Origin of the sequence: Glycocaulis abyssi (genome assembly GCF_041429775.1) — a bacterium.
Classification (GTDB): domain Bacteria; phylum Pseudomonadota; class Alphaproteobacteria; order Caulobacterales; family Maricaulaceae; genus Glycocaulis; species Glycocaulis abyssi.
Genome location: NZ_CP163421.1, coordinates 2,363,287 through 2,476,947 on the forward strand (window position 1 = coordinate 2,363,287; position 113,661 = coordinate 2,476,947).

A 113,661-nucleotide genomic window follows, 5' to 3' on the forward strand; every position below is an offset into this window, starting at 1 on the left:
CTTTTCGAAGGCCGCCGTCAGCCATCGATTTGTGTGAGCTGTTTCAAAAGACAAGCTGTATCACACCCTCGCATTGCGGCAGACTGGGGCGCAATCGGCGGCTAGCGGGTTTGCTGATCGGTGTGCGGGGAGATGGCGGGAATGCGCAGGCGTTTAATACTGGCTGGCATCCTGCTTGTGGCCACGGGGTGCGGTATGCCCTCCCATGAGCCCGCTCCCCCGTTCTTGCAGGCTGATATAGCGTTTCCGGCCAGCCCCGGAGATCAGTCCGGCGCGCCGGCGCTTGATCCGGCGGCCCTGATGATCGCCTCGAACAGGGCAGCGCGCGCACGCGCAATGGATTTTGTGTTCCGGCCGCGCAGCGATCTGCCTGAATGGCATTACACGCTTCCCCTCGACTGGAGCGCCGATCCGTTTGGCGATCTCAACTGGCAGTTCCAGCTGCATGCCTGGCGCATGCTGAACCCGCTGGCTGGCGAGTATGCGCGTCAACACGATCAGGCGTATTTTGACCGGGCCGTCGACATCGCGCGCGACTGGAAAGCCTGGCATGTAGACCGCTCGGCGCCTTTGAGCTGGCAGGACATGGCGACAGGATTGCGGGCCTCAATGCTGGCCTATCTGATCCGCGAAGCACGCGCTGGGCGTGCCGGGCTCGGTAACGATGCCTGGGGCGATCTTCTCCAGCTGGCGCGCGCCCACGGGGAGATACTTACCCGCCCCGGCTTCATTCCTGACGATAATCACGGCATTTTCGCCGCGCACGGCCTGATGGCTCTTTGCCAGACGCTGGCCGAGTTGCCTGATTGCGTACAAGGCGAAGCGCTTGCGGTGCGGCGCATGGACGAACTGTTCGCTGGCCAGTTTCTTGAAGATGGCGTGCATGCCGAGCACTCGCCGGACTATCACTGGTTTGCGATGACGGTATTCGAGCGCGTGGCCTCTACCGGCTGGTATGCGAACACGCGTTTTGACGCCGGTCTGGCCCGCGCCCGCGCGGCTGCACCCTTCCTCCTGCATGCTGACGGACGCCAGCCCGGCCTTGGCGATAGCGAGCGCACACTGCGCGAGAGCGATCATGCGCGCCTGCCCGCAACGCCCGACACCTGTCTGGATGAAGATGGTGACAACTGCATCCTGCTGCGCCATTTCGATCAGGCGGGCTATGTCATCGCCCGCTCGGTGCGCGGCGCGCACGAGCCACATTCCCTGTTCTTCACCTGTGGCTGGCATTCCACCATCCACAAACACCCTGATGAGCTCAGCTTTGAGTGGTGGGCGTTTGACGGGCTGATCCTCGCCGATAGCGGCAAGTACGGTTACACGCCTGATGATAGCCGCGCCTTCGTGCTCTCGCGCGCGGCGCACAACACGGTCAGTTTTGGTGGCCGCGAACCCCATCAGCCTGATGGTGGCGCGCCCTTTCCCGGTGCCTGTACGAGCGAACCCCGGCAGGAAGACGGAGCCATTATCCTGTCAGGCGCATACGATCCGCCCGGCCCGGCGGCCCGCCATGCCCGCGAGATATACTACCGCCCCGGCGAAAGCCTCGTGGTCCGTGACCGTGTGGAGCATCGCGGCGGCTTCAGTCAGTGGTTCCACTTCGCGCCGGGCATCGATGTGTCACAGACCGCCGGGGCTGGCGAGTTGCGCGCAGACCTTGGCGCCTCCCGTCCGTCCCTCGATATCCATACCGACCCGGCCTGCAGCACACGCCTGCATCATGGCAGCCGCCAGCCCATGCAGGGCTGGATGAGCACCGGATATGGCGAGATGACGGCGCGCTATACGCTGGAAGTCGTCTGCCCGGCTGGCGTGGCCGGGGCCGAAGCGCGCTTCGAGGTGGCCCGCTAGCGCGCGCCCGCCTCGACAATGAGCGCTTCGCTGGCGGACACATCGCCGCGCACCAGCGCCTGATAGGCGGAGAGTGCTTCTTGCGGCCCGTAAAGGCTGCGCCACGCCAGAAGATTGTCGGCCGCAGCAACAAAGCTGGACCACGCCTCGCCCTGACGCATGGCAAACCCGTCCGGTCCCCATTCGGCAATCCGGTCACGGGCATGGTCGGGGGCAAAGAAGAAAACGGGCCGGGGGCCGGGCAGGCCGGAAGCGGGCGTGCTGTCATCCCAATGGGCGCCGCCGACGCGGATATTGGCGTTCAGATTCTCGCCAAAACGGGTGTGCAGCGCCTGGTTCACCTCGGCCGAACCGGCAAAATCGACGATCAGCCGGGCTGGTTCCGGGTCCATCCGCCCGATATCCTCATAGGCGATGACATCATCATAAAGCCCGCTGGCGTGCACGAAGGCGGCGTTGCGCGCCGAGGTCAGCGCCTCGATACGCAAGGCTTCGGGTTTGTTGCGCTTCAACAGGAAGGCGAGCGCCAGCGCCGTCTTGCTCGACGCGCTGGTCAGCACAATGCGCGCCGCACCGGAAAAGCCGGTATCGCGCAAATACGCGTCGATGAGGAAGGAGGTGAGAAACAAAGGCTGCAGCACCATCTGCGCGGCTTCGCGCGCCGCGTCATACCCCGCAGCGGCCGCGCAGCGCTCATAGCGGTTATAGACCGGCGGCAGCTCGGCGCGGTGGGGTGCGGCATCGAAGAAGCTGTCGGGGCGGATCTTGCCGGGCGTGACGATCAGCTCACTGGCAGCAGGCAGGTAGCCATAGACGCGCTCACCGGCGTTCAGCGCATCGCAGCGGCTCTCGGTCACTTGTGCAAAGCCCCAGACCGGCAGGCGTCCGCGCCCGTCTGCGCCTGGAAAGAAGCGCCAATAGCCCATCGCCTCACCGAAGGCCGCATAGGTGATATTATTGGCCGTCAGCGCAAAGCGGCTGACGGCAAGCCGGGCTTCTCCGGCCTGCAAGGGGCGCTGGGCCTCCTCCACCAGGCTGGCCTTGGTAATGTCGCTGCGGTCAATGCTCAGTGCCCAGACCATGCCGGTCTCCTCTCTGCAATGCGGGGTATCGCCAGTCTGGCGTTCAGTCCTCGTTCGTGAGGTTTTTGAGCGCGTAGAGTGCCTCCAGCGCCTCGCGCGGGGTCAGCGCATCGGGATCAATGGATCTGAGGCGCTCCAGCGCTTTGGAGGGCTTTGGCGGGGCCTGTACTGGCTGGGCGGAAAACAGCGGCAGTTCGGCCAGCGCCGCTGCCGGACTGCCATCAGATTCCAGCTTGGCGAGGATGGATTGCGCCCGGCGCACCGCCGCATCGGGCAGACCGGCGCGCTTGGCCACTTCCACCCCGTACGAACGGTCGGCAGGGCCACGGCCCACCTCATGCAGGAAGACCAGCTCGCCCTTCCATTCGCGGGCTTTCAGCGACACATTACCCGTCCCGTCCAGCTCGTCGGCGAGGCGTGTCAGCTCGTGGTAGTGCGTAGCAAACAGCGCGCGGCAGCGATTGACCGCATGCAGATGCTCCACTGTGGCCCACGCAATGGAAAGCCCGTCCCAGGTGGAGGTGCCGCGCCCGATCTCGTCCAGTATGACCAGACTTTTTGGCGTTGCCTGATTGAGTATGGCTGCCGTCTCGATCATTTCCGCCATGAAGGTGGAGCGACCGCGCGCCAGATCATCGGCTGCGCCGACGCGCGAGAACAATCGGTCCACCAGTCCCAGCCTGACCGTTCGTGCGGGTACGAACAGCCCCGCCTGCGCCATGATGACGATGATCGCGCACTGGCGCAGGAAGGTGGATTTACCGGCCATGTTCGGCCCGGTCACCAGAAGCAGGCGGCTGGCCGCCTTGGCGTCTGCGTCCAGCTGGCAGTCATTGGGCGTAAAGCGCGCCTCGCCGCTCCGGGTCAGGGCCTGTTCCACCACCGGATGACGGCCCGCCTCGATAAAGAGGTCTGTGCCATCACTGATCTGCGGTCTGCACGCGCCCGTCTCGACGGCCCAGTGCGCCGCGGCGGCCCACACATCCAGCGCGGCCAGTGCCTCGCCTGCCGCACGTACGGGACCAGCAAGACCTTCCACTTGCGCGCAGAAGCGCGCGAAAATCTCCAGCTCCAGAGCGATGGCGCGCGAGGCGGCAGAGGCGATTTTCGATTCCAGCTCGCCAAGCTCGGTGGTCGAGAACCGCACCGCATTGGCCATGGTCTGGCGGTGAATGAAGGGTTCCACCCCCATCATCGCCTCGCCATGACGCGCGCTGACCTCGATGAAATAGCCCAGCACATTATTGTGCTTGACCTTCAGCCCGGTGATCCCGGTCTGGTCGGCATAGGTTTTCTGCAGGCCCGCCACCACGCGGCGCGACTGGTCTTTGAGCGTGCGCAGCTCATCGAGCGCCGGGTCCCACCCTTCTGCCACGAACCCGCCATCGCGCGTCAGCAGGGGTGGCTCGTCCACCAGTGCGCGGGCCAGCTCTTCAACCAGGTTTGCCAGCTCCGGCCGGGCTGCGAGCGATAGCGCGTCGAGCGCGCCCTGAATGGCCGCTGGCAAGGCATCATGGCGAAGGCGGGCAAAGGCCGCATTGATGCGCTCGCCCTCTTTCAGCGCGCGCGCCAGCGCCAGAAGATCGCGTGGCCCCCCGCGCTCCAGACACAGGCGTGACAGGGCGCGCGCCGGATCGCCCGCGCTTTTCAGGCTGTCGCGCAAGGACTCGCGCAAGCCCGCCTGCTCGTGCAGAAACGCCACCGCATCAAGGCGCGCCTCGATTTCCGCCCTGTGGGCGGAAGGCCGTGAAAGCTGCTCGGCCAGCAGGCGCGCGCCCGGCGCGGTAACCGTGCGGTCTATGGCATCCAGCAGCGAACCCTTGCGCTGGCCCTGCAAGGTCCGGTCGATCTCCAGGCTTGCCCGCGCCGCCGGATCGATGGCGAGCCAGCCTCCGGCCTCATAATGGCGCGGCGGAGCCAGTTTCGGCGCAGCCCCGGCCTGCGACAGCTCCAGATAATCGAGAAGACAGCCCAGCGCGCCAAGCTCCGTGCGGGAGAAATCACCAAACCCGTCAAGGCTCAGCGTGCCGAAATGCGCATTCAGACGCCGCTCGGCGGACCCGGCTTCGAACTTCGCCTTTGGCCGCGCCGTGATCGTGGTGCCGGGCAGGATGGGCGCCAGTGTGCGCGCATCATCATCCAGCACCAGCAATTCGGCCGGTTGAAGCGCGGCAAGCTCGGCCTCCATATCGCCCGGCTCCAGCCGTATGGAGCCGAAACTGCCATCGGAAATATCGGCAAAGGCGAGCGCCATGTCCCCGGCCGGTCCGCGCGCCAGCGCCGCAAGCCGGTTGGACTTGCGTGCATCGAGAAGATCATCCTCGCTCAAAGTGCCCGGCGTGACGATGCGGGTAATCGCCCGCTCCACCACCGATTTCGATCCGCGTTTCTTGGCTTCTGCAGGGTCTTCCACCTGCTCGCCAATGGCGACCTTGAAGCCCGCCCGGATCAGGCGGGAAAGATAGATTTGCGCGTTGTGGACCGGCACCCCGCACATGGCGATGGGCTCGCCCTGATGCTCCCCGCGCCTGGTCAGCGTGATGTCGAGCGCGGCGGCGGCGCGTACCGCATCGTCAAAGAAGAGCTCGTAGAAATCGCCCATCCGGTAGAATAGCAGCGCTTCGGCCGGCACTTGCGCGCGAAGGCTGAGAAATTGCGCCATCATCGGCGTTGCCCCTTCCGTGCTGGGAAAGGTGCGGGTCGCGATGTCGGATGGGGCGCTGGCGTCCGGGCTCATGGCGGCAAATTAACTTTCCGTCCCCGCCCTGCAAGGGGGCAGGCCAGAGGGACACGTTTTTGCGCTGGCTAAACAGGCTTTCGCTTCTGGTGCGGGAGCGTCTAGGCTTGAACCAAGACTGATTTCCCCTGTTGCCGGACGGACCGCTTATGACTGACCGCAAGCCGCGCGTGGACGATGAAGAAGCTCTGGCCTTTCACCGCCAGGCGCCTGCCGGAAAAATCGCCCTGCGCGCGACCAAGCCCATGGCCACCCAGCGCGATCTCTCGCTGGCCTACTCCCCTGGCGTTGCCGCGCCGGTAAAGGCGATCCACGCCAACCCGGAGGCGGTCTACGACTATACCTCCAAGGGCAATTTCGTCGCCGTCATCTCCAATGGCACGGCCATTCTGGGCCTGGGTGATCTGGGGCCTGCCGCCTCCAAGCCGGTCATGGAAGGCAAGGCGGTGCTGTTCAAGCGCTTTGCCGATATCGACGCCATCGATATCGAGGTGGAGGAAAACGATCCCGAAGCCTTCATCGAATGCGTACGCCGCTTCGGCAATACGTTTGGCGGGATCAATCTGGAAGACATCAGGGGGCCGGACTGCTTCATCATCGAGGAGCGCCTGCGCGAACTGCTCGATATCCCCGTCTTCCATGACGACCAGCACGGCACGGCGATCATTTCCGCTGCCGGCATCATCAATGCCTGCGAGCTGTCAGGGCGCGACATCAAGGATCTCAAAGTCGTCGTGAACGGCGCGGGAGCCGCCGGTATCGCGGTGCTGGAGCTGATCAAATCCATGGGCGTCGCCCATGACAACGCGATCCTGTGCGACACCAAGGGCGTCATCTACAAGGGCCGTTCGAACGGCATGAACCAGTGGAAATCGGCCCATGCCGCCGAGACCGGCAAGCGCACTCTGGAAGAGGCGCTGGACGGAGCGGACTGCTTTATCGGCCTGTCGGTGAAGGGCGCCGTCAACAAGGCGATGATAAAATCCATGGCCGCTGATCCGATCATCTTCGCCATGGCCAATCCTGATCCGGAGATCACGCCCGAAGAGGTGCGCGAGGCGCGTTCAGACGCGATCATGGCAACCGGCCGCTCTGATTATCCCAATCAGGTCAATAACGTGCTGGGCTTTCCTTACATCTTCCGCGGCGCGCTGGATGTCCGCGCGCGCACCATCAATGAAGAGATGAAAGTGGCCGCTGCCCGCGCGCTGGCAGAGCTCGCGCGCGAGGATGTGCCAGACGAGGTGGCCGCCGCCTATCACGGCTCACGCCCCAGCTTCGGCAAGGATTATATCATCCCGGCCCCGTTCGACCCGCGCCTGATCAGCCATGTCCCCCCTTACGTGGCACAGGCCGCGATGGATTCAGGCGTTGCCCGCCGCCCCATTGCCGATATGGAAGCCTACAAGGCGACCCTCGCCCAGCGGCTCGATCCCACAGCGGCCATTTTGCAGGCTTTGCACGAGGAAGTGCGCGCCGCCGACCGCAAGACAATCGTCTTTGCCGAAGGCGAGGAGCCGACGGTCATCCGCGCCGCCCACGCCTTTCAGACGCAAGGGCTCGGCAAGGCGGTGCTGGTTGGCCGGGAGGAAACCACCAAGGCCAATATGCGCCTTGTCGGCGTGCCTGAAGACTCCATTGAAATCCTCAATGCGCGCCTCTCCGAAAACAATGCCGTCTATGCAGACTGGCTGTTCGCCCGCCTGCAAAGGCGCGGCTATCTCAAACGCGACGTGCAGCGCATGGTCAATAATGACCGCAACGTGTTTGCCGCCTGCATGGTGGCGCTGGGCGATGCCCACGGCCTGGTGACCGGCACCACGCGCAACTATGCGCAGGCGCTGGCCGATGTGCAGATGGCGCTGGACCCCAAGCCCGGCGAACGCGTGATGGGCATGTCGCTGGTGCTGTCACGCGGGCGCACGCTCTTCATCGCCGACACCAATGTCACCGAATTTCCAAGTGCGCAGGCCATGGCCGACATGGCGTGTGAGGCCGCTGCTGCCGCGCGCCGTTTCGGGGTGGAGCCGCGCGTGGCGCTGCTCTCCTACTCCACTTTCGGTAACCCGGCCGGGGAACGCTCGGAGAAAATCCAGGAGGCTGTCCGTCTGCTCGATGCGCGCAGCCCCGATTTTGAATATGAGGGCGAGATGAATGCCGATGTGGCGCTCGACCCTGACCATACGCGGCTCTACCCGTTCTCGCGCCTCACCGGTCCGGCCAATGTGCTCATCATGCCGGCCATTCATTCCGCCTCCATCTCCACCAAGCTTTTGCGCGCTGCGGGTGGGGCCACCGTGCTGGGGCCGATGCTGGTCGGGCTGGAAAAGCCGGTGCAGATCGCGCGCCTCGGCGCGGGCGTGGCCGACATCCTCACCCTCGCCGCACTGGCCGCGCATGACCTCTCAGCGGAGCGGGACTAGGCAAAAGTGACTGCTGTCATTTCCAGCGACCTCTCAGAACTCCGAAGCTTCCTGAAGGGAATGCATATCCAAAATTCACTGTGGGCGATTGGTTGCCTGTTCAGATACTATGAGCATCTTGGCCCAATATCGAAGCATTTGCGTGGGTATCCGCAGCCCCGAGGTTCAGGCATTGATCGAACCCCGTACCCGTTCCCTTGGGAACTTGAAGCCATAGTGCAGCTTCTTATTCTGGAAGGTACATACTTTTCGAATCAATCTCTGCTAACATGGAACAATATGGCGCGCGCCGGTACCTTATGCCGTCGAATATTCAGCCCTCCCTCAGAGCCGAGAGACTTGCGAGCAGGCGCTCCCCTCCATTATTTAACAAGAATGCTAGACACACAAATTCCGTGGCAAGAGAGCTACGATATAAACTATATGATGTCGTACAGGAAAATTTACTCGCACCAAAGTTTGTCAAAAATTTTCGAAAGAAAAATTGGGTATAATGTAGACAGCGTATTTAGGCACAGCTTTGCACTGGTATCACTATTTATTGAGAATTCAATTGCTAAAAATCGGATAAAAACTGATGAAAAATTAAAATTAGGGGGATTATCCCCCTGAGACAAGTTCCGAAAGGTTCCATAGGTCTGTTGGGTTAACGATTCGTTAACGGCGTTAGGTTTGCTCCGGTGTGGCTCGTTGTTGACGAAACGAGGCGCGTATGGTTTAAGGGCACAATGACGCTCCTACATGATTCTGTCCGGCGCCTGCTTGAGGAAAGCACGAAGCGCAAACGCCAATGCCTCGATAGGCTGGAGCGCGAAAAGCGCCAGCTTGAGCTGATCGATGCTGAGATAGCCTCATACAATAAGGTTCTTGCTGCGGTTGGCGTAGTGCCAGTGGAAACGGCACCGATCGCTTCGGAAAAGAAGCGGCCCGCTCACAAAGCGCCGCGCAAGCGCGGGCTGATACAGAAATGGAAGGCTATATTTCGCACGGCTTATGAGACGTGCACGCCGCCTTATTCATACGATGATCTGTCGCTTGCCGCAGTGCTGGCGGGGCATGAGGTCGCTAGTCCAGCCCTTCGCACCCAGATGATGAACTCGGTCAACTCGGGGCTGTTTGAACGTGTTGGCGCGGGGCAGTTCCGTATCACGAACGCAGGACTGGACGCGATTGGCATTACAAACAACGAAGGCTCCGCTGTAGCGGAGCCTTCTAATGTCGGAAGTGTGGCAGAGCGGTCGATTGCTCCTGACTCAAAATCGGGCGGGCCAGCTAACTTTCCAGGTGAACCTGGCCCCGAGGGTTCGAATCCCTCCACTTCCGCACCAACTTCGGATGAGGATGATAACGACCTCATCTGATTTCGCTGACGAGACTTGCAGGTCTCGTCATTTGTTCAACCCCCAAGCCCGAACGTCCACGGAGAAAAGGAGTATCCCATGTGGCAACCCGCCTTGTTAGCGTGACTAGGGCTTAGGCTCTAGCTGTGCTATCCTTGGCTCGTCGGATCGCAGGGGGCAATCTGCCTCCTGCGACCGCTTTTGTCAAGGATTTTAGATGCTTATGGCTTCTGATCGGCTGACCCTGAAAAAGGCTATAGAGTTGAATTGCTTAGGCGATTTCGTCTTGCAGGCCGAGGCTGACGGCATAGGGCCGGGCAGTGAGGCGGACACCCATGCCTTGTTGCGCCGCGCCGCTAAACCGCTGCAATCAGAAGATCAAACATCGCGTTCCCCATCGCGCGGTGGTTCGAGCGGAAAGTGAACTCGTCCAGATAGCGCTTGGCGTGCTTCTGGCTGATATGAATGTGCGTTCCCGCAATCGACTTTTTGAACAGACGCCAGAAGCTTTCCACATGGTTCGTGTGGTGCGTCTCGCCAGTCCGGTAGTCGTAGTGCGCCCAGTCTTTCGCAGAGTGCTTCACACGGCCATGCTTGTAGCCGTCATCGCTGAGTAAGCCGTAGCTCATCAGCTCATCGGTGGACACGGTAGCGCCTTTGGCCACCTGCTGCATTACCACACCGCGAAGCGTCTCCTTCTTGACGTTCGGGATCACAACGGCCCGCATGGCACCACCACGCTCTTTCAGGCCCATGACAATCGTCTTGCCCTCGGCACCGCGTCCACGCTTGCCAGAGCGCTTGCCACCTACATACGCCTCGTCCATTTCGACGTGGCCTTGCAGAAGCTCGAAGTTGTCAACGGAACCCATGAGCTTGCGGATTTGCTGGCCCATGCGCCATGCCGTCTTGTAGGTCACGCCAAGCTGGCGCTCCAGTTCCTTACCGCTCACGCCATGGCGCGTAGTAGTGAAAAGGTAGATGGCATAAAACCAGAGTTGGAGCGGCGTGCGGGTGTCCTGAAAGATCGTTCCAGCGGTCGGATACACATGATCGCCACAAGCGGCACACGCGAAGGCGCGGCGGTCGCTCATACGGTGGAAAGTGCTTTCCGTGCCGCACTTCCGGCAGGTGTGTTTCATGCCATAGCGCACGTCCATGATGTGCGTGAGGCACGTCTCATCATCGGGGAAGCGCTTAAAAAATTCGCGGACTGTGAGTGCGTTGGTCATTGCCGTCTCCTGTTGGCAATAACCTACCAGACTTCATACTTGTGTCAAGGGGATAATCCCCAAAATTAGATCATCAAATATTTTCAAATCTAATGAATAGATCTGTTATAGAAATACAAGATGCTAGAAAAAGAATTAAAGATACGTTGTCAGAAAAACAAATGTTTCCATACAACAAAAGTTTGTTTTTATCAACACCAATAATATGTTTTCCGGAGTATCGTCAGTTAATCGGTTTTTCTCCGAGCCTGATCATTAGACGCTTTACGGAGGGAATTTACTTCGACCTTGCATCGGAGTCGGACTTCGGAGTTGCGCTTGGGGCGGCTTTTGAAAACTATGTTATTGAAACAATAAAAACGGGCGGCTGTAAGAGTTGGGATGTTTCTCCAGAAATATCAATGGTAAAAAAGGGCGTTGGAACAATCCATACATCTGATGCAATTATTAACACAGAATCTTGCTCTATATTTATTGAATGTAAATTTAACAGGCCAACACACGTTGCAAAATTTGATTTAAGCGATGAAAATGCCGTTGATGGCCAGATCGATAAATTCGCTGGTTTTTTCGCGCAAGGGTATAAGGCAGCTTATAGGGCATGCAGAGGTGACTTCGGTGAAATTGTCTTACACAAAGATAATATATTCTTGATTATTGTTTCGCCAGACGAGTGGCATCTGGTATCCCAAGCTCGTGTCCGGGAGTTTGAAGGCGCTGTTAAAAGTAAAATACCTGAGGAACTATGGTGCGAGGACTTTTTTCGCCGATTACGCCCAATACGGTGTTCTATGGCGTCATTTGAGGTTCTGGTACAAGCCTGTGCACAGTTGGGCTCAGCGAACGTGATGAGCAAAATTTCCACTCCGGAAAGTCGATGGGATTTTGTTAGGGGCCATCTGATTAATCATTATGGGAAGAGCAAGGGCTTTAGACCACGCAAATTGTGGTCTGATGACTTTGACGACCTTATTGATCTTACGCTTCTAGCGTAGCGAAACTAGCTGATCTGGGGCTTGTGGGCGGCGACCTCGCGCGCGGCCCGCCAGCGCATTACGATCCACACCAGCAATACCGCCGGCGCGCCGATAAGCGCGGTGGTGGTGAAGAAATTGGCATAGCCAAGAGAGTCCACCATAATACCGGAAAATCCGCCAAAAAGCTTGCCCGGCAGGGCGTAGAACGAGCTGAAGAGCGCGTATTGCGTGGCCGAGAAGGCCCGGTTGGTCAGGCTCGACATATAGGCGATGAGCGCGGTTCCCGCCCAGCCACCAGCGACGTTTTCTGCCGTAATGGCGAGTGTCAGGTAGAGGATGGAGGGGTTCTTTTCCTGCGGCCAGGGGGTCAGTTCCGCGCCATTGACCAGCGTGATCTCACCGGTCGGCTGGACGAGCGCCAGCCAGGTGAAGGCCAGCGCCGAGACAGCGCTGATGATCGCGCCGACCATCAGCACCGGATAAACACCCCAGCGCGTGGCGGCGACACCGGCCAGCATGGCGCCCGCCAGCATCGCAAATACGCCGTAAACCTTTGATACAGCGCCGATTTCAGACAGCGTATAGCCCATATCCACATAGAAGGGATAGGCCATGAAGCCGAGTACGAAATCATTGAGCCTATAGGCACCGATCAGGGTGAGGATAAGCAGCGCGATCCAGCGATAGCGCACGATGAAATCAACAAAGGGCGCGACCACAGCCGAGTAGAGCCAGGCCGCCGCCTCGCCCAGCGGATTGCCCTTCACCGCGCCTTCGATGGCTTCGGTGCCGCCGCCCAGCGCTTTGGGACGCGCGGGCTCCGGGGCCAGGAACACGCCCGCCACGCCGATCAGCATGAGGGCGGCGAGCACGGTGTAGGCAAAGGAAAACCCGCCAAAATCGGCCATCACCAGCGCGCCTGCGCCCGCGGCGATCATGCCAAAGCGGTAGCCCCACTGATAAATCGCCACCAGCAGGGCCTGATACTCATCGTCGGCGACATCAATCCGCCAGGCATCCAGCGCAATGTCCTGTGTCGCCGAGCCAAAGGCGATCATCACGGTCGCCAGCGCAATCACGAAAAGCCCGGTGGAGGGCGTCGCAGTCGAGGCGAGCAATATCGCGCCGATCACGACCGCCTGCGCCAGCAATATCCATGAGCGCCGCCGTCCGAGCAGCCGGTCAAGGACGGGCAGGGGCAGCCGGTCAACCAGTGGGGACCACATGAATTTGAACGTGTAGGCCATGCCCGCCCAGGCAAAAAACCCGATCTCGGTGCGTGATACGCCTTCAAGGCGCAGCCAGGCCGACAGCGTTGAGAAGACCAGCAGAATGGGGAGCCCGGCAGCGAAGCCCAGAAGCAGCATGACGGCCGAGCGCCGCCAGCCCAGCGCCACCACCGAGCCCAGAAGGCTGCGGCGCTCGCTCTGGCGCTCGGCACTGATATCGGTCATGGAAAGCGCGCTCCGGGCAGCTCTGTCTAGGCGCTCAGCCTTGCGCGGATTTGCCCGCCGCACAAGCCGGAGAGGACGCTCGCCAGCTCGTCAGGGTCAACCGGCTTGGCAAGGAAGGCGTCCATGCCGGCAGCAAGGCACGCATCGCGGTCAGACTCGGTCGCATTGGCCGTCAGCGCAACGAGCGGGACTGAGCCCGGCTCGCCCGGCAAGGCGCGGATCTGGGCCGCAGCGTCGCGCCCGTCCAGCTCCGGCATGCGCAAATCCAGCAGCGCCGCATCCAGCCCGCCTTGCGAGGCTTCCAGCACCGCTTCGCGCCCGGTCGCCGCCATGACGACACTCGCGCCCAGCCGGGTCAGAAGCGTGCGTGCAATAAGCGCGTTCACCGGATCATCCTCGGCCAGTAGAATGCGGTATCCGGCAAGTACCGGGCCGCGCACCTCGCTCTCGCGTTTTTCATCGCCTGAACTCTTACCCAGCGCAAACCGGGCCAGCGAGCTTGCCCGCACCGGCGCCACCAGCCAGCCATCAATCCCCGCCGGACGGTCCTTGCCGGTATAGCGCGCCTTGGTGCGCGGCCGGGCAAGAGCGAGAATCCGCCCGGCACAGCCGCTCGCGGCCAGCGCCGAGGCATCCTCGGTCCAGCTATCGTCAAGAATGACGATGTCGGGGCGCACCGCCTGCGCCCGCGCCACAAGCTGACCCTGATTGCCACAATGCTCGGCCCATGCGCCCAGCGTCTCGGCGTGCAGGACAAGGGCATCGGATTCGATGGAACACGGTGTCGCGATCAGGACGCGCCGTCCCGCCAGCGGCCGGTGCACCGGCGCACGCTGCAGCACCTCCGGCTGGAAGGTGAACCAGAACAGGGCGCCCTCGCCGGGTTGAGAGCGTACGCCCACTTCGCCGTCCATGGCTTCGGCCAGACGCTTGACCATGGCAAGGCCCAGCCCCGCTCCCGGCGCGCTATTATCGCGCTCGGCCGCGCCGCGCTCGAACTGTTCAAACAGCCGGGCCTGATCGGACGGGGTGATACCGGGGCCGGTATCCCGGATCGACAGGCGCAGACTATTATTTTCGGCCTCCAGCGTGACCAGCACCCCGCCCTCGCGGGTGAATTTCACGGCATTGCCGGCCAGATTATAGAGTATCTGCTTCAGCCGCGCCGGATCGGCCCTGATCTGGGCGGGTACACCCGGCCCTTGCGCGTGGGCGAGCGCCAGCCCCTTTTCGGCGGCCTTCTCCGACAACAGCTCGCACACCTCTTCAACCAGCCTTGACGGATCCATGGCTTCGGGGCGGAGTTCCAGCTTGCCGGCCTCCAGCCGGGAAAGGTCGAGAATGTCGTCAATGAGTTTCAGCGCATGACTGGCGCTGGCTTTGAGGGCCGCCACATAGGCCGCCTGATCGGGCTTCAGCCCGGTATCTTCCAGCAGGCGGGCCGTGCCCAGCGCGCCCGACAGGGGCGTGCGCAATTCATGGGTGACGGCGGCAAAAAACACGCCCTTGCCGCGCGCGGCCTCGCTCTCACGCTGGACCTGACTGCGCTGCTCGGTCACGTCGCGGCCGACCGCGATGATCGATCCGTCGGCGGTGAGGGTCTCCGACCACTCGATCCAGACCGGCCCGGTGCGGGTGCGCATCGCCACATCATAGCGCCGGTGGGACGCGCTCTCGCCAAAAGCGGGAGCGACCGCGAACCAGCGCCCTGTCCAGTCTTCGCGCGTTCCGCCAAAGGCCCGCAGGAACGCGCCGTTCACATCGCTCAGGCGCCCGTCCCGGTCACGCACGATGACCAGCTCGCCAATGGCATCAAACACGCCGCGCAAGGCCGCGGGCGCGGCCATGACGGGCCCCGCGCCTTCTTCGGCAGGCGCGCCGTCCGGTGAGGCGGCCAGGGACGGGGCCGGAGAAGAGTCCGGAGAGGAGGGCGGCAGGGCATGGGTCATGGTGCGACGCTAATGCCGGTCAGGTTAACGAAGCGTCGAATGCGGGAGTGATTTTTCGCCCCCGTCTGCAAGCGCCGGCCAGCCTGCGGGCGTACCGGCCGGGCGCGTGGTCCGCCTGGCGCTTAGCGCCTCTGCGACATGGATGCGGCGTACACCCTCCACACCGTCCAGATCGGCGATGGTGCGCGCGGTGCGCAGCACGCGGTGATAGCTGCGCGCGGTCAGCCCCATGGCCCCTGCGGCGCGCGACAATAGCTCGCGCCCGGCGCCATCGGGCTCGGCTATCCGGTCCAGCGCCTCGCCCGACAGCCGCGCATTGAGCGCGCCGCGCGCCTCCTGCACCTCGCGCGCCCTTGCCACGCGCGCGGCGATCTCGGCTGTGCCTTCCTGCGCGGGCGGCAGGGCGAGGTCTGCGGGCGTCACCGGCGGCACCTCGATCTGCAGATCGATACGATCCATCATCGGGCCGGAAATGCGCGCCTGATAGCTTTCCGCGCAATTTTTACCGCGCGCGCAAGCGCGCCCGTCTGCGCCCGCCCAGCCGCAGCGGCAGGGATTCATCGCCGCGACCAGCTGAAACCGGGCCGGAAACGTGATGCGGGCATTGGCGCGCGCCACGGCAATCTCGCCTGTCTCCAGCGGCTGGCGCAGGGAATCGAGCACTTGCGGGTGAAATTCCGGCAATTCGTCAAGGAAGAGCACGCCATTATGGGCGAGCGACGCCTCGCCGGGGCGCACGCGCGTGCCGCCGCCGACCATGGCGGCCATAGAGGCGGAATGGTGCGGCGCCCGGAAAGGCCGCGCCCGGCTCAGCTCCCCGCGTTCCAGCAGTCCAGCCACCGACTGCACAGTTGAAATTTCAAGCAATTCCTTGGCTGACAGGGGCGGCAGAAGGCCCGGCGCGCGCTCGGCCAGCATGGACTTGCCAGAACCCGGCGGCCCGATGAAGAGGATGTTGTGGCCGCCCGCCATGGCGATTTCCAGCGCGCGCTTGGCGGTCTCCTGTCCGCGCACATCGCGCATGTCTTTAAAGCGCGGCCCCTCCACCAGATCCCCTGGCTGGGGCCGGGCCAGCGCCTGTCCGCCCTTGAAATGATTGATCAGCTGGATGAGCGAAGCCGGGGCAAGAATGGCCAGCTCGCCCCCCGCCCAGGCCGCTTCCGGCCCGCTATCCTTCGCGCAGATAAAGCCGGTTTCCTGCTCCACGGCTAGCATGGCGGCTGGCAGCGCGCCCGGCGCGGGCGAAATCGAACCGTCAAGGCCCAGCTCCCCCATCGCCAGATATTCAGACCCCGCCTCGGGGGGCAGCACGCCCATCGCGATCAGTATGCCAATGGCGATCGGCAGATCGAAATGGGCGCCTTCCTTCGGCCTGTCAGCGGGCGCCAGATTGACGATCAGGCGCTGGCCGGGCAGCGACAGGCCAATGGCGGCAAAGGCGGCCCGCACGCGTTCGCGGCTTTCGGCCACCGCCTTGTCGGCCAGCCCGACCACGCTGAAGGCCGGTGTGCCGCCGGCAATCTGCACCTGAACATCGACGAGGCGTGCATCGGCACCCTCAAACGAGGCAGAATGGGTGTAGGCGCTCATCACTGCCTCCAAAAATGGATTCACTGAACGAACTAAACTCTGCCCATCGGGATTTACCATTTATCCACAGAGCGCATGAACAGAGCGGCATAAAACCGGAACAAGAAAAGAACAAAACTGCCGGAAACGTCAAGACGTCATATTAACTTTTTACCAAACCCCTGCTAAATCAAATGGTTTTCCGGACCGTAATCAGCGCTGGCCACGCCTTTGAGGTGTTCCGGCCATCGTCCGGGCGCCACGCAGATCAGGTCAAAACGCGTCGCCAGCCTGTCCAGCCCGGTGCGCCGCGCGCGCCACAGGGCGGCGGCCCGCATCAGGCGCACCTGCTGGCGTGGATGAAAGGCTTCACGCGCGGCCTCGCGCCGGTTTCGCCATTTCACCTCGATGAAGGCGAGCGTGCGGCCCTTGCGCGCGATGAGATCGATCTCGCCGAGCGGCGTCTTCACCCGCCGGCCCAGAATGCGCCAGCCTTTCAGGATGAGCAGGATGCTGGCGGCCCGCTCCCCGCGCCGTCCCCGCCGTTCGGCCCGCTGGCGCGCATGCCGGGTCATGCCCGCCTCTCGCAGACGGATTTCGGCAGGTGCATAGTTGCCCCTGACCGGCCGCGCCGGTAGCCTCCGTTCCGGCCGGGCCGGCACAAGGCGGGGGAGACGGTTTTGAGGACGCAAGCCATGATGAGAGCAATCTTGCCCACCCGCGCGCTGGTGCCAATAGCTGGCCTTTGGCGTGTGACCGCCTGTATGGCGGGTGCGGCGCTTTTCCTGTCGGCTTGCGGGGCAACCACCGGCGGCCCCGGTGTCACGCCGGGACCCGCATCGCCGGTCGTAGGCGCGCCGCCTGAACCGGCCGTGCTGGGTGTGGAGATGAGCCCGGAACGTCTGGCCTTCACCCCGCCGCATCTGGAAGGGATGGATCTTGTGCGCGTCGGCGTATTGCTGCCCTTCTCCGGCGCGTCGGCTGCCTTGCGCTCAGAGGCCGGCCATTTGCTGCGCGCCGCCGAGCTGGCCCTGTTTGAGCGCGGCATCGAGAATGTCGTTCTGCTGCCAAAGGATACTGAAGGCACGGCCCGCGGCGCGGAGGCCGCTGCCGAAGCGGCCATCGCCGATGGCGCTGACATGATTATCGGCCCGCTGCTCGCCGCCGAAGTGCGCGCAGTCTCCGGCCCGGCGCGCCGGTCCAACATCCCCGTCATCTCCTTTTCCACGGACACCAGCGTTGCCGGTGGCGGCGTCTATCTCTTGAGCTTCCCGCCAGAGGAAGAGGTGCGCCGGGTGGTGTCCTACACCGCCGCTCTGGGCGCAGACCGTTTTGCCATCGTGGCCCCGGCCACCCCTTATGGGCAGCTGGTCAGCCAGGCTTACCGCTCCGCCGCCGCCGAGTTTGGCGGCACGGTGACGGCCGAGGAAGTCTATTCGGGCGGCGTGGACTCCATGAGCCAGGCAGCCCGGCGGCTGGCCCGCGCCGGCATTGGCAGTCTGGAGGTCGGGCGCGCCCTTGCCATGACGGGTGAAGACTGGCGGCCCACTGATAGCGGCGCGTTCCAGGTGGTGATGCTCCCCGCAGGCGGCGATGATCTGCGCATGCTCGCCCCGTCCATGCTGTTTGCCGATATCGATCCGCTGCTGGTGAAGTTTGTCGGCACCGGCCTGTGGCGCAATCCTGACAGCGCCCGCGAACCGGCTTTGGCCAATGGCTGGTTTGCCGGTCCGGACGCCGAAATGCGTGCCCGGTTCGAGACTGCCTATGAGATTGCTTTCAGCGAACAGCCCTCCCGCCTTGCCGGGCTGGGTTATGATGCGGCCTCGCTGGCGGTTGTCATGGCGGCAAGCGAGGGCGGGATTGACCGGGCCGTAATTGAGGATCCGAACGGATTTCTGGGCGTGGACGGCCTGTTCCGCCTGCGCGCCGACGGCACGGTGGAGCGCGGCCTTGCGCTCTACACCATCCGCCGCGGGCAGTTCGAGGTGCTCGACCCCGCCCCGGTACGTTTTGGCCCGGATAGCATGGCCGTGGATGTGGAACCGGGCGAATCCTGATCTTTTTCAGGGTGCCAGCATGTTCGCCACCCGGTCGGCATAGAGGCGTCCTTGCGCGGTCAGGCGCACGCTTGACGTGTCCATGGCGATGAGCCCGTCAGCCAGTAGGGAGGCGGCGGCTTCTTCATCGATATCGTGTCCGGTCAGCGCCTTCAGGCGGGCCCGGTCCAGCCCCTCAACAATACGCAAAGCCATCAGCACGCGCTCCTGCGCCTCTTCCAGCGCGGTGAGGCGTTCCAGATGGTTGATCGGTTCCCGGCTGGCGGCGATATAGTCTGCCGGGCGCAAGGGCGCGCCATGGGCCATGCGCCCGCCGCCCGCGTGTGACCCGATACGGCCATGCGCGCCGGGGCCGATACCGATCCAGTCCCCGCCTGTCCAGTAGAGCCGGTTATGGCGCGAGCGATGGTCCTCACCCCGTGCATGATTGGAAATCTCGTAAGGCTCCAGCCCGGCTGCGCTGGTCAATCCTTGCGTCAGCTCGAACATGTCTGCGGCCAGCTCTTCTTCCGGCGGCACCAGCGCGCCGCGCTTAACCTGCCGGGCAAACGCCGTGCCGTCCTCTATGGTCAGCTGATAGGCCGAGAGATGATCGACGCCCAGCGCCAGCACGGTGGAGAGCTCATCCTCCCAGTCCGCAAGGCTCTGGCCATGGCGGGCATAGATGAGATCAGCCGATACGCGCGCAACGAGAGAGCGTGCGATCTCCAGCGCATCGAGACCTGCGCGCGCATCATGGTCGCGCCCCAGACGCGCCAGGGCGGCATCATCGAGCGATTGCACGCCGACCGACAGCCGGTTGATCCCGGCAGCAACAATATCATTCAGACGCGCGCGCTCGGCCGGATTGGCTTCCAGTCCCAGCTCGGCCTCCGGCTCCAGCCCCCACAGGGCCTCTGCCGCTTCCAGCACGCGGGCAATATCACCCGCCTCCATCAGGGAGGGCGTGCCGCCGCCAAAATGGACACTTGTGAGGGTGCGCGGCCCCGTTACCGCGCGCCAGCGGGCCATATCGGTTATTAGCGCATCCACCAGCGCTGCGCTGTCTGCACCTTTGGCCTTGTAGACATTGAAATCGCAATACGGGCAGATGCGCACGCAATAGGGCCAGTGGATATAAAGGCCCAGCGGAGCGGGCGCGGGCGCGCTCACGCGCCAAACACCGTGTCTGTCAGCTTCCTGAAGGCATCGGCGCGGTGGCTGAGCGCCTTTTTCTCCGCAGTGCCCATCTCGGCAAAGGTGCGGGTTTCGCCTCTGGCGACAAACACCGGGTCATAGCCAAAGCCCTGATCCCCGCGCGGCGGCCAGACAAGATCGCCCTTCACCTCGCCTTCAAAGACAAGTCCGGTCCCATCTGGGTCGACCAGCGCCAGCACGCAGACAAAGCGCGCCGAACGGTCCGTGCTGCCAGAGGCGGCGAGTTTTGCCTCCACCGTCTCCATGGCGAGGCGGAAATCCTTTTCCGGCCCGGCCCAGCGGGCGGAATAAACCCCCGGCTCCCCGCCAAGGGCCGTCACTTCCAGACCGGAATCATCGGCCAGCGCGACCGCTCCGGAGGCTTTGGCAGCGGCCCTCGCCTTCAAAAGCGCATTGCCGGAAAAAGTTTTTTCAGTCTCTTCCGGCTCCTCCAGACCCATCTCGCCAGCCCCTTTGACCTTGATCGAGAAGGGGGCGACAAGATCGGCTATCTCCTTGATCTTGCCCGCATTATGGCTCGCCAGCACCCACAGCGGAGCCTCCCGGAAAAGGCGTTTTATGGTTACTACATCCATTTACGCATATCGCCTTTCGAAAAATTCATATCGTTTTTCGATATTTTTTTGTTGCAAAGCGATGAGAGCCTTGCTAGATGTGTTTTCGAGGCAAGGGGAACACCCCACTGCCTCACGGCAAAAGCCCCGGCGGAATACATGACCGGAGCAAAGGCCGAAGGTTGATCGATAACACTGGACCTCGAAGGAGACAAAGATGGTCAGGCTCGAAAACAACACCCGCCGTATTCCGTTTGCGGCTATCATGAATGTGGTTCTGGTCGCTGCGGTCGTAGCGGGCATGGCTGCGGCGCTGTCACCGATTGTCGCATAAGGCGGCGCCGTGAGGCAGCATGACGGCACCGGGTGCGTCTGACCTCTCCCCCCTTGGAGGCAGCATCGCGCCCGGTGTGACGTCACAGAAGGGGCAGGGATGCGTGCATTAAGTCCGGGATTTCTGACATCCCTTCTGAAAATATTTCTCGATGTGGCGATTATCGTGCTGTGGGGCCTTCTGGTCCTGGCCAGCCTCGTCACCCTCTCGCTTATGGTTTTTGGCGTCTTCAGCGTGACGGGCATGGGCCCGGACCTGCCAGACGCCTTTGTCCGCTTCCTCCAGCTGGATATCGTGATCGCGCTCCCGCTTGGCGTGGCCGCGATCATTGCGATTCTCTTCATCACAGACCGGCTGCGCCGTATCGTTGTCACCCTCATTGAAGGTGATCCCTTTGTGCCGGAAAATGCCGGCCATCTGCGCGCCATCGCGATTGCCATCGCCATCTACCAGATCATCCGCTATGGCGCGCACGGCATTATCGCGCTGATCTTCACCGTGTTTGGCCGCCCGGTGGAAAGCGGGGTCAGCGTCCAGCCCGAATTTGGCCTGAACATTGGCGCCTGGATCGCCGTTATCGCTCTTCTCGTCCTGTCAGAAGTGTTCCGTGAGGGAACGCGCCTGCGCGACGAGCAGAAGCTGACGATCTAGGGGGCGCTGATATGGCAATCCGCGTCACCCTCGACCGTATGCTGCTGGAACGGCGCATGTCGCTGACAGAGCTGTGTGACCGCGTCGGCATCACCATGGCCAATCTCTCCATCCTGAAGACCGGCAAGGCCAAGGCTGTGCGCTTTTCCACGCTGGAAGCGCTGTGCCGCGAGCTCGACTGCCAGCCCGGCGATTTGCTGCAGTTCACCGACGAACCTGGCGATGAGGATGATGATGGGACGGAGTAGGGTTTCAGTGACTATACTTTCTTGAAATCCCGGAGGCCCGAAGGGCCATCCGGGACCTGTTGCAGGAAAAGCCTCTCAGGAAGCAGGCCCCGGATCGCTGCGCGTGTGGGGTTTCAGACGAAGCGCCGCACAATTGGCGGCACGCATGGGAGTTTTCGTATGGACGCGAGAAGTAAAAATTCGCTAATATTCAAATTTGTAGCGAGAACCTTTATTTTTGTTTCGATCTTGTTCTTTCTAGCAACTGTATTTGCCAGCTATGATTATGTTTCCAACAAAAATTACATAGAAAGTGTGTTGGATGTCTGGATTTTGGCGATAGGTTATTTGCTCTGCATCGTCGGATACACGCTAACTCGACTGGCGGGCAAATTTTTCAATCGGTTTGAGTAACCTGGTTTGGCCAGCTTGCCTCCACGTCCCACGCCCTACCGCCGCCCCCTCCGCCGCGACGAGAACATGTCATCATCCAGCACGAACAGGCGCGGATCGGCGCGCTGACCAAGGCGCACCTCATCGAGCGTCACCTGCGTGAGCGAGCCCATCCCGTCCACCGCATACCAGCCCAGAAGCGCCACCTCACCCGCAGGGGCCGCCGGATCATCATCGCCAAAGGCGAGCGTCACCCGGCCCTCCGCCTCGCCTTGCGGATCTTCCAGCGTCACATAGAGCTGATTGTCATAGCGGCCGACCTCCACAATCGCGCCGGAGGATTCCAGTTCCGAAGCCGGGGCCAGCAGCCAGCGCAGGGGCGTGGAGCGGATCGGCGCACGGTCAATTGTTTCCAGCGCGCTATCGGCAATCGCCACCGTCGAGCCATCAGCCACGATCAGCAAGGGCGAGGGTGCATCATAGGCAAAGCGCACGCGACCGGGGCGCGACAGGGCGATATCGCCCTCGCTGACCGAACCGTCCGGGTTCACTTGACGGAAGCGCGCCTGCAGGGTCTCAACGGCGGCAAAGATTTCCAGCGCGCGGGCGCGCTCGACCGCTTCGCCGCGGCCTGACTGTTCGACAGCCTCAGCCGGCGGCAGGGTTTCAACCTCCTGCGCCTCTTGCGTTTCCTGCACGATGGCAAGGCCGGTATCGGCGTTCACATCGAACGCGGCGTGAGCCTCATTGCCGCTCCAGCCGGTGGACAGCGCTGCAAGGGCGGTGGCAAGCGTGGTCAGCATTTTTGGTCCCTTTCCTTCGTGCCGGGGACAATCACTATGACCCTATGGCTAAAGGCAAATTGCGGCCCAGATACGGCGTTTACGTTCATCTGCGTGTCAGCTTGCACAACGTGAAAGGCTTGCAAAGTACCATTCGCCGCACCCGCTCGCCTCGCCCGGAGCGTGCCCTTGCTCTATCTTGCGGGCCATGAAGCGCCGCACGGCAATAGAGAACTGGCCGATCGAGGCCCATGGCCGTCCGCTGCGTCTGGACCATCTGGACGCGCGCGAGGATGTGTTGCTGGATGCCCATGTGCGGCCCAACCGCTCGCTTGGCGGTCCGGCATTCATCGCGTTGATGATCGCCATTGCCGTTATCAGCTTCACCGCAGGTCTGGCCTTTCTGATGATCGGGGCCTGGCCGGTGCTGGGCTTTTTCGGGCTGGACGTGCTGATCGTCTGGCTCGCCTTCCGGCTGAACTACCGCGACGGGCGGCGTCTGGAGCGTATCCATATCACGCCAGACGCCATCCATGTCATGCGCCGCTGGCCCACAGGCTATGAAACGCTTTACCGCCTGCCCTCTGCCTGGACCCGGCTTGTCGTCGACCATGAGGACGAGCCGGAGGTGCAGCCGCGCCTCACCGCCATGGGCAAGCATATACTGGTCGGCTCGGTCCTTTCCCCGCGCGAACGGCGCGATCTTGCGAGCGCGATTGGCGAAGCCTTGGAAAAGGCACGCACCCGCCCTGCGGCTCTGGCGCAAGAAACGGGTGGCGCAGCGTAAGCGCCAGCGGCACTCTTGCTCCCATGACCGATCTTGCCACCCCTTCAGAAACCCTGCCCGCCCTTGCCCTGCGCGCGAGCGATTATCCGCGCATCAATGCCGCGCTGGATTTCATCGCCGCCCATTGGGAGGAACAACCCTCGCTGGAACGCATTGCTAAAGCCGCCGGCCTCTCCCCGCATCATTTCCAGCGCGTCTTTACCCGCTGGATCGGGGCGAGCCCCAAACGCATGATCGCCGCCCTTACCCATGCCAGCGCGCGCCGCCTGATGCGTGAAGGGGCGAGCGTGCTGGAGGCCGCGCTGGAAACCGGCCTCTCCGGCCCGTCGCGCCTGCATGATGTCTTCATCGCCGAAGAAGCCGTCACACCCGGCAACGCCCGCAGCGCCGGGATGGGGTTGGAATTTGCCATCGGCCACGCTCCGACGCCCTTTGGCACTGGCGTGTTTCTCATTGCGCCGCGTGGCCTGTCTGCACTCGCCTTTGCCGATGAAGGAAACGAGGCGGAGGCTGAAGCCGATCTGAAATCGCGTTTTCCGGCGGCGGGCTTCACCGTCGATCACGCCGCCGCCGATCATTATGCGCAAGCGATATTTGGTGAAGGCGGCACACGGCCCGTCCCGCTCGTACTCTATGGCACGCCCTGGCGGCGGCAGGTCTGGCGCGCCCTTCTGGCCATTCCGCCCGGCGAGACGGTCAGCTATGGCGATATCGCCCGCGAGGTCTGCACCGCCAGGGCTAGCCGCGCTGTTGGTGCAGCCGTAGGCGCGAACCCGGTCAGCTGGCTTATCCCCTGCCACCGCGTGCTGGCCAGCGATGGGCGTCTGAACGGTTATCACTGGGGTCTGGAGCGTAAGCGCGCCATGCTCGCCTACGAGGCCGCGACGCGCTAGATAGCGTGGCATGTATGATTTCTCGCTCCAGCTTCTCCTTGCCGTCTTCGCGGTCTTCATCCTTGCGTGCCTGGGTTATGGCCTGCTGCGCCTAAGGGCGCTGCGCGCTGATGCGGCCGAGGAATATGCCGACCGCACAAGCACCAAGCCCGCCACCGTGCGCGGTGTCAGCGAGGCTGAGTTCATCCGCCTTTATGTGAGAAGTTTTGCGCCGCGCTGGGCTTTCTATCTGGCGGCTGGCTGCGTGATCGCTATCGCTCTCAGCCCGGTTGCGCTGATCCTCATCCCCGCCGCCTATGACCAGATATGGCTGGCCTCCGGCGCGCATGACTGGGCCGGGCGCGGCGGCTATGTCTTCATGTTCACGGTGTTTTTCGGTGTTGTGGCTTTTGGCGCGCTGCCCGCCTTCGTCCTGGCCCGCCTGCATCATACCCGCGCGCCCGAACCCTTCACCCACGCCCTTGCCAATGCGCGCGGCGAACCGATCCCGGAAGACACAGGCTGGCGCAGACGGCCCAAATGGGCGCGCCGGGTGCGCCCTGACGCAGACGTAGACGCCGATAGCAGCGACAGCGCTGGTGATGGCGGCAGCAGCGATTAGGCTGGGCACGCAGCAGATCGAAAGGCCCGTATGATGAGATACCTCCACACCATGGTGCGCATCAGCGATGTGGATGCGAGCTTGCGCTTCTATTGCGAAGGGCTGGGCCTGAAAGAAGTCCGGCGCATGGACAGCGAGAAGGGCCGCTTCACCCTGATTTTCCTGTGCTCGCCGGACGATATTGCCGCCGCGGGCGGGGTACCGGAGACAGGCTCCCTGCCTGCGGGCCTGCCCTGCATCGAGCTTACCCATAACTGGGACCCGGAAACCTATACCGGCGGGCGCAATTTCGGCCATCTGGCCTACCGGGTGAAGGATATATACGCCCTATGCGCGCGCCTGCAGGGTATGGGCTATACAATTCACCGCCCGCCGCGTGACGGCCACATGGCCTTTGTGCGTTCACCGGACAATATCTCGGTCGAGCTGCTGCAGGAGGGCGAAAGCCTGCCCGCGAAAGAGCCCTGGGCCAGCATGGAAAACACCGGAAGCTGGTAGGAATTTATCCACAATCCCTTGACTTTGGTTAATGTTCCGCTTATGTTCTTAATTCAGAGCAGGAGCGGTGCCATGAATTATGCATCGAGATTGAAAGCGAGCGGCGGCGGTTATGCCCGCAATGCGGGCAAGCGCTGGCGTTATGAGGATGAGCGTGAACTGCGCGATCTGGTCCGGCGTGGCGTGCCGCTGCAGCGCATTTCGCTAAAGCTCGGCCGGCCCGAAGGCGCGATCCGCGCCAAGGCGTCTGCCCTGCATCTGGAGCTGGCTGAAGCACCCGAGAGCGTGCCGGTCGCACGGCCCGCACTCAAACCCCGCAAGCTGAATGCCGGTCCGGCGAGCATCACCCCCTTCGCCCGCGAGGCACGCCAGCTGGAACTCTTCAACTGATCGGCTGATCTGTACCCCTCGCCAGATCAGCGATTGCGGCCGAGCCGGTCGTGGCTCTCCACCCAGTCCCCCGCCACGACCGCGCTCGCCAGCGATATCTCCCCCGCCAGCACGGTTGCCGCGCATATCTCGATAAAGCGCCCGACCTTGCCCTTGCCCCGGCAACCCAGAATATCCAGGCACTCGCCTTGTGTGGGCAGCTGCGTACCGCCGCCAAATGTCGCCACGATCAGGGCCGGCAGGGTGATCGACCAGTAATAGGTCTCCCCATCATCCTCCAGACGCACAAAGGTTATCGCGGTATGGGATTCGGCGATATTGGCCGCGTCCTGCCCGCACGCGATGAACAGGGCCGCCAGCCCGTTGGCCGCATGCATGCCGTTATTGGCGCTGCCCGCCATCACCGATCCGGCAAAGGAGTTGAGCCGGGCACGGAAGAGCGTGGCTGCATCGACGCCCGCGCGCTCCTTGAGCAGAGAGCTGGGGATCCAGGCTTCCGCGATCACCCGCGCGCCGCGCGAATGCAGCACGTTGAGCTGGGAGTGCTTCTTGTCGGTATCCATCGCGCCAGAGAGGGTATAGCGCGCGCCGCCGGGATGATTGGCGGCTATCCATTCGCACGCCGCCAGCGTGGCCTTGCCGCACATATTCTGGCCTGCCGCGTCGCCTGTCTCATAGTTGAAACGCAAATGGAGCATCGGCCCCACCGAGTAGCGCTCGATATGGGAGAGTTTGGCCACTGACGATGTGGTTTCGGCGGCGGCGCGGATACCGTCCGGATTTCCGTCGATCCACTGCGCGAACGATCGTGCGCCGCGTGCATCATTGAAATGAAAGACAGGCGCGCGCTGCATGAAGCGCTCATGGATGGTGGTCTTTACCCCACCCGCCTCGGTCAGGATACGCATCCCCCGGTTATAGCTCGCCACCAGCGTGCCTTCGGTGGTCGCCAGCGGCACATAGACATCCTCGCTCACGTGCTCGCCATTGATCCGCAAGGGGCCTGCAAGTCCTATCGGCACCTGGGCCGCGCCGATAAAGTTCTCGATATTCCCGGCGGTCACACCGGGGTCAAACGAGTATGACCCGACATGGTCAAGCGGCAGGCCGGTGCGCGCGGTCAGAAACTCCCGCCGCATGCGCGCCGCGTCATGCGTATGATCGTTCGTTTTGTCGCGGGGCACGGGCGCGCGGGTGTCATTGCGGCGATCATTCATGGCGTCTCTCCCTGTCTGCCCTGCGCCTTGCCTGCCCGCGCTTCTGTCTAGCGGCGTGTCTGCAGGGCAGCCGTCTGAAGCGCGGCCAGCTCGCCAATCCCCTTGCGGGCCAGCGCAAACAGGGCGTCGAACTCTTCCGGCTTCATCGGATCAGTTTCAGCCGTCGCCTGTATTTCGACAACCCCGCCATTCGCCGTCAGGACGAAATTGGCGTCCGCGTCCGCCGTACTGTCTTCCTCATACTCAAGATCGAGGCGCGCTTCGCCCTTGATGATACCGGCAGACACCGCCGCCACCTGCCCGGTCACCGGATCGGCCTTCAGCAGACCCTCCTCCATCAGATAGAGACAGGCTGATTTCAGGGCGATCCATGCGCCGGTAATGGCCGCCGTGCGCGTGCCGCCATCGGCCTGCAGCACATCGCAATCGATGATGATCTGGCGTTCGCCAAGCGCTTTGAGATCGACAACCGCCCGCAAGGAGCGCCCGATCAGGCGCTGGATTTCCTGTGTCCGCCCCGACGGTTTGCCGCTGGTCACCTCGCGGCGCGTCCGTTGATGGGTGGCGCGCGGCAGCATGGCGTACTCCGCCGTCACCCAGCCCTGTCCGCGTCCGCGTAGCCAGGGCGGCGTGGTCTCTTCCACGCTAGCGGCGCACAAGACGCGCGTATTGCCGAACACCGCCAGGCAGGAGCCTTCAGCATAGGGCGCGGCACCCAGCTCGAAATGGACCGCGCGCAGGGCGTCGGCAGGGCGGTTATCTGGGCGCATAGTCTCTCTCCGGATTGATCTCTTCTGCCCGACCTAGCCCGAATGCTGCCCGGATGAAAGCGGGCCGGTCCGGCGGCGGGCATGAACCACGAGACCATTGCAGCGCGCACGCGGCTCGCTTAACTGATTGTCATCATGACAGAGCGGACTTCGCCCCTTACCTCCTCCCTGGCCGAACTGGACGCGCGCTCGCGCGATATTTTCCGCGAGCTGGTCGAGGCATATCTTGATACCGGCGAGCCTGTGGGGTCGCGTACCCTTTCAAAGCGCTCCGCGCTGAACCTCTCGCCTGCCTCCATCCGCAACACCATGGCCGATCTCGCTGGCGCCGGGCTTCTGTCTGCGCCGCATACATCGGCCGGGCGCATGCCGACCCATGCAGGGCTGCGCCTCTTCGTCGACGGCCTGCTGCAGATTGGTGAAGTGGCAGAGGAAGAGCGCCGCGAGATCGATGCCCGCGTCGGCGCGGCGGGTAAGCGGCCTGAAGACGTGCTGGCCGAAGCCTCCTCGCTTCTGTCCGGCCTGGCCGGCGGGGCGGGCCTTGTGGCTTCGCAAAAACAGGACGTGCCGCTGCGCCATGTGGAATTTGTCCCGCTCTCGCCGGTAGAGATCCTCGCCGTGCTGGTGTCGGAATCAGGCGCGGTGGAAAACCGGCTGATGACCGCGCCCGCCGGCTTGCCGCCTGCGGCGCTGGTGGAGGCAGGCAACTACCTCTCATCCCGGCTTCGGGGCCGCACGCTGGCCGAGGCGCTGTCGGCCATCCAGAGCGAGATCGCCGAAAAGCGCGCCCAGCTGGACGAAACCGCGGCCAGCCTGGTCGAGGCGGGGCTTGCCGACTGGAGCGGGTCGGAAAACCGCTCGCTGATCGTGCGCGGTCAGGCAAAGCTGCTGGAATCGGTCGAGGCCAGCGAGGATCTCGAACGCATCCGCCTGCTGTTTGACGATATCGAGCGCAAGGAAGACCTGCTGGCCCTCCTGGATGAAGCGCGCGGCGCGCAGGGCGTACGGCTCTTTATTGGTTCGGAGAACCCGCTCTTCTCGCTCTCCGGGTCCAGCGTGATTGTCGCCCCCTATCGCAATCGCGATCAGCGTATTCTGGGTGCGCTGGGGGTGATCGGTCCGACCCGGCTGAACTATGCCCGCGTCATCCCGCTTGTGGATTATACCGCCCAGCTTGTGGGCCGGCTTCTCGACGGACGCAGCTAGCCTCCCTATGTGTCGGTCAACCCGACGCCTTAAGAATGACAACAGGACGCTTTGACATGAGTGATGACAGCAAGAACGGCCAGACCGGCGCTCACGATGATGCAGAGCTGGAAGAGACGGCCGAAGCTGCGGTGGAAACCGCAACGGCTGAAGACGGGCTGGAGGCGCTGCAGGCTCAGCTGGATGATCTGCGTGACCGTCTGCTGCGCGCCGTGGCCGATGCGGACAATACCCGCAAGCGCGCCGCCCGCGAGGTAAAGGAAACGCGCGAATATGCCGTCACCGGCTTTGCCCGCGACATGCTCGATATCGCTGACAATCTGGAGCGGGCTCTGGGCCTTCTGGGCGACGATGTGCGTGCCAGCCTGCCTGAAAACGTCAAGCCGCTGGTTGAAGGCGTGGAGATGACACAGCGCCGCCTGATGAGCACGCTGGAGCGCCATGGCGTGAAACGTGTTGACCCGCAACCGGGTGACCCGCTCGATCCCAACCTGCATCAGGCCGCCGCACAAATACCCGCAGACCAGCCCAAGGGCCGCATCGCCCATGTGATGCAGCCCGGCTACGTCATTGGCGAGCGCACGCTGCGCGCGGCGATGGTGGTGGTGTCAGCCGGGCCTGCCGACGGGGCCGCACCAGCGGGCAACACAGCGGCGTCCGAACCTGCACAGCCGGGTCAGAAGCCCGGCAGCGGGCTGGACGTGGAAGCCTGACCGTCCAAGGGTGTGAAAAGCAAAAAAAGGGCGGCTCGTCAGAGCCGCCCTTTTCCTATGCATGCCCGGCCGTCTAGCGGCGCGGCACGCGCGTGCGCGGCTCGCCGTTTTGCCAGTACGTATTGCCGGTCTGGTGATCCTCGTACCAGTAACGGTCATTGTGCTGGTCGTAATAGAGCTGGGAGTGGCGCGGATTATTGGGATTGTGGCTGCACCCGCCCTGCTGCTGGCAGGCAATGGCCGCCCCGGCAACTGCGCCGCCCACAGCGCCAATGGCAGCCCCGGTGCGCGGATGGCCACTACCGACCTGATTGCCGATTACCGCGCCGCCTACGGCGCCAACGGCAGCGCCCGTGGCGCCGCCGCGCGCAGCTGGCGTCGTGGCACAGGCGGTTGCGATAAGCGGCACGCTAAGCGTGGCGGCTACGAGAATTTTGCGGAACATAAAATCACTCTCCCATGGATGCCTTGTGCACAATTAACGGCTTGGTGTGCGGTGAGGTTCCGCGCGCGGTCAAGAAAAAAGCCCCGGCCAAAGGGGGTCCGGGGCTTCTCTCAATGGCCGATCCGCAAGGGGTCAGCGGATCACGCTGCCAGCAGGGGATCTAGCCGCGATACTCGCCATTCTGCCAGAAGGTCTGACCGGTACGCTGGTCGATATAGTAATACCGGCCCGCACGCTGGTCGTAATAGAGCTGGGAGTGGTTCTGGTTATTCTGGTTCCAGCGGCAGCCGCCATCTTCGCGGCAACCGGCATAAGCACCGGCAGCGCCGCCGACCACGGCGCCGATAATGGCACCCTGACGGGCATCCCCGCTGCCGGTATTGTTGCCGATCACGGCACCGGCCAGCGCACCGGCGGCCGCGCCGCCTGCGGCATGGGTCATCGTGTTGTTGGTGGCGCAGCCGGCCAGAATGACGGCAGGCGCAGCCAGGGCAATAATCATGAGCTTCCGCATTGGATGCCTCCATTGTTTGCCGGCGGCTCAAACCCTCATGGTGCCGCCTTCTGACACTAGATCAGGCCAAAGCTATACGCGCGATGAACGAAGCCGGTTCCGCTGGCGGAATTTTTGCACGCGCTTCAGTTTACCCGGCGCAGGGTCAGATTGATCCGGCCCGGAGCAAAGGGTTCGGGCAGGAGCGTGCTGGTGCCGGGATAAATCCGGTCCACGCCATGGTAGAAGCGCCGCGAGGCTCCGCCCAGCACCACAACATCGCCCGAAGACAGCACCATCGACCGCGTAGGGCTTTTGCGTTCAGGCCCGCCCAGCCGGAAGCGCGCCCGGTCGCCGAGGCTGATCGAGACAACCGGCGCATTACGCGCATCCTCATCGGCGTCGATATGCAGGCCCATCCGGGCGTCGGGGCCGTAGATATTGACAAGGCATGCCTGGGGCGGCTGCGGCCAGCCTGATACAGCGTTCCACAGCTCCAGAAGCGCTTGCGGCAAAGGCGGCCAGGACCTGCCGGTGACGGGATGCACAGGCTCATAGCGATAGCCCTTGCGGTCCGCGATCCAGCCCAGCGGACCAAAATTACTCATCTGCACGCTTAAGGGTGCGCCTGTACGCGGCATGGAAGGCTGGTAGAGCGGGGCAGCGTCGATGCCCGCCAGTACATCGGCCAGCAGGCTTTCCTGTGCGGCCCGGTCGAAATAGCCCGGCAGGAGGATAAATCCGTCCGGCCCGGCGGCCCGGCCAGTTCCCGTCACCGCCTAACCCCCGATCCCGGCGATGGCGCGAAAGGCCGTCAGCTTGCCCTGCAGGGTCTCGTGCGCGGCCTGTGTCTGCTCACAGTCCAGAAGAAGGCTCGAACGCAGGACGATGCTGATATGCTCTTCCAGTCCCAGCGCCGCCTCGGTGTCCAGCCACGCGGGAAGGCCTTGCGGGTCCAGCTCGGCAAGACGGGCCGCGATATGTACTGCGTGGCGCTGCTCAGGCGTTTCAAGACAGTCCGCCATCAGACCGGCCAGATCAGGTTCGTCCGCGCCTTGCCGGACCAGCATGATAATCACCGGATATTCGGCCTGTGCCGGGCCCAGCCCGTTGATGAAGGCCGCGCTTGAATAGCCCGTCTCATATCCGTTGGCGCTCGCCTGCACGCGCGAGGCGTCGCGATGGACGCCTCCAACCATCGGCATGACACGGCGCATTTCGCTATGCCCGTCGAGGAAGAAGCGGCCTTCTTCATCTGCCACCGACGCAAGGCTTCCGTTCAGCGCCTCGAAACGCACCTGCGCGCCCTGTACTGGCGCAAGCGTATCGCCATCCACCACCAGACCTTGCGTATCGGGCGCCAGCACATGCTCGCGCTCAATGATGCAGGCGGTCAGGGCGAGCGCCATCAGGGCGACAAGTCCGGTGCGTAGGGGGATCGTGTTCATGTCAGCCTCCTGACGGCTGGGCGCAGCTCGTTTCCTGCCACACACTCAATCAGGATTTGGATCGCGCCGGAAGCCGGGCCAGTATGGATGGCAGGCAAGAAGGGGGACGAGGGGACATATGGCGCTGTTCATCCTGCAGCTGGTCCACACCATTGTCTGGGTGGTGGCGGTCACCATGGTGATCGGGCTTGCCGCCTATGTGCTGACCGGGCGCTTTGAACGCTTTGTACCGTGGGCGCTCGGCTTTCCTGTGCTCATCTTCATCGGCATTCTGATCAATGGCGAATGCATATTGCAGACTTGGGCGCGCGAGCTTTCCGGAATCGAGGAGGGCTGGGCGCGCGATATTCTCTTCCTGCCCGAACCTGTAGCGCGTGCGACCATGCCGGTTTGTGTGCCCGCTTTTGCTGTTATCGGCGGCGCTGCGGCCTGGCGCTGGTGGAAAGCGGCCGCAAATAAGGCGTAACACACCCTTGCGGCTTCGCTCCCGCCTCCCTAAATCGCCCCGTATCAAGAGGGGTTTTTCCTGACCGCCTCGAAGGGTTAAAGCACGACCAGAAACACCAACCTGCACGGGGGGCGGATGACCGGCGAGCCGCCGCAAACGCTTTTTAAGGTTTACGGACCGCGCACCCCGCCCTGCCACAAAGTGGAGAGAATGAGACTATGAGCAAAGTTATCGGCATCGACCTTGGCACCACCAATTCGTGTGTGGCGGTCATGGAAGGCGGGCAGGCCCGCGTTATCGAGAACACCGAAGGCGCGCGCACCACGCCGTCTGTTGTGGCGTTCACCGAAGATGGCGAGCGCCTGATCGGTCAGCCCGCGCGCCGTCAGGCCGTGACCAATCCCGAGCAGACCTTCTTCGCCATCAAGCGCCTTATCGGCCGCAACATGAACGACCCGACGGTCAAGAAGGACGCCGACATGGTGCCCTACAGAATCGTCCCCGGTGATAATGGCGATGCCTGGGTGGAAGGGCGCGACAAGAAATACGCGCCGGCCGAAATCTCCGCCTTCATCCTGCAGAAAATGAAAGAGACGGCGGAAAGCTATCTCGGCGAGAAGGTGGAAAAGGCCGTCATCACGGTTCCCGCCTACTTCAACGACGCCCAGCGTCAGGCCACCAAGGACGCCGGCAAGATCGCCGGGCTTGAAGTGCTGCGCATCATCAACGAGCCGACCGCAGCCGCGCTCGCCTATGGCCTCGACAAATCGGGCGAGTCCAAAACCATTGCCGTTTACGACCTTGGCGGCGGCACGTTCGACATCTCGATCCTGGAGATCGGTGACGGCGTGTTCGAGGTGAAGGCCACCAATGGCGACACTTTCCTGGGCGGTGAAGATTTCGACATGCGCATTGTCGATTACCTTGCCGACGAGTTCAAAAAGGAAAACGGCATCGACCTTCGCAAGGACAAGCTGGCCCTCCAGCGCCTGAAGGAAGAGGCTGAAAAGGCCAAGAAGGAGCTCTCCAGCGCCTCTGCCTATGAGGTCAATTTGCCCTTCATCACGGCGGACGCCTCCGGCCCGAAACACCTCAATCTCAAACTGTCCCGCGCCAAGCTGGAAGCGCTCGTTGAAGACCTCATCAAGCGCACGATCGAGCCGTGCAAGGCGGCGCTGAAGGATGCCGGCATCTCCACCGGCCAGATCGACGAGATCGTTCTGGTGGGCGGCATGACGCGCATGCCGAAGGTGCAGGAGGCGGTGAAAACCTTCTTCGGCAAGGAACCCCATCGCGGCGTGAACCCCGATGAAGTTGTTGCCATGGGCGCGGCCATTCAGGCCGGCGTGCTGCAGGGCGATGTGAAAGACGTGCTGCTGCTCGACGTGACCCCGCTTTCGCTGGGCATCGAGACGCTGGGCGGCGTGTTCACCCGCCTCATCGACCGCAACACCACCATCCCGACCAAGAAGAGCCAGACCTTCTCCACCGCTGATGACAATCAGACGGCGGTGACGATCCGCTGCTTCCAGGGTGAGCGGGAAATGGCCGCTGATAACAAGCTCTTGGGCCAGTTTGATCTGGTCGGCATTCCCCCTGCCCCGCGCGGCATGCCGCAGATCGAGGTGACGTTCGATATCGATGCCAATGGCATTGTGAATGTCTCCGCGAAGGATCAGGCGACCGGCAAGGAGCAGGCCATCCGCATCCAGGCGTCTGGCGGTCTGTCCGACGCTGACATCGAAAAAATGGTGAAGGATGCCGAGGCCAATGCCGAGGCCGACAAGAAGCGCCGCGCGCTGGCCGAGGCCCGCAATAATGCCGAGGCGCTGGTCCACCAGACCGAAAAGCAGCTCGAAGAGTTTGGCGACAAGGTCTCGGCGGAAGACAAATCCTCCATCGAGACCGCCATTTCCGAGCTGAAAGAGGTCAAGGATGGCGAGGATGTCGAAGCCATCCAGCAGAAGACGCAAGCTGTCCTGCAGGCGGCCATGAAGCTGGGCGAGGCCATGTACGCCCAGCAGCAGGCGGCTGGCGGTGATGAAGGCGGTTCGGACGACAACACCCCGGACGGGGATGATGTGGTCGATGCCGAGTTCACCGAAGTGGACGGCGACGACAAGAAGAAGAGCGCCTGATAACGGCGTGCAGATGCTGACAGCCCCGGCTCCCTGAAGGTGGGCCGGGGCTTTTGCCTGATACCAGCAAGCATTCAGACCGGCGGACCATGTCCAAGCGAGACTATTACGAAATCCTGGGTGTTGAACGCACCGCCGATGCGGGCGCGATCAAAAGCGCCTACCGCAAGCTCGCCATGCAGTATCACCCCGACCGCAATCCGGGCGATGCGGAGGCCGAAGCCAAGTTCAAGGAAGTAGGCGAGGCTTACGCCATCCTGTCGGACGCCGACAAGCGCGCCGCCTATGACCGGATGGGCCATGCCGCCTTCCAGAATGGCGGGGCTGGCGCGGGCGGCCCGTTCGGGCCGGGCGGATTTGGCGGCGCAGCCGATTTTGCCGACATATTCGAGCAGGTCTTTGGTGATGCCTTTGCCGGGCGCGGCGGCGGACGCCGGCGTTCCGGCCCGGCGCGCGGCTCTGATCTGCGCTATGACATGGAAATCACGCTGGAAGAGGCGTTCAACGGCAAGGATGCCAAGATACGCGTCCCTACCACCGTTTCCTGCGGCCATTGCGAGGGATCGGGCGCGGAACCCGGCTCCAAGATCATCACCTGCGAAACCTGTAACGGCGCGGGGCGCATCCGCCGCACACAAGGCTTCTTCACCATGGAGCAGACCTGCCCGACCTGTGGCGGGCGTGGCCAGTATGTCGAAACGCCCTGCCGGGAATGCGACGGCGTGGGCCGGGTGCGCAAGAACCGCGAGCTGCAGGTGCAGGTGCCGCCGGGCGTGGAGGACGGCATGCGTATCCGCCTTGCCGGTGAAGGCGAGGCGGGCGGGCGCGGCGGCCCGCCGGGCGATCTCTATATTTTCATCTCCGTCAGGCCGCACGACATTTTCGAGCGCGACGGACCCAATCTCTATTGCCGCGCGACCGTGCCCATGGTGACGGCGGCGCTGGGCGGCGAGATAATGGCCCCCACCATCGAAGGCGGGCGCGCCGAAATGCATATTCCTGCGGGCTCCCAGACCGGCCGGCGCATGCGCCTGAAGGGCAAGGGCATGGCGCGCCTCAAAGGCGGCGGCGCGCGCGGCGACATGTTTGTCGAGCTGTTTGTCGAGACCCCGCAAAAGCTGTGCGAGCGCCAGAAAGAGCTCTTGCGTGAATTCTGCGAGCTTTCCGGCGATGGCTGCAATCCCGACAGCGACGGTTTCTTCAAGAAGGTCAAGCGCTTCTGGGATGATGTGCGCGGCGATGATGAAGCGCGCCCCAGCGCCTGATTCACCGTCATTCACGCCCTGCTAACCGAATGGGTCTGCAATATCAGGTCTGATTACGGGCGGGAGTGAAAGCAGTGAGCACGCCACCGGGCAAAATTCTCAAGATTGCGGTTCTCGGCGCGTCGGGGCGGCTTGGCCGCCTCATCATGGCCGAGATCACGCGCCGGCCCGATATGGAGCTGGTGGCGGGCGTTGTCCGCCACGATTCGGTGATGCTGGGGGCCGATCTGGGCGAGCTGGCGGGTACCGCCCTGACCGGCATCGAAACCAGCGTCTCCATGCGCGATGCGGCGGACGCGGCCGATCTGGTGATTGATGTCTCCGGACCGCAGGCCAGCGCCGCCTTTGCCCGGCAGATCACAGAGCGCGGCGGCCCGCCTTTCGTGTGCGGCGTTACCGGGCTTGGCCAGGACGAGATGGCGATGCTCAACGCCGCCTCGCAATCAGTGCCGGTGCTCTATGCGCGCAATTTCTCGCTGGGCGCTGCGGTCACGCGCTGGCTCGCCAGTGAGGCAGCCCGGCTATTGCCGCCTGAGCAGTTTGATCTGGAAATCGTCGAGGCCCATCATCGCCGCAAGGCCGATGCACCCTCCGGCACGGCATTGGCCATTGGCGAGGCGGCGGCCGAGGCGCGCGGGCTTGATTTCGAAACCCAGGCGATTTTTGACCGGCCGCGTCAGGGCGCCGCGCGCCCCGTCGGCGCGATTGGATTTTCTGCCATTCGCGGCGGCGGCGCGATTGGCGAGCATTCGGCGCTGTTCCTGGGCGCGTTCGAGGAGCTGGAAATCCGCCACCGCGCCAATGACCGCTTCATCTTCGCGCGCGGCGCGCTGGAAGCCGGCAAATGGCTGACCGGGCAGGCGCCCGGCCTTTACGGTATTGAGGATGTGCTGGGGTTGAAGTGACCCTAGTGCGCCTGTCCCCAGGTGAGGGCGGCCTTGGCCTCCACCACCAGCGGCACCGACAGATCGACCGCAGGCAGGGCCGCCTTGCCCATCACTTCCTGCACCAGCGGGATCAGCGTCTCCGCCTCGTCTTCAGGGCATTCAAAGACTAGCTCGTCATGCACCTGCAACAGCATGCGCGCCTTCAGGCCCGCCTGCTCAATCGCCGCGTCCATGCGCGCCATGGCGCGGCGGATGATATCAGCGGCTGAGCCCTGAATGGGCGCGTTGATGGCCTGACGCTCGGCAAACTGGCGCATGGCCGGGTTCTTGTCGCGAATGCCGGGGAAGTGGCAGCGCCGGCCGAACACGGTCTCGATATAGCCCTGCTCGCGCGCGGTCTCCTTCATCGCGTCCATATAGGCGGCGATGCCGGGGAATTTTTCAAAATAGCTTTCGATATAGGCTTTCGCCTCATCGCGCTTGATCCCCAGATTATTGGCAAGGCCGAAGGCGGAAATCCCGTAAATAATGCCGAAATTGATGGCCTTCGCCTTGCGCCGCGTCGCGCCGTCCATCTGGTCCAGCGGCACACCGAACATTTCAGACGCCGTCATGGCGTGAATGTCATGGCCTGCCTTGAAGGCGTCTTTCAGGGCATCGACGCCCGCAATGTGGGCCAGCAGGCGCAGCTCGATCTGGGAATAGTCGGCCGCGACCAGCACATGACCCTTCTCGGCCACGAAGGCTTCGCGGATCAGGCGGCCTTCCTCGGTACGGATCGGGATGTTCTGCAGGTTCGGATCAGAGCTGGACAGCCGCCCGGTCGTCGTCGCCGCCAATGAAAAGGACGTATGCACCCGCCCGGTATCCGGATTGATCGCGGCTTTCAGCGCGTCCGAATAGGTCGATTTCAGCTTGGCAAACTGCCGCCAGGTCAAGAGCGCGCGCGGCAAAGCATGACCCTCATTGGCGAGCTCTTCGAGCACGCTCGCATCGGTCGACCACGCGCCCGTCTTGGTCTTTTTCCCGCCGGGCAGGCCCATATCGCCAAAAATGATATCGCCAATCTGTTTCGGACTGCCCAGATTGAAATGCGTGCCTGCGGCCTCGAACGCTTCTTCCTCCGCCTGCGCCATGCGCTGGGCAAACTCCGATGAAAGCCTTGAGAGCTGGGCGACATCGACCTTGATGCCATTGAGCTCCATCTTCGCCAGCACGGCGGGCATGGGCCGCTCCAGCGTCTCGTAGACGGTGGCAAGGCCCTTGCCGGCGAGACCCGGCTTTAAAAGCTCATGGAGGCGCAGCGTGATGTCGGCGTCCTCGGCGGCGTATTCGGTGGCGCGTTTAAGGTCGATCTCGCCAAAATGCTTCTGGTTCTTGCCTGTGCCAGCCACCTCCTTGAAGGCGACCGGCTTGTGGCCGAGATGCAGCTCGGAAAGCTCGTCCATGCCATGCCCGTGCAGGCCCGCCTCCTGCACATAGGAGATCAGCATGGTGTCATCGATCGGGGCCATGATGATCCCCTGACGGGCCAGCACGGCGAGATCATATTTGATGTTCTGACCGACTTTCAGGACGGCGGGGTCTTCCAGCAGCGGCTTTAGAAGGCCGATGGCCTGCGCCATCTCGATCTGCTCAGGCCGCCCCCCGCCATCGGCAAGATCCCCGCCCAGATGGGCAAGCGGGATATAGCAGGCTTCGCCCGGCTTCACCGCGATGGAAATACCGACAAGCCCGGCCGCCGTTGCCGACAGGGCGTCGGTCTCGGTATCAACCGCGATGACGCGCATGCGCTTTGCTTTTGCGATCCAGCTTTGAAGGGCGTCCACCGTCTGCACGCAGGCATAGCCGGAGCGGTCAATCGGCGCGGTCGCATCGCCTGTCTCGTCGGCGGGCCCTGCCCCCAGCGCCTCCTCCACCCGCCGTGTGATGGTGCGGAACTCCATGGAGCGCAAAAACGCGATCAGCTTTTCGCCGTCCGGGTCCGCCGCGCCGAAATCCTCCAGCGCATCAGGGGTTTCGATATCGTCTTTCAGCGTCACCAGCAGCTTGGAGATGCGGGCATTCTCCGCATTCTCGATCAGCTTGGTGCGCCGTGCAGGCTGCTTGATCTCTTCTGCCCGCGCCAGCAGGGTTTCAAGATCGCCATAGGTGTTGATGAGTTCAGCCGCCGTCTTGATGCCGATGCCCGGCACGCCCGGCACATTGTCCACGCTGTCACCAGCAAGCGCCTGCACGTCGATGACGCGCTCCGGGCCAACGCCGAACTTCTCGCGTACCTCCGCATCGCCAATCCGGCGCACCTTCATCGGGTCCAAGAGCGTCACCTGATCATTGACCAGCTGCATCAGATCCTTGTCGGAGGAGGCGATGGTGACGCGCGCGCCCTTCTCGGCGGCCTGGCGGGCATAGGTGGCAATCAGGTCATCGGCCTCAAACCCGTCCATCTCGATGCACGGCAGGTCAAACGCCTTGGTGGCATCGCGGATGATGGCGAACTGGGGCCGAAGGTCCTCGGGCGGTTCGGGCCGGTGCGCCTTGTATTCGGGATAAAGATCATTGCGGAAGGTCTTGGCCGAATGATCGAAAATCACGGCCAGATGCGTCGGCTGGTCCTCGCCCTTCAAATCCTCCAGCAGCTTCCACAGCATGTTGCAGAAGCCCTGCACCGCACCGACCGGCGTGCCGTCAGAGCGCGTGAGCGGCGGCAGGGCGTGATAGGCGCGGAAGATATAGCCCGACCCGTCCACCAGATAGACATGGGAGTCTTTGGTAACGGGGCGTGTCGTGGCCATGGGAAGCGTCCTTGGGAAGCGGGCGAGGGAATATTGAGGGCGCAAACTAGGCCCGCTTCGTGATCGGGGCAATCAGGCGGGGTGTGGCGGGTGTTGCCCGGCCCGCCGAGACGCAGGAGCTTGCCGACGCCCCGGCGCGGGTCGATAGTCGCAAACTGATGGCGAAACGCTGTGTGGAGGTTTCTTCGATGGCAATGAGAACGGGATTGTTTGCGCTGATGTTCGCCTCGGCGATCGTGGGTTGCGGCCAGGATATCTACATCACGAATGTCGAGCGCCATTACACTGAGCACGGATCACCGCGGAACGTCTCGATAGCGCTGCTGGAGGGGCACTTCATGAAAGGTGAGTTCGGCAATTATCTTTGCGATACTCCGAGGTGCCGGTTCATGATCGCCATTCAAGCCGATATACCATCATCCTGTATCGACCGAGTTGACGGACAGCATGTGGGCGTCTCTGGAAGGATATCACGTGGCGCGCTCACCGATATCGATTCCATCCACCTCCCCGATAACTCTGTAGCCTGCGTCCTTTAGGCTCTCGCCACCACTGCCGCGCGCGCTTTGCGATGCCCGGCTGCGGCGCTAATCCACACGCCATGACCCTTGCCTCGCTGGCCGCGTTTGGCGGCGCGCTCTTCATCCTGTTCTTCACGCCGGGGCCGGGCAATGCCGCCATGGTCGCGCGCACGATTGATGCGGGGCCGGTACATGGCTGGCTCTATGGCAGCGGCATCATTACCGGTGACATTGTCTGGCTGACGGTGGCGGTGACGGGGCTTGCCGCGCTGGCAGAGCGGGCAGGGCCCTATGTCTGGATCGGCAAGGCGATTGGCGTCGCAATCCTGTTGTGGATGGCCTGGGGCAGTCTGCGCTCCGGCCTGTGGCCAAAACCGCCTGCCCCCGTCACCTCCGGCCTCAAGCGCACGGCAGGTTATGGCGCGACCTATCTTGCAGGTGTCGCCATGCCGCTGACCAACCCCAAGGCGATCCTCTTCTATCTCGCCTTCCTTCCTGCCTTCTTTGATCTATCGACCGTGCGCATGACCGATTACGCGGTGATGGTGGCGATGATGCTGGCGCTTTTCATGCTCACCACGGCGGTCCATGTGACGCTGGCAGAGCGGGCGCGGGGCTGGCTGGTGGCGAAGGGTGTGAAATCGCGCGCTGACCTTGCCACGGCTTTTGTCATGGCAAGCGTGGCGGTATGGCTTGCTATCAGCTAGAAAAAACCCATGAGCGAGAACACGAATCAGGAATATGGCGCGGACAGCATCAAAGTCCTCAAAGGGCTCGATGCCGTTCGCAAACGTCCGGGCATGTATATCGGGGATACCGATGACGGTTCGGGCCTGCACCACATGGTCTATGAGGTGGTCGACAACGCCATTGACGAGGCGCTGGCGGGCCACTGTACCGAGGTGCGGGTAACCCTGCATGCGGACGGTTCGGCGAGCGTTTCCGATGACGGGCGCGGCGTGCCGACCGCCATCCATGAGGGCGAGGGCGTCTCGGCCGCTCAGGTCATTATGACCCAGCTCCATGCCGGCGGTAAGTTCGACCAGAATTCCTACAAGGTTTCCGGCGGCCTGCACGGGGTGGGCGTGTCAGTGGTGAATGCGCTTTCCGAATGGCTGGATCTCACCATCTGGCGCGATGGCAAGACGCATTATATGCGCTTTGTCCATGGCGAGCCGAAGGATGGCGAGGATCTGAAAGTCATCGGCGAGGCGCCGCTGCGTCCCAATGGCAAGCCGCTCACCGGCACCGAGGTGCGCTTCCTGCCCTCCGACAAGACCTTCTCCGAGATCGTATTCGAGCGCGCGCGCCTGCATCACCGCTTAAGGGAGCTCGCCTTCCTCAATTCGGGCGTACGCATTGTCCTGCGTGATGAGCGCGAGGCGGAAGCCTTTGAGGAAGTCCTGCAATATGATGGCGGGGTGGCCGCCTTCGTGAAGCATCTCGACCGCGCCAAATCCCCGATCTTCCCCGAGCCGATCGTGATCCTGGGTGATCGTGACGGGGTGACGGTGGAGGCCGCGCTGCAGTGGAATGACAGCTATCACGAGAACATGCTGTGCTTCACCAACAACATCCCGCAAAGGGATGGCGGCACGCACCTGGCGGGTTTCCGCGGCGCGCTGACGCGCATCATCAATAATTATGCGGCGAGCTCCGGCCTGGCCTCGAAAGCCAAGGTGGCGATCACGGGCGATGATGCGCGCGAGGGGCTGACCTGCGTGCTCTCGGTGAAGGTGCCGGACCCGAAATTTTCCAGCCAGACCAAGGACAAGCTGGTCTCCTCCGAAGTGCGCCCGGCCGTTGAGGGCGCGGTGTTTGAACAGCTTTCCGAATGGTTTGAGGAACACCCGGCCGAGGCCAAGGGCATTGTCTCCAAAATCATCGAGGCGGCAGCCGCCCGCGAGGCCGCACGCAAGGCGCGCGAGCTGACCCGGCGCAAGAGTGCGCTCGATATCACTTCCCTGCCCGGCAAGCTCGCCGACTGTCAGGAAAAAGACCCCTCCAAGTCTGAAATCTTCATCGTCGAGGGTGATTCCGCCGGCGGTTCGGCCAAGCAGGGCCGCAACCGGGAGAATCAGGCTGTGCTGCCGCTGCGCGGTAAAATCCTCAATGTGGAGCGCGCGCGCTTTGACAAGATGCTCTCCTCCGATCAGGTGGGCACGCTTATCACCGCTCTTGGCACCGGCATTGGCCGCGACCAGATCGACTATGACAAGCTGCGCTACCACAAGGTCATCATTATGACCGACGCCGACGTGGACGGCGCGCATATCCGCACGCTGCTGCTCACCTTTTTCTACCGGCAGATGCCAGAGCTGATCGAGCGCGGCCATCTCTATATCGCCCAGCCGCCGCTCTACAAGGTCACGCGCGGGCGCTCTGAACGCTATATGACCGATCAGGCCGAGATGGACGCCTCCCTCATCGAGGAAGGCTCCGCTGAAGCCAGCCTGAAGCTCGGCACAGGCGAGATCGTCACTGGCGCCGACCTGGCCGAACGCGTGAAAGCGGCCAGAGGCGTGGTGCTGGCCACCGCCCGCCTGACCGCCCGCGCGCCTGCCTTCGCGCTGGAAGCGGCCGCGCTGGACGGGGCGCTCAACCCGGAAGTGACGCAGGAGCTGGCCGAAAAGGTCGCCGTGCGCCTCAACCGCGCCGCAGACGAGGGCGAGGATGGCTGGATGGGGCTGGTGCCGCCTGAAGGCGGACTGGTGCTCAAGCGCGAAGTGCGCGGCGTGACCGAGGCCGTGGTGCTCGATGATACGATCCTGGCCAGCCCCGATGCGCGCCGCCTGTCAGAGCGTGCAGCCGCCATTGCCGAGGACTATACCGGCCCGCTTCTCTTTACCCGCAAGGGCGAGGAGACAGTGATCCATGGCGCCTGGCAGCTGATGGACACGGTGATCCGCGCCGGGGCCAAGGGCATGAAGATCCAGCGCTATAAGGGTCTGGGCGAGATGAATCCCGGCCAGCTCTGGGAAACCACGCTCGATCCCGATGCGCGCTCCCTGCTTCGTGTGTCGGTGAAGGAAGCCGATACCGCCGACGATCTCTTCGCCAAGCTGATGGGTGATGTGGTGGAGCCGCGTCGCGAGTTCATCCAGGAGTTCGCCCTCGAAGCTGAGGTGGATGCTTAGGCCATCTTCTCTCGTCATGCCCGCGCAGGCGGGGATGCGGGTGATCCATGCCTCTTTTGGTTGCGCAACGCATCCGCGTTGCGATGTTCCGCGAAAAGTCGCGGGCGCGCAGTCGCGCTTTTCAGGCCGCTATGCGGCCTGGAAGCCCTCGTCCTTCGAGACGGCTTCTGACGAAGCCCCTCAGGATGAGGGCTTAGGCGTACTTTTCCCTCATCCTGAGGGCGAACGCAGTGAGCGTCTCGAAGGATCAGGGAAAAGAACCCTAACCCCCCAGCTCCATGAACGCCTCGTACTGGCTCAAATACACCTTGCCGGTGAGGTGATTGAGGAAGCCGGAGCGTTTGAGCCGGTCCATGACCGGGCCTTTCACCTCGGAGAGGTTGAAGGAGAGCCCGCCCTCCTTCAGGCGCTGGTTGATGACCTCAAGACTTTCCAGCGCGCTGGCATCAATCGCGTTCACCGCCGGGCACATCAGCACGAAATGCTTTGCCTCGGGCTGTGCGGCAACGAGCTCCAGCACGCGATCTTCCAGATAGCGGGCATTGGGAAAATACAGGCTTTCATCCACGCGCAGCGTTATCAACCTTGGCGATAGCGTTACGGCGTGGCGGTCCACATTGCGGAAATGCTCGGTGCCGGGAACCAGGCCGACAATGGCCGTATGCGGGCGGCTGGTCTTGTAGAGATGCAGGCCGATGGAGAGCACGACGCCGGTGAGTATGCCCGCCTCCACCCCCACCAGCAGCGTGGCGAGTATGGTGCCGGTCATGGCCGCGCCATCGCTTTTTGAATAGCGCCAGGTCCGCCGGATGATCGGGAAATCCGCCAGCGAGAGTACGGCCACGATGATCGTGGCCGCCAGCACGGCAACGGGCAGATCGGCAAGCCAGGGCGTCAGGAACAGGCTGGCAAGCCCGATCCCGATGGCGGTAAACGCGCCTGCGGCGGGTGTGGCCGCTCCGGCATCGAAATTGACCACCGAGCGGGCAAAGCCTCCCGTCACCGGGAAGCCGCCGGAGAAACCAGCACCGATATTGGCCGCGCCGAGCCCGATGAGCTCCTGATCAGGATCGATGCGCTGGCGGCGCTTGGCGGCCAGCGTCTGCGCGACCGACACCGATTCCACAAAACCCACCGCTGACAGAAGCAGCGCCGGGCCGATGAGGGCGGAGATCAATGCTGGATCAACGGACGGCAGGGTGAAAGGCGGCAAGCCGGCCGGAATATCACCCACCGTCGCCACACCGTGTGCGGAGAGATCGAAAATCTTCACCGCCGCGATGGATGCCGCGACCGCCAGCAGGGGCGCGGCGCGCCCGATCAGGTTGGCATAGAATTTCGGCAGGCCGAGCCGCCAGAGCAGGTCAGCGGCGCCTTTCCTCGCCCATGCGAGGAAGGCAAGGGCGGGTATCGCCACGGCGAGCGTCCACAGATTAGCCTCGCCAATGGTCGTGACGAGGCTGGCGGCAATCTCGACGCCCGTATGCCCGCCCGCCCCGGTGCCGAGAATATGGCGCATCTGCCCGGCGGCGATCAGCAGGCCGGCGGCCGTGATGAAACCGGAAATCACCGGGTGGGAGAGGAAGTTGGCGATAAAGCCCAGCCGGAACAGGCCCATGGCGACAAGGATTACGCCGGAGAGCACGGCGAGGGTAAGTGCGGCGGTGATATAGCCCATGGAGCCTTCATCGGCGACGCGGCCCACGGCGACCGCCGTCATCAGCGAGATCACCGCCACCGGCCCGACGGCGAGCGTGCGGCCTGTCCCGAAGATCGCGTAGAGCACCAGCGGTGCCATGGAGGCGTAAAGCCCGGTTTCGGGCGGCAGTCCGGCCAGCATGGCATAGGCCAGCGATTGCGGGATCAACATGATGGTGACGATCACCGCCGCCATCAGATCGCTGACAAGCGTTTCGCGCCGGTATTCCCGGCCCCATTCCAGAATGGGCAGATAGCGGGAGAGCTTCACCTGCGATGGTCCTTACGCATTGTTGCCATGGCGCGCGGCGAGCGCCGGGGCAAGCGGGGCAAGATCATACCCGGCGCGCGCGCCCGCCTCGATGAGGCTCGCCGGTTCTGCGGTACGCGCCTGCGAGAGCGCCCACAGGCAGGTGGAGCGGGTGCCGGAGCGGCAATAGGCCATCACCTTGCCGTCTGCGCTGTCCAGAACCTCGCCAAAGGCCGAAATCGCGCTTTCGGGGAACTGCCCGCCGGAGACGGGGATATGATGAAAGGCGATGCCCGCCTCCCGTGCCGCGGCCTGCAACTCGCTCAGAGGCGGCTGGCCCGGCTCCTCACCATCGGGCCGGTTGCAGATCACCGTCGAATAGCCTTCAGCCGCGAGCGCACGGATCTCGTCTGCGCTCAGCTGGCCGGCAACCGAAATCGTGGGCGTGAGGGGTTTATGGGGCATGGGAGTGTCCTTGGAAGGGGTGGGTCAGGCTGGAAAAATCAATCATTGTCATGGCCCGGCCAAGCGCAGGCGAGGTCCGGGCCACCCATGCCTGACAACTTGACGCCAGCTGGGTCGCTGCAGGCATGGGTCCCGCGCACAAAGCGGGGGTGACAGAATGATCCTTTAAAGTGCGTCTACCGGAATTTTGAGATAGGTCATGCCGTTATCCTCGGCTGGCGGCATGTGACCGGCGCGCATGTTCACCTGCACGCTCGGCAGGATCAGGGTCGGCATGGCCAGCGTCGCATCGCGCTCAGTGCGCATTTTCACGAACTGCGCTTCCGACACCCCTTCATGGACGTGAATGTTGGCGCGTTTCTGCTCGCCCACGCTCGTCTCCCATTCAAACGTGTCGCGCCCCGGTGCCTTGTAGTCATGGCACAGGAACATGCGTGTCTCATCCGGCAGGGCGTAGATTTTCTGGATCGAGCGGTAGAGCGTGGAGGCACTGCCGCCGGGGAAGTCACAGCGCGCCGTACCATAGTCCGGCATGAACAGCGTATCGCCGACAAAGGCCGCATCGCCGATCACATAGGTCATGCAGGCGGGCGTATGGCCGGGCGTGTGCAGGGCGAGCACATCAATTTCGCCCAGCTTGAATGTGTCGCCATCCTCGACCAGCCGGTCGAACTGGGACCCGTCGCGCTGGAACTCGGTCCCGGCATTGAACACCTTGCCGAACACGTCCTGCACCGTGCGGATATGCGAGCCGATGGCGAGAGTCCCGCCCACCTTCTCTTTCAGATAGGGCGCAGCGGAGAGATGATCGGCATGGACATGGGTTTCCAGCAGCCATTGCACCTCAAAACCCTGTTCCTTCACATAGGCGATGATGGCGTCTGCGCTGTCGCGCGAGGTGCGCCCTGATTTCGGGTCGTAGTCGAGTACCGAATCGACAATCGCCGCCTTCTTCGTGGCCGGGTCGGACACGACATAGCTGACCGTATTGGTCGGCTCGTCGAAAAAGGCTTTCACGTCAGGAATGCCGGTCATCACACATACTCCTTGCTTGAATCGTTGGCCGCATCGGCCACCGGTGCGAACGCGTCACACAGGGCGCGCATCACGGCCAGGATGCGGGGGTCTTTGAGGGAATAGAAAATCTGCTTCGACTGGCGGCGCGTGGAGACAATGCCTTCCGCTCGCAGCCGCGCCAGATCACGTGAGAGATTGGGCTGCGCCACGCCGGTGCGCGCCTCGATCTGCGAGACAGAAAGCTCGCCATCGGCCAGCTCGCACGTCACCAGCAGCCGGTTGGGGTGAGAGAGCAGCTTTAACAGCCCCGCCACCTCATCGGCGCGGGCGCGCACCATTTCCAGATCAAGACCTGCCTGCATGGCCTGGCTCCCTATCCATACCCCTGTCAGAGAAAAAATCACGCCGGGGCTTGCGTTGTGATCTGATATATATCATTTTCGATAAATGACAAGTGTTGGCGATGAAATCTCACCGCCCCTGCAACAGGACAACAGGAATAATGGACACACCTACCGCCTTCACGCCCCTTTCCGCGCTCGCGGGCGGGGTATTGATCGGGCTGTCAGCGGTGATGCTGATGGCGCTCAATGGCCGTATCGCCGGTATTGCCGGCATTGTTGGCGGGCTGCTCGGCCCGGCACCGTTCAATGGTCTGGACCGCTTCTGGCGGCTGGCCTTTGTGGCCGGTCTGGTCGCCGCGCCTGCCTTGTGGTTTGCGGTGACGGGGGCGATGCCGGAAGTGGCCGTCACCGATAGCTGGCCGCTTCTGATCGTCGCCGGGCTGATCGTGGGCGCCGGCACGCAGATCGGTTCGGGCTGCACGTCCGGTCACGGCGTATGCGGGCTGGCCCGGCTCTCGCCGCGATCTTTGGTGGCGACCGGCGTCTTCATGGCGGCGGCGCTCGCCACCGTCTTTGTCACCAGACATCTTGTATAGGACCAGACCCATGAAAGCTGTTCTTTCCGCCCTCGCGGCTGGCCTGGTCTTCGGGCTGGGTCTTATCGTCTCCGGCATGGTCAACCCGGCCAAGGTGCTGAACTTCCTTGATATAGCGGGCCAGTGGGACCCCAGCCTCGCCTTCGTCATGGCGGGCGCGGCCGGTACCGTCTTTATCGGCTACCGCTTCGTCCTCAAACGCCCGGCCCCGTTTTTTGCCGACCGGTTCAACGTGCCGACGGCGACGAAGCTGGATGCCCGCCTGATCGGCGGGGCGGCCATGTTCGGCGTGGGCTGGGGGCTGGTCGGCTTCTGCCCCGGACCCGCACTGACCGCGCTCGGCACCGGTGCGATGCCGGTCCTTGTCTTCGCGGTGGCCATGCTGGCCGGGATGGCGGGCTGGCGCTGGCTGGTGCGCGATTAATCACTAACACCCTCTCGCCCTTCCTCGCGGTGCGCGCTAGGTTTCCTTTTGAAAGCCAGCTCTGCCCGCGAGGACGCCCATGCCTCTTGCCGTTATCCTGATCATCAATTTTCTCGTGATTGCCGCCGTGTTTGCGGGGCTGTGGCTGTGGAGCCGCAAGATCAAGGATCCCAGCTTTGTCGATGCCTTCTGGGCGTTCGGCATGGTCATACTGGCGCTGACGACCTTCATCATGGCGGGCGATGGCTGGCTGGAGCGCAAGCTGATCCTGGCGGGCCTGACGATTGCCTGGGGTATGCGTCTCGGTCTGCACCTCTTCCACCGCTGGGGCCGGGAGGGGCCGGACCAACGCTATAAGGCGCTGGTTGGACGCCTGCAGGACAAGCGCGGCTGGGATTATGACAAGGCGACGGGGCTCGCTGTCTTCGGTCCGCAGGCAATTCTGCTGTTCATCGTCTGCCTGCCTGTGCAGCTGGGCCAGATCAGCGCCGAGCCTGTGGGATTTGGCATTCTCGCCCTGCTGGGCTTTGCGCTGGCGGTGTTTGGTATCGCCTATGAGGCCGTTGCAGACTGGCAGCTTTCAGTGTTCAGGGAAAACCCGGCGAGCAAGGGCAAGGTCATGGATCAGGGCCTGTGGGCCTGGTCTCGCCACCCCAACTATTTTGGCGAGATATGCACCTGGTGGGGCATCTGGCTGATCGCGGCGGAAACGGCGCTTGGCTTCTGGTCCTTCATCGGCCCGGCCTTCCTCACCTTCACGCTGTTGCGCTGGTCAGGCGTGCCGCTGCTGGAGAAGGGGATGAAGACATCGCGTCCGGGCTATGCCGACTATGCCGCGCGCACCAGCGCGATCATTCCCTGGCCGCCCAAGGCGCGAACCAGCGATGAGCCGGTGATCGATGATGAGGATGATGACACGACCGAATATGACAGCGCGGTGTGAGGGTCCGCTTCAGTAGCCCCGGCGCCGGTCATCGCCGTTTTCATCGCTTAGGTCCGGCGCGCGTATGGCCAGCGCCGCCGCGATGACATCCGCCCCGGCGCGCATTTCCTCGACGATCTCAGAGTCTGGCCCGACGGTGCGGGTCACTTCCGCGCGCAGGCTGACAGGACAGATCATCCAGCCTGCACAGACCAGTATCGCCGCTACCAGACCAAAGACGATGCGCATGGTTGCCTCCCCAGACCCCATTCACCGGGAAGGCTAACATTACTTCGCCGTAATGTTGAAGCAGAAAATGAGCGGTCAGGCCGCGTGGCGCCCTTGCGTGTCCAGCAATTTGGGCTCGGCGCTCTGGCGCTCCAGCCCCTCCACCGCTTTGAGCAGCAGTTTCAGGCTTTCCTGCAAACCGTTGGAGATAAGGGCGGCGGACGCATCATTACGCGTCAGGGCCAGCTCCAGCCGGTCGGCATCAGGCAGGCGGGCGGTTGCAAGGTCAATCCGCTCGGCGGCCCCTTCAACCCGGCCTGCCGCTTCTGAAATGCCTGATTCCAGTCTTTGCGCGAGCGTATCCAGCTCCGAGCGGAAACTGCCCAGTGCGTCCTTCACGTCCACGCCGTGCAGACTGGTGGCAATCTCGCGCATATCAGCGCGGAAGGCCGCCAGCTCCTCTTGCAGCGTGCCTGCGCTTTCAGGCGCGCCTTGGGGATCAGTTTCGGCGCTGGCCGCTTGCGTCTCTGTAGTGCCCTGCGCAAGGGCGGGGACATAGGCTTCGCCTTCGTCCTCGTCCTCGACCGGGATCTCCACCAGCACGGCCTGACCGCGCAAATGCGACGGCCCGGTACCGAAAAGTGTTGTCTCCAGCTCGGCGCGAACCTTTTCCATCTCGGCCATTGTCTGCGAGGCCGAAACCAGCATCCAGCGCAAGGGCGCGGTGCGGGTGGCGCGGGTCGATCTGGCATCAAACCGCGTCAGATAGAGCCTGACAAAGCTGTCAATATGCTCGGCCAGCGCGGTGTCCTGCGCAGGATCGCGGTTGGGCGGCAGGGACAGCCGCAAGGCATAGGCATGCTCGCCGGCGCGGGGCTCGATGCGGTCGGGGCTGGTAATCAGCATGGCGGGAATCCTTCCGGCTTGCCCGCCATCTCGCGCTGATTGCGTTTATGACACGTTAACCTTTCAGCGTGCGCGCTGGTATTGGCGCGCGGATACCGAAGAACAGAGCGTAGAGCACAGGCGCTGCCACCAGGGTCAGCACCGTGGCAAAGGCCAGTCCGCCAATGATGGTGACCGCCATGCCCTGGAAGAAGGCATCGGCAATCAGCGGCATCATGCCCAGAATAGTCGTCGCCGAGGCGAGGAAGACCGGGCGCAGGCGGCTCACCGAGCCTTCGCGCACCGCCTCGAACGGATCAATGCCGGCGGCCACGCGCTGATCGAGCTCGTCCACCAGCACGATGGCATTCTTGATCAGCATGCCAGAGAGCGACAGGAAGCCCAGCAATGCGGTGAAGGAGAAGGCGATGTTGGTTATCAGCAAACCGGCCGTAACCCCGCATATGCTCATCGGCACAATCGCCCAGATGATGAGCGGCTGGCGCACTTTCTGGAACAGGAGGAAGCTGACGACCAGCATCACGATCAGGCTGATCGGCAGGACCTGGCCAAGCAACTCGTTGGCTTCCTGATTGGCTTCGATCTCACCGCCCCACTGCACGGAATAGCCGCGTGGCAGATCGATCGAGTTGATGACGCCGGAAAAGCGCCCGAACGCCGAAGCCGCGGTTTCGCCCTCTGGCGGATTGGCCTGTACGGTCAGTGTGCGCACCCGGTCGCGCCGCCGGATCAGCGTGTCACGCGCCACCAGCTCGAAGCGTTCGACGGCCTGTGTGATCGGCACATAGGTGTTCTGTGACGGGCTCCAGATCAGCCGGTCTTCCAGCGCGGACGGGTTTTCCCGCTCGGCCTGCGGCGCGCGCGCGATGATCGGGATCAGCAGATCGCCTTCGCGATAGAGGCCCACGCGCGTGCCTTCCGTGGCAAAATGCAGGGCTTCGCCGATATCCTCGCGGGTCACGCCGGTGGCGCGCGCGCGATCGGCAGAGATGACCGGTTCGAGCATCAGTTCGCGGTTGCGCCAGCTATGGCGCACATCGGCGAGCGTTCCGGTATCGGCGAGCCGGGTCACCGCTTCCTCGCCCAGAGCCCGCAGCACATCAGCGTCCGGCCCGGAGAAGCGGGCCTCCAGCCGCGCGCCTGCCGGGGGACCGAACACGATGCGCTCGCCGCGCACCTCTGCTTCGGGCAGGGTTTCCCTGATATGGCTGACAATACGCTCTGACAGGGCCGGGATCACGTCGGTGGAATGGGCGCGGACCACCAGCTGGCCATAGGCGGCATTGGGCTGCTCGGAGGAATAGGTCAGCATGAAGCGCGTCCCGCCCCGGCCGACAAATGTGGTCACGGCCTGTGTTTCGGGCTGAACCAGCACATAGCTGGCCGCCTGGCGCACAGCCCGGTCAGTCGCAAGAATGTCCGTACCCTGAGGAAGCTCGATATTGATGTAAAAGAGCGGGGTATCGGAGTCCGGGAAGAAGGCGGCCCGCACAAAGCCAAACCCCCAGAAGCTGGCGAGCGTGATGGTGACGAGCGTCATCAGGGTCAGCCAGCGCCGACGCAGCGCGCCGGTCAGGATGGCGCGGTATACTGTATAGGTGCGCCCGCCATAGGGGTCGGGTTTTGAGCCGCGCTCGGACTTGAACAGCGCAAAGGCGATCATCGGCGAGACGGTGATGGCCAGCAGCCAGGACAGTCCCAGCGATATGCCGATGACGGCGAACATGGAGAACATGAATTCGCCGGTGGAATCCTGCGACAGGCCCATGCCGGAAAAGGCCATGATGCCGATAATGGTCGCGCCCAGCAGCGGGAATTGCGTGGTCTTCACCGCGCGCTCGGCGGCGATCTGGCGGCGCACGCCGCGCTGCACATCCACCTGCATGCTCTCGGTCACGACAATCGCGTTATCCACCAGCATGCCCATGGCGATGATGAGCGCGCCCAGCGAGATGCGCTGCATGGTGATGTCGAAGGCTGACATGAAGAAGATCGTGCCCAGCACGGTCAGCAGCAGGGTTGCCCCCACCGTCACTCCGGCCCGCCAGCCCATGAACACGCACAGCATCACGATCACGATGCCCAGCGACATGGCGAGATTTACCAGAAAGCCGCGGATCGCCTGGTCCACCACCACATGCTGCTCGTAGATCGGGCTAAGCTCGACCCCGACGGGCAGATCCGCTTCCAGCTGGCGCAGGCGCTCTTCCACCCGGCGGCCGACATCGACGATATTGGCGTCCGGCAGGGCGGCAATGCCCAGCGTGAACACCCGTTCGCCATTGTGGTAGGCATAGAAGCCTTCGCGCTCCAGTGGCGCGCGGCTGACGGTCGCGATATCGGACAGGCGCAATACGCCGCCAGAGGCGCGCGGGGCGATAAGAATGTTTTCAAGGGCTGCAATACCGTCCACGCGCTGCGGCACGGTCACACGCAGCAGGCGGTCACCGGCGGGCGTTTCGCCTGCCGGCACAACGGCATTCTCATTGCTCACCGCCTGCAGGACAGCGTCAAACGGCAGACCCAGCCGGGCCAGCTGCTCCTGGGCGATCTCGATATAGATGCGCTCATCGGGAAGACCGGCCACCTCGACGCGCGAGACGCCGCGCACGACCAGCAGCTCGCGGCGCAGATTGCGCGCCATGTCGCGCCATTCCCGGTCTGAATAGCCCGGCGCGGTTACCGCATAGAGAATGCCGTACACATCAGCAAAATCATCGACCACCTGCGGGTCGGCGACGCCTGGAGGCAGGCCCGCCGACGCGTCGCGCACCCGCTTTCTCAGCTCATCCCAGACCTGGGGCAGCTGATGACCCAGAATATCGTCGCGGATGGAAACCTGTATCTCCGACATGCCCGGCATGGATTTCGATGTCACCCGCTCCAGCTGGCCCATCTGCTGGATGGCCGCTTCGAGAAGCTCGGTCACTTCCGCCTCCACCTCCTCGGCCGTCGCGCCGGGATAGGCGGTGAAGATGATGGCGTCCTTGAGGGTGAAATCCGGGTCTTCCAGCTGGCCGACCGTGTTGAACCCCCACAGGCCGCCAAGCAGGCAGGCCAGGATGATCAGCCAGCTGATGACCGGTTTCTCGATCGAGATGCGCGCCAGGTTGAATGCATCATCGGTGCGCGCCGGTTCTTCCGGCGCGGGCTGCGTAGTGTCCGTCATGGTGTTGATCCTGCCGGGTTACAGACTAGCGCGCAGCGCCATTATGGGCGACGGCTCCTGAAGGCACCATGGGGCGCACCCGCATGCCTTCGCTCAGCCCGCTCACGCCGGCAGTGACGATCTGCTCGCCGGCCTGCACGCCGTCGAGCACCAGCACCGAGCTGCCCTCAACGCCGCTTGTGCGCACGGGCCGTGCCACCACCTCGCTGGTGTCCGGATTGAACACCCAGACCTGGAACCCGCCATCGGGCAGAGCCGAGAGCGCCGTTACCGGGATGCGTACCGCATCGCCGCCGGGCATGTTTTCCTGATCCAGCTGAACGCGGACATTCACCGTCATGCCCGGCAGGATATTGCCCGGTATGCCGGGAGGCAGCGCAAACATCACCTTATAGGTCTGTGAGGCCGCATCGGCCTCGGCGATCAGTTCACGGAATTCCAGCGGGAAGTCGCGGTCTGCCAGGAAGGGAAAGCGCGCGCTGATCGCATAGCTGCCGGGCGCTTCCAGCGTCCCGATCAGGCTTTCAGGCACGGCGATGGCCACGCGCAGCTCGGACAGATCCTGCAGGCGGGCGACGGGCTGGCCGGCGCTCAGCGTGGTGAAATTGTCCACCAGACGGCGGCTGAGAAGCCCGGTAAAGGGCGCCTCGATCGTCGCATAGGCCAGATTCTGACGCATAGTATCGAGCGCCACCGAGCGCAGCTCGAAGGCGGTGCGCGCGTCTTCCAGCGCCGCATCAGACGCGATCCCGCGCTCATGCAGTGTCTGCTGGCGCTCCAGATGGGTGCGTGCCTGCTGCAGCTGGACGCGTGCCTCGCGCAGCGCGCGCTCATAGTCCTGGTCTTCCAGGCGCGCGATCAGCGTGCCTTCTTCAACCATCTGGCCTTCGGCAATGGCAAATTCGGCCAGCCGCCCGGACACCTGGAAGGCCAGATCGACCGTGTAGCGGGCCTCGACCCGGCCGACAAACTCCCGCCGGGCCAGCCCGGTCGGGGCGGCAACGGTCTCGATGCGCGCGGTGCGCAGCGTCTCTTCAGGCGTGGCGGCAACATCAGAGCAGGCCGCCAGCAGTGTGGCGGCCAGCACTGTGGCTGTGGGGAGGAGAAAGAGCGTCTTCATGGCTTGGACTCCGAAATGAGTTCGACCAGCTGGGCCTCTACGCGGGCCCGTTCATCAGGGGTTAGAAAGTCCATGCCGAGCAAATCGGCAAAATGCAGCCCGTCCACCGCGAGGAAAACGATACGGGCAAGATCGGGGTCGGCGGCGCTGGCGAGGAGATCGTCGCGCATCTGCGTCATCAGCCCGCGCACCGGATCCAGCAATTCAGGATGCTCGGCGGCAGCGACCAGCAGGCCCATCATGAATTTCTGGCTACGCGGTTCTTTCTCGCAGGCGGTACGGATCAGCGCGGAGAGCTCCGAGTTGCCCTGCTCGCGCGCATCCTTGCGGGCCAGCTCCACATCGCAATGCACCGCATCGACAATGCGCGCCACCATGCCCTTGATAAGGTCCAGCTTGGAGGGGAAGTTGTAGAGCACACCGCCCTTGGAAAACCCGCTTTCACGCACCACCGCGTCAATGGTCAGCCGTCCGGCGCCATCGCGTTCAACCACGCGCTCTGCGGCGTCCAGAATGACGTCGCGGGCGGAGCTTCTGGCTTCCTTGGTCTGTGTCTTTGCCACGGGCGTGTCTCGGTTAGGGCGGTAAATCCGGTCCATCCAGACGGTATGCTGCAGTGCAACGAGGCCGGGGGAGCTTATTGTGCAGCGCATCTATACCGTCTGGACGGTTTTGTCTATTTAGCGCGCCGCATTGTCCTGTGCAATGGGGTCACCCGAAGATTTTCCGGCGCGCCCGGCTTCGTGACACTTTCGTGAAGAATCAGCGCGAAAGCCCCTTCCGGAGCTGCTTTTCTTTGCACTGACGAACGAACTGATATATGCGGCGATCCGAGCAGGTTTGATCCCGCAAAGGCTCTGTTGCATGGATATGGTCATTCTTGGCGTGCCGCTTCTTGCGCTCGTCGGATTCCTGTTTGCGTCTTATGCGATTGTCGCCAACGACGTCATCCAGACGCTGGGCACCTTCCTGTCTTCAAACGCCAAACGCCCATGGCTTGTGCTCTGGGCGTTCGCCTCCTCGATCATCATCGCGGTCATGGCCTATGGATGGTTCGCCTATGACGGCGATATCGCCTTTGGCCGGCTGAACCGCATCCCCTTCCCGGAGATGGGCATTCAGTGGTGGCATGTCCTGCCGCCTCTGGTCCTGCTGGTGCTGACCCGGTTTGGCATTCCGGTTTCCACCACATTCCTTGTACTAACGATTTTCACGCTTTCCGGCGGCGCGGCAACCGAAGGCGTGCTCGGCTCAATGCTGCTGAAAAGCTTCATGGGCTATCTGGTCGCGTTCGCCGCCGGCGCCGTGGTGTTTCTGATTATCGCGCGCTTTTTCGAGCGCTGGGTGGCGCGCACGCGCGGCCGGCCCATCTCGCCCTTCTGGTTCATCGCCCAGTGGTGCTCGACGGCCTTCCTGTGGGCGCAATGGCTGATGCAGGACCTGGCCAATATATTCATCTTCCTGCCGCGCGAGACGATGGTGGCCGCCGACGGTTCGGTACAGGTGACATTCTCGCTGGGCCTTGTCGTGTTCGCGACCCTGCTAATGGTCGCCCTGCACGGCATCATCTTCGCCTCGAGGGGCGGTGAAATCCAGAAGATCGTCCTTACAAAGACGAATACGGTGGACCCGCGCTCGGCCACTTTTGTCGACCTGATCTACGCTTTCATCCTGCTCTACTTCAAGGAGCTCAACGACGTGCCGATGAGCACGACCTGGGTATTCCTTGGCCTTCTGGCAGGCCGTGAGATCGCGATCACCTATGTCGCCTCGCTGCGCTCCAAGGGCGAGGCCATGTTTGATGTCGCCACCGATATTGGCCGGGCGGGGATCGGCCTTGCCGTGTCGGTCGCGATGGCGATTGCCCTGCCTTTCGTGGCCACCGGGTCCATGCCCGATATCCGTCAGCAGATCATGGGTTCGGCGCCGGCGCAGGCCGGTCAGGAAGCACCCGAGCCGCACCTGGCCGGATCGCCGGATACCGGCAGGAACGCGCGCGGCGCGCCCTAGGCGCAATGTCCCCTCAGTCGTATTCGCGCCGCCAGGTCAGGGCGACGCCGGTATCGCCGTCCGGTGCGATGCGTGACAACAGGGTCAGGTTCTGCGTCAGCGCCCATTCAATGCGCGTCGTGGCGGCGGCAGACCCGCCGCCTGACTCCAGCTCCAGATACACATCTTCGGTGAGATAGCGCCCGCCAGAGACGACCGTTTCGCCGGTACGCGTGGTGCTCACCGAGAGCTGGTCCAGACCCAGACCGCTGCGCAAGGCACCGAACGGATCAAACCCGCCGCCCATCGACATGCTGGCAACCGCGCCGGCAAGCTGGGCTGCCTGCACACCGCTCAGCTGTCCGGCACCCTGATCGAACAGCAGGCGCGACGCGATCTCGTCCTGTGGCAGGCTGGGGGTGGAGGCCAGCGTGATCTCCGGCGCGCGCACGACGCCGCCGACGCGGATCTCGGTCGTTATCTCGCGCGCCTGACGGGCAGCGACCAGATTTATCGCCGCCTCCATCGGATCGCCTGCAAAGACGATGGAGCCCGAGCGCATCTCGAAGGGCCGCCCCAGCAGATCGGCCCGCCCGCGCAGCAGCGTGGCACGGCCTCTTAGCTGTACATCATCGACCGGCCCGCGCGCCGTCACATCCATTGACCATTCAGAATCAAATTGCGGACCGCGCACGAAAATCCGTCCCGGCGCATGAATGCGGTAGTTCAGAACGATCTGCGGGCCGGGCCGGTGCACGGCCGTTTCCTCACGCGCGCCTGCGGCATTGATGTGGACGACATCCAGCTGGGCGATGGCCGGACGGCTGGCTTCGGGCGGACGCACCTCGGCGCGCGATAGCCGTGTCTCGCCGCCTATCTCGATACGGCTTTCACTGACGTCAAAGGTTACATTGCCGCCGCCAACCGCCGTCAGGTCCGGGCGTTCAATAATCAGGAAATCACTGAAATTCAGCGCTGCGCGCCCGTCCAGCCGGGCGCCGGCGAGGCTGAAACTGCCCGTGCCGGTCAGCTCGCCGCCATCGGCGCTGCGCGCCCGCAATGTATCGATCTCCAGACCGTCCTCGGCAAACCTTGCATCCAGGCGCAGATCGCGCACCGAAATGCCAGTCGCCGGATCGTCAAAGCGCCCGCCCTCCAGCACAAGGCTGCCATCAAGATCGGGCGCGCCGACACTGCCCGCCAGCACCGCGTTCAGGCGTGCGCTGCCCGAAAGGCTCTGGCCTTCACCAAGCCGGAAAGCCGCCAGCGTGCCGATCTCGCCGGTAATGCTCGCCCGGCCCTGTATCCCTGTGTCCGGCGCTCTGAGACTGTCCGGCCCGGTCACCGGCCCTGACAGCAATTGCACATCGGCCGTCGCCTGCAGGTTGGAGCCGCGCGCGCGCGCTTCCAGCCGCGCTCCAGCCGCATCCAGGAGCAGGGAGAGGCTGGCGTCGATTGTGATATCAGCGCCTTCGGGCTGCTGGTCGGGAGGCGGTGAGATATTCGCCGCCTCCAGCCGTATATTACCCGTCCAGGCACCACCAGACTGCAACAGGGCTGCATTGCCTGACAGCGTGCCGCCCACCGGCTCGCGGCCCGAAGGATGGCTGAGCAGCATGGCCGGGATATTCAGCGCATCCAGCGTGATCTCCATGCCGTCACTGCCGGTACTCAGAAGCGCGTCGAGCGTTCCCCGGTTCAGCCCGAATGCCAGCCGGGCCTGCGTGCCGTCCGGGCCGAACCGGATATCGGCCGGTTCACGTGTGGCGATGCGTACACCGCCATAGCGCCCGATCAGGGAGAAGCCGAGCGTGCCGCCTGCATCGCCGGTGACAACACGCCCCTCCATTGACACAAGCGCGCGTGCGCCATAGGCGCCTTCGGCCTCCAGCGTGAACGCGATATCCTCCACCGGGCCGTCCGCATCAAATTCCAGCCGGTCCAGATAGGTCAGGTTCTCGCCCACCATGTCTTCGGCGCGGATGCGCGCTCGGATCTGGCCGTCAGCCAGACGGAAGGCGATGGCCGCAGAGCCGAACCCGTTGACGGGTACCGCGCGCAGCGCCCCGCCCATCCGGCTGCCTTCGGCCTGCAGGCGCCCGGTGAAGTTGAACCCGCCAAACCGGCCTTCAATGCCGGAAAGGTCGGCGCGTTCGCCCCGGCGTGATGCCCGCCCGCCAATATCCACAGGGCCGGTGCCTGCGTTTCCGGTCAGCCGCCAGGCACCGTCAAAGGCGTCCGGCGGGCCTTCGCCTTCCAGACGCAGCCGCGCATCGCTGACCACAACCGGGCCGGCTCCCGCCCGCGGCGCGGCAATATCGGCGCGTATGCGCAGCGTGTTGTCCCGGTCGCTTGCCTCGAAGGCCAGGCTGGCCGTGCCTTCCAGCACCATGGCAGCCAGCGGCGCCCCGCCTGACCACGCTGCCTGCCCGGCCATGTCCCAGCCCTGTTCGTCAGTATTGCCTTGTGCCTCGGCAACGAGATTGGGGGCCTCGATATCAAGCGCCTCCAGCGCCAGAGCGCCGTCCGCGTGCCGCTCCGCGCGTGCGCTGAAGCGTGCTTCACCGCCAATGCGGCTACCCAGATCGCGTCCGAGATTCTGCGCACGGCCTGTAGCGGCCAGCTGTCCCGAACCGTCAAAGCCCAGCGTCACTTCCGCTGTTCCCGATGCCCGCCCCGATAATTGTTCGGTCAGGCGTTCAATGGCCAGCCCCTCATAGCGCACCGATAGCGCGATGCGCTCGCGCGCCGCGTCCACTTCGCCGCTACCCGCCAGCACAAGCCCGGCCGCGCCGTCCAGCTGCGCGGAGATGATGTCCAGCTGGCGTGCTTCATTGTTCCACACCAGCTCGGCCTGAAGCGAGGGTTCTGCCCCGGCAAGCGTCTGCACAATGTCAGGCTCCAGCACGCTCCCGCGCGTCTGCAGGGCGGATGTGACGCGGATCGTGTCCAGCGGGCCTTCCACGCGCACCGGCCCTGTCGCGCGGGCGATAGTGCCTATGGGAAGCGTGATCCCTTCAGCGCCGATCCTGCCTTCAAAGCTGAGCGGACTGTCCCCGCTGGCCGGTGTGAGAAGCCCCTCTGCGGCGAGCGAGGTAAGCTGCGTGGTCTCCGGCAATAGTGCATTCACCAGGCCAGCGGCCTCGCGCACCTGCAAGGCGACACCCTCGGCCCGGCGCGCGGCGGTCAATGACAGGCGCGGCGCGCGGATTTCGCCTGACATGGCGTCGAGCTGCGGCGCGGTCACGCCTGCCTCGCCAAGCGGAATCTCGATGGCAAACTCTATATCGCCGCCAATCAGGGCATCGATCTGCTCGAAATTCTCCCAGGCCCGCGCGCTGAACTGGCCGTCAGCGCTCAATAGCCCGCCGGACCATGCCAGCGTGCTGGTGCCAGCACGCCTGTCGCCGATGAACAATACCATGTCCCCGCCGCCCGTGTCCGCGGTGCCATCCACGCTGATGCGCGCGGTCGCGCCGTACGCGTCTGCCTGGAGCAGGCTGGCCAGCGGCCCGCCCGGCTCGGCATCAATATCGGCGCGCAAGGCGATGTCACCATCGGTGACAAGCGACAGCGCCACGCGGTCTCCGGGGCTATCGATCCGGTCTGCGTCCAGCTGGGCATTCCAGCGCGTGCCCTGTCCTTGCGCGCGGCCAAGAACCGCGATGATGGCCGGTTGACCGGCCACGCCTTCGGCCAGTGACAGGGCGTTGATCTCGAAACGCTGAAGGTTCACGCCCAGATCGGGCAGCCCGCCGCCGGGCGGCTGTTCCTCGCGCACGGGACGGCGCAACACATTGGCGCGCTGTACCGACAGCTCCGCGATATCGAGCCTGTTGGCCAGCAGCGAGGCAGGCGTCCATTCAAACACGGCGTCTTCCAGCTCCAGCCAGACGCCGTCCTCATCAGACAGGGTGATGCGCCTTGCGGTCAGCCGGTCAAACAGATTGCCCTCAAGCCCGGACAGGGAAAGCCTGCCATAGCCCGCCACCTGCCGGCCTTCGGCTAGTCTCACCACCAGATCACGGCCTGTCTGGCCGGTCAGGGTGACGACGGCAATGCCGGCCGTCACCACGCTCAGCAGGGTGATGATGCCGAACGTCCAGGCGAAGATCAGGGCGATCAGCCGTATGCGCGAAGAGGAGAGCACCGACATCAGAACGCCTGCCCGATACTGATATAGATGTGGACCGGCGCATCGCCCGAACGCCGGTTCAGCGGCGCGGCGATATCCACCCGCAAGGGACCAAAGCCGGGATAATAGCGGACCCCGGCCCCGATGCCGAAGCGCATGTCGTCAAAATCCGGCTCAATGGTCGCGCTGGCGACACCGCCATCGACAAAGCCGACAAAGCCGAGCCGCTCCGAATACCGCCAGCGGGCCTCGACGCTGGTTTCCACCAGCGAACGCCCGCCAAACGGCTCCAGCTCGCCGGTATTCACGCCAATGACGCGCGGAGACAGGGCCTGATAGCCATAGCCGCGCACCGATCCGCCGCCGCCTGCGTAAAATCGCAAATCCGCCGGGACCGATTGCGCATCGACACCAAACAGGCCGCCAACCCGCCCCCTTACGGCAATCAGCATACGCTCGCTGATCGGGAAATAGGTGCGTGCGCCCAGCGCGGCGCGTACATACTGGCTTTGCGTATCGCCGAAGGTCAGACCGGGCCGGATTTCCAGCTCTGCGCCAATGCCCGACCGGGGGTCCAGCACATCATCGCGGTCATCATAGGCCAGGCCCAGCGGAAAGGTGACAGAGTTCAGCGTGCGCTGGCCGGTGGCGTCCGTGATCCGGGCGACCTGGCCGGACACGCCCGCCGAGGCAAACAGCTGATCGGTCACGGGACGCGACAGCGACACGCGTGCACTGACCGAGTCCTGATCGAAGGCATCGGTACTTTCCAGCGACACCCCGCCACCCAGCTCCAGCGTCTGCGCGAATCGGCGCCAGTGCGGGAAGACCAGCCGCGCCTCGCCCCCGGTATTGAGCTCCGAGACCCGCCCGATCAGGGTCAGCGTCTGGTCACGCCGCATAAGATTGCGCCGCGCCCATTCCGCCTCGGCGCCGGCCCCTTCGGTTGTGGCGTAACGCGCCGACAGCTGGAGCCGGTGGCGCGGCGTCGGCTCCATACGCACATCAACCGCGCGGACATTGCTGTCATCGTCCTCTGCCGGGGCCAGCCTGGCTTCGGCCAGCGCGACGCTGTCCAGCGCCTGCAGGCGCTGGGTGTAGACATTCAGCTGGCGTGCGCTGACCGGTTCGCCGGGACGGAAAGGGGCAATCTGCGCAATGTAATCCTCGTGCAGATCAGCCAGACCGCCTGCCAGTTGCGGATCGCCAAAGCGCAGGAACGGGCCGGTGACAAAGCGCATCTCGACCGTGACCGATGCATCGAGATGATCGGCGGTGAAGGTGTGCTCTCCGGCGCGTGCCAGCGGCCAGCCATTATTGCGCAGCGCTTCGGTGAGGGCGGCTTCCGCCTCGATAATATCCTGCGCCCGCATGGGCTGGCCGGTGCGCAAGGCCGCCGCCGCGAGAATATCCTCGCCGGGCTGCGCGCCGCCTTCGGGCGTTTCAAAGCGGATATCGAGCGTGCTGATGGTGAAGCGTTCACCGGGGCGCACACGCACCAGCGGGCGCTGGTCGTCATCAAGGCGCGGATCGATCAGGGCGGCGAAATAACCTTGGGAATCCAGGTAGCGGCGGATCTGCTCACCAGCATCACGGGCGCGCTCCCGGTTGCGCCAGCGATTGTCCGAATGGGACGGGGCTTCACCCACTATGCGCGCTATGGCGGCATTGAGTGCCGGGTCCTCCACCCCTTCGACGCGCGCCAGTGGCACCGCAGACGCCGAAGCGCCTGTCAGCGCAAGCACGCTGGCTGCGAGGAGGATATGCCGGCGGATGGGCAAGATTGCTCTCAATTGTTGTTCCGTTTCGCCTTACCCCAGCACCGTCCACCTTATGGCTTCAAGGCTCTGGCGTCATTACCGGTTGCAGGTTAGCGGCCAATCGCGCGGGCGCACACAAGCTAACCGGAATTTCATGTTGGTGCGGCGCCGCGCCCACTGTGCAAACGCAGTAGACGCGTTAGGTTAGCCAGGACGCGTGAGGGTGGGTGACCATGGGCAGTGACGTGCAGGACGTTCGTGAGGAGCGCAGCTGGCTGGGCTGGGTGCAGCTTGCCATCATTATCGCCATCATAATCCTGTCCCTTTCCTTGACGGCCTGGCTGGCGGCCAGCAGCGCGCGGCCCGCCTCCAATGGTAACGGCGCGGACATGACGGCCGCTCCTGTCGAGATAGTGCGTCCGCGCGCCGCCGCGCACACCGTGCGCGTACGCACGACCGGCACGGTGCGGGCGCGGGCGCTGGTCAATCTGACGCCGGAAGTGGGCGGGCAGGTAGTGGAGGTGTCGCCATCGGTGCGCTCCGGCGCGCGCTTTGAGGCGGACGAGACCTTGGCGTTGATCGATCCGCGCAATTACCGTCTGGCGGTTGACCGGGCGGGGGCGGCCTATGCGGACGCGCAAAGCGCGCTGCAGCGCCTTGACGCCGAAGCCGCGCTGGCGCGCGAGGAATGGGAGGCGCTCTATCCCGGCCAGCCCATTGCGCCGCTCACCGCACTCGAACCCCAGCTGGAGGCTGCGCGCGCCCGTGTTACCTCCACGCGCGCCGATCTCCAGCAGGCCCGGCTCAATCTGGACCGTACGCGCCTGCGCCTGCCCTTTGACGGGCGCATTGCCGAGGCGCGTATCGAGCTTGGCCAGACGCTTGGCGCAGGCCAGCCCTATGGCGAAGCTTATGCCATTGATGCGCTGGAAATAGCCGTGCCGTTAAGCCCGGAGGAGCTGGCCAGGATCGCGCCGGCAACCGGGCGCACCGTCCAGCTCAGCTTCGAGGCTGGCGCAGCGCCCGCCATGACAGGCACGATTGTGCGCGAGGGTGCGCGGCTGGACGACAGGTCGCGCCTGATTACCGTCTTCATCCTGCCTGATGATCCTGAAAGCCTGCGTCCGGGCCTGTTTGCCAATGTCTCGATAGACGGGGCGACGCTCTCCGAGGCGGTCAGTCTTCCCGCCTCGGCGCTTGCTGGTCTCTCCCAGGTGCGCATTGTGCGAGACAACCGCATTGTCCCGGTGGAGGTCACCGTTCTGGACCGCTCTGAAGGACGCGTGGTTGCTGCGCCGTTCGATGCCGGTGACGGCGTTATCGTCTCGCCCTTGCCGGAATCGGTTCTGGGCGGGCCGGTCACCATTATCGCGGAGCGGGAAAATTGAGCGGCGCACGCCCTTCGGGTTCTCCTGACACGCCCGCAGAGCAGGGTCTGCCCGGCGCGGGTCTGATCCGCTGGTTTGCCGATAATCCGGTGGCGGCCAATCTGGTGATGATCCTGCTGCTGCTCAGCGGCGCGATCAGCGCAGCCACCATGCGCACCGAAGTGTTTCCCACGTTCACCCCGCGCACCATCATCGTCTCGGTGCTCTATCCCGGGGCGACACCCGAAGATGTGGAGCAATCCATCACACGCCGCGTGGAAGAGGCCGTTATCGGCCTTGATGGTGTGCGTGAGGTGCGCGCCACGGCTGCTGAGAATGTCGGCACGGTCACGATAGAAATCAGTGAGTTCGCCAATCCGCGCATTGTCCGCGACGATGTGCAGACGGCGGTGGACTCGCTGGTGAGCTTCCCGCCCGCCGATGCCGAGCAGCCGCAGATACGCATTCCCCAGCCCACGACAACCGTGCTCACCCTGGTGCTGACCGGCGCGGTGGACGAGGGGGCATTGCGCCGCGCGGCTGAACAGGTGGAACGCGATCTGCTGGGCGTGAGCGGCATTTCCACCGTGCAGCTGCGCGGGGTGCGCCCCTATGAGATTTCCATTGCGGTGTCGGAGGAAGCGCTGCGTGCCTATGGCCTCACCTTTGGAGAGGTGGCCCAGGCCCTTCGCGCCGCGTCGATAGACCTCTCCGGCGGACAGATACGCACCGGAGCTGGTGAATTCCTCTTGCGCACCAATGCGCGCGCGGAAACCGGCGAGGCGTTTGAGGAGATTGTCCTGCGCGCGCAGGCCGACGGTTCGCGCATCCGTGTGCGTGATGTGGCAAGTGTCACGGACGGATTTGCCGAAGACCCGCTCATCAGCCTGTTCAACGGCCAGCCGGCAGCCCTTGTCGATGTGCAGCTGCGCGGCAATGAGGATTTGTTACGGGTGCGCGCGCGGGCCATGGCCTATGCCGATGAAGCGGTCCTGCCGCCGGGCATTTCCTTGAGCGTTGCCAGCGATCAGAGCCAGGTCTTCCGCGACCGGGTCTCGCTGCTGGCGCGCAACGCCATTCTCGGCTTCACCCTCGTCTTCCTGCTTCTGGTGCTGCTTCTGGACTTGCGCCTTGCCTTCTGGGTGGCGCTGGGCGTGCCGATTGCGTTTCTGGGCGGTTTCACCCTGTTTGGCGCAGCCGGGGTGACGCTCAACTTCATCACCACGTTCGGACTTATCATCGTGCTGGGCATCGTGGTGGATGCAGCCATTGTGGTGGGCGAAAACACCGACCGTGAACGCATGAAGGGCCGATCCAACAAGGAGGCGGCCATTGCCGGGGTGACAGGGGTTGCCGCGCCGGTGCTGGTTGGCGTGCTGACAACGGTCGCCGCGTTCGGGCCGCTTGTGTTCATCACCGGCACGTTTGGCGAGATCACCCGGCCCATCCCGATACTGGTTATCTCCATTCTGGTGGTTTCGCTGATCGTTGCCTTTTTCGTCCTCCCGACCCAGCTGGCAGGCGGTTCCACCTGGTCGCGCGGCCCCATGCGGGCAATCCAGACTCGCGTGGACAGTGTCGTGGCCGGTTTTGCCGACAACGCCTTGCGCAGCTGGACGCAGTTTGCCGGGCGCATGCGCTATCTGGTTGCGGTGGCGGGTTTCTGCGTCCTGATCGCCTGCTTTACCCTGCTGGGCACCGGCACAGTCCGTTTTGTCTTCTTCCCCAATATCGAGGCTGATTCCATCACGGCCAGCCTCGTTCTGCCTACCGGCGCCCCCTTTGAGGCGACGCACGCCGCCGCACGGCGCATGCTGGACGAGGCAGAGGCCATGCAGGCGGAATATGCAGAGCGCGGCGAGCCGGTCTTTGAGTCCATTTCCGCGGTGATTGGCGGGCAGACCAGCCTGTTCGGCGGGCCGGGCTCGGTCAGCTCTACGTCCATCGCATCCCATGTCGCCCAGATCGAGATACGCCTCGTTCCCTCCTCACAGCGCCGCCTGTCCTCTACGGAGCTGGAGCGCGAATGGCGCACCCGTATCGGCCAGCTGGCCGGGGTCGAGCGCCTGACATTCACCGCCTCTGCCGGGCCCCAGAATCCGGATATCGCCTACCAGCTCTCCCATCCCGACAATGAAACGCTGGAGCAGGCGGTAAACCAGCTGGTCGCGGGCCTGCGCGATATCGACGCCGTGAGCGGCATTGACGGGGGTTATGAGCTGGGCAAGCGCCAACTGAATTTTGCGCTGACCCCGGCTGGCGATGCGGCGGGCCTTCGCGCCTCCGACATTGCCCGGCAGGCCCGTCAGGCCTTCTTCGGCGAGGAAATCCAGCGCATCCAGCGCGGCAGCGAGGAAGTGCGCGTCTTTGTGCGCTATCCGCAAGGCGAACGCACCAGCCTTGATGACCTGTCGCAATTCCGGGTGCGTGCCGCCGATGGCACGGCCATACCGTTAAGCGTGGCGGCCGATATCACCGAAACACGGTCTCTGACGGCCATCGACTCAGTGGACGGCCGCCGCGTGATCGAGGTGACAGCCGATGTGGACCGCGCCATCCTCACGCCCGATGACGCGCGCGCCATCGTGGAGAACCGCCTTCTGGCAGACCTAACATCACAGTTTCCGCAATTGCGCTGGGAGCTCTCCGGTGCGGGCCGCGATCAGGCGGAGGATTTTGCTTCCATCGGGCAGGGTTTCCTGTTTGCCGTCATCATCATGTACGCCCTGCTGGCCACCCAGCTGGGCAGTTATGTACAGCCGCTGGTCATCCTGATCGCCATTCCCTTCGGCGTGGGCGGGGCGATCTTCGGCCATTTCCTCATGGGGTATGACGTGTCCTTCCCGTCGCTCTTCGGGATGGTGGCGCTCTCCGGCGTGGTGGTGAACGCCTCCATCGTGCTGATGGACCGCTATAATCTCAATGTCAGACGGGGATATACGCCCGCCGACGCGATCTCGGAGGCGACGGCAAGGCGCTTCCGGCCCATCCTCATCACGACGCTGACGACCGCTTTTGGCCTGCTCCCCATCATGCTGGAGACCAGCCCGCAGGCGCAATTCCTGGTGCCGATGACCATTTCGCTGGGCATTGGCCTGCTCTTCGCTTCCGCGCTTATCCTGCTGCTCCTGCCAGCCTATGTGCTGATTGTGGAGGATTTGCGCGGGGTGAGAGTGCGCGAGGTCCAGCCCCAGGCCGAACCGGCCGAATAGAGGCTGCACACACCGCCCGGCTTGACCCATGGCGTGTGGAGGCTCACTTATCCCGGCCATGAGCGCCCAGGGCCCCGATAACGCGATGCTTGAGCCTGCCGATCCGGCAGCACCCGCCCGTGAGGGCGGAGCCGAAGGCGTGGAAATCGTCACTTTCGGCTGCCGCCTGAATGCCTGGGAAAGCGAGGTCATGCGCGATCATGCGCGCGAGGCCGGGCTTTCCGGCGCGATCATCATCAATACTTGCGCGGTGACGAACGAGGCGGTGCGTCAGGCACGCCAGACCATACGCCGCATGAAGCGCGATAACCCGTCCGCGCAAATGATCGTGACGGGTTGCGCCGCCCAGATTGACCCCAAACGCTTTGCCGCCATGCCGGAAGTGGACCGGGTCATCGGCAATGCGGAGAAGCTGAAAAGCGATACCTTCCGTGCGCACGCCATCTCCGGCGGCGAGACTGTCTCGGTCGGTGACATCATGGCCGTGACAGAAATCGCCGGGCATCTGGTGGACGGGCTGGAGGGCCGTGCGCGCGCTTATGTGCAGGTGCAGACGGGCTGCGACCATCGCTGCACCTTCTGCATCATCCCTTACGGGCGCGGCAATGCGCGCTCCGCCCCTGTGGGCGATGTGGTCGATCAGGTGCGCCGCCTGGTCGAGACCGGCCATACTGAAGTCGTGCTCACCGGCGTCGATATGACCAGCTGGGGCAATGACCTGCCCGGCGCGCCAAAGCTTGGCCGGCTGGTAAAGGCAGTCCTCAAACTGGTGCCGGATCTCAAACGCCTGCGGCTTTCCTCCATCGATGCCATCGAGATTGATGATGATCTGATGGACGTGATCGCCAGCGAAGACCGCTTCTGCCCCTATCTGCATCTGTCCTTGCAAGCAGGCGACGACATGATCCTCAAACGCATGAAGCGCCGTCATCTGCGCGCCGATGCCATCGCGCTGACAGACAGGCTTAAAGCCCTTCGCCCCGATATCGCCTTTGGCGCGGACCTGATTGCCGGTTTCCCGACCGAGACCGACGAAATGTTTGAAAACTCGCTGCGCCTCGTGGATGAGTGCCAGCTCGCCTATCTGCACGTCTTTCCCTATTCGCCCCGCCCCGGCACGCCGGCTGCGCGCATGTCGCAGGTCGATGGCACTATCATCAAGGAACGCGCACGCACCTTGCGCGAAAAGGGCGAGGCGGCGCTGGCCGCCCATCTGGCCGCCATGGTAGGGCGCGAAGAGGTGTTGTTGGTGGAAAAAGACGGTCTGGCGCGCGCGGGCAATTTCGCGCCCGCCCGCATGGACAGCCCGGCCCGGCCCGGCGCGCTGGTGCGCGCGGCCATTACGGGCCATGACACTACCCATCTCATCGCAGACGCGCTGGAGGCGGTATGAACTGGTTCGGCTTTGGCAAGAAAAAGAACAAGCCGGAGGCGGAAACACCTGTCGAGGCTGCTCCGGTAGAGCAATCTGACGCGCCAGCCCCGGCTCCGGGAGAGGAGACGCCGGCGCCTGTTGCCGGTCCGGTTCAGGGTGATGCCGTCACGCCAGTGCCCGATCCCGCCATGGAGCCGGAGCCAGCACCCGAACCCGAAGCGCCGCCCGTTCCGGCAAAGCCTGAAGGCTTTTTCAAGCGGCTCTCATCGGGTCTTGCCAAATCCTCCGCCCAGCTATCGGGCGTCTTCACAAAGCGCAAGCTGGACAGCGAAGCCCTCGACGAGCTGGAGGACTTGCTGATCGCGGCTGATCTCGGCGCCGCCACAGCTGCCAAGGTGATCGACCGGCTGGCAAAGGACCGCTTCGACAAGGATGTCACCGACACCGAAATTCGCGAGGCGCTGGCCGATGTCATCACCGAGACGCTGGAGCCCTATCAGGCCCCGCTCGATATTTCCGGCCCTGCCCCGCAAGTCCTGCTCTTCGTCGGCGTCAATGGGTCGGGCAAGACGACCACGCTGGGCAAGCTGGCCGTGAAGATGACGCGTGAGGGCGCCAATATCATCACCGCAGCCGGTGACACATTCCGCGCGGCGGCTGTGGAGCAGCTGGAAGTCTGGTCAAAGCGCGCAGGCGCGCAATTCCTCTCCCGGCCCCACGGGGCAGATGCGGCGGGGCTTGCCTATGACGCGGTACAGGAAGGCAAGCACCAGAAAGCCGACGCCGTCCTCATCGACACGGCAGGCCGCCTGCAGAACAAGGCCGAGCTGATGGAGGAGCTGCGCAAGATATTGCGCGTGATCGCCAAAATGGACGAGGCGGCTCCTCATCATGTCGTGCTGGTGCTGGACGGCACGGTCGGCTCCAACGCCATCTCGCAGGCCGAAGCCTTCATGGAGGCAGCACGCGTCACCGGTATCGTGATGACCAAGCTCGATGGCACAGCCAAGGGCGGCGCGCTGGTCCAGGTGGCCGAAAAATTCGCCCTGCCCATCCATTTCATCGGTGTCGGCGAGGGCGAGGATGATCTCCAGCCCTTCATCGCGCGTGATTTTGCCAGAGCGCTGGCGGGGCTGGACGCCTGATGGACGTAAATGCGCTCGCCGCGCTCGCCATGATCGGCTCGGCCATGGCGCATTCGGTGATGACGCTGTTCACCAAGCAGGCGAAGGACACGCTGGTCTTTCGCGCGGTGACCATCGTGCTGTGCGTGCCGGTCTGCCTGCCGCTGGCGATTATCCTGCCCTTTCCCGAATGGGAGGTGTGGCGCTTCCTGCTGCTCGGCGCCGCCATCATCTGGGCGTTCAACATGTTCCTCATCGCCGCCTTCCAGCGCGGCGAGATGAACCTCGTTTATCCGGTGATGCGCGGGGCCGCGCCCGCCATGGCGGGGCTATTTGCCTTTTTCTTCCTTGATGAGACGCTGAGCCTGATTGCCATTATCGGCCTTGCTACCGCGTCGGGCGCGATTGTCGCCTTTGCCTGGCCGGAGAAAAACGGCGTACCCAAGGCGGCGGCTCTGGGCTTTGCACTGTCGGCGGCTGTTATGACGGCAGGTTATACGGTGGTGGACGCATCGGGCGTACGCGCCGCCGGTGATCCGATCCTTTATGCGGTCTGGTTCTTCCTGCTCTCGGCGGTAACGATGTGGGTCACGGCGATTGCCCGGCGCGGACGGCGCATTGTGACGGCAGCGCTGCAGGAGCTTCCCGGTTCAGCGAAAAGCATGGTCTTCAATCTCGCTACCTACACGCTCGCGCTCTACGCCTATTCGGTCGCACCGGTCGCCCCGATGGCTGCGCTGCGCGAGACCTCCATCGTGTTCGGCGCGATCCTTGCCGCCCTCGTGCTGAAAGAGCCCTTCGGTCTGCGCAGGGGCGTGCTGGCGCTAATCCTCGCAGGCGGTCTGGCGCTGTTGCAGCTGGGCTAGCTACCAATCCGGCTGGCCAAGGCTTGCGTAATCAGGCAAGGCTCTCACCCGTCACACTAGCGCTGAACAGGAACGCCCCGCCATGAGCACGAACGGCAAGACAATCGGACAGGGAGCAAGGCTGCTGGTTGATGTCGGCCCGGCTGCGGTCTTCATGATCAGCTATAATATCGCCAACCGGGTGCTGGACGAGGGCGCGATCTACTGGTCGACCGGGCTGTTCATGGCCGCGACCGCGATTGCGCTGGCCTATGCGGCGATCTCCCAGAAGCGTTTCCCGCCGATGCTGGTCGTCACCTTCGTGATCGTCACCCTCTTTGGCGCGATGACGATCTATCTGCAGGACCCGATCTTCATCTTCATCAAGCCGACCATCATCAACCTGCTGTTTGCGTTCACGATCCTGTTCAGCTTTGCTTTCGGCTTCAATGTGTGGAAGGCGCTCTTCTCGTCCGTGTTCGAGATGCCCGAACGCATCTGGACCATTCTGGCGATCCGCTGGGCGCTGTTCTTCATCTTCCTGGCGGCGGTCAACGAAGTGCTGTGGCGCCACATCACCGACAGCGTGGTGGTGGATTCTGCGCGCATGTTCGACTGGCTGGAGCTGTCGGAAGCCTTCTGGGTCAATTTCCGCCTTCTGGGCACCTATCCGATCTTCGCGGTCTTCGTGGCCCTCAACATCCCGATCACGCTGAAATGGGCGCGCGCACCCGGCGAGGGTGATGATGAGGAAGGTGGCGATGCAAGCGCGACCGGCGAGGAAATTCCGCAAGGCGAGACCGCTGGGAGCGAACCGGACGCCACGCCTGCACGGTAGTGGTTGCGAAAAACTCCCGCGCCAGCGCTCTTGACTATGGTCACGGCGAGTTGATTGTGCAGGTGCGAGCTTCGCGCATTACAGTTAGTTCATGATGTTGATCCCAGCTCTTCTTGCTTTCGCGCTCACCGATGCCTGTGCCAGCTACCCCGCCGGCATTGGCGAAACGCCCAATCCGGATCATTCCGAGCAGACGCCGGTCGTGGTGGAGCTGTTTACCAGCCAGGGCTGCCCGCCCTGCGTGGAGGCCAATCGCCGTTTTGGTGAGCTGGCTGCGCGCGATGGCGTCATCGCGCTCTCCTATGGCGTAGATTACTGGGACATGTTCGGCTGGGAGGACCAGTTCGCCCAGCCCGCCTTTGCTGACCGCCAGAAGGATTATATCCGCGCCGGTGAGGCGAACCGCGTCTTCACGCCCCATTTTGTCATCAATGGCGGGCCGGAGCGTCTGCGCTTCACCCGTGATGACGTGCCGGCCCGGGTTGCGACCAGCTTGCCGCTGAACGGCGATATCGCCCTGTCACGCCTGTCCGGTCAGCGGCTTCGTCTGGAACTTGATGGCCCGGCTCGTGAAAACCCGGCCGAGGTATGGGCCGTCACCTACCGTCCCGGCCTGATCGTGGTGCCTATTGATGGCGGGCGCAATGCCGGGGCCGAGATGGAGCACCATAATACGGTGGCCGCGCTGGAGCGCCTCGATGACTGGCATGGCGGGCATTACGCGCTGGAATTTGCCGGTCCGGCGGAGGATTTCGGCCTGGCCGTGCTGGTGCAGGATGGCCCCGGCGGCCGGCTCGTCGCTGCCTCGCGCCTGCGCGACTAGCAGGCGGCTATTATTCGGTCACCGGCGTGACAGAGCGCGTGGCGGCCTGCTCCAGCGGACGCGTCATGCGCTCATAGGCATCCCCGCTCACCACAAACCAGAACCCCTCCACATGACGGTGCAGGGTTGAAGCCTCGTCCATCACGTCGTGATTACTGGCATCGACGCTGATCTGCGCGCGGATCGCGCCTTCTTCGCGGAAAAAGCGGTATTCGTAGACCAGCCCGTCAAAGGTCGATGCCCGGTGAAGCGCTATCGGCGCGCCTGCATCGTCACCCGCCTCACCCACATCGCGAAAGCGCACGCGCGCGCCGGCATTGGCCACACCGTTGGCGGCCCCGGCCGTGATGAGCTGCCATGTGCGCGGGCTGGCCAGATCGAAATTGCGCGCGGCCGGGCTTTCGCGCTCGAGAATATAGGCCGGGCCGCTTTCCGGCACGATATAGGCCCGCGCAATGCGCGACGGCTCCAGATTGAAGAAATCAAGGCCCAGCCAGCGCCCCGGATCGGCAATGTCGGGCAGGCTGCCCTCAACGGCAAAGGCGCGCTCCTGCCTGCCTGTGCGGATATAGAGCCGGTTGTCTCCGCGCGTATCACCCACGATTAGCGAGGCGAGCCTGTTCCCGTCCGCATCGGTGATGACCAGGCTGGTGCCGGATCCGCCAAGGGCGGGATCATCCAGGCCCAGCCGGTCAAACCGGGCCGGATCCTGGGTCAGCGCAGCCGTATAGCTCAGCGATGATAATCCCGCATCCAGCTCGGCCAGATATTCCGCGCGTACCGGATAGTTTCCGCGCGAGGGCATGGTCCAGCCATTTTCTGTCCGCTCCATACGGAACAGATTGTCAGAGGTGATGATCTCGATACCCGCAGCGCGGCCTGCCATGTCGCTCCAGCCCGGCAGGACCGGGCCGGACACGTCCCGGCGCGCGTCACGCAAGGCATCGCTGACAAGAGCGGCGCTGCCCAGGGCCAGAAGCGCGAAGCCGCAAAGCGCGATGACAAAGGCGCGCCGGGCGCGGCGGCCAAACAGGCGGTAGCGGATCATGTGCGCCGCCTCCGCCGGATCAGGGTGGTCGCCACGGCCATCACGATGACCAGCAAGGGCGGCACCCAGATGGTCCAGAACTGCAGCCGGTTTTCCAGTGCCACGATTTCACGCCGGAAACCGCGCTCCACATCGCGCAAGGCGGCGCGGGCCGCGACAATCCGTTCCCTCAATGCGTCGGCGCGTGCCGCGCTTGCCGCCCCGGCCCCCCCCAGCGTGGAGGCTTCCCCGGCGGCGCTCAGGCGGGCCAGAGACCCTTCGGCATCGGCCAGCTCCGCGCGCAGCCCGTCCTGCAGCTCGCGAAAGCGTGTTTCCGCCTCGGCGCGCAGGGCTTCGACACGCACCATGGGACGGGCCGATCCGCTGCGTGAGCGCAGATTGACCAGGGCCGGATCACCCGCCAGCGTGTCAGCAAGGTTCAGCATCAGTGCCAGATTGTCGGCGACCATCTGGTCTCCGCTCGCCCCGTCAGCGCGCAGATAGAAGGCAGGGTCCAGCCAGTCCGCATCGGCGATGACGATGATCTCCGCTTGCGCCGGCCCCTCGATATGCGCCGATGCCTCAAAGCGTATCTCACCGGCAGGCGGGCCGTCAGGAAAGGCCGTGCTGATAGGACCGGACAGCTGCGCGGCCAGTGTCAGCGGCGCATTGCTATCGGGCACATAATCGCGCTGCAGCGCGTCCGGCGAGGGCGAGGTCGCCGCGATATCGCCGTCCATGCGCGCCCCGTCCTGCCCGGTCACAATAAGCGGATTGAAGCTCGCCTGCCCGCCCAGCGGTTCCAGCAGGCCGGGCGAGCCGAAATTCACCCCTTGTGACAGGGCTGAAGTTGCCGGCATGGCGTCTGACAGGCCGGAGGGCGGCACTGAGAACCAGAGCGGATAGGCGCGCGTGCGGGTGCGCCCTGCCTCGCTGACCTGAACGGGCAGGCCATGCTCGCGGTCCATCGCCACATAGCTTGGATCATAGCCCACCCCCCAGCGCGTCAGCAGGCGCGGCAGGCGCGAGGTGCGCAGCGCATTGACCGGCGGCAATCCGTCCGGCCCGGTGCGCAGCGCCAGATGGGCCAGCGGATCGAGAGCGGCCAGCACGCGGCCCCGGCGCAGCGCAAACTGGTCGGCAAGATAAAGCTGCTCCTCGGTGAGGTTGGGCGGGTGCAGGAGGAAGAGCGCGTCTGCGTCGGGAATGGCGGTGAAACGCTCATCCAGCCAGCGCACATCATAGGTCTGCGCCAGCGCATCGATGATCGGATTGGCTGAGCGTCCATCCGGTCCCGGCGCGAAAGGCAGGGAGGAGATGATGGCGATGACGGGCGTGCGCGCGCGCTCCAGCTCCGCGATCACCCGGACGATCTCGTATTCCAGCCGGGCTTCTTCTGCCGGATCGAAAAAGGCGATGATACGCGTTCCGTCCAGCGTGTTGGTGCCGGTCAGGCCAAAGAAAAGCTGTCCGCCATCCTCGGTTGGCACCGCTTCAAGACCGGCGGCGATGGCCGCGTCCTCTGCCGGGCTGAAAGGCTGCGGGTCGATCTCTGAAAGCTGGATGCGTCCGCCAGAGCGCGCCGCGACACCGCGCAAAAGCTCGCGCACGCGCGCGCCATAGGCCCGCAGCGCCGGATAACGCGCCGCCGCGCCGCGCGAATAGTAGAAATTCAGCGCGACCGGCTCTTCCAGCCGGTTGATGACCTCGATCGTGCCGGGGCTGAGCCGGTAGAGCCGCCCCTCGGTCAGATCGAGGCGCACGCCGTCGGCAAACACGCCCGCCAGCAGGTTCAGGCCGACAAAGCCTGCCACCAGCCCGGAGGCGACGAGCGCGAGAAGCCGTGCCGGATTCATCGTCCGCCTCCGCGCCGCGTGTCGATCAGCGCCATGGCCAGCGCAAGGCCCGTTGCGATGAGCGAGAGGAAATAGATGAGATCGGCCAGGCTGATAACGCCGCGCCGCAGCGATTCAAAGCGTGACAGGGCTGACAGGCCCGCCATCGCCTCGGCAAACACGCCCGGCAGATGCGCCGCCACCGCGTCCAGCACCAGCGGCAGGCCGGCGGCCGTCAGGATGAGGCACACCCCCATGGCCAGCACAAAGGCGACGACCTGGTTGGAGGTGGTCGCCGACAGGGCCTGCGAGATCGCGAGATATCCCCCTGCCAGAAGCAGCCCGCCAAAATAGGCGGTGGCAATCGCGGCATTGTCCGGATGGCCCAGATAATTGACGGCCATCCACAAGGGGAAGGTTAGCGCCAGCGCCAGCGCCGCAAGGCTCCATGCGGCGAGGAACTTCGCCAGCGCCGCGGCCCATAGCGGTATCGGCGCGGCCAGCAGCATTTCCAGCGTGCCGGTCTCGCGCTCCTCGGCCCAGGCGCGCATGGCCAGCGCGGGCATCAGTACCATGAGAAGCCAGGGCAGATAGTCAAAAAGCGGGGTCAGATCGGCCCGGCCCGTATCGAAAAGCCGGCCCACATGCCAGGCAAAGCTCGGCGCGGCGATGGCAAAGGCGGTCAGGAACACCCAGGCCAGCGGGGTTTCGAAATAGGCGGCAAGCTCGCGCCTGAAGACGGCCCACAGCGCGGTCATGCGGATGGCCTCTTGCGGCTGCGTTTCAGCTTTGCGGCCGATTGCTCGGCGCTGTTGCCCGTCAGCATCCGGAAGGCACCGGCAAGGCTCTGGTCCGGCGCGCTGCCAATCAGGCCGGCGGGCGTTGTATCGCTGACAATACGCCCGCCTGTGATGACAATCGCGCGGGTGCATATCGCCTCGACTTCATCGAGCAGATGGGTCGAGATCAATATGGTTTTCTCCGGCGCCATCATGCGGATCAGGGCGCGCACCCCGTCCTTCTGGTTGGGATCCAGCCCGTCGGTCGGCTCATCAAGGACGAGAACGGCCGGATCGTGGGCAATCGCGGCGGCCAGCGCCGCACGGCGCTTGAACCCTTTGGAGAGCATGCCGATGGGCCGGTTGGCAGTCTCGCCCATGCGCGCGCGCTCCAGCGCCAGCTCGGCTGCGTTGCGAAGCGCCTTGCCGGTAAAGCCGCGCACACGCAGATGAAACCGGGTAAAGGCGCGCGGTGTCATGGCCGGGTAGGCGGGTGCACCTTCGGGCAGATAGCCAAGCGCGCTCTGGGCTGCGCGGCGTGCGCGCACCACATCATGGCCGGCAATCGCGGCTGTGCCGGAATCCGGTTCCAGACACCCGGTCAGCATGCGCATCGTGGTGGATTTGCCAGCCCCGTTCGGGCCGAGCAGGGCAACAACCTCGCCCTTTGCAGCCGAAAAACTGATGCCATCGACCGCGCGCGTGGGGCCGAAATGCTTCACAAGGTCATGCGCGTCTATCATGGGGCGGGCAAGAACCAGGTCGCAGGAAAAACGAGAAAGCAAAGCCATAGCGCGCCTGACGCGCCGCGGCTAGCCGCATCGGTGATGCTGGCGCGCAAGATACTGGAAAAAAGGGGGTGTACCGGCCAGCCCGGCAAGCCCGGATCCGGGGGGCTGGGGGGGCTGAAATCCAGATCAGGCTTGATGGCCCGGAACCGACCGGCACCGCTCAAAATGCGCACGCGGTGCGGCGCGCGGACGGCGGGAATAAGGCGGGACTGTGGCAGCGCATGAAATCTTTGTAAGTCGACGCGAATTCCCCCAAGCTGGGTCATCCGCAATCTGGACACCGGCATGACACCACTGGACGCGCAAGCTGGCAGCCCCAAGGTGATGTTCGATCGCCGCGAGCTGGATACGATTTTGCGTGTCTATGGCATGATGGTGGCGGCGGGCGAATGGCGCGACTACGCCATTGACGGCCTCAAGGACCGCGCGGAGTTTTCCGTTTTCCGCCACGCGGCGGAGTTTCCCCTCTACCGTATCGTCAAGACGCCTGCCGATGCGCGAAAGCAGGGCGCGTGGAAGATCGTTTCGGCCACCGGCGTGATCCTCAGGCGCGGCCATGAGCTGGCGCAGGTGCTGAAAGTTTTCGACAAGGCGCGGCTAAGGCTGGCGTGAGGTGACGATCTCTCTTGTCCTCCCCCGTTTACGGGGGAGGTGGTCCGAAGGACCGGAGGGGGGATGTTTTATTATGAGTTCCCCCCCCCTCGCCGCTTCGCGGCACTCCCCCCGTGAACGGGGGGAGACAGGGACAAGCCGGGCCATGACAACAGTTCGGCAACAAAAAAAGCCCCGGCCAGATGACCGGGGCGCTTTCATGTTCGAAAGGCGTTTGAAGCCTAGTCGCGATTGCCCAGCAGCATCAGGATGACCTGGAACATGTTCACGAACGCGATGTAGAGGTTCAGCGCGCCGTAATTGGTCATCACGGCCATGGAGCGCTGGTCGCCTGCAATGCTGGCATAGGTCAGCTTCAGGTTCTGCGTCTGCCAGGCGGTCACGCCTGCCATCAGCACCAGCACGGCCAGCTGGATAATCATTTCCATGCCGCTCGACTGGATGAAGAAGCTGTTGATGATACCGATGGCGATCACGCCCAGCACGCCCATGAAGAGGAAGACGCGCAAGGGCTGCAGGTTCGTCTTCGTGGTGTAGCCATAGAGCGACAGGCCCAGGAAGGCCGCGGCCGTGATGGCAAAAGCCTGCGCGATGGTGCCGAAGGTGATGTTCAGCGTCGTGCCCGACATGGTTTCGCCGGCAACGCCCGACAGGGCCAGCGCCACCCAGATGGACAGGCCAGAGCCGATCAGCGCGACAATCGCCCAGTACAGCACCGCCGATCCGACCGGAGAGGGGTTACGCATGAAGAACATCGAGCCGAACAGCAGCGCGATGGGACCAAACTGGACGACAAAGATCAGCGGCGGGGTCAGCACGGCCTGTGTCAGGGCCGGAATGGCCGCACTGCCGATCAGGAAGGCCAGCGCGCCCGACACAAGAAGGCCAAGGGCCATCTTGTTGTAGACGCCCAGCATGAAGCTGCGAAGCCCGGCATCGACGCTTGTGTCGAGCGTGCCTGCGCCATAGGCGGGTCTGGAAAACTGGTTCATGGGTGTCTCACTAACCTCATTGCAAACAGGGGCAGCGGACGGGTGCGACGGCACCCACGCTTGTTTCTATATATCATGGGGAAACACGCCCGATTCAAGGGAAACCGCCATGACAAGCTGTGTCAGGCGGCCCATATCTTTCCCCTCGTCCTTCGAGACGCCCGCTTCGCTCGCCCATTCAAACCCCAAACACTGTCATCACCCGCATTGCCTTGCCCCTCGTCATGCCCGCGCAAGCGGGCATCCAGAGCTGATTGGCAACTGTCTTTGCCCTTCGATCTCTGGACCCCCGTCGTCACGGGGGTGACGAAGAGGCGGAGGATAGATCCCCACTTATCCCCCTCCTGTGAACTTGCCGCATAATAGCCAGCGTTCATCTCCGGCAAGACGGCGGTCCGGAATGCGTCCCGGCCGGGAGATGAAGCGGTGACTTGAGACGGGGTGCGCCCTGATGTCTGGCCAATGCCGGGCATCGACGCGGGGTTCACCCTCAGGTTCAGGCGGCCGGCAGAGCGGAAAACCGTAGCGGGCGCGGCTCGTCTCACCCTTGTGGACGGCTATACAGGTCCAGCTGGACCGGCTGACCCTTGGGAGGGCTTGCTGACGTCACGGAGGCTACGGCTATGGAGCAGCGTAAGGTATCCGCCCCGGCTGAAGAAACACCTGCGTGCGGGCGGCCTTGAGAGGGCCCGTTTGAACGTTCGCGATTGGCCATCCCATGGCCGCCCGCGCCATCCGTTGCCTCAACCTCACTCCGGAACCGGGTGGGGATGGGGGTGTTGGACGCTGCGTCAGGCGGCTTTACGCTCGAAATCCATGAAGACCGGGTCGATATCGCCCAGATGCTTGGACTGGTAGCGCGTCGTGATGTGATCTTCCGGCGCGACACGCCAGTCATCGGCGCAAGCGGCCGTCCATTGAAGCTCCGGCACGTCCAGCAATAGCGGCAGCGCCCAGTCGGCATAGACGCGCACATCGGTTGCCACCCTCAGCCGCCCGCCCGGCTTCAGGATGCGCGACAGCTGAGCCGCGGTATCGGCCTGCACAAACCGCCGGAAGGCATGGCGCTTTTTCGGCCACGGATCGGGAAACAGCAGGAACACCCGGTCAAAAGCGGCATCGGGCATGCGTTCGATCTCGTCGCGCGCATCGGCGCGTTTCACCCGAACATTGGAAAGCCCGTGCTCCTCAATGCCGGTCAGCGCCTTGGCGACGCCATTGAGGAAGGGCTCGATCCCGATAAAGCCGGTATCGGATGCGCGCGCGGCCTGCCCGATCAGATGCTCGGACGCGCCAAACCCGATCTCCAGAACATGCGCCTTGAAGCCCGGCAGCAGGGCCTGCGGGTCAACCGCGCCCTCATCGGCCCAGCTAAGGCCCGGCAGCATCGTATCCACCAGATGCTGCTGGCGCGCCGACAGGGCATGGCCCTTGGCCCGCCCGTAAAGGCGCCGGGAGGAGGCGGGCTTTTCCTCGCTCATGGCGTCAGGCAAGGCCCTTGAGCTGGTCTACAAGGTCGGTCTTCTCCCAGGAGAAGCCGCCATCAGCGTCCGGCGTGCGACCGAAATGGCCATAGGCCGCCGTGCGCGCATAGATCGGCTTGTTCAGCTGAAGATGGGTGCGGATGCCGCGCGGCGACAGATTCATCAGCTGCGGCAGCACGCTTTCCAGCTTTGCCTCATCGATATTGCCCGTGCCGTGCAGATCGACATAGACCGCCAGAGGCTTGGCCACGCCGATAGCATATGCGAGCTGGATCGTGCACTTTCGCGCCAGCCCCGCTGCCACGACATTCTTGGCCAGATAGCGCGCGGCATAGGCTGCCGAGCGGTCCACCTTGGTCGGATCCTTGCCCGAAAACGCGCCGCCGCCATGGGGCGCCGCGCCGCCATAGGTGTCCACGATGATCTTGCGGCCCGTCAGGCCGGCATCGCCATCCGGTCCGCCAATGACGAACTTGCCGGTCGGGTTCACGTAGAATTCGTCCTCGGGCGGGAACCAGCCCTCGGGCAGCACCGATTTCACCACCGGGCGCACCAGCTCGCGCACCTCGTCCAGAGACGCGCCTGCAGTGTGCTGGGTGGAGACCACCACCGAGGTGACGCCAACCGGCTGGCCGTTCTCATAGCGCAGGGACACCTGCGACTTGGCGTCCGGCTCGAACTGTTTCACCGCGCCGGATTTGCGCAGCCGGGCCATCTCTTTGAGGATCTGGTGGGAATAGAGGATGGGGGCTGGCATCAGTTCCGGCGTCTCGTCGGTGGCAAAGCCGAACATGATGCCCTGATCGCCTGCGCCTTCCTCGGTATAGGAGCCTGTGCCTTCATCCACACCGGCGGCGATGTCGGCGGATTGTTCGTGAAGATAGTTGGAGAAGGCCGCCGTTTCCCAGTGGAAGCCGTCCTGCTCGTAGCCGATATCCTTCACCGCTGCGCGCACGGCCGCCTCTATCGCGTCACCGGACACCTCATTGGCGCAGCGCACCTCGCCAGCCAGCACGATCCGGTTGGTGGTGGTCAGCGTTTCGCACGCCACACGCGCCACCGGGTCGCTGGCAAGATAGAGGTCAACGATCGTGTCGGAGATACGGTCGCATACCTTGTCGGGATGCCCCTCAGAAACACTCTCGCTGGTAAAGATATAGGATGAACGCGCCACAAATGACCTCATATAAAGCTTCCTTTATATGCGGGCTTAAAGACCATCTGGGCCGCGAACGCAAGCGGGGAAGTGTGTACCCGCCCTATTCGCCGGCCTGATCGCTGTCGGCCAGCGAGCGGACAAGCTCGAGTACACGGCGGCGCACCTTGGGGTCGGTGATTTTCGAAAAGGCCTGTGCCAGCGCCACGCCGTCGGGCGATTGCAGGAAGTCATTGACGATCGGCGTCTGGTCGCCTTCGGCAAATCCGGTGGGCTGCTGCGCCGTGCTGGTGGCGCCATCGTAGAAGAAGGAGACGGGCACTTCGAGAACCCGCGCCAGATGCCAGAGCCGTCCGGCACCGATGCGATTGGCCCCGCGCTCATACTTTTGCACCTGCTGGAACGTGACGCCGAGCTCCTCGCCAAGCTTCTCCTGGCTCATTTCCATCATCTGCCGGCGCAGCCGGACGCGTGAACCGACATGACGGTCTATCGGATTGGGCTCTCGCGGGTTGGGCGGCATGACAAACTATCCTTGAACAAGCAAAGCCCACATGTCCTTGATAACAATAGCACAGTGAGTTTCACTATCGAAGCGAAAACAATCTCAGGTGTTACTGTCTCTGGTTTCGGGCAGAGGCAATGAAAACGGCAAGTTGCAGGCCTCCAAGTAATATAAGCCCGCCTGCAATCCATAGAGAATTTCCATGAACCGCGTATACCACTGGTTGGAGCGCCGAAGGCAGGTTTATGTCAAGTGTTTCGTTCATTTGTGGATCAGTTAACCGGACTGCCCGGCCGTAGGAATCGATCAGTCCGGATGCCCCTAGCGATGCCGAGCGCACCATGGGCAACCCTTCTTCAATCGCCCGGTAGCGCGCCTGATTGAGATGTTGGCGCGGGCCGGCCGAATTTCCATACCACGCATCGTTGGAAATATTGAGCAGGAAGGCTGGCCGGTTGTCCCCGCGCGGTGCAAAGCGGGGAAAAATCACCTCATAGCAGATCAGCGGCGCGAAATCAGGCAGCCCGGCTATCGAGAGAGTTTGCGGCCCCGGCCCGGGTGTGTAGTAGGGCGCGTTCATTGCCAGGGTGGTGAAGCCGAAAAGTCCGGTAATCAGCTGCACCGGATTGCCTTCACCGAACGGTACCAGACGCACCTTGTCGTAGATGGCTTCAACCGCGCTAGCATCCTGCGATATCTGCAAGGCGGCCAGCGAGTTATAGTAAAGCTCGCCTTCGGGGAAGCGTTCCCGGCGCGTCACCCCGCTCCATAGCCTTGTACCTTCGGGCAGCGTGTCCTCGATGCGCACCAGAACGCGGGTGTCTTCCAGCATCACGGTGGGAATGGCGCCCTCCGGCCAGATCACCGCGTCCACATCCTCAAGGCCGGGCTGCATGGTCAGGTCGAGATAGGTCTGGAGAATGGGCAGCCGGTTGGCGTAGCGCTTCTCGCGCTGATCGACATTGACCTGCACGATGCGCAGCCGTGTGTCGGTGAGGCTGTTGTCAGCTCCGGCGAGGCGCGTACTGCCCCAGCCCCACATTCCTGCCAGCATCACGGTGCTCAGGGCCAGCGGCAAGGCGCGCACCAGCCAGTGACCGCGCCCGGACAGGGCCGCCGGGCTGGCAAAGGCAAAGAGCACGAAGGCGGAAAGCCCCAGCGCGCCAATCAGGCTCGCCATCTGGCTGATAGGCGTTCCCGCTTCAAAGACATGGCCGGGCAGATTCCACGGAAAACCCGAAAACAGCACCGAGCGGGCAAATTCCACGATCGTGAACAGCACGGCGAACACGCCGATGCGCATAGGCCCGTCCGGCGCAAAGCGCGTGTAGAGACTGCTCGCCAGCCCCCAGAACAGGGCAAGCCCGCCCGGTAGCAGGGTCAATGGCGCCCAGATCAGCCAGGCATGTTCCTCGGCGCTGACGAGGAAGGCATTGGCCACCCACCATGTACTGCCAAGGAAATAGCCGGCGGCAAATGCCCAGCCGCGCCAGAAGCCGGCGAGCAAGCGCCGCTCGCGCCCCCGCGCCGCGTCCAGAGAGAGGACCAGCAGGACAACACCTAAAATCAGCGCTGGCGCGGAATGGAAGGGCGCATGGGCCAGCGTGGAGACAAGGCCGAGCGCAAACAGCGCTAGCCCGATGCGCCAGCCCCTGGCCGTCTGCCACCGGCCAAGCAGTGCCACGCTCATATGCATGCCGCGGCGGGCCAGATCAGGGATACGCATTATTGCAGGTTCGCGGCGTCTCCGGCGCCGTCCTTGCGCGAACGGATACGTACCCGGCGGATGCGGCGCGGATCGGAATCGAGAATTTCAAACTCCAGCCCGGTCGAGTGGGCGATCACCTCGCCGCGTTCAGGCACCCGCCCTGTCAGCATGAAGACCAGCCCGCCCAGCGTATCGACATCCTCGATCTCGTCTTCGGTCGCCACCGGACGGCCCAGCGCCTCGGCCAGCTCATCAAGCGATGTGCGCGCATCGGCCTCCCAGACATGGGGTCCGCGCAGCCGGATCAGCGGACCTTCGGCCTCGTCATGCTCGTCATCAATCTCGCCAACGATTGGCTCCAGCAGGTCTTCAAGCGTTACCAGCCCGTCCGTGCCGCCAAACTCGTCAACGACCAGCGCCATGTGCATGCGGCGCGATTTCATCCGCACCAGCAGGTCCGCCGCGCGCATGGAGGGCGGCACATAGAGCAGCGGGCGGCGCACCTGCGGCAGGATTTTCGCCGCCGCCCAGTCCTCCGGGCGCTGACCGTCAGGATTGCCGGCCAGATGGGCAATCAGATCCTTGATGTGCACAACGCCGACCGGATCGTCGAGGGTTTCGCGATAGACCGGCAGGCGCGAATGGGAGGCGTCGGCGAACAGGCGCGCCGCATCACCCAGCGGGGTATCGATATCCATGGCCACGATGTCGGCGCGCGGCACCATCACATCGGCCACGCGCAGCGCATCGAGCGCGTTTACATTGAAGGAAAGCTCCCGGTCGCCAGTCTGGCCCGTCTGGTTTCCGCCCGTCTCCTGCGCTTCGGTGCCAGGACCGTTGGCAAGTTCCGGAACGGGGCGCCGGTGTATCGCGCCTTTCAGCCGGGCCATGAGACTTCGTCTTGGCGGATCGTCACTCATCACGCTCATATGCGTTCTTTATAGGGATTCGCGATGCCCAGCCGGGCAAGGGCCGCGATTTCCACTGCCTCCATCTGTTCTGCCTCGGCCTCTTCCTTATGGTCAAAACCGTTAAGATGAAGAACGCCGTGCACCGCAAGATGGGCCGCGTGATCCACAAGCGCAATGGCGCGCGTGTTGGCTTCGCCCTGACAGGTCTCGAAGGCAAGGGCGACATCGCCGGGATAGTGCTCCGATTCCGGTGCCGGGAAGGACAATACATTGGTCGGGCTGTCCTTGCCCCGGAAACGCTGGTTCAGCGATTGCAGCTCGCCGTCGCCGGTAAACAGGATCACGGCCGGACCGGGCCGCGCCCCGTCAATCAGCGACAGGGCGGCCGCGACCGCTTCAAGGCAGCGCGCTTCCAGCCCGGCAACCATCTGCCAGCCTTCGTGCTCGATCACGATCTCGCAGGCCGGTTCATCCACCATGTGTCTTGTCCGCCTGCTCATAGGCATCCACGATCATGCCCACCAGATCATGGCGGACCACATCAGCGCGGGTAAAGCGCGTGACCGCAATGCGCGGTACATTGCCCAATATGCCCAGCGCATCGGCCAGCCCGGACGGCTCGCGCGGGCCAAGATCCACCTGCGAGGGATCGCCCGTGACCGCCATGCGTGAACCCTGACCCAGCCGGGTCAGCATCATGCGCATCTGCGCACGGGTGGTGTTCTGGGCTTCATCGCAGACAATGAAGGCCCGGTTCAGCGTGCGCCCGCGCATGAAGGCGAGCGGTGCCACCTCGATACGGCGCTCCTCACGCATCTTGTCGACAACCTTCTGGGTCAGCGCATCGCGCAGAGAGTCCCAGATTGGCAGGAGATAAGGGTCGATCTTCTCGTTGAGATCACCGGGCAGGAAGCCCAGCCGCTCGCCCGCCTCCACAGCCGGACGCGTGATGATAAGCCGGTCAATCTCTCCGCGCGCCAGCTTGGCCGCGCCCCACGCCACCGCGAGCAGGGTCTTGCCGGTCCCGGCAGGGCCGACCCCGAAAATCATATCGTAGCGTGTCTCGTCTTTCAGCGCGCGCACATAGTCCGCCTGACCATTGGTGCGGGCGGCAAAGCTCACCCCGCGCGGCACACGGATGATGGTTTCCTCACCGGCGCTGACCGGCGTGTCGTCCATCCGGCAGGCGGCGCGCACGGTTTCAGGATCAATGACAAGGCCGGATTCCACGCGTGCATACAGCGAATGGATCACGCGGGCCGCATCGGTGCGCGCGCGCTTTTCCCCGCCAGACAGCAAGAGCTGCCCGCCGCCGGGCGCTTCGACATGCACGCCAAGCTCGGTTTCCAGCGCTATCAGATTGGCATGGCCGGGGCCTGCCAGTGCGCGCACATGGGCGGCATCATCGAAATGCAGGGTTTCTGCAGGCGCGCGCCCGGCGCGTTTGGGTCGCGGGGTCCGGCTCACGCGGCGCAGCTCTCCCCATGCAGCAGACGGGCGCCCAGCGCATTTTTCGAGGCGGAGACGATCTCCACCATGGCGATCTGGCCGATCAGCTCCCTGGGTCCGTCACAATGAACGGCCTGCAGATAGGGGCTGCGCCCGCCCAGCTGGCCGGGATTGCGCCCCTCGCGCTCGAAGAGCACAGGCAGGCGCTTGCCCACCATCGACGCGTTGAAAGCCTGCTGCTGGGCGTCCAGCAGGGCCTGAAGCCGGGCCAGACGCTCTGTCTTCACCGCTTCATCCACCTGTCCGGCCATGGCCGCGCCCGGCGTGCCGGGACGGCGCGAATACTTGAACGAGAAGGCTGAGGCATACCCGACCGTCTCGACCAGCTTCATCGTATCGGCAAAATCGCTTTCCTGCTCGCCGGGGAAGCCGACGATGAAATCTCCGGAGAGGGCGATATCGGGGCGCAGCGTGCGCAGCCGCTCGATAAGCGCGATATATTCAGTCGCCGTGTGCTTGCGGTTCATGGCTTTCAGGATGCGGTCAGAACCCGCCTGCACCGGCAGGTGCAGATAGGGCATCAGCTTTTCTTCTGATGCGAAAGCCTCAAGGAGGTCCTCATCCATGTCGTTCGGGTGTGAGGTGGTAAAGCGGATGCGGTCAATCCCGCCAATCATGGCCAGATGCCGGATCAGGCGCGCCAGCCCCCAGCGCCCGCCTGCCTCCTCGCCTGCAGGCGCTTCGCCCGAATAGGCGTTGACGTTCTGGCCCAGCAGGGTGATCTCGCGCACGCCTTGCGCCGCCAGCGCGCGCACTTCTGCCGTGATCTGGGCGGCGGGCCGCGAATACTCCGCGCCGCGCGTATAGGGCACCACGCAGAAGGAGCAGAACTTGTCGCAGCCCTCCTGCACCGTCACGAAGGCGCTGAAACCTTCCACATGACGCTTGGGCGCAGCCAGCGCGTCGAACTTTTCCTCGACCTCGAACTCGGTCTGAAGCGCTTCGCCGCGCTCGCGATGCACGCGCGCGATCAGTTCGGGCAGGCGGTGATAGGTCTGCGGGCCGACCACCAGATCAACCACTGGCGCGCGGCGCTGGATTTCCGCGCCCTCGGCCTGCGCCACGCAGCCAGCCACCGTCACCGTCATCTGCCCGCCAGCTTCTTCCTTCTCGGCTTTGAGCGGCTTTAACCGGCCGAGCTCGGAATAGACCTTCTCGGCGGCCTTCTCGCGGATATGGCAGGTATTGAGGATGACAAGATCGGCGCCCTCTGGCGCATCCGCCGGCTCATAGCCGAGCGGGACCAGCAGATCGCGCATGCGCTCTGAATCATACACATTCATCTGGCACCCATAGGTGCGGATGAAGAGGCGTTTTCTGGTCTTCGGGTTGCTGGCAGGCGCGGTCATGATGGCTATATGCCCAAAGGAGGCTGAACACACGCACGTGCATAGCAATTAGCAGAGCCTACGGGCAACCGTTGAGTACAAGAGATCAGGGCAAAGGAAGCGGCATCTGAACGCCTTTTAAATCCTCTGCCCAGCGGATAAGAGTCTCTAAATCCAGCGTGTTACTAATGTCCGTTTTTTCAAGAGATGAAATAGAAGATTGTCTTATGATATCTGGCTGCCCGTTGCTCGAATTTTGTTCGGCAGTAAGTCTTGAGAAGAGCAGCAATTGACCAGATGTTACACCAATCATGTTAGCAAAAACTTCTATGTGCCAATACTCAATTCTTCGCTCATCATAAAGTATTTCTGAAATATTTCTTCTGATGCTTCTCTCTGTTAACTCGCCGATTCCATACTTTGACGCATATGAACTCTTAATGGTTCGTGCCAGCTGCGTTATGTTTCCGCGATGTTTATGATTTGCTATATCAATTAGAAGGAATCGGAGGCTTTGGGGGTTCTTCTTGTCTTTGCCCGCTTTTATCTTTGCAATTCGGGTCATCAGGTGGCACTCAAATAATAATTCAGTTAAAAATCAATTTGTTAATAGGTGTTTAGGTCAGGACCTGGCCAATTCATGATAGCATGTCGTTCCGATGTGCGATATAGTTAATGAGGGCGCGCCACTGGGGCGAGCCCAACCTTACATGGAGGCGCTGATGTTTAGGCATCAAACTCCGGTAGGGTGGTTCTGGCAACGCTTTCGACAGCTTGCCCGGGCCTTAGGAGGGCTACTTAAGGCGCTAGGACGGCTGACAATCTGCCTTACGTTAAGATTGACAGCCATCCTGCTAGTGTCGCCGTTAGTGATGACACTGCTAAGTGCCACCCTTCCGTCCAAGGGAGCTCTGGACACGGATCCAAAGCCCCATAGCCGAGAGCTTATTGTTTAGCCCACGCTAAGCTCTCAACACCTGAACCGGCGAATCACTCGCCGGTTCTTTCTTTTCTACACCAAAATCTGGACTCTTGCCAGATCGTTTGGCCAAAATCCGGCCACGGCACCTGTTTTCGAGGTGCGGAACCTACCCATAGTTGGATCGATTGACAAGACCCGAAAAGCAAATTTCTTAATCAAAAGTTAATGCGGCAGGCAGTGGCGTAAAGCTAACTGCTACTCGCCGTCTTTGAGTTTCACCGCGTAAAGCTCCAGCCGGTGATCGACGAGCTTGTAGCCGAGGCGGCGCGCAATGGCTTCCTTCATCTTCTCGATCTCTTCGTCATAGAACTCGACGATATCGCCGGATTTGAGATCGATCAGGTGATCGTGATGATCCTCGGTCGCTTCCTCATAGCGCGATCGGCCATCGCGGAAATCGTGGCGCTCGATAATCCCGGCATCCTCAAACAGACGCACGGTGCGGTAAACGGTTGCCAGCGAGATGCGGTTGTCCACACTCGCGGCGCGGCGGTGGACCTCTTCAGCGTCCGGGTGATCTTCAGCTTCCGACAGGACGCGCGCGATCACGCGGCGCTGATCGGTCATGCGCAGACCTTTTTCGATGCATATCTGTTCAATGCGATCTGACATGGGTCAGCCTCCATGAAGCGCGCGCCTGCGCAAGGCCGTTATATGCTGTCCTTAGCCCTGCAGGCCAAATCTGTCCATTCCTGCTATAGCCTGCACGACATAATCAGCGCATCCGAGCCATCGCGATAATAGCGCGCGCGGTGTCCCGCTTCACCCCAGCCAGTGGAGCGGTAAAGCGCGATAGCCGCGACATTGGTCACCGAGACTTCGAGGAATGCGCTGGCCGCGCCGCGCCGCCGCGCCGCTTCCAGTCCGACTTTGACCAGCGCCCGGCCAGCACCCGCCCGGCGCGCCGATGGCAGGACGGCCAGGGTGAGCATCTCTGCCTCATCGGCTATCGTGCGCATCAGGATGAAGCCCAGCGGCGTGCCGCCTCTGGCCGCCAGCAGCGCGTCCATGCCCGGCCCCGCCAGCAGGGTGGCAAAGGCGGCTCCATTCCAGACCTCCCCGCCATCAAAGGCTTTCGCGTGCAGGGCGGCGAGCAGCTCGCTGCTCTCGGGCCCGGCCGCAAGGATGTCCACGCTCACGGGATGATGCCGCCCGGCAGCGCCGCATCCGGCGGGCGGGCATAATGCGGGCTGGGCAAGGGCGTGTTGCCGTCTGCTTCTCGCGTCAGCGCCAGCAGCGCCATAAGAGGTGGATGATCCACCCATGGCGAGGCCGGGTCGAGAAGATGTGCGCCAGACCCGGCAAGGTGGGTTGCGCCGCTGGCGGCAAGGGCTTCAAGGGCGGTGCTCACATCGCTGCGCACCGGCTCGCCCCGCGCAGCGCCGTGGCTGAACACCTGCCAGACCAGCTCGCCGCGCCTCGCGTCATGGACGGCGAACACCGCCGCGCGGCCTTCAGGGTCGGCTTCGTGTGCCATCGCCGCCAGGCTGGAAATGCCAACTGCCTGCGCGCCGCTCGCCAGTGCCAGCCCGCGGGCAAAGGCGGTGCCAGCGCGCGTGCCGGCAAAACTGCCCGGCCCCGTCGCTACACCAATGCGCCAGAGTTCGCCCGGCACCATGCCAGCTTCATCAAGCAACTCACCCACCAGCGGCGCGAGCCGTTCGGCCTGTCCGCGCTCCATCGCCTCGTCGCGCTGGATGATCTGGCCATCGGCCAGTTGCAGTGCAGCCGCGCACCATCGCCCGGTCGTGTCGATGACCAGAACCGGGCGGGAGGCGGTATCGTTTGCCATGAAGGGCCTATTTCAGAATGCGCGCAGCCTCGTCAAAGGAGAGGCGCGGCAGGCGCGGGAAGAGCTTTTCCTCCGTTCCATAGCCGATATTGACCAGGAAGTTCGAGCGCCAGTGCTTCATTTTCGGGTCGGACGCGAAAAACTCCTCATCCACCTTGGCATTGTCAAACCCGCTCATCGGGCCGCAATCAAGGCCGAGCGCGCGGGCAGCAAGGATCAGATACGCGCCCTGCAGCGTGCCATTGCGCACGCCATTGGCCTTGCGCGCATCGTCGGAGGCAAACCATTCCTTGGCACCGGGATCATGCGGGAAGAGCTCCGGCACTTTCTGGTGAAATTCCCAGTCCCACGCCACGATGGCCGTGACCGGCGCACTCATCGTCTTGTCGACATTGGACGGGATCAGGAAGGGTTTGAGCCGTTCCCTGGCCGCGCCTTTCAGGAAGACAAAGCGCGCGGGTGAGTTATTGGCGCTGGTCGGGCCGTATTTGAGAAGGTCATAGAGCGCCTGGATCGTCGTGTCCGACACATCCTTGTCTTCCCATGTGTAGAAGGTGCGCGCGCCGCGGAAAATCTGATCCAGCGCGTGGTCGGGCAGGGTTTTGTGGCGGTCGGCAAGGGCAAGCTCGCTCATGGCAGGGCTCCTCTTGAGATGTGCGCCAGTCTTGAACCGGCAGGAAGGGCTTGGTCACGAGATAAGCCACCAGCTTCGCACTGGCCATGGCCATGCTGGAAAAACCGCTCTTCCCCGAAATAGTTTTTCCTGATGCTCCGCACATCCGTGCGTCGCTGCGGGCAATCCCCGATCTAGCCGGGGACAGGCAGTGCCCGGCGGCCGGTCGGCCTTGCAGGCCGCTTTGCGGCCTGAAAAGCGCGACTGCGCGCCCGCGACTGCCTGCCCCCGGCCCCGATCGGGGGTCGCGGAACATCGCAACGCGGATGCGTTGCGGAACTAAAAAACCCCCTTAAACCACCGCCTCGACGCCCAGAACCTCCGGCACATAGTGCTTCAAGAGGTTCTCGATCCCGCTTTTCAGCGTCATGGTCGAGGACGGGCAGCCCGCGCACGCGCCGCGCATATGCAGGCTGACAATGCCGGTCTTTTCGTCATAGGCGTGGAACACGATATCGCCGCCATCCTGCGCGACGGCCGGGCGCACGCGAGTATCGATGACCTCGCGGATTTCCTTCACGATGGCCGCTGTCTCGCCCTCATAGACGGTTTCGGCCTCTTCGCCGGAGCCGGAGAAAAGCGGCTTTCCCGATTGCAGCACATCCATGATCGCGCCCAGCACCGCAGGCTTGATATGGACCCATTCGACGCCCTCGCCCTTGGTCACCGAGACGAAATCGGACCCGGCAAACACGCGCACCACGCCTTCAACCGCGAACAGTTCGCGCGCCAGCAGCGAGGATTGCGCGTCTTCGGGCGTTGCAAAATCACGCGGGGTCTCCGGCGCAATCTCCTGTCCGGGCAGGAATTTCAGCGTATCGGGATTGGGAGTGGTTTCGGTCTGGATGAACATGACGGGTCGGGCCTTTGTCGAAAGCCGGGGCAGGGCTGTGCCGGGTTCAGCCCCTCACTTGGCCCTGAACGCGTCCGCGTTCAACCCTGCAGGCATCAGGGTTACCGGTCAGGTAAGCGCCTTTATCGTCTCCTCGGAGAGATCGCCCGGTACCACGGTTACGGGGATGGCGCGCTCGCCAAACAGGCCGCGCCCGCGCGATAGCGAGGTGACAAGCGGGCCGGGGCCATCACCCTTGACGGCAGAACCGAGTACGAGGATGGAAATGCTCTCATCCTCTTCGATCAGCTTGCGGATGCAGTGTATGGCCTCGCCTTCGCGCACCAGCAGCTCGGGCCGTTCACCGGTGACGCCTTCAATGTCCTCGGCCAGGCTTTCCAGCGCTGCTTCGGCCTCTTCCATCGCTTCGCGCCGCATGGTCTCGCCCACGCCCAGCCAAGGCTCGACGCTCGTGGGCTCGATCACGGCCAGCACGGCCACCTTGCCGCCTGTATTGTTTGCCCGGTGCGCGGCATAGCGGGCGGCGGCGGCGGACTCTTCGCTGCCATCACCGATCAGAAGGAATTTTCTCGTGTTCGCCATGGTTCGACCGTGACGCTTTCTTGACGCGGCGGCAAGAGGGCGTCATCTGCCTTGCATGACCCGCTCACGCAAAACCTCTGCAACCGCCTCAAAACCGCTCGACCGGCTGGACGATTGCCGCTCCGCCGCCTCGCCCGTGCGCCAGATCACGCTCTGGCCCGACCGGCTGGAGGAAACGGCGGAAGGTGCCCTGGTGCGCCGTATCGCCATCGAGGCGGTAGATGAGGTGCGCCTGAGCGTGGAGCCATCAGGCATTGGCGCGAAAGACCCTGCCCAGATCATCTGCCGGGTCAGCGCCGGGGCGAAGACGATCAGTTTCTCCTCCCTGCGCTCCACCGGCATCCTCAAATGGGAAAATCAGGCGGACCGCTTCGCCCTGTTTCTGCGGGCGCTTCATGGCGCGCTGAAAGACCGTGACGGCGTCTCCCATGTCGAGGGCGCGCCGCTCAAAGCGCGGCTGAAAGCCTTCTTGCCCGCGCTTGGTGTGGGCATTGCGGGCATGGTGCTGGCGGGCTGGGCGTTTACCGCAGGCCAGATCATTATCGGCCTGATCGGCCTCGTCCTCGCGGTCACGGGCGGCTATTCGGCCTGGATTTTCCGTCCTACGTCCGACAAGCCCTATGATCCGGCGAAGTTCGGCTAGCCCAGAAGGGTCTTGAGACCCGCCGCAAACAACGGCCCGCACTGGTCTGCATTGGCCGGATAGTAGAAGGGCTCGATCAGCTCGATCTCCATCAGCTTGAGATCGCCTTCCGGCCCGCGCACCATGTCGATGCGCGCATAGAGCAGCGCCTCCACCCCGCAATGGGTGCAGGCGGCATCAAGGCACTGGCGGGCAAGGGCAATGTCGGCAGGCGAGGGCGCGTAGGGCGTGTCCACCCCGCCATACATGCCCTGAATGCGGTAATCGCCCTTGGCCGCCCGCTTGATGACCGCGTGGGAAAACTCACCGCCAAAGAAGAGCAGCGAATATTCGCCCTCCTCCTGAATGGCGGGCAGGAAAGCCTGGATCATGGCCCGGCCGGGCGGCAAGGCTTCTGCTGGCGGCAAGGCTTCGCCGCGCCTCACCCGCGCCTGACGCCATGCGCCCGCGCCCACGACTGGCTTGACCACCAGATCATCGCTGGAGAGCGTGTCGAAAGCCTGCGCAATGGTCTGCGGCGTGGCCAGATCGGTCCAGACCGTCTCGATCACGGGTGCGCCAAGCGCTGCCAGATCGCGCAAATAGGTCTTGTCCATGTTCCAGCGCACGACATTGAGCGGGTTGAGCAGCGGGCCTGCTGCGCTGGCCCGTGACAGCACCTGAAGGAAGCGCTCGGTCTTGTCCCAATAGTCCCAGGTCGGGCCGACCACCACACCGGCATAGGCTTCCGGATCAAATCCTTCGTCCCAGACGACCGGCTCCAGCGCGAAACCGGCATCCCGGCAGGGCGCATCAATGGCGGCAAACTGCTCGGTAAACTCGTGCGCATCGCTGCGGGCCTCGAGCCGGTGCGCGAGTACGTTCGCCGAGACGAGATAGGCAATGGCGCGCATGGAATGTCTCGCATCTGTCTGACTGCTGGTCCGGCTCTAGCGTCACCGCATTTTGCGTCAAGGGCCGGGTGGCAGCACCGGCCTGAATCCGCAGCCGGGCTTGAGTGTGCGCCGTGCAGGCGTTAAGCCCACGCCCGCACCGCAACCACAAGGATTACCACTCATGGCCCCCACCCGCTTCGACGTGATCGGCGTCGGAAACGCCATCGTTGATGTCATCGCCACCGCCGATGACGCGTTTCTCGGCCAGCACGCCATCGAGAAAGGCGCCATGACGCTGATTGACGAGGAGCGGGCGAAAGCCATCTACGCCGCGATGGGTCCGGGTCAGGAAGTTTCCGGCGGATCGGCGGCCAACACGCTGGCAGGTGTGGCGAGCCTTGGCGGGCGCGGCGGCTATATCGGCAAGGTGGCCGATGACCAGCTCGGCGAGATTTTCGCCCACGATCTGCGCGCGATCGGCGTGGACTATTCAACCGCGCCTCTTAACGGCGGCCCGGCTACCGCGCGCTGTCTCATCCTCGTCACCCCGGATGCGCAGCGCTCGATGAATACCTTCCTGGGCGCCTCGACCCTGTTTTCGGGCGAAGATGTGGACGCGGCGCGCATCGCTGATGCGCAGATCACCTATCTGGAGGGTTATCTGTTTGACCGGGACGAGGCGAAGGCCGCCTTCGTGGCCGCGGCTGAAATTGCCCGCAAGGCGGGCCGCAAGGTCGCTCTCACCCTCTCCGACCCGTTCTGTGTTGACCGTCATCGCGCCAGCTTCCGCCAGCTGATCGCCGGGCATGTCGATGTGGTGTTTGCCAATGAGGTCGAGCTGAAATCACTCTACCAGAGCGATGATTTTGACGCCGCCCTGTCGCAAATCCGCGCCGAGACGCGCATCGCCGCCATCACCCGTTCGGAAAAAGGCGCGGTCATCGTGTCTGGAGAGGACAGTGTTGCGGTTCCGGCGGACCCGGTCGAGAAGCTGGTCGATACCACCGGTGCAGGCGATCTGTTTGCCGCCGGTTTCCTGCTGGGACTGGCGCGCGGCGCCGATCTGGAAACCTGTGGCCGGCTGGGCGTGCTGGCAGCTGCAGAAGTGATCTCCCATGTGGGTGCGCGCCCGCTGGTGAGCCTGGCGGAGCTGGCGGCCCGGCGCGGTATCGCGATCCCGTCCGCCGCGTAGCGATTACGGCAAGCCGTTTCAACAGGTTAACAGTATCTATCCGGGTGCTTAACACGATTTTCAGCAAGCTCTGAAAATCTGCCTCTCCTTGCCGCACCATCCGGTTCGACAACCGGAGCCGTGTGGCCTTGTCACGAGAGGACACATGGCTCCGCTTCGCCACGCCCTGTCACGCATGATGCGCTCGCTCGTGATGAAATTCACGGTGCTGTGCGCGTTTGTGCTGATTGCCGCAACATCGGTGATGACCGGCATTGGCTATGTGTCCAAGTCTCACGACAACCGGCTCACCGCGCTCGCCCATGCCGAGCTGATGTCACAGGTGCTGGCATCCAACCTGGCTGAGCAGACCTCCCAGCGTGACGCCCGCCGTCTGACGACCGGGCTGGGCGCGTTCGGGGAGCGCGCCGATGTCCAGGGTGCCTATATCGTCGATACGGCCCGCGATGTGCTCGTCAGCGCTGGCAATGTGGCGTTCGCGCCCGGCGAGCGCAGCACCGATGCCCTCGTGCACGGCGCACTCGGCTCGGTGGATACCCGCACCGAGATTGTCGGCGAGCTGATCCGCGTGGCGCAGCCCGTCATGCATCATGGACGGCTGGCCGGCGCGGTCGTGATCGATGTGCCGGTTGCAGCGGTGTCGCGCCCGGCTGCCGAGATTTTCCAGCGCCAGATGCTTGTCGGCCTCGTGGCGCTGCTCATTTTCCTGCCCCTTGTCGCCTATGTCGTGCGCACGGCGCTGGGACCGATCCACAAGCTCACCGAGGCGGCCCGTCTCGCCTCCTCGCGCAAGCTGGACATGCGTATCGATGTGCGCACTGGCGACGAGCTGGAAGTGCTGGCAAACGCCTTCAACCGCATGTTTGCGCGTCTCGATGCCTCGATGAAGCGCATCCACCGTCTCGCCTATGTCGACATGGTCACCGAGCTGCCCAATCGCGAGCGTTTCCGCAAGGAAGTTGAGCGCGTGACACGCCGCGCAGAGGACGATGGCACCGCGGGCGCCGTGCTGTTTCTGGACCTCGACCGGTTCAAGCGGGTGAACGATTCCCTGGGCCTGGGTGAGGGTGACCGCCTTCTGGAGGCTGTGGCCCGCCGTCTGCGCGAAACGGCGCGCGGCTGGGATCTGTCTCAGGGCGAGGACGGAGCCGAGCCGTCACTGGTGGCGCGTCTGGGCGGTGACGAGTTCACCATCCTTCTGCCGGCGCTGCGTGATCCGGCCGATGCGGCTCGCGTGGCCCGCCTGGTGATTGATGCGGTTCGCCGTCCGTTCGAGATTTCCGGCCACCGTGTCTTCCTTGGCGTATCGGTCGGTGTGGCGGTCTTCCCGCGCGATGGCGGCGACCCTGAAACCCTGCTGCGCCACGCCGACCTTGCCATGGCCTCGGCCAAGTGCGCGGGCGGCAACGCGTTTGAGTTCTTTGAATCCAGCATGAACCAGACCGCTTTCGAGCGCCTGGTGCTGGAAGGCGAGCTGCGCGAGGCGGTGCGCGACGATCAGCTGGTTGTCTTCTACCAGCCGAAAATCTCCATCAAGGACGGCTCGATTGCCGGTGTCGAAGCGCTCGTGCGCTGGAACCATCCCACGGCCGGCCTCCTGTCTCCGGGTACCTTCATCCAGGCGGCTGAGGAATGCGGCCTGATTGGCGAGATTGGTGACTGGGTCATGCGCCGCGCCTGCACCGAAATTGCCGATATGAACCGGCGCGGCTATGAACTGCCGGTCGCGGTCAATGTGTCGGCTGTCCAGTTCGAGGATGAGGGTTTCGCCGACAGCGTGCTCGACACCTTGCGCGAAACCGGGCTGCCAGCCTCCCTGCTGGACCTGGAGCTCACCGAGTCGGTGGCCATGCGCCAGCCTGAGCGCGTGCTCGAGCAGATCGAGCCGCTGCGCGCCCGCGGTGTCGGCTTTGCCATTGACGATTTCGGTACCGGCCATTCCAGCCTGTCCTACCTGACGCGCATGCCGTTCGATGTCTTCAAGATCGACCAGAGCTTTGTGCGTGACATGTCAAAAGACCCCCACGCGCGCATCGTGGTGGAGACCATTCTGGCCATGGCCAGGGCCCTGAAGCTGCAGACAGTGGCCGAAGGCGTGGAGACCAGCGAGCAGCTGGCCTTCCTGCGCGAGCAGGGCGCGACCCTGGCGCAGGGCTATCTTTTCGCCCGCCCGATGCCGCTGTGCGACCTTGTCCAGTATGCCGATGACGAGAAATCCCGGGCGCAGCGCGCCAGCGCCTGACGGCCTGTACGGCGCGCGGAAAGCTGTGGCGAATTCGCAACGCGCAACACCTTTCTACAATTTAATTGAACAAGCGCCCCTGCTTGTGGCATAAATACACGTGCGGGCCGCAAGCACTCTGACCCGCTCACTCTGGCACGGCGTCGTCCCCCGCAATCCGTCCAGGGTCAGGCCAGCTCCGGTTGATCCCCTCCCGGCGCAGCATGTGGCAGTCACGCGGTCCCGATCGGCGCCCGATGGTCCCCTCACCATCGGGCGCCATAGTTTTTGCGGTTCCGCTCTGTTCCGGCGCAGGCCGGCGCGCTAGACAACGCGTATGGCTCCTTCTGACTCCCCTGATTCCGGCGATGATGTGATTGCCCGCCTGCTGGAGGAAATACCCCTCCTCTACAAGGCGCGCGCGTTTGCAGAAAGCATTGCCGATCCGGCTTTTTTCTCCCGGCTCGGTGAAAGACTGGATACCCGCGAGACAACGCTGGCCCGTGCCTATCTGGACGGGCTGGGCTTTCCCGATGCCGATCCCGCGCCGCTGGGTAGCTGGGAGGAGGCGGCGATTGCCGCCGAGGCGCTCGACACCGATCCGCTGGCCTGGGAGGCCGAGGAGATGCTGCGAGCAGGTCTCGTCGAGCGGGCACTCGAACGCCTCGACCCGGAGGGGCTGGAAGCCGCGCTGACGCTGGTGGCGTCCTCTGTTGGCGAGCTGGCGCGCGAAGCTGCCGAGGCGGCCGCCGCGATGGACGACATGTATGATGAGAGCGTGGTCAATATCGCCGCAGGCGGGCTGATCCAGGCGGCCAATGGCGCGGTGCTGGTGCTGCTCGCCGAGGCCGAGGACGATGTGCCCACCCATCCCTTCCTGGCCCGCTGGCGGCTTTATGTGCGCGGGCGCTGGCCGGTCGGCGTTGCCGGATCGACCTATAATATTCTCTAGACCCCTTGCCTGTCTGAAGGAGCGATGATGGCCGCCCTGACCCTTGCCACCTGGAATATCAACTCGGTCCGCCTGCGCATCGATCAGGTCGCGCGCTTTGCCGATATGGCAAAACCGGATGTGATCTGCCTGCAGGAAATCAAGTGCATGGAGGATCAGTTTCCGGCCAAAGCCTTCAAGGATATGGGCTATCCGTATTTCCACGTGACCGGTCAGAAGGGCATGCACGGCGTGGCCACCGTCTCGCGTAGCCCAATAGACGTGCTCGAAGACTGTTCGGTCTGTCCCAAGGGCGAGGCGCGCCACCATGTCGTGCGCATCGAGGGTGTGGAGTTTCAGAATTACTACATCCCCGCTGGCGGCGACGAACCCGATGTGGAGATCAATCCGCGCTTTGCCCACAAGCTCGATTTTCTCGATCGCTTTGGCGCGTACCTGGAAAAGCGTGGCAAGGCGGGCGGCGATGTGGTGCTGGTGGGTGATCTCAACATCGCCCCGCGCGAGCATGATGTCTGGTCGCACAAGCAGCTCTTGAAGGTCATCTCGCACACGCCGGTAGAGACCGAAGGGCTGGAGCTCGCGCGCACCAGAGCCGGCTATCTCGATGTCGCGCGCGAGCTGATTGCCGAGCCGGAGAAGATCTACACCTGGTGGAGCTATCGCAATCGCGACTGGCGCAAATCCAATCGCGGCCGCCGGCTCGACCATATCTGGGTCTCGCCCTCTTTGCAGGCCGCGGCCACTACCCATGGCCGCGAGGGCTTTACCATCTGGGATGAAGCCCGCGACTGGGAAAAACCCTCAGACCATGTGCCGGTAACGCTGAAGCTGGGGTAGGCCCTAGTCCACTCCGTGCTCGTGTGGAATGAGTTCCTCATTGTCGAGGCCGGTGGCAAGGCGCCATGCGGCTTCCAGGATCGGGCGTTTGAACCAGACATCGAACCGGCCTGCCCAAAACGGGTCCCCGCCGGTAAAGCGCGGCTCCAGCGCGCTCCAGTCGAAATGCTCGCGCACGCCGTCAAGATCATGGCCATCGGCCACCAGCGCCTCGGTCTGGTCCGCGATGGACTGCAAGGTCTCGATCAGAAGATCGACATAGGCCCAGTCTGTCATCATATCGCCATGGCCAGGCACGATCAGGTCAACATCCATCTGACGCAACTGGCGCAGCGCCTGCGCCCAGCTCTCCGGGTAGCTGAAAAAGCCGTAGGGGGTGGGATGGACCACAGCGTCGCCGGCGGCGATGAAACGTGCATCCGGCACGTGCAGCATGATGTCTCCCTTGGTATTGCCGGGGCCGAAGTGAACAAGCCGTACGGCCCGTCCGCCCAGATCGATCTCCAGGCTCTCCTCGAACACCACATCAATCTGCGGTATCTGCGAAATCCGCACCTGATCCTCGATCAGCTCTGCCCAGACCAGCGCCTGTTCCAGCCAGGCCCGGTTGTGTGCAGCAAGGTCCGGATTGGCGAGCGCGCCTTCCAGTTGCGCCTGAAATGCGCCCGGCGGCGTGGCTTCCGGATTGCGTGCTGAATCCATCAGCGTGCTGTCCATGACGGCGCGGGTGAAGCTGTGACTGACGGTAACAGCGTCCGGCCATGCCGCGCGCAGCGGGGCGATGCCCAGATGATGATCCCCGTGCCAGTGGCTGATGGCGATATGGGTAACGGGAAGGTCCGTTTCGCTACGGATTTTCTCCGCTACACGCTCGGCCTGCTGGGGCGTGCCCCCGCCATCGAAGACCAGAACGCCGGTCTCGCCGATCACAACCACGCTGGTGCCGGTTACAGGCAGGCGCGCCGACTGCGGCCGCACTCCGGTCCAGATGCCCGGCGCCGGGCTTGTCCAGTCCAGCTCGAACGGATCGCGCTCGGCGCTGAAATCGGGCGCTGGTGGTGGAGCAGGGGCAGCTTCAGTCAGGGCGAATGCCGACGACAGGGCGAGCGATGCTGCCAGCGCTATAGGGATAATCATGTCAGGGGAACTTTTCTGTGATGGACTGGAAAACCCAGCCTAGTCACCGTCCGCCCGGCAGGCATGTTAAGTTATGGTCATCGAGTGGTAATGGCGCGGCCAGCGCGCAATTGTCCGCAGTGCCCGGCCTCACCCTCTCAGCGCGATGATCCCGCACTGGCCGCCGAACTGGCCGGCATGGCCGTCGCGCGCGGCCCGTCGCGACGAGAAAAAGCGCTCCTCATCAGCAAAGGTACAGGCGCGGATGCGGCTGATATGGTCTTGCGCCACACCGGCTGACAGAAGCTGGCGGTGAACCGCCTCGGCTACATCCAGCCCCGCCCCGCCCTCGGCATCCATTGCCCCGGCAAGGCGCTCGTCGAGCGCGCCAAACAGCCCCCTGAAGGCGTCCAGAACCTCCGGTCCGACGCGGTAGTTTGCCTTCGAGATCGCCGGACCAATAGCAGCGCGCAAGTCTTCCGACCGGCTGCCATAGGCCGCACCCATCGCCGCGATCGTGCGCGCGGTGATATTCTTCACCGTGCTGCGCCAGCCCGAATGGATGGCACCAACGGCATGATTGACCGGGTCGTGCAGCAGCACCGGCACGCAGTCGGCAACCTGCGTACATAGCGCAAAGCCGCTCTGGCTGGTTATCAGGGCATCGCCCTCACCCACCGACCAGCCTTCAGGCGGCCCATCGGCCTTCAATACCGTGTCGCCATGCACCTGATTGGCAAAGACCAGCCGGGTAACGCCCAGCGCGCGGGCCACCCGCGCCCGGTTCTGTGCGACATGGTCCTTATTGTCGCCGCGCGACCAGCTGAGATTGAGGCTATCAAACGGGCCTTCGCTAACCCCGCCCGTACGCGTGGTGAAGGCATGGACAATGCCCTCGCCCAGACTGTCTGCGAAGAGGAACTCCAGCCGGCTCATGGTGCCGCCCCGCCAAGGAATCCGCTGCGGTCGCGCCCCAGATCATAGGCTTCGCGGGCGTCGGCGACCCGGCCCAGCAGGGCATGCAGCGCGGACCAGTCATCATCGGCTGCAATCGGCGCCCAGGCCGCCTCCGTCGTCTCGAACACCATGTCCGTTGGATCTGCCTGCGCAAAATAGCGGTGGGTCAGGCGCTCAGGGCGCACGGTTTCGCGCGCGCCAAACCCTTCAAGTGCTACTTGGAACCCTTGAGAGCGATAGTGTTGCCCGCGTGGGCCAGCGAAAGCGCGGTCCTTCGAGGCCATGCCGCCAAACCAGTCGAAAACCACGCCTTCAAAGGGCAGCTGGCTCTCATGCATGAAGCGCAGCAGGGATGTGAGGAAGGCCCCGTCCGCCTCGCCGCCAAGCGGCGCTAAGCCAAGCCGCTGGTGCCAGGTCTCGTAGAGCGCGGCGCGGTACTGGTCCGGGAAAGTCATCAGCGCCTTGATGAGGCTGTCTTCCTCGCCGATCAGGCTCAGCGCGCCAGCCAGCTGCTCCAGCGCCCACAGGACGGATTCCGGCTGGCGGCCATAGGCATAAAGCCCGCCCTCATCGAAATAGGCTGCCGTGAAGCCCGGCTCGAACCAGGGCAGGAAGCGCCACGGCCCGTAATCAAAGCTCTCGCCCGTCACCACCAGATTGTCGGTATTCAGCACGCCATGGACAAACCCTGCCGCCATCCATTGCGCGGCCAGCCGGGCAAGCGCGGCGGTGGTGTGTTCGAGAAACGCCGCTGCACGCGCGGGCGTATCGCCGCCTGCCGCGCCGGGATGGAAATGCTCGATGGCGTAATCCATCAGCGTTTCAATCAGGTCCGGGCGGTTGAAATACGCATGGCGCTGAAACATGCCGATGCGCACATGGGAATGGGAGAGCCGTGTCATCACCGCAGAGCGTGTAGGGCTTGGCTCATCGCCCCGATGCAGTTCTTCACCCGTCTCGAAAATGGCGAACGTCTTGGATGTGTAGACACCGCGCGCTTCGAGCATTTCAGCGGCCAGCAGCTCGCGCACCGCGCCTTTAAGGGTCAGACGGCCATCGCCCGTGCGTGAAAACGGCGTCTGGCCCGATCCCTTGGTGCCGAGATCGAGAAGCCGGTCTTCGCCGTCCCGCAATTGCGCGAAAAGAAAGCCCCGCCCATCCCCGATCTGTGGGTTATAGGTGCGGAACTGATGGCCGTGATAGCGCAGCGCCAGCGGGGTTTCCTGATTGCCGGGCAGAGGCTCGAACCGGTGGAAATGGGCACCGCGCGGCGCCGCATCCAGATCGCCCAGCCCCACAGCTTCGGCCCAGCGCGCATTCCACCAGCGTTCAATGCCTGCAGGGAAACTGGCGGGCTCCACCGGATCGGCAAACTCACCGCCCAGCGCGGAAAAGCGCGGATCGGGCTGGTAGCGTGCGGCCATCAGGCCAGACCTTTGGCGAGCGCCCTTGCCGCCCTCACAATCGCTTCCGTCGCCTGAGGCAGGATACGCGTCATGTTGAGAAATCCGTGCGGCACGGTGTTGAACACCACCCTTTCCACCGGCACGCCGGAGGCGGCCAGCCGGTCGGCATAGGCTGCCCCTTCATTCACCAGCGGATCAAGCTCTGCCGCCAGTATGAAGGCCGGAGCAACGCCTTTGAGATCATCCGCCAGCAGCGGCGAGACGCGTACATCGCGCACATCATCAAGGCTGCGCAGATAGCTTTCCTGGACGCGCTTGAGCACCTCGCGAGACAAGAGCGGGCCCTCCTGCCAGGGCTGGCGGGCGCGCTTGATTTCCACGAGCTGCAGCAGCGGATAGAAAAGGAGCTGAAATGCCACCTTGCCGCGCCGGTGCTGCGCGATGACCGCGGCCAGATTCCCGCCCGCTGAATCGCCGCCCACAGCCAGCCGTCCGGGCGCAAACCCGTGATGGGCCAATGCGCCCTCGTGCACCGCATCGAATGCGGCCAGCGCGTCGTTCACGGCGGCCGGGAAGGCGTGCTCTGGCGCCTTGCGGTAATCAACCGACACCACCCTGACGCCTGAAGCCGCGGCGAGGCGCTGGCACAGCGCGGCATGGGTATCGATATCCCCGACCACGAACCCGCCGCCATGATAATAGACCAACCCGGCGCCATTTTCCGCCGCATCAAATGGCCGCCAGACCCGTACAGGTATCGGCTCGGACGGGCCGGGCAGGGTCAGGTCCTCAATGGCCTCGACGCCCGGCGGGTCCAGCTCGGTGATGGGGATCATGCGGCGCAGCGCCTCACGCATGCCCGGCGCGGTGCGCTCCGGCGTGAAATGGGCGGCAAGGTCCGCGAAGGCTTTTTCCGGGGTCAGCATGCAACAGACATAGTTCGGCCTGCACGCCCTGAATGGCAAGTGTCAAAAGCGCGCGGGGCCGGAGGCTGCCTAATGAAGCCGGATCGGACCTGCTGGCGCGATGCGCCCCGAAAGAGCATCCTCGATCTCGCTTTTCAGCGCGCGCCAGGCGGCCGCGCTTTCTGCCTCCCCCTTGTCCTCCATTTCCGCAATGGCCTCACACGCATAGCCGAGCGCCCGCGCCCCATGGCGATCCACAAGTGTGAAGGCGATCTGGCGGATATCAGCAGGCGTAATGCGCGAACGGCGGGTGGCGGCTATCGATTGCAACGGGCTGGTCTCCAGGTCTGGCAGGCGGCAAGTCCTGGCCACAACGCAAGGGACGGGCCACGCCGGAACACCAGCTAACATCTTGAAATAATGTGATATCGGTCAGGTTGATCCAAGCTGTCTGCTACTGCCTGCGCGCCTATCGGCCATTCTTGCCGGGTACACTTCGCCGCCGCGTGCTGGTGCGTGGCTTTAACAGCCATTGGAGACCTGTTTCGGGTGTTGTTCCTTGCCTGTCAGGCATATTGCAGGCATTACGCAGGTCAAAATCTGCAGATATGACGGAGCGCCTTTTCCATGCGTGTGGCAATGATCGGTACAGGCTATGTCGGCCTGGTCTCTGGAGCCTGTTTTGCCGATTTCGGCCATCAGGTGACCTGCATCGACAAGAATGAGGAAAAGATTGCGCTTTTGCGATCTGGCGGGGTGCCGATCTATGAGCCGGGCCTTGACCAGCTGGTTCAGCGCAATGTGCGCGAGGGCCGCCTCGACTTTGCCACCGACCTGACCGAGGCCGTGCGTGCCGCCGACGTTGTCTTCATTGCCGTTGGTACGCCGTCGCGCCGCGGCGATGGTCATGCAGACCTCACCTATGTGTACGCCGCCGCCGAAGAAATTGGTCAGGTCATGGACGGCTTCACCGTGGTGGTGAACAAGTCGACCGTGCCGGTGGGTACCGGCGACGAGGTTGAGGCGCTGATCCGCAAGGTGCGCCCCGACGGGGATTTTGCCGTCGTATCCAACCCTGAGTTTCTGCGCGAGGGCGCGGCGATTGACGACTTCAAGCGCCCTGACAGGGTGGTTGTGGGTACCGAAAACGCCCGTGCGCGCGATGTGATGCGCGAGCTCTACCGGCCTCTTTTCCTCAACGAAACGCCGATTGTCTTCACCTCGCGGCGCACGTCTGAGCTCATCAAGTATGCGGCCAATGCCTTCCTCGCCATGAAGATCACCTTCATCAACGAGATGGCCGATCTGTGCGAGTCGGTGGGCGCGAACGTGCAGGAAGTCTCCAGGGGTATCGGCCTTGATGGCCGTATCGGCGCGAAATTCCTCCATGCAGGTCCGGGCTATGGCGGTTCCTGCTTCCCCAAGGACACGCTGGCTCTGGTGCGCACCGCGCAGGAGGCAGACACGCCCTTACAGCTGGTGGAAGCGACCGTGCGGGTCAATGATGCCCGCAAGCGGGCGATGGCTGACAAGGTGATCGCTGCCTGCGGCGGGGACGTATCGGGCAAGACGATCGCGGTGCTGGGCCTGACCTTCAAGCCCAATACCGACGATATGCGTGAGGCGCCGAGCCTCGACATTATCCCCGCGCTTCAGGCAAAGGGTGCGCGCGTGCGCGCCTATGACCCGGCCGGGATCGAGGAAGCGGAGAAGCTTCTCAAAGACGTCGAGTACACGACCGGCCCCTATCTGGCGCTGGAAGGTGCTGACGCCGTGGTCATCATCACCGAGTGGAACGAGTTCCGCGCGCTGGATGTCGACCGGCTCAAGGCCGCGCTGAAATCACCCATCGTGGTGGACCTGCGCAATATCTACGATCCGGCAGAGATGAAGGAAGCCGGTCTCATCTATACCAGCGTGGGCCGGCCCTAGCGGGCGGCCAGCGGCCCGATAGCCGTCATTATGTGATAGAGCATGCTGGCGGGGATATCCTTGGCCAGCGGCGCTCCGTCGCGGTCATAGGCGTCCATCCAGCCGCCCTGACAGGCATCGGCCAGATAGGTCGCGCGCAAGCTTTCGAGCAGGCGTTCTGCCTCGCCCGGCGCAGCCGTTTCAGGGTGACGCAGGCGCGCGCGCAGCATCTCCAGCTGCGGCCATAGACGCCGGTTCGCATCGATTATCCCGCCCGTCGTGTCCACGCTGTTATGGACAAAGCCGCTTTCGCGATCGCGGCCCTTGGTGTCGGCAAAACCGATCAGCCGCCGCCGCCAGCTGATAAGGTCGTGGCCGGTTCGCGCCTCGTACTCGGCCAGCAGCCAGGCCCATTCATGGCAATGGCCCGCTTCGGTGCGCCACGGGCCGCTGCCCCTTGACCAGTCTGCGTGCAGATACTCGATCACCGCCCCGCTGGCCGGATGGAAGAAGCTGTCTTCAAAGCGGTCCACGCAAAGGCGCGCACAGTCCAGCGCATCGGCAGAGCCACTGGCAGCCTCTAGCGCCAGACACGCTTCCAGCAAGTGCATGTGCGGGTTCGCGGCGCGCACATCGGGTGCCATTTCAGGGTCGTAAAACCCTTCGCCGGAACTGTCCGACATGCGGCTTGTCATGAAATCAAGCGCTTCCAGCGCCAGCTCCAGCGCCCGCGTCTCGCCAAAAGCCTGAAAGGCGGATGCACCGGCGAGGATGACGAAGGCATGGTCATAAAGCCCGCGTCTTGGGTCCAGAGGCGTGCCATCCCGGTCCAGACGGTGCACCCATCCGCCTTGGGATGCGCGGGCCGGGCCATCAAGATATTCCAAGCCTAGCATGGCGATCCGGCGTGCCTCGCCCTTGTCCCAGCCCAGTAGGGCGGCCTGTGAGAAGGCGAATATCTGGCGCGGGATGACCCGCATGCGCCGCTCCCGCTCTGGCTGGGGCGCGCCCTCCAGGGTCAGGCTTTCAACAAATCCGCCCTTGCCGGCATCCCAGGCGCTGCGCGCCCACAAGGGCAGGCAGGCGTCAAACAGCCAGTTGCGCGCCCAGCCTGCGGCCTCGCCTGAGAGGTCGGTAATGGTCTGTGCGGCACTGACCAGCGGCTTGATGCCGGCCGCCTCGTCAAGACGGGTTACGATGACCGCATCGCGGGTGGCGGCGATGGCAAGCCCCTCCACGCCCTTCACCGCGATGACCGGACCTTCGCTGCGTATGTAGCTGCCTGTCACGTCCTGCATAACGGCCGGGCCGTGCACGGCGTTGCCGTCCTTGTCGGCGTCTGACAGGGCGCTCAGCGCGGCATAATCGCCGACATCGCTCCAGCCCATATCGGCCGGCACCAGGCTGGCCAGCGCCGTCTTTTCCATCACGGCATAGTCAATGCTGATGGCGGGCGCAGCGGCAAATGCCGCGCGCGCAACGATGCGCGCGTCAATGGCCGTATCGGTCGTCGCGCCCGCCAGTGCCTCGCGCGCTGCCGACAGCACAGACGGCGCCTCGCGCTCCAGCTCGCCCAGCATCACATCCGCCCGGAACAGGAATATGCCCGCATTCCAGAAATACTCGCCCGAGGCGAGATAGTCTCTGGCGGTGGCGAGGTCAGGTTTCTCGACAAAGGCTTCCACCTTGCGCACCGCCCCTGCTTCGCGGGCACGGATATAGCCATAGCCGGTTGCCGGGTGGTCAGGCGTGATGCCGAAAACGACGATACGCCCGTCCGCGGCGGCCTCCGCCCCGCTGGCGATGGCATCGAGGAAGCGTTCAGGCCGGGCGATGTGATGGTCTGCGGGCAGTATCAACACCAGCGCATCAGGCTCGGCCAGCAGGGCGGCCAGCGCGACGGCGGGAGCGGAATCGCGCGCCACCGGCTCCAGCACCAGATCGGCTGCAGGCAGATGCGCACGCAGCAAGGCGCCATGGCGCGCCGAACCGATGGCGGTCAGGGACGAAAAGCGCAGATCGCTGCGCGTCTCCCCCTCCAGCCGCAACGCCGTCTCGGCCAGCATGGTGCGTCCCGAAGGCAGGCTGAGAAAGGGTTTGGGACGCAGCGCGTCTGACAGGGGCCAGAGCCGGGTTCCCGCCCCGCCGCACAGGATGAAAGGCGTAATCGCGTGCGCACTCATTAGCGGTCCTGCCCCTCTTCTCCCCTCCCGGCCAGACATAGGTGCCGGTGCCTCTCTGGGAGGTCTTTGCCCATAGCCCGCTTCGCCCGGACATGGCCAGTTTGCGCCAGGTCACCGGCGCGTGGTGCTCACATTGATGGCAAAACCGGTGAAAGAGCGCTTAAGGCGCGGCGGCAAACCAGATCGTGTGCATCGGACCCTTGCCGTTTTCACGGGCACGCACCCTCACTTCGTCGACACGGAAGCCCGCCTGTTTCAGCCTCTGGGTAAAGGCCCGGTCAGGGCTTGCAGACCACACGGCGAGCACCCCGCCGGGCTTTAGCGCCGCGTGGGCGCGGGCAAGCCCCTGCATGCTGTAAAGGCCATCATTGGCGGGCCGCGTCAGGCCATCGGGGCCGTTATCAACGTCCAGCAGGATCGCGTCATAGCTCTGCCTGCCCGCCGCGATCTCCGCGCCGACATCGCCAATGCGCAGATCGACGCGGGGGTCATCAAGACAGCCTTCAGTCATCGCCTGCATGGGGCCGCGCGCCCAGTCGATGATCCCGGGAACCAGCTCTGCAACGACAATCCGGGCATCACGCCCGAGCTCCGCCAGTGCCGCGCGCGAGGTAAAGCCCATCCCGTACCCGCCAATCAGCAGCCGGGGCGCGGGGCGTGCGCCCAGCCTCTGGCATGTGAGTGTGGCGAGCGCCTTTTCAGAGCCGCTCATACGGCTGCTCATCAGCTCGTTGCGATCCAGCATGATGATGAAGGCATTGTCGTGCCGGACCAGCCGCAGCGGCGGGCCGCCGGGAACTTCAGCCTCGCCAATCAGCTCGCGCGGTTTCATTTTTGCCGGGCTTTACGAGCCGCATAGCGCGCATCACGCGCGGCCTTCAGTTCAGCTTCGGTCCGCTGTGCTGCTTCGGCTTCTGCCGCTGCTTGCGCCTTGGTGGCCTCTGCCCTGGCCAATCTGGCCGCAGCCGCCTCGGCCTTTCTGGCAGCACGGCGCTCCTCGCGGGCAGCCTGCGCCGCCTTGCGTTCGGCCATGACGGCCGGATCGGGCGCCGGCCTGTTGCGCAATTGCTCGACCGCTGCCTGTCTGGCGGCGCGTGCCGCCGCTGCGCGCTCATTGAAATCGGGGGATTTGAACCCTGCCATCATCTTTCCACTGTGTTGCGGCGAGCATTTTTATCGCCGGAGAGCGCAGCCTATACCCCTATCCGCGCGGCGCTTCTCCATCCTCTAGCAGAACCGCCTACCTGCCCTGCAAGCGGCGCAGGCCGCTGGGACATCACCCCTTGCGCACCAGGATCATTTTCTCGTGCGTCATATCGCGCAAGGTGAAGGGGATGCCGCCCGTGCCGTAGCCGGACTGTCTGCGGCCTGCGAAGGGCATCCAGTCGGTGCGGAAGGCGGTCGGATCGTTGATCATCACCGCCGAGGCGTCGAGATGATTGGCGGCGTGCATCGCCACATCGATGTCCTGCGCGAAAATGCTTGCCTGGAAGGCGGTCGGCAGGCTGTTTGCCCGCGCTATCGCCTCGTTCAGGTGGTCATAGCGGTAGACCGCGACCACCGGCCCGAATACTTCCTGCGTCGATATTTTCGCATCCGGTGCCGGATCGAGCAGCACGGCAGGCCGCAAGGTCGTTTCCGACAGGCGGTCGCCGCCGGTGGCAAGCCTTGCGCCTCCGCTTACCGCCTCGCGCGTCCATTCCGATACGCGCTCGGCTTCACGCGGCAGGATGAGCGGGCCGACCTCGGTGTCGCTCAGAACCGGGTCTGCCGTGCGCAAGCTTTCCACACGCGCGACCAGTCTCTGCGTGAAGTCCTCGGCAATGTCTGCGTGGACGAAAATCCGCTGTGTCGACACGCAGACCTGCCCGGCATGGTAGAAGCCGCCCTTGACGATAGGCTCGATGATCTTCGCAAGGTCCGCGCTTCGGTCGACAATGGCAGGCGCTGCGCCGCCATGCTCCAGCGCCACGCGCGTCCCCGGAGCCGCTTTCGAGCGCAGCGCCCAGCCGACTTTCGCTGATCCGATAAAGCTCAAAAACGCGATGCGCGGATCGGTCGCGAGCTTTTCCGCCAGCTGATTGTCGTCCGTGATGAAGGTCTGGCACCAGGGTTCGGGCAGCCCGGCCTCGTGCGCCATCGCCACGAAATCGAGGCAGGAGAGCGGCGTCGTGATCGCCGGTTTGACGATGACCGGGCAGCCGGCCGCGATGGCGGGCGCGACCTGATGGACGATCAGATTGAGCGGGTGGTTGAATGCCGAGATGGCGGCAACGACCCCGACAGGCTCTTTTGTCGTGAACGCCCAGCGGCCTTCAGAGGCCGCTGACAGGCCCATCGGAATTTCCCGGCCTGCAAGGTTTCGCAGCTCGTCTGCTGCATTATGGACCCCGTCAATGGCACGCGTCGTTTCGACAATGGCGTCAGGCAGAGGCTTTCCGCCCTCTCGCGCGATCTGCATGGCGAGATGGTCGCGCTTGGCCTCCATCAGGCCAGCCAGCCTGCGCAGGATTGCCACGCGCTCATGGGGCTGGCGCCAGCCAGTCCGGTCCGCGAACACGCGCACAGCCGCTTCGAGTTTGCGCTCCAGCGCGCCCGTGTCGTCTGTTTCGATTTGCGCGATCAGGGCGCGGTCATAAGCCTGTACGACTTTCAGCATGTTCAAACCCTCATCCCGTCCACGGTCATCGGTTCAGGCAAAATCCACATCCGGTGAGCGGTTACGCAATTCGTCCACCAGCACCCGCGTATTTTCCGAATAATCGATCGGCACATCGACCAGATGGACACCGCCACCGGTGAAGGCGGCCTCCAGCGTTGGCACCAGCTCCTCCACGGACGTCACCCGCGATCCTTTGGCTCCGTAGGCTTGCGCGTAGCGCACAAAGTCCGGATTGGCGAAGCTCATGCCGAAATCGGGGAATCCATCAACGGCCTGCTTCCAGCGGATCATGCCATAGGCGCTGTCATTGAGGATCATCACGACAAGGTTCAGCCCCAGCCGCACCGCCGTTTCCATCTCCTGCGAATTCATCATGAAACCGCCATCCCCGCAGACCGCGAGCACCCGCCTGCCCGGGTAGAGCATCGCAGCCATCATGGCCGAGGGCAGGCCCGCGCCCATCGTGGCAAGCGCGTTGTCGAGCAGCAGCGTATTGGCAACGTGCGTGCGGTAATTGCGGGCGAACCAGATCTTGTACATGCCATTATCGAGGCACACGATGCCGTCCTCCGGCATCACCTTGCGCACATCATGCACGATGCGCTGCGGCGTGGCCGGAAAGCGGTCTTCCTCTGCGCGGTCATTGAGGCGGGCGAGGATTTTCTGGCGCAGCTTCAGCATGGCCTGATCCGGCGGCAGACGGCTATCCAGCCGCTCTGCGAGCGCTTCGACAGACGCCCCGATATCGCCGATCAGTTCGAAATCGGGGTGGTAGACCTGTTCCACACTCGCCGAATGGTAGCCGACATGAATGACTTTCGGCCCGCCAGCGCTCTCCATCAGGAAGGGCGGCTTCTCCACCGTGTCATGGCCGATGGCAATGATCAGGTCAGCGTGCTCGACGGCCTCATGGACATAATCCCCTTCCGAGAGAGCGGCTGTCCCGAGGTAAAGATCGGAGCCGCCGGTGACGGCGCCCTTGCCCATCTGCGTATTGAAGAAGGCGAGCCCCGTACGGCGGACGAATTGCGATAACGGCTCAACGAGGGATGGCCGGTTGCCCGCCGCGCCAATCATCACCAGCGGATGTCTGGCAGCCAGTATCATCTCAGCGGCCTTGTCCAGCGCTGACGGGCCTGCAATCGCGCGTGCCACCTCATGGACAGGAATTACGGACGCGCCGAGAGCATCCTCCGACGCGACATCTTCGGGCAGTTCGAGGTGAACCGGTCCGGGCCGTTCCTCCATCGCGATGCGGAAGGCATCGCGCACGGTTGCCGGGATGGCCGCCGCACTGACGATTTGGCGGGACATCTTGGTCAGCGGCTTCATCGAGGCGACAATATCAACGATCTGGAAGCGGGCCTGCCTGGCGCTCATCACCGGCTTCTGCCCCGTGATGAGGATCATCGGCATGGCACCGAGATGGGCATAGGCCGCGCCGGTTGAAAAATTCAGCGCTCCGGGGCCAAGCGTGGCAAGGCAGACGCCCGGCCTGCCAGTCAGCCGTCCATGGGTCGCCGCCATGAACGCCGCCGCCTGCTCGTGCCGGGTCAGGATCAGCTCTATGCGCGAGGTTCGCAAGGATTCCAGAAGGTCGAGATTTTCCTCGCCGGGTACGCCGAATATCCGGTCCACGCCCTCATTCTCGAGCGCGGCCACCAACAGGTCCGACCCTTTCGCCATTGCATGAACTCCCCGAACTGGCTTCTTCAACACGGCACGGCCATCAGACACGAGCCGCCCCGTGGTTGTGCCACTCCCTGAGCGCGCGCGGAAGAGCCACATCCCGGCCGGCTCTGTCGCGTAACGCGGAACGCTTGGCCGGGTCTCTAACGCTCTGAACTGGCCATTCCTGCCCTGACAGGCCGGTCCGGGGGGTTCCAGTTTACGCGACACAGATAAGCAAATTGCAGGTCTAGCTGGAGCGCAGGCGGGACGATACGACTTTGGACCAGCCACATCCGGCAGTCTGTCCGAGGTTGAAGCCATGAGTTGGAACCCTGCAATCGAGCCCGGTTGTCCTGACGATGCCGGCAGTGACGCCATTGAGACCCTCATCATCCCGCGCACCCGTGATCTCGGTGATTTCGAGGTCCGGCGCGCCCTGCCAGCATCGAAGCGGCAGATGGTCGGGCCGTTCATCTTCTTCGATCAGGCCGGACCGGCAGAATTGCTGACCGGACACGGCGTCGATGTACGCCCGCATCCGCATATTGGCCTTGGCACCGTCACCTATCTGTTCAAGGGCGATTTCCATCACCGCGACAGCACGGGTGCCGATCAGATCATCAGCCCCGGCGCGCTCAACTGGATGGTTGCCGGGCGCGGCATCACCCATTCCGAGCGCACCTCGGCAGAGGCACGCAAAGGGCCCAACAGCCTTTTCGGCATACAGACCTGGCTGGCCCTGCCTGACAGCCATGAGGACGTGGACCCGAGCTTTGAACATTTCGGCAAGGAGACCCTGCCCGTGATCGAGGATCACGGCGTATCGGTCCGCCTCATTCTCGGAAACGCCTACGGCAAGGCTGCGCCTGCGGTCATGTTTTCCGAGACATTCTACGCCGATGTGAAGCTAGAGCCGGGAAGCCGCCTGCCCATGCCCGACAATCATGAGGACCGCGGCATCTACATCGTTGAAGGCTCGATATCGGTCGCCGGCCAGGAATTCGGCGCCGCGCAAATGATGGTCTTCCGCCCCGGCGACCCGATCACGGTTGCCGCCGGAGAGCGCGGCGCGCGTCTGATGATCCTTGGCGGCGCGACATTCAGCACGCCGCGCTTCATCTGGTGGAATTTCGTCGCCTCCAGCCGTGAACGCATCGAGGAAGCCAAAACTGAATGGCGCGCGGAGAACTGGGGGCAAGGACGCTTCGACCTGCCGGTCGATGACCGGGACGAGCATATCCGCCTGCCCGACTGATCCGCACTGCCCACGGGGCCGCCCGCCGGACTCAAACCGAATGGAGAACAAGAGACATGAACAGCAACTGGCCCCAAATCGATTATCTCAGCTGGCGTGAGACCTGTTCAGCGCTTCATCTCTATCTGCAGATCGTGGGCAAATACCGGCTGGCGCACACGCCCTGGGTCAACCATTCCTGGAACGCGACCTTCTACGTTACGCCGAGAGGGCTGGCATCCTCGCCCATCCCTGACGGGCCGGGCATTGAAATCCTGTTCGACTTTCTCAATCACAAGGTCGTCGGCACATGCGGGGAAGGCCGTGAGCGATCATTTGATCTGGAGCCATCCACCGTCGCGGCCTTCCATGCCCGCTTCGTGAAACTGGTCTCCGAGCTCGGCGGTAACCCGGCCTTCCATGGCAGCCCGAACGAGGTGCCATTCCCGGTTCCCTTTGCCGAGGATGACCGCGACCGTCCCTATGACCGGGAGGCCGTGCGCAACTTCCACAAGGCACTGATCTCGATTGACAAGGTCTTCAACCGGTTCCGCACCTCTTTTCTTGGAAAATCCAGCCCCGTTCACCTGTTCTGGGGTGCTCTCGACCTCGCCGTGACCCGGTTTTCGGGACGCCGCGCGCCGCTTCATCCCGCCGGGATTCCGGCGCTGCCCGATGACGTGGCGCAGGAAGCCTATGACCGCGAAGTCTCGTCAGCCGGTTTCTGGCCGGGCGGCAATGGCATCGATTACCCGGCCTTCTACGCCTATGCCTATCCGTCGCCCGGCAATTACCGCGCCGCGGCCGTCCAGCCCGAAGCGGCCTTCTGGCACGAAGACCTGTCCGAATTCGTCCTTCCCTATGACGCCGTGCGTTCAGCCCCCGATCCGGAAAAGGCTCTGATGGCCTTCCTCGTCTCCACCTACGAGGCGGCGGCGGAACTGGGCGGGTGGGACCGCGACCTGCTGGAATGTGACCATGGAGAACCGCGCAAGGTCCGCGCCCCCGATGCGGCGGTGGTGACAGCCGCGCCCGCCATCGGAGACGAAAAGGTCGAGCGCGAGGATGGCCCGGCAAAGGGCCGCTACCTTCTGGTCATTGACGGCCATGAGGCCGAAATGACCTACAGCCGGGCCGGCGACGGCATGATCATCATCGATCACACCCATGTTCCAGACACGTTGCGCGGCCGCAAGGTCGGCGAACGGCTGGTGCGCCAGGCCGTCGAAGATGCCCGCCGGGACGGGGTCACTATCGTCCCCCTCTGCCCGTTCGCCAAGGCACAGATAGACCGCCACCCGGA

General features: G+C 63.8%; 99 protein-coding genes and 1 tRNA gene (1 of these 100 only partly in view). 41 read left to right on the forward strand and 59 right to left on the reverse strand.

All coding sequences use genetic code 11. The annotated features are described in order from the left end of the window. The first annotated feature begins 141 nt into the window (after positions 1 to 141). Positions 142 to 1,854, forward strand: coding sequence for a heparinase II/III family protein (locus tag AB6B38_RS11510; protein WP_371392996.1), 1,713 nt, complete (start codon positions 142 to 144; stop codon positions 1,852 to 1,854). Here AB6B38_RS11510 and AB6B38_RS11515 read toward each other — a convergent pair. Continuing rightward, positions 1,851 to 2,936, reverse strand: coding sequence for a DUF2855 family protein (locus tag AB6B38_RS11515; RefSeq protein WP_371392997.1), 1,086 nt, complete (start codon positions 2,934 to 2,936; stop codon positions 1,851 to 1,853). The two genes, AB6B38_RS11510 and AB6B38_RS11515, sit on opposite strands and share 4 nt — an antisense overlap. 43 nt (positions 2,937 to 2,979) lie before the next feature. Next, the gene (gene mutS, locus AB6B38_RS11520; protein ID WP_371392998.1) at positions 2,980 to 5,673 is read right to left on the reverse strand and encodes a DNA mismatch repair protein MutS; all 2,694 of its coding nucleotides are present in this window, start codon (positions 5,671 to 5,673) and stop codon (positions 2,980 to 2,982) included. Positions 5,674 to 5,822: 149 nt separating this feature from the next. On the opposite strand from mutS, the gene AB6B38_RS11525 reads away from it, so the two are divergent. Both AB6B38_RS11525 and AB6B38_RS11530 read left to right on the forward strand, forming a co-directional pair. Continuing rightward, the gene (locus AB6B38_RS11525; RefSeq protein ID WP_371392999.1) at positions 5,823 to 8,096 is read left to right on the forward strand and encodes an NADP-dependent malic enzyme; all 2,274 of its coding nucleotides are present in this window, start codon (positions 5,823 to 5,825) and stop codon (positions 8,094 to 8,096) included. A gap of 1,220 nt (positions 8,097 to 9,316) precedes the next feature. Then, positions 9,317 to 9,419: transfer RNA gene (locus AB6B38_RS11530), tRNA-Leu, on the forward strand. A gap of 373 nt (positions 9,420 to 9,792) precedes the next feature. On the opposite strand, the gene AB6B38_RS11535 is transcribed toward AB6B38_RS11530, so the two are convergent. Further along, positions 9,793 to 10,668: an IS1595 family transposase gene (locus AB6B38_RS11535; RefSeq protein ID WP_371393000.1), complete on the reverse strand. Its 876-nt coding sequence runs from the start codon at positions 10,666 to 10,668 to the stop codon at positions 9,793 to 9,795. Between the two features lie 92 nt (positions 10,669 to 10,760). Between AB6B38_RS11535 and AB6B38_RS11540 the strand changes: the two genes are divergently transcribed. After that, positions 10,761 to 11,663 (forward strand): hypothetical protein, encoded by a 903-nt coding sequence (locus tag AB6B38_RS11540; protein WP_371393001.1) that lies wholly within the window; start codon positions 10,761 to 10,763, stop codon positions 11,661 to 11,663. 5 nt (positions 11,664 to 11,668) lie between these two features. Here AB6B38_RS11540 and AB6B38_RS11545 read toward each other — a convergent pair whose 3' ends face one another. The 4 genes from AB6B38_RS11545 to AB6B38_RS11560 form a co-directional block, all read right to left on the reverse strand. After that, on the reverse strand, positions 11,669 to 13,099 hold the full coding sequence (locus tag AB6B38_RS11545; RefSeq protein WP_371393002.1) for an MFS transporter: 1,431 nt from the start codon (positions 13,097 to 13,099) through the stop codon (positions 11,669 to 11,671). 26 nt (positions 13,100 to 13,125) lie between these two features. After that, positions 13,126 to 15,048: an ATP-binding protein gene (locus tag AB6B38_RS11550; RefSeq protein WP_371393003.1), complete on the reverse strand. Its 1,923-nt coding sequence runs from the start codon at positions 15,046 to 15,048 to the stop codon at positions 13,126 to 13,128. Positions 15,049 to 15,072: 24 nt separating this feature from the next. After that, entirely contained in the window at positions 15,073 to 16,638 is a 1,566-nt protein-coding gene (locus AB6B38_RS11555) for a YifB family Mg chelatase-like AAA ATPase (RefSeq protein ID WP_371393004.1), read from the reverse strand. A 164-nt stretch (positions 16,639 to 16,802) separates the two neighbouring features. Then, the gene (locus AB6B38_RS11560) at positions 16,803 to 17,192 is read right to left on the reverse strand and encodes a YraN family protein (protein ID WP_371393005.1); all 390 of its coding nucleotides are present in this window, start codon (positions 17,190 to 17,192) and stop codon (positions 16,803 to 16,805) included. A 120-nt stretch (positions 17,193 to 17,312) separates the two neighbouring features. Here AB6B38_RS11560 and AB6B38_RS11565 point away from each other — a divergent pair, with 120 nt between their 5' ends. Continuing rightward, entirely contained in the window at positions 17,313 to 18,677 is a 1,365-nt protein-coding gene (locus AB6B38_RS11565) for a penicillin-binding protein activator (protein ID WP_371393006.1), read from the forward strand. A 6-nt stretch (positions 18,678 to 18,683) separates the two neighbouring features. Here the strand turns inward: AB6B38_RS11565 and hemW are convergent, their stop codons facing one another. Both hemW and rdgB read right to left on the reverse strand, forming a co-directional pair. Further along, positions 18,684 to 19,829, reverse strand: coding sequence for a radical SAM family heme chaperone HemW (gene hemW, locus AB6B38_RS11570; RefSeq protein ID WP_371393007.1), 1,146 nt, complete (start codon positions 19,827 to 19,829; stop codon positions 18,684 to 18,686). Further along, positions 19,826 to 20,449: an RdgB/HAM1 family non-canonical purine NTP pyrophosphatase gene (gene rdgB, locus AB6B38_RS11575; RefSeq protein ID WP_371393008.1), complete on the reverse strand. Its 624-nt coding sequence runs from the start codon at positions 20,447 to 20,449 to the stop codon at positions 19,826 to 19,828. Before rdgB ends, hemW begins: the two co-directional genes overlap by 4 nt. A 412-nt stretch (positions 20,450 to 20,861) precedes the next feature. On the opposite strand from rdgB, the gene AB6B38_RS11580 reads away from it, so the two are divergent. Further along, complete coding sequence (locus AB6B38_RS11580; protein WP_371393009.1) at positions 20,862 to 21,413, forward strand: DUF2975 domain-containing protein; 552 nt, start codon at positions 20,862 to 20,864, stop codon at positions 21,411 to 21,413. An 11-nt stretch (positions 21,414 to 21,424) separates the two neighbouring features. Continuing rightward, the gene (locus tag AB6B38_RS11585) at positions 21,425 to 21,661 is read left to right on the forward strand and encodes a helix-turn-helix domain-containing protein (protein WP_371393010.1); all 237 of its coding nucleotides are present in this window, start codon (positions 21,425 to 21,427) and stop codon (positions 21,659 to 21,661) included. A 428-nt stretch (positions 21,662 to 22,089) separates the two neighbouring features. On the opposite strand, the gene AB6B38_RS11590 is transcribed toward AB6B38_RS11585, so the two are convergent. After that, on the reverse strand, positions 22,090 to 22,836 hold the full coding sequence (locus AB6B38_RS11590) for an outer membrane lipoprotein carrier protein LolA (RefSeq protein ID WP_371393011.1): 747 nt from the start codon (positions 22,834 to 22,836) through the stop codon (positions 22,090 to 22,092). Positions 22,837 to 23,023: 187 nt separating this feature from the next. On the opposite strand from AB6B38_RS11590, the gene AB6B38_RS11595 reads away from it, so the two are divergent. The 5 genes from AB6B38_RS11595 to AB6B38_RS11615 all read left to right on the forward strand — a co-directional run bounded on the left by AB6B38_RS11595 (position 23,024) and on the right by AB6B38_RS11615 (position 25,984). Beyond that, positions 23,024 to 23,602 (forward strand): DUF2244 domain-containing protein, encoded by a 579-nt coding sequence (locus AB6B38_RS11595; RefSeq protein ID WP_371393012.1) that lies wholly within the window; start codon positions 23,024 to 23,026, stop codon positions 23,600 to 23,602. Between the two features lie 23 nt (positions 23,603 to 23,625). After that, positions 23,626 to 24,495, forward strand: a complete 870-nt coding sequence (locus AB6B38_RS11600) for a methylated-DNA--[protein]-cysteine S-methyltransferase (RefSeq protein WP_371393013.1) — start codon at positions 23,626 to 23,628, stop codon at positions 24,493 to 24,495. A 10-nt stretch (positions 24,496 to 24,505) separates the two neighbouring features. Next, entirely contained in the window at positions 24,506 to 25,096 is a 591-nt protein-coding gene (locus AB6B38_RS11605) for a hypothetical protein (protein WP_371393014.1), read from the forward strand. Between the two features lie 33 nt (positions 25,097 to 25,129). Continuing rightward, complete coding sequence (locus tag AB6B38_RS11610; protein ID WP_371395101.1) at positions 25,130 to 25,594, forward strand: VOC family protein; 465 nt, start codon at positions 25,130 to 25,132, stop codon at positions 25,592 to 25,594. Between the two features lie 72 nt (positions 25,595 to 25,666). Next, positions 25,667 to 25,984 carry a hypothetical protein gene (locus AB6B38_RS11615; RefSeq protein WP_371393015.1) on the forward strand — a complete coding sequence of 106 codons (318 nt, stop codon included), beginning with the start codon at positions 25,667 to 25,669 and terminating at the stop codon, positions 25,982 to 25,984. Between the two features lie 26 nt (positions 25,985 to 26,010). Here AB6B38_RS11615 and AB6B38_RS11620 read toward each other — a convergent pair whose 3' ends face one another. Together AB6B38_RS11620 and rph are read right to left on the reverse strand one after the other, a co-directional pair. Further along, entirely contained in the window at positions 26,011 to 27,201 is a 1,191-nt protein-coding gene (locus AB6B38_RS11620) for a hydroxymethylglutaryl-CoA reductase (RefSeq protein WP_371393016.1), read from the reverse strand. A 47-nt stretch (positions 27,202 to 27,248) separates the two neighbouring features. Beyond that, positions 27,249 to 27,971: a ribonuclease PH gene (gene rph, locus AB6B38_RS11625; protein ID WP_371393017.1), complete on the reverse strand. Its 723-nt coding sequence runs from the start codon at positions 27,969 to 27,971 to the stop codon at positions 27,249 to 27,251. 135 nt (positions 27,972 to 28,106) lie between these two features. Here rph and hrcA point away from each other — a divergent pair, with 135 nt between their 5' ends. Together hrcA and grpE are read left to right on the forward strand one after the other, a co-directional pair. After that, on the forward strand, positions 28,107 to 29,177 hold the full coding sequence (gene hrcA / locus AB6B38_RS11630) for a heat-inducible transcriptional repressor HrcA (RefSeq protein ID WP_371393018.1): 1,071 nt from the start codon (positions 28,107 to 28,109) through the stop codon (positions 29,175 to 29,177). A gap of 56 nt (positions 29,178 to 29,233) precedes the next feature. Beyond that, on the forward strand, positions 29,234 to 29,890 hold the full coding sequence (gene grpE, locus AB6B38_RS11635) for a nucleotide exchange factor GrpE (RefSeq protein WP_371393019.1): 657 nt from the start codon (positions 29,234 to 29,236) through the stop codon (positions 29,888 to 29,890). Between the two features lie 73 nt (positions 29,891 to 29,963). Here the strand turns inward: grpE and AB6B38_RS11640 are convergent, their stop codons facing one another. The 4 genes from AB6B38_RS11640 to AB6B38_RS11655 all read right to left on the reverse strand — a co-directional run bounded on the left by AB6B38_RS11640 (position 29,964) and on the right by AB6B38_RS11655 (position 32,276). Further along, positions 29,964 to 30,335 (reverse strand): YMGG-like glycine zipper-containing protein, encoded by a 372-nt coding sequence (locus AB6B38_RS11640; RefSeq protein WP_371393020.1) that lies wholly within the window; start codon positions 30,333 to 30,335, stop codon positions 29,964 to 29,966. Positions 30,336 to 30,495: 160 nt separating this feature from the next. Continuing rightward, positions 30,496 to 30,849: a YMGG-like glycine zipper-containing protein gene (locus tag AB6B38_RS11645; protein ID WP_371393021.1), complete on the reverse strand. Its 354-nt coding sequence runs from the start codon at positions 30,847 to 30,849 to the stop codon at positions 30,496 to 30,498. A gap of 125 nt (positions 30,850 to 30,974) precedes the next feature. After that, entirely contained in the window at positions 30,975 to 31,604 is a 630-nt protein-coding gene (locus AB6B38_RS11650) for an alpha-ketoglutarate-dependent dioxygenase AlkB (RefSeq protein WP_371393022.1), read from the reverse strand. Between the two features lie 3 nt (positions 31,605 to 31,607). After that, positions 31,608 to 32,276 carry a hypothetical protein gene (locus AB6B38_RS11655; RefSeq protein WP_371393023.1) on the reverse strand — a complete coding sequence of 223 codons (669 nt, stop codon included), beginning with the start codon at positions 32,274 to 32,276 and terminating at the stop codon, positions 31,608 to 31,610. Between the two features lie 118 nt (positions 32,277 to 32,394). Here AB6B38_RS11655 and AB6B38_RS11660 point away from each other — a divergent pair, with 118 nt between their 5' ends. The 4 genes from AB6B38_RS11660 (at position 32,395) to dapB (ending at position 37,032) form a co-directional block, all read left to right on the forward strand. Beyond that, positions 32,395 to 32,742 (forward strand): hypothetical protein, encoded by a 348-nt coding sequence (locus tag AB6B38_RS11660; protein ID WP_371393024.1) that lies wholly within the window; start codon positions 32,395 to 32,397, stop codon positions 32,740 to 32,742. Between the two features lie 200 nt (positions 32,743 to 32,942). Further along, positions 32,943 to 34,862, forward strand: a complete 1,920-nt coding sequence (gene dnaK, locus AB6B38_RS11665; protein ID WP_371393025.1) for a molecular chaperone DnaK — start codon at positions 32,943 to 32,945, stop codon at positions 34,860 to 34,862. Positions 34,863 to 34,951: 89 nt separating this feature from the next. Continuing rightward, a complete protein-coding gene (gene dnaJ / locus AB6B38_RS11670) occupies positions 34,952 to 36,127 on the forward strand; it encodes a molecular chaperone DnaJ (protein ID WP_371393026.1) in 1,176 nt (391 codons plus the stop codon). 74 nt (positions 36,128 to 36,201) lie between these two features. Then, complete coding sequence (gene dapB / locus AB6B38_RS11675; protein ID WP_371393027.1) at positions 36,202 to 37,032, forward strand: 4-hydroxy-tetrahydrodipicolinate reductase; 831 nt, start codon at positions 36,202 to 36,204, stop codon at positions 37,030 to 37,032. Between the two features lie 2 nt (positions 37,033 to 37,034). On the opposite strand, the gene polA is transcribed toward dapB, so the two are convergent. Then, positions 37,035 to 39,809, reverse strand: a complete 2,775-nt coding sequence (gene polA / locus AB6B38_RS11680; RefSeq protein WP_371393028.1) for a DNA polymerase I — start codon at positions 39,807 to 39,809, stop codon at positions 37,035 to 37,037. 83 nt (positions 39,810 to 39,892) lie between these two features. Between polA and AB6B38_RS11685 the strand changes: the two genes are divergently transcribed. The 3 genes from AB6B38_RS11685 (at position 39,893) to gyrB (ending at position 43,467) form a co-directional block, all read left to right on the forward strand. Then, positions 39,893 to 40,348, forward strand: a complete 456-nt coding sequence (locus AB6B38_RS11685; RefSeq protein WP_371393029.1) for a hypothetical protein — start codon at positions 39,893 to 39,895, stop codon at positions 40,346 to 40,348. A 62-nt stretch (positions 40,349 to 40,410) separates the two neighbouring features. Then, a complete protein-coding gene (locus AB6B38_RS11690) occupies positions 40,411 to 41,037 on the forward strand; it encodes a LysE family translocator (RefSeq protein ID WP_371393030.1) in 627 nt (208 codons plus the stop codon). A gap of 9 nt (positions 41,038 to 41,046) precedes the next feature. Next, complete coding sequence (gene gyrB, locus AB6B38_RS11695) at positions 41,047 to 43,467, forward strand: DNA topoisomerase (ATP-hydrolyzing) subunit B (protein WP_371393031.1); 2,421 nt, start codon at positions 41,047 to 41,049, stop codon at positions 43,465 to 43,467. Between the two features lie 262 nt (positions 43,468 to 43,729). Here gyrB and AB6B38_RS11700 read toward each other — a convergent pair whose 3' ends face one another. From AB6B38_RS11700 to AB6B38_RS11715, 4 genes are all read right to left on the reverse strand, one after another. Then, positions 43,730 to 45,436: a SulP family inorganic anion transporter gene (locus AB6B38_RS11700; RefSeq protein ID WP_371393032.1), complete on the reverse strand. Its 1,707-nt coding sequence runs from the start codon at positions 45,434 to 45,436 to the stop codon at positions 43,730 to 43,732. A gap of 12 nt (positions 45,437 to 45,448) precedes the next feature. Continuing rightward, a complete protein-coding gene (locus AB6B38_RS11705; RefSeq protein ID WP_371393033.1) occupies positions 45,449 to 45,880 on the reverse strand; it encodes a TIGR01244 family sulfur transferase in 432 nt (143 codons plus the stop codon). Positions 45,881 to 46,045: 165 nt separating this feature from the next. Beyond that, positions 46,046 to 46,915, reverse strand: coding sequence for an MBL fold metallo-hydrolase (locus tag AB6B38_RS11710; protein WP_371393034.1), 870 nt, complete (start codon positions 46,913 to 46,915; stop codon positions 46,046 to 46,048). Next, positions 46,915 to 47,259: a metalloregulator ArsR/SmtB family transcription factor gene (locus AB6B38_RS11715; protein ID WP_371393035.1), complete on the reverse strand. Its 345-nt coding sequence runs from the start codon at positions 47,257 to 47,259 to the stop codon at positions 46,915 to 46,917. Before AB6B38_RS11715 ends, AB6B38_RS11710 begins: the two co-directional genes overlap by 1 nt. Positions 47,260 to 47,399: 140 nt before the next feature. On the opposite strand from AB6B38_RS11715, the gene AB6B38_RS11720 reads away from it, so the two are divergent. From AB6B38_RS11720 to AB6B38_RS11730, 3 genes are all read left to right on the forward strand, one after another. Next, a complete protein-coding gene (locus AB6B38_RS11720; RefSeq protein WP_371393036.1) occupies positions 47,400 to 47,837 on the forward strand; it encodes a YeeE/YedE family protein in 438 nt (145 codons plus the stop codon). A gap of 10 nt (positions 47,838 to 47,847) precedes the next feature. Then, complete coding sequence (locus tag AB6B38_RS11725) at positions 47,848 to 48,261, forward strand: DUF6691 family protein (protein WP_371393037.1); 414 nt, start codon at positions 47,848 to 47,850, stop codon at positions 48,259 to 48,261. Between the two features lie 79 nt (positions 48,262 to 48,340). After that, complete coding sequence (locus AB6B38_RS11730) at positions 48,341 to 49,204, forward strand: DUF1295 domain-containing protein (RefSeq protein WP_371393038.1); 864 nt, start codon at positions 48,341 to 48,343, stop codon at positions 49,202 to 49,204. Positions 49,205 to 49,213: 9 nt separating this feature from the next. Here the strand turns inward: AB6B38_RS11730 and AB6B38_RS11735 are convergent, their stop codons facing one another. From AB6B38_RS11735 to AB6B38_RS11755, 5 genes are all read right to left on the reverse strand, one after another. Continuing rightward, a complete protein-coding gene (locus AB6B38_RS11735) occupies positions 49,214 to 49,432 on the reverse strand; it encodes a hypothetical protein (protein ID WP_371393039.1) in 219 nt (72 codons plus the stop codon). Between the two features lie 75 nt (positions 49,433 to 49,507). Further along, entirely contained in the window at positions 49,508 to 50,317 is an 810-nt protein-coding gene (locus AB6B38_RS11740) for a hypothetical protein (protein ID WP_371393040.1), read from the reverse strand. A gap of 55 nt (positions 50,318 to 50,372) precedes the next feature. After that, positions 50,373 to 53,486: an efflux RND transporter permease subunit gene (locus AB6B38_RS11745; RefSeq protein ID WP_371393041.1), complete on the reverse strand. Its 3,114-nt coding sequence runs from the start codon at positions 53,484 to 53,486 to the stop codon at positions 50,373 to 50,375. Positions 53,487 to 53,511: 25 nt separating this feature from the next. Next, positions 53,512 to 54,606: an efflux RND transporter periplasmic adaptor subunit gene (locus tag AB6B38_RS11750; RefSeq protein ID WP_371393042.1), complete on the reverse strand. Its 1,095-nt coding sequence runs from the start codon at positions 54,604 to 54,606 to the stop codon at positions 53,512 to 53,514. After that, positions 54,603 to 55,169: a TetR/AcrR family transcriptional regulator gene (locus AB6B38_RS11755; protein ID WP_371393043.1), complete on the reverse strand. Its 567-nt coding sequence runs from the start codon at positions 55,167 to 55,169 to the stop codon at positions 54,603 to 54,605. Before AB6B38_RS11755 ends, AB6B38_RS11750 begins: the two co-directional genes overlap by 4 nt. Before the next feature lie 301 nt (positions 55,170 to 55,470). On the opposite strand from AB6B38_RS11755, the gene AB6B38_RS11760 reads away from it, so the two are divergent. Beyond that, the gene (locus AB6B38_RS11760) at positions 55,471 to 56,616 is read left to right on the forward strand and encodes a hypothetical protein (RefSeq protein WP_371393044.1); all 1,146 of its coding nucleotides are present in this window, start codon (positions 55,471 to 55,473) and stop codon (positions 56,614 to 56,616) included. Between the two features lie 13 nt (positions 56,617 to 56,629). On the opposite strand, the gene AB6B38_RS11765 is transcribed toward AB6B38_RS11760, so the two are convergent. After that, the gene (locus tag AB6B38_RS11765; RefSeq protein WP_371393045.1) at positions 56,630 to 60,751 is read right to left on the reverse strand and encodes a translocation/assembly module TamB domain-containing protein; all 4,122 of its coding nucleotides are present in this window, start codon (positions 60,749 to 60,751) and stop codon (positions 56,630 to 56,632) included. Next, entirely contained in the window at positions 60,751 to 62,511 is a 1,761-nt protein-coding gene (locus AB6B38_RS11770) for an autotransporter assembly complex family protein (protein WP_371393046.1), read from the reverse strand. Before AB6B38_RS11770 ends, AB6B38_RS11765 begins: the two co-directional genes overlap by 1 nt. Before the next feature lie 212 nt (positions 62,512 to 62,723). Here AB6B38_RS11770 and AB6B38_RS11775 point away from each other — a divergent pair, with 212 nt between their 5' ends. The 7 genes from AB6B38_RS11775 to AB6B38_RS11805 all read left to right on the forward strand — a co-directional run bounded on the left by AB6B38_RS11775 (position 62,724) and on the right by AB6B38_RS11805 (position 72,074). Continuing rightward, a complete protein-coding gene (locus AB6B38_RS11775; protein ID WP_371393047.1) occupies positions 62,724 to 63,878 on the forward strand; it encodes an efflux RND transporter periplasmic adaptor subunit in 1,155 nt (384 codons plus the stop codon). Next, a complete protein-coding gene (locus tag AB6B38_RS11780) occupies positions 63,875 to 67,069 on the forward strand; it encodes an efflux RND transporter permease subunit (RefSeq protein WP_371393048.1) in 3,195 nt (1,064 codons plus the stop codon). Before AB6B38_RS11775 ends, AB6B38_RS11780 begins: the two co-directional genes overlap by 4 nt. 85 nt (positions 67,070 to 67,154) lie before the next feature. Beyond that, positions 67,155 to 68,462, forward strand: a complete 1,308-nt coding sequence (mtaB, locus tag AB6B38_RS11785; RefSeq protein ID WP_371395102.1) for a tRNA (N(6)-L-threonylcarbamoyladenosine(37)-C(2))-methylthiotransferase MtaB — start codon at positions 67,155 to 67,157, stop codon at positions 68,460 to 68,462. After that, positions 68,459 to 69,589: a signal recognition particle-docking protein FtsY gene (ftsY, locus tag AB6B38_RS11790; RefSeq protein WP_371393049.1), complete on the forward strand. Its 1,131-nt coding sequence runs from the start codon at positions 68,459 to 68,461 to the stop codon at positions 69,587 to 69,589. Before mtaB ends, ftsY begins: the two co-directional genes overlap by 4 nt. Beyond that, on the forward strand, positions 69,589 to 70,434 hold the full coding sequence (locus tag AB6B38_RS11795) for a hypothetical protein (RefSeq protein WP_371393050.1): 846 nt from the start codon (positions 69,589 to 69,591) through the stop codon (positions 70,432 to 70,434). Before ftsY ends, AB6B38_RS11795 begins: the two co-directional genes overlap by 1 nt. Before the next feature lie 82 nt (positions 70,435 to 70,516). Continuing rightward, on the forward strand, positions 70,517 to 71,251 hold the full coding sequence (locus tag AB6B38_RS11800; RefSeq protein WP_371393051.1) for an inner membrane-spanning protein YciB: 735 nt from the start codon (positions 70,517 to 70,519) through the stop codon (positions 71,249 to 71,251). Between the two features lie 91 nt (positions 71,252 to 71,342). Beyond that, entirely contained in the window at positions 71,343 to 72,074 is a 732-nt protein-coding gene (locus tag AB6B38_RS11805) for a DUF1223 domain-containing protein (RefSeq protein WP_371393052.1), read from the forward strand. A gap of 10 nt (positions 72,075 to 72,084) precedes the next feature. On the opposite strand, the gene AB6B38_RS11810 is transcribed toward AB6B38_RS11805, so the two are convergent. From AB6B38_RS11810 to AB6B38_RS11825, 4 genes are read right to left on the reverse strand one after another with little or no spacing between them, the layout of a single operon-like run. After that, entirely contained in the window at positions 72,085 to 73,122 is a 1,038-nt protein-coding gene (locus AB6B38_RS11810) for a DUF4340 domain-containing protein (RefSeq protein WP_371393053.1), read from the reverse strand. Further along, the gene (locus AB6B38_RS11815) at positions 73,119 to 74,957 is read right to left on the reverse strand and encodes a Gldg family protein (RefSeq protein ID WP_371393054.1); all 1,839 of its coding nucleotides are present in this window, start codon (positions 74,955 to 74,957) and stop codon (positions 73,119 to 73,121) included. The genes AB6B38_RS11810 and AB6B38_RS11815 overlap by 4 nt, the downstream gene beginning before the upstream one ends. Beyond that, positions 74,954 to 75,694, reverse strand: a complete 741-nt coding sequence (locus tag AB6B38_RS11820) for an ABC transporter permease (protein ID WP_371393055.1) — start codon at positions 75,692 to 75,694, stop codon at positions 74,954 to 74,956. Before AB6B38_RS11820 ends, AB6B38_RS11815 begins: the two co-directional genes overlap by 4 nt. After that, positions 75,691 to 76,458 (reverse strand): ABC transporter ATP-binding protein, encoded by a 768-nt coding sequence (locus AB6B38_RS11825; protein WP_371393056.1) that lies wholly within the window; start codon positions 76,456 to 76,458, stop codon positions 75,691 to 75,693. Before AB6B38_RS11825 ends, AB6B38_RS11820 begins: the two co-directional genes overlap by 4 nt. Before the next feature lie 333 nt (positions 76,459 to 76,791). Between AB6B38_RS11825 and AB6B38_RS11830 the strand changes: the two genes are divergently transcribed. Next, complete coding sequence (locus tag AB6B38_RS11830; protein WP_371393057.1) at positions 76,792 to 77,118, forward strand: DUF2794 domain-containing protein; 327 nt, start codon at positions 76,792 to 76,794, stop codon at positions 77,116 to 77,118. A gap of 221 nt (positions 77,119 to 77,339) precedes the next feature. Here the strand turns inward: AB6B38_RS11830 and AB6B38_RS11835 are convergent, their stop codons facing one another. The 16 genes from AB6B38_RS11835 to AB6B38_RS11910 all read right to left on the reverse strand — a co-directional run bounded on the left by AB6B38_RS11835 (position 77,340) and on the right by AB6B38_RS11910 (position 91,593). After that, the gene (locus AB6B38_RS11835; protein WP_371393058.1) at positions 77,340 to 78,110 is read right to left on the reverse strand and encodes a Bax inhibitor-1 family protein; all 771 of its coding nucleotides are present in this window, start codon (positions 78,108 to 78,110) and stop codon (positions 77,340 to 77,342) included. Positions 78,111 to 78,901: 791 nt separating this feature from the next. Continuing rightward, positions 78,902 to 79,591 carry a tRNA (guanosine(46)-N7)-methyltransferase TrmB gene (trmB, locus tag AB6B38_RS11840; RefSeq protein WP_371393059.1) on the reverse strand — a complete coding sequence of 230 codons (690 nt, stop codon included), beginning with the start codon at positions 79,589 to 79,591 and terminating at the stop codon, positions 78,902 to 78,904. Positions 79,592 to 79,595: 4 nt separating this feature from the next. Then, positions 79,596 to 80,780, reverse strand: coding sequence for a methionine adenosyltransferase (gene metK, locus AB6B38_RS11845; protein WP_371393060.1), 1,185 nt, complete (start codon positions 80,778 to 80,780; stop codon positions 79,596 to 79,598). A 73-nt stretch (positions 80,781 to 80,853) separates the two neighbouring features. Further along, positions 80,854 to 81,273 (reverse strand): helix-turn-helix domain-containing protein, encoded by a 420-nt coding sequence (locus AB6B38_RS11850; RefSeq protein ID WP_371393061.1) that lies wholly within the window; start codon positions 81,271 to 81,273, stop codon positions 80,854 to 80,856. 91 nt (positions 81,274 to 81,364) lie between these two features. Then, on the reverse strand, positions 81,365 to 82,981 hold the full coding sequence (gene lnt, locus AB6B38_RS11855; RefSeq protein WP_371393062.1) for an apolipoprotein N-acyltransferase: 1,617 nt from the start codon (positions 82,979 to 82,981) through the stop codon (positions 81,365 to 81,367). Further along, a complete protein-coding gene (locus tag AB6B38_RS11860; protein WP_371393063.1) occupies positions 82,981 to 83,853 on the reverse strand; it encodes a hemolysin family protein in 873 nt (290 codons plus the stop codon). Before AB6B38_RS11860 ends, lnt begins: the two co-directional genes overlap by 1 nt. A 35-nt stretch (positions 83,854 to 83,888) precedes the next feature. Then, positions 83,889 to 84,353: an rRNA maturation RNase YbeY gene (gene ybeY, locus AB6B38_RS11865; protein WP_371393064.1), complete on the reverse strand. Its 465-nt coding sequence runs from the start codon at positions 84,351 to 84,353 to the stop codon at positions 83,889 to 83,891. Further along, positions 84,343 to 85,341, reverse strand: a complete 999-nt coding sequence (locus AB6B38_RS11870) for a PhoH family protein (RefSeq protein ID WP_371393065.1) — start codon at positions 85,339 to 85,341, stop codon at positions 84,343 to 84,345. The genes ybeY and AB6B38_RS11870 overlap by 11 nt, the downstream gene beginning before the upstream one ends. Beyond that, entirely contained in the window at positions 85,338 to 86,732 is a 1,395-nt protein-coding gene (gene miaB / locus AB6B38_RS11875; protein WP_371393066.1) for a tRNA (N6-isopentenyl adenosine(37)-C2)-methylthiotransferase MiaB, read from the reverse strand. The genes AB6B38_RS11870 and miaB overlap by 4 nt, the downstream gene beginning before the upstream one ends. Before the next feature lie 85 nt (positions 86,733 to 86,817). Continuing rightward, complete coding sequence (locus tag AB6B38_RS11880; protein WP_371393067.1) at positions 86,818 to 87,276, reverse strand: hypothetical protein; 459 nt, start codon at positions 87,274 to 87,276, stop codon at positions 86,818 to 86,820. 612 nt (positions 87,277 to 87,888) lie between these two features. Next, on the reverse strand, positions 87,889 to 88,305 hold the full coding sequence (locus tag AB6B38_RS11885; RefSeq protein WP_371393068.1) for a Fur family transcriptional regulator: 417 nt from the start codon (positions 88,303 to 88,305) through the stop codon (positions 87,889 to 87,891). Positions 88,306 to 88,388: 83 nt separating this feature from the next. Continuing rightward, on the reverse strand, positions 88,389 to 88,832 hold the full coding sequence (gene rimI, locus AB6B38_RS11890; protein WP_371393069.1) for a ribosomal protein S18-alanine N-acetyltransferase: 444 nt from the start codon (positions 88,830 to 88,832) through the stop codon (positions 88,389 to 88,391). Continuing rightward, a complete protein-coding gene (gene tsaB, locus AB6B38_RS11895; protein ID WP_371393070.1) occupies positions 88,829 to 89,485 on the reverse strand; it encodes a tRNA (adenosine(37)-N6)-threonylcarbamoyltransferase complex dimerization subunit type 1 TsaB in 657 nt (218 codons plus the stop codon). The genes rimI and tsaB overlap by 4 nt, the downstream gene beginning before the upstream one ends. 7 nt (positions 89,486 to 89,492) lie before the next feature. Further along, the gene (locus AB6B38_RS11900) at positions 89,493 to 90,119 is read right to left on the reverse strand and encodes a malonic semialdehyde reductase (RefSeq protein ID WP_371393071.1); all 627 of its coding nucleotides are present in this window, start codon (positions 90,117 to 90,119) and stop codon (positions 89,493 to 89,495) included. Positions 90,120 to 90,450: 331 nt separating this feature from the next. Further along, the gene (locus tag AB6B38_RS11905) at positions 90,451 to 91,011 is read right to left on the reverse strand and encodes a NifU family protein (protein WP_371393072.1); all 561 of its coding nucleotides are present in this window, start codon (positions 91,009 to 91,011) and stop codon (positions 90,451 to 90,453) included. Between the two features lie 108 nt (positions 91,012 to 91,119). Continuing rightward, a complete protein-coding gene (locus tag AB6B38_RS11910; RefSeq protein WP_188451366.1) occupies positions 91,120 to 91,593 on the reverse strand; it encodes a universal stress protein in 474 nt (157 codons plus the stop codon). 55 nt (positions 91,594 to 91,648) lie between these two features. On the opposite strand from AB6B38_RS11910, the gene AB6B38_RS11915 reads away from it, so the two are divergent. Next, on the forward strand, positions 91,649 to 92,236 hold the full coding sequence (locus AB6B38_RS11915) for a hypothetical protein (RefSeq protein ID WP_371393073.1): 588 nt from the start codon (positions 91,649 to 91,651) through the stop codon (positions 92,234 to 92,236). On the opposite strand, the gene AB6B38_RS11920 is transcribed toward AB6B38_RS11915, so the two are convergent. Continuing rightward, on the reverse strand, positions 92,233 to 93,129 hold the full coding sequence (locus AB6B38_RS11920) for a RimK family alpha-L-glutamate ligase (protein WP_371393074.1): 897 nt from the start codon (positions 93,127 to 93,129) through the stop codon (positions 92,233 to 92,235). The two genes, AB6B38_RS11915 and AB6B38_RS11920, sit on opposite strands and share 4 nt — an antisense overlap. Before the next feature lie 163 nt (positions 93,130 to 93,292). Here AB6B38_RS11920 and AB6B38_RS11925 point away from each other — a divergent pair, with 163 nt between their 5' ends. The 4 genes from AB6B38_RS11925 to xth all read left to right on the forward strand — a co-directional run bounded on the left by AB6B38_RS11925 (position 93,293) and on the right by xth (position 98,313). Continuing rightward, a complete protein-coding gene (locus AB6B38_RS11925) occupies positions 93,293 to 94,303 on the forward strand; it encodes an adenosine kinase (RefSeq protein ID WP_371393075.1) in 1,011 nt (336 codons plus the stop codon). Between the two features lie 145 nt (positions 94,304 to 94,448). After that, positions 94,449 to 96,545, forward strand: a complete 2,097-nt coding sequence (locus tag AB6B38_RS11930) for a putative bifunctional diguanylate cyclase/phosphodiesterase (RefSeq protein ID WP_371393076.1) — start codon at positions 94,449 to 94,451, stop codon at positions 96,543 to 96,545. Between the two features lie 316 nt (positions 96,546 to 96,861). Continuing rightward, positions 96,862 to 97,476 carry a hypothetical protein gene (locus tag AB6B38_RS11935; protein WP_371393077.1) on the forward strand — a complete coding sequence of 205 codons (615 nt, stop codon included), beginning with the start codon at positions 96,862 to 96,864 and terminating at the stop codon, positions 97,474 to 97,476. 27 nt (positions 97,477 to 97,503) lie between these two features. Beyond that, entirely contained in the window at positions 97,504 to 98,313 is an 810-nt protein-coding gene (gene xth, locus AB6B38_RS11940) for an exodeoxyribonuclease III (RefSeq protein WP_371393078.1), read from the forward strand. Positions 98,314 to 98,316: 3 nt separating this feature from the next. Here xth and AB6B38_RS11945 read toward each other — a convergent pair whose 3' ends face one another. From AB6B38_RS11945 to AB6B38_RS11965, 5 genes are all read right to left on the reverse strand, one after another. Beyond that, positions 98,317 to 99,450 carry an MBL fold metallo-hydrolase gene (locus AB6B38_RS11945; protein ID WP_371393079.1) on the reverse strand — a complete coding sequence of 378 codons (1,134 nt, stop codon included), beginning with the start codon at positions 99,448 to 99,450 and terminating at the stop codon, positions 98,317 to 98,319. A 129-nt stretch (positions 99,451 to 99,579) separates the two neighbouring features. After that, positions 99,580 to 100,365, reverse strand: coding sequence for a peptidoglycan editing factor PgeF (pgeF, locus tag AB6B38_RS11950; RefSeq protein WP_371393080.1), 786 nt, complete (start codon positions 100,363 to 100,365; stop codon positions 99,580 to 99,582). Further along, the gene (locus AB6B38_RS11955) at positions 100,362 to 101,810 is read right to left on the reverse strand and encodes a protein adenylyltransferase SelO family protein (protein ID WP_371393081.1); all 1,449 of its coding nucleotides are present in this window, start codon (positions 101,808 to 101,810) and stop codon (positions 100,362 to 100,364) included. The genes pgeF and AB6B38_RS11955 overlap by 4 nt, the downstream gene beginning before the upstream one ends. Continuing rightward, complete coding sequence (locus AB6B38_RS11960) at positions 101,810 to 102,718, reverse strand: alpha/beta hydrolase (RefSeq protein ID WP_371393082.1); 909 nt, start codon at positions 102,716 to 102,718, stop codon at positions 101,810 to 101,812. The genes AB6B38_RS11955 and AB6B38_RS11960 overlap by 1 nt, the downstream gene beginning before the upstream one ends. Positions 102,719 to 102,787: 69 nt before the next feature. Then, a complete protein-coding gene (locus AB6B38_RS11965; protein WP_371393083.1) occupies positions 102,788 to 103,027 on the reverse strand; it encodes a hypothetical protein in 240 nt (79 codons plus the stop codon). Between the two features lie 297 nt (positions 103,028 to 103,324). Between AB6B38_RS11965 and AB6B38_RS11970 the strand changes: the two genes are divergently transcribed. Further along, the gene (locus AB6B38_RS11970; protein WP_371393084.1) at positions 103,325 to 104,629 is read left to right on the forward strand and encodes a UDP-glucose/GDP-mannose dehydrogenase family protein; all 1,305 of its coding nucleotides are present in this window, start codon (positions 103,325 to 103,327) and stop codon (positions 104,627 to 104,629) included. Here the strand turns inward: AB6B38_RS11970 and AB6B38_RS11975 are convergent. The 5 genes from AB6B38_RS11975 to AB6B38_RS11995 form a co-directional block, all read right to left on the reverse strand. Further along, positions 104,626 to 106,791: an AGE family epimerase/isomerase gene (locus AB6B38_RS11975; RefSeq protein ID WP_371393085.1), complete on the reverse strand. Its 2,166-nt coding sequence runs from the start codon at positions 106,789 to 106,791 to the stop codon at positions 104,626 to 104,628. The two genes, AB6B38_RS11970 and AB6B38_RS11975, sit on opposite strands and share 4 nt — an antisense overlap. 160 nt (positions 106,792 to 106,951) lie before the next feature. Further along, positions 106,952 to 107,623 carry a spermidine synthase gene (locus AB6B38_RS11980; RefSeq protein WP_371393086.1) on the reverse strand — a complete coding sequence of 224 codons (672 nt, stop codon included), beginning with the start codon at positions 107,621 to 107,623 and terminating at the stop codon, positions 106,952 to 106,954. Continuing rightward, entirely contained in the window at positions 107,620 to 107,934 is a 315-nt protein-coding gene (locus tag AB6B38_RS11985; protein WP_371393087.1) for a DUF6481 family protein, read from the reverse strand. Before AB6B38_RS11985 ends, AB6B38_RS11980 begins: the two co-directional genes overlap by 4 nt. A gap of 133 nt (positions 107,935 to 108,067) precedes the next feature. Next, positions 108,068 to 109,450: an aldehyde dehydrogenase family protein gene (locus tag AB6B38_RS11990; protein ID WP_371393088.1), complete on the reverse strand. Its 1,383-nt coding sequence runs from the start codon at positions 109,448 to 109,450 to the stop codon at positions 108,068 to 108,070. Between the two features lie 33 nt (positions 109,451 to 109,483). After that, positions 109,484 to 111,139, reverse strand: a complete 1,656-nt coding sequence (locus tag AB6B38_RS11995) for an acetolactate synthase large subunit (protein ID WP_371393089.1) — start codon at positions 111,137 to 111,139, stop codon at positions 109,484 to 109,486. Positions 111,140 to 111,443: 304 nt separating this feature from the next. Between AB6B38_RS11995 and AB6B38_RS12000 the strand changes: the two genes are divergently transcribed. Both AB6B38_RS12000 and AB6B38_RS12005 read left to right on the forward strand, forming a co-directional pair. Beyond that, entirely contained in the window at positions 111,444 to 112,379 is a 936-nt protein-coding gene (locus AB6B38_RS12000; RefSeq protein WP_371393090.1) for a pirin family protein, read from the forward strand. A gap of 56 nt (positions 112,380 to 112,435) precedes the next feature. Then, positions 112,436 to 113,661, forward strand: the 5' portion of a protein-coding gene (locus AB6B38_RS12005) for a DUF5996 family protein (RefSeq protein WP_371393091.1). Its footprint extends 34 nt past the window's final position; the window shows 1,226 of its 1,260 coding nt (coding positions 1–1,226); its start codon is at positions 112,436 to 112,438; the stop codon falls past the right edge of the window.

What these genes read in the sequence shown, in the direction of transcription:
- AB6B38_RS11510 (WP_371392996.1), top strand. Translation starts at nt 142, where the DNA reads ATGCGCAGGCGTTTAATACTGGCTGGCATCCTGCTTGTGGCCACGGGG.
- AB6B38_RS11515 (WP_371392997.1), bottom strand. Translation starts at nt 2,936, where the DNA reads ATGGTCTGGGCACTGAGCATTGACCGCAGCGACATTACCAAGGCCAGC.
- mutS (WP_371392998.1), bottom strand. Translation starts at nt 5,673, where the DNA reads ATGAGCCCGGACGCCAGCGCCCCATCCGACATCGCGACCCGCACCTTT.
- AB6B38_RS11525 (WP_371392999.1), top strand. Translation starts at nt 5,823, where the DNA reads ATGACTGACCGCAAGCCGCGCGTGGACGATGAAGAAGCTCTGGCCTTT.
- AB6B38_RS11535 (WP_371393000.1), bottom strand. Translation starts at nt 10,668, where the DNA reads ATGACCAACGCACTCACAGTCCGCGAATTTTTTAAGCGCTTCCCCGAT.
- AB6B38_RS11540 (WP_371393001.1), top strand. Translation starts at nt 10,761, where the DNA reads ATGAATAGATCTGTTATAGAAATACAAGATGCTAGAAAAAGAATTAAA.
- AB6B38_RS11545 (WP_371393002.1), bottom strand. Translation starts at nt 13,099, where the DNA reads ATGACCGATATCAGTGCCGAGCGCCAGAGCGAGCGCCGCAGCCTTCTG.
- AB6B38_RS11550 (WP_371393003.1), bottom strand. Translation starts at nt 15,048, where the DNA reads ATGACCCATGCCCTGCCGCCCTCCTCTCCGGACTCTTCTCCGGCCCCG.
- AB6B38_RS11555 (WP_371393004.1), bottom strand. Translation starts at nt 16,638, where the DNA reads ATGAGCGCCTACACCCATTCTGCCTCGTTTGAGGGTGCCGATGCACGC.
- AB6B38_RS11560 (WP_371393005.1), bottom strand. Translation starts at nt 17,192, where the DNA reads ATGACCCGGCATGCGCGCCAGCGGGCCGAACGGCGGGGACGGCGCGGG.
- AB6B38_RS11565 (WP_371393006.1), top strand. Translation starts at nt 17,313, where the DNA reads ATGATGAGAGCAATCTTGCCCACCCGCGCGCTGGTGCCAATAGCTGGC.
- rdgB (WP_371393008.1), bottom strand. Translation starts at nt 20,449, where the DNA reads ATGGATGTAGTAACCATAAAACGCCTTTTCCGGGAGGCTCCGCTGTGG.
- AB6B38_RS11580 (WP_371393009.1), top strand. Translation starts at nt 20,862, where the DNA reads ATGCGTGCATTAAGTCCGGGATTTCTGACATCCCTTCTGAAAATATTT.
- AB6B38_RS11585 (WP_371393010.1), top strand. Translation starts at nt 21,425, where the DNA reads ATGGCAATCCGCGTCACCCTCGACCGTATGCTGCTGGAACGGCGCATG.
- AB6B38_RS11590 (WP_371393011.1), bottom strand. Translation starts at nt 22,836, where the DNA reads ATGCTGACCACGCTTGCCACCGCCCTTGCAGCGCTGTCCACCGGCTGG.
- AB6B38_RS11595 (WP_371393012.1), top strand. Translation starts at nt 23,024, where the DNA reads ATGAAGCGCCGCACGGCAATAGAGAACTGGCCGATCGAGGCCCATGGC.
- AB6B38_RS11600 (WP_371393013.1), top strand. Translation starts at nt 23,626, where the DNA reads ATGACCGATCTTGCCACCCCTTCAGAAACCCTGCCCGCCCTTGCCCTG.
- AB6B38_RS11605 (WP_371393014.1), top strand. Translation starts at nt 24,506, where the DNA reads ATGTATGATTTCTCGCTCCAGCTTCTCCTTGCCGTCTTCGCGGTCTTC.
- AB6B38_RS11610 (WP_371395101.1), top strand. Translation starts at nt 25,130, where the DNA reads ATGAGATACCTCCACACCATGGTGCGCATCAGCGATGTGGATGCGAGC.
- AB6B38_RS11615 (WP_371393015.1), top strand. Translation starts at nt 25,667, where the DNA reads ATGAATTATGCATCGAGATTGAAAGCGAGCGGCGGCGGTTATGCCCGC.
- AB6B38_RS11620 (WP_371393016.1), bottom strand. Translation starts at nt 27,201, where the DNA reads ATGAATGATCGCCGCAATGACACCCGCGCGCCCGTGCCCCGCGACAAA.
- rph (WP_371393017.1), bottom strand. Translation starts at nt 27,971, where the DNA reads ATGCGCCCAGATAACCGCCCTGCCGACGCCCTGCGCGCGGTCCATTTC.
- hrcA (WP_371393018.1), top strand. Translation starts at nt 28,107, where the DNA reads ATGACAGAGCGGACTTCGCCCCTTACCTCCTCCCTGGCCGAACTGGAC.
- grpE (WP_371393019.1), top strand. Translation starts at nt 29,234, where the DNA reads ATGAGTGATGACAGCAAGAACGGCCAGACCGGCGCTCACGATGATGCA.
- AB6B38_RS11640 (WP_371393020.1), bottom strand. Translation starts at nt 30,335, where the DNA reads ATGTTCCGCAAAATTCTCGTAGCCGCCACGCTTAGCGTGCCGCTTATC.
- AB6B38_RS11645 (WP_371393021.1), bottom strand. Translation starts at nt 30,849, where the DNA reads ATGCGGAAGCTCATGATTATTGCCCTGGCTGCGCCTGCCGTCATTCTG.
- AB6B38_RS11655 (WP_371393023.1), bottom strand. Translation starts at nt 32,276, where the DNA reads ATGAACACGATCCCCCTACGCACCGGACTTGTCGCCCTGATGGCGCTC.
- AB6B38_RS11660 (WP_371393024.1), top strand. Translation starts at nt 32,395, where the DNA reads ATGGCGCTGTTCATCCTGCAGCTGGTCCACACCATTGTCTGGGTGGTG.
- dnaK (WP_371393025.1), top strand. Translation starts at nt 32,943, where the DNA reads ATGAGCAAAGTTATCGGCATCGACCTTGGCACCACCAATTCGTGTGTG.
- dnaJ (WP_371393026.1), top strand. Translation starts at nt 34,952, where the DNA reads ATGTCCAAGCGAGACTATTACGAAATCCTGGGTGTTGAACGCACCGCC.
- polA (WP_371393028.1), bottom strand. Translation starts at nt 39,809, where the DNA reads ATGGCCACGACACGCCCCGTTACCAAAGACTCCCATGTCTATCTGGTG.
- AB6B38_RS11690 (WP_371393030.1), top strand. Translation starts at nt 40,411, where the DNA reads ATGACCCTTGCCTCGCTGGCCGCGTTTGGCGGCGCGCTCTTCATCCTG.
- gyrB (WP_371393031.1), top strand. Translation starts at nt 41,047, where the DNA reads ATGAGCGAGAACACGAATCAGGAATATGGCGCGGACAGCATCAAAGTC.
- AB6B38_RS11705 (WP_371393033.1), bottom strand. Translation starts at nt 45,880, where the DNA reads ATGCCCCATAAACCCCTCACGCCCACGATTTCGGTTGCCGGCCAGCTG.
- AB6B38_RS11710 (WP_371393034.1), bottom strand. Translation starts at nt 46,915, where the DNA reads ATGACCGGCATTCCTGACGTGAAAGCCTTTTTCGACGAGCCGACCAAT.
- AB6B38_RS11715 (WP_371393035.1), bottom strand. Translation starts at nt 47,259, where the DNA reads ATGCAGGCAGGTCTTGATCTGGAAATGGTGCGCGCCCGCGCCGATGAG.
- AB6B38_RS11720 (WP_371393036.1), top strand. Translation starts at nt 47,400, where the DNA reads ATGGACACACCTACCGCCTTCACGCCCCTTTCCGCGCTCGCGGGCGGG.
- AB6B38_RS11725 (WP_371393037.1), top strand. Translation starts at nt 47,848, where the DNA reads ATGAAAGCTGTTCTTTCCGCCCTCGCGGCTGGCCTGGTCTTCGGGCTG.
- AB6B38_RS11730 (WP_371393038.1), top strand. Translation starts at nt 48,341, where the DNA reads ATGCCTCTTGCCGTTATCCTGATCATCAATTTTCTCGTGATTGCCGCC.
- AB6B38_RS11735 (WP_371393039.1), bottom strand. Translation starts at nt 49,432, where the DNA reads ATGCGCATCGTCTTTGGTCTGGTAGCGGCGATACTGGTCTGTGCAGGC.
- AB6B38_RS11740 (WP_371393040.1), bottom strand. Translation starts at nt 50,317, where the DNA reads ATGCTGATTACCAGCCCCGACCGCATCGAGCCCCGCGCCGGCGAGCAT.
- AB6B38_RS11745 (WP_371393041.1), bottom strand. Translation starts at nt 53,486, where the DNA reads ATGACGGACACTACGCAGCCCGCGCCGGAAGAACCGGCGCGCACCGAT.
- AB6B38_RS11750 (WP_371393042.1), bottom strand. Translation starts at nt 54,606, where the DNA reads ATGAAGACGCTCTTTCTCCTCCCCACAGCCACAGTGCTGGCCGCCACA.
- AB6B38_RS11760 (WP_371393044.1), top strand. Translation starts at nt 55,471, where the DNA reads ATGGATATGGTCATTCTTGGCGTGCCGCTTCTTGCGCTCGTCGGATTC.
- AB6B38_RS11765 (WP_371393045.1), bottom strand. Translation starts at nt 60,751, where the DNA reads ATGTCGGTGCTCTCCTCTTCGCGCATACGGCTGATCGCCCTGATCTTC.
- AB6B38_RS11775 (WP_371393047.1), top strand. Translation starts at nt 62,724, where the DNA reads ATGGGCAGTGACGTGCAGGACGTTCGTGAGGAGCGCAGCTGGCTGGGC.
- mtaB (WP_371395102.1), top strand. Translation starts at nt 67,155, where the DNA reads ATGCTTGAGCCTGCCGATCCGGCAGCACCCGCCCGTGAGGGCGGAGCC.
- ftsY (WP_371393049.1), top strand. Translation starts at nt 68,459, where the DNA reads ATGAACTGGTTCGGCTTTGGCAAGAAAAAGAACAAGCCGGAGGCGGAA.
- AB6B38_RS11795 (WP_371393050.1), top strand. Translation starts at nt 69,589, where the DNA reads ATGGACGTAAATGCGCTCGCCGCGCTCGCCATGATCGGCTCGGCCATG.
- AB6B38_RS11800 (WP_371393051.1), top strand. Translation starts at nt 70,517, where the DNA reads ATGAGCACGAACGGCAAGACAATCGGACAGGGAGCAAGGCTGCTGGTT.
- AB6B38_RS11805 (WP_371393052.1), top strand. Translation starts at nt 71,343, where the DNA reads ATGATGTTGATCCCAGCTCTTCTTGCTTTCGCGCTCACCGATGCCTGT.
- AB6B38_RS11810 (WP_371393053.1), bottom strand. Translation starts at nt 73,122, where the DNA reads ATGATCCGCTACCGCCTGTTTGGCCGCCGCGCCCGGCGCGCCTTTGTC.
- AB6B38_RS11815 (WP_371393054.1), bottom strand. Translation starts at nt 74,957, where the DNA reads ATGAATCCGGCACGGCTTCTCGCGCTCGTCGCCTCCGGGCTGGTGGCA.
- AB6B38_RS11820 (WP_371393055.1), bottom strand. Translation starts at nt 75,694, where the DNA reads ATGACCGCGCTGTGGGCCGTCTTCAGGCGCGAGCTTGCCGCCTATTTC.
- AB6B38_RS11825 (WP_371393056.1), bottom strand. Translation starts at nt 76,458, where the DNA reads ATGATAGACGCGCATGACCTTGTGAAGCATTTCGGCCCCACGCGCGCG.
- AB6B38_RS11830 (WP_371393057.1), top strand. Translation starts at nt 76,792, where the DNA reads ATGACACCACTGGACGCGCAAGCTGGCAGCCCCAAGGTGATGTTCGAT.
- AB6B38_RS11835 (WP_371393058.1), bottom strand. Translation starts at nt 78,110, where the DNA reads ATGAACCAGTTTTCCAGACCCGCCTATGGCGCAGGCACGCTCGACACA.
- trmB (WP_371393059.1), bottom strand. Translation starts at nt 79,591, where the DNA reads ATGAGCGAGGAAAAGCCCGCCTCCTCCCGGCGCCTTTACGGGCGGGCC.
- metK (WP_371393060.1), bottom strand. Translation starts at nt 80,780, where the DNA reads ATGAGGTCATTTGTGGCGCGTTCATCCTATATCTTTACCAGCGAGAGT.
- AB6B38_RS11850 (WP_371393061.1), bottom strand. Translation starts at nt 81,273, where the DNA reads ATGCCGCCCAACCCGCGAGAGCCCAATCCGATAGACCGTCATGTCGGT.
- lnt (WP_371393062.1), bottom strand. Translation starts at nt 82,981, where the DNA reads ATGCGTATCCCTGATCTGGCCCGCCGCGGCATGCATATGAGCGTGGCA.
- AB6B38_RS11860 (WP_371393063.1), bottom strand. Translation starts at nt 83,853, where the DNA reads ATGGCCCGGCTGAAAGGCGCGATACACCGGCGCCCCGTTCCGGAACTT.
- ybeY (WP_371393064.1), bottom strand. Translation starts at nt 84,353, where the DNA reads ATGGTGGATGAACCGGCCTGCGAGATCGTGATCGAGCACGAAGGCTGG.
- miaB (WP_371393066.1), bottom strand. Translation starts at nt 86,732, where the DNA reads ATGACCGCGCCTGCCAGCAACCCGAAGACCAGAAAACGCCTCTTCATC.
- AB6B38_RS11880 (WP_371393067.1), bottom strand. Translation starts at nt 87,276, where the DNA reads ATGACCCGAATTGCAAAGATAAAAGCGGGCAAAGACAAGAAGAACCCC.
- AB6B38_RS11885 (WP_371393068.1), bottom strand. Translation starts at nt 88,305, where the DNA reads ATGTCAGATCGCATTGAACAGATATGCATCGAAAAAGGTCTGCGCATG.
- tsaB (WP_371393070.1), bottom strand. Translation starts at nt 89,485, where the DNA reads ATGGCAAACGATACCGCCTCCCGCCCGGTTCTGGTCATCGACACGACC.
- AB6B38_RS11900 (WP_371393071.1), bottom strand. Translation starts at nt 90,119, where the DNA reads ATGAGCGAGCTTGCCCTTGCCGACCGCCACAAAACCCTGCCCGACCAC.
- AB6B38_RS11905 (WP_371393072.1), bottom strand. Translation starts at nt 91,011, where the DNA reads ATGTTCATCCAGACCGAAACCACTCCCAATCCCGATACGCTGAAATTC.
- AB6B38_RS11910 (WP_188451366.1), bottom strand. Translation starts at nt 91,593, where the DNA reads ATGGCGAACACGAGAAAATTCCTTCTGATCGGTGATGGCAGCGAAGAG.
- AB6B38_RS11915 (WP_371393073.1), top strand. Translation starts at nt 91,649, where the DNA reads ATGACCCGCTCACGCAAAACCTCTGCAACCGCCTCAAAACCGCTCGAC.
- AB6B38_RS11920 (WP_371393074.1), bottom strand. Translation starts at nt 93,129, where the DNA reads ATGCGCGCCATTGCCTATCTCGTCTCGGCGAACGTACTCGCGCACCGG.
- AB6B38_RS11925 (WP_371393075.1), top strand. Translation starts at nt 93,293, where the DNA reads ATGGCCCCCACCCGCTTCGACGTGATCGGCGTCGGAAACGCCATCGTT.
- AB6B38_RS11930 (WP_371393076.1), top strand. Translation starts at nt 94,449, where the DNA reads ATGGCTCCGCTTCGCCACGCCCTGTCACGCATGATGCGCTCGCTCGTG.
- AB6B38_RS11935 (WP_371393077.1), top strand. Translation starts at nt 96,862, where the DNA reads ATGGCTCCTTCTGACTCCCCTGATTCCGGCGATGATGTGATTGCCCGC.
- xth (WP_371393078.1), top strand. Translation starts at nt 97,504, where the DNA reads ATGGCCGCCCTGACCCTTGCCACCTGGAATATCAACTCGGTCCGCCTG.
- AB6B38_RS11945 (WP_371393079.1), bottom strand. Translation starts at nt 99,450, where the DNA reads ATGATTATCCCTATAGCGCTGGCAGCATCGCTCGCCCTGTCGTCGGCA.
- pgeF (WP_371393080.1), bottom strand. Translation starts at nt 100,365, where the DNA reads ATGAGCCGGCTGGAGTTCCTCTTCGCAGACAGTCTGGGCGAGGGCATT.
- AB6B38_RS11955 (WP_371393081.1), bottom strand. Translation starts at nt 101,810, where the DNA reads ATGGCCGCACGCTACCAGCCCGATCCGCGCTTTTCCGCGCTGGGCGGT.
- AB6B38_RS11960 (WP_371393082.1), bottom strand. Translation starts at nt 102,718, where the DNA reads ATGCTGACCCCGGAAAAAGCCTTCGCGGACCTTGCCGCCCATTTCACG.
- AB6B38_RS11970 (WP_371393084.1), top strand. Translation starts at nt 103,325, where the DNA reads ATGCGTGTGGCAATGATCGGTACAGGCTATGTCGGCCTGGTCTCTGGA.
- AB6B38_RS11975 (WP_371393085.1), bottom strand. Translation starts at nt 106,791, where the DNA reads ATGAGTGCGCACGCGATTACGCCTTTCATCCTGTGCGGCGGGGCGGGA.
- AB6B38_RS11980 (WP_371393086.1), bottom strand. Translation starts at nt 107,623, where the DNA reads ATGAAACCGCGCGAGCTGATTGGCGAGGCTGAAGTTCCCGGCGGCCCG.
- AB6B38_RS11985 (WP_371393087.1), bottom strand. Translation starts at nt 107,934, where the DNA reads ATGGCAGGGTTCAAATCCCCCGATTTCAATGAGCGCGCAGCGGCGGCA.
- AB6B38_RS11990 (WP_371393088.1), bottom strand. Translation starts at nt 109,450, where the DNA reads ATGCTGAAAGTCGTACAGGCTTATGACCGCGCCCTGATCGCGCAAATC.
- AB6B38_RS11995 (WP_371393089.1), bottom strand. Translation starts at nt 111,139, where the DNA reads ATGGCGAAAGGGTCGGACCTGTTGGTGGCCGCGCTCGAGAATGAGGGC.
- AB6B38_RS12000 (WP_371393090.1), top strand. Translation starts at nt 111,444, where the DNA reads ATGAGTTGGAACCCTGCAATCGAGCCCGGTTGTCCTGACGATGCCGGC.